The sequence below is a fragment of the Shewanella sp. ALD9 genome, assembly GCF_002836315.1.
GTDB lineage: Bacteria > Pseudomonadota > Gammaproteobacteria > Enterobacterales > Shewanellaceae > Shewanella.
Genome location: NZ_PJCD01000002.1, coordinates 461,371 through 576,713, shown reverse-complemented (window position 1 = coordinate 576,713; position 115,343 = coordinate 461,371). Strand labels below are relative to the sequence as shown.

The window sequence follows — 115,343 nt, the reverse complement described above, 5'->3', positions numbered from 1 at the left end:
CGATATCGAGTCGTTTAACTTCGGTATCACTAAACACTTCATCAAAGTTAGGGTCGACATTTTTACTGTGAGTTTCGTCAGTCCAATCGGTTGCTATAAAATCTGCGTCGGTGATCTCTGTTTCGGTATCAGTGCTTGTGTCAGTATCAGCGCTAATGACCGTTTCGGTTATTTCGCTGCTGCTATCACTGTCGCTACCACAACCTGTGAGTATGAAAGCACAACTGAGTGTCATGATAAGTAATAGTGTCATTGGCTGGTTAATTAACCGCTTTTTGAAGTGTAAGTTATTAAGGGAAAACATCGGGCTCTCCTAGTACTTGGGTAAGATTGTTAACATAAAGTCATTACCAGCATGTTAGAGAGTAAAAGTGCAGAAACTGCACAGTGAGTGTGGAACAAAATAGCAATTCGATAAAAGTGCGATCTTGTTCAAAGTGATATATTTGCGTGCTAATAGCCGTCGCCACCGGTATTCGATAAGATAAATGAGTTTACAGTGAAGAGGTTTCTCTTTAGGTTAGTGAACAATAATAATGTTAACGTCTTGTAAAAAAGCATATTCTTAATAATTAATATTCAAGGACGATAAATGAAATCTTCACTTTTTTTGATTGGTTGTGCAATGTTAAGCCCTGCTATAAACGCCAATGAATTACCGCCAATTTTAGATTTTTACCCACTTTGTAGTCCACACACTATCGATACAGCCAATGATAAAATCGTCTACGATATTGACTCAGACTTGCTGGAATCGTCTAGTGATGGCGTGTTGTCCCATCGTGATGCTTATATACAACAAGCCTTTGTGGAAATACAGCGCAAAGCTGCAGCAGCAGGAGCGGATGCGATTATTATTGATAGATTAAGTGTTGGCGGAATTGAGCGAAGTATTGACTTGCAAGATGACAGTAGCCGAGTTAAATCGAACACCAAGCAAATTCATGTGATTACCACTGCGCAATACGTTACCTTTTGTGACGATACACAACTGAGCAAAGATCCCACACCTTATAACAGTGAAGGTAAATCGGTTTCGTATACCCAAACCACAGTAAAGTTGACGATGCCAAACGAGGGGAATGTATTAAAGCAAGCGCAAAAACACCAAGCACCTGATGCGCTTATTACAACCGACAGCGCCTATGGCATACACATTGGTGACTCGGTTGATGTTTTACAACAAGCATTAGGTCCTCACAGTATTCAGTTGCAACTCGACAATGGTGCAACCGTTTATGGTTATGGGCGCAGTCTATGGTTTGTTGTTAAAGACAATCGTATCGAGATGATTACCCAGGATTTAGGATTGTTAAATGGCCATGGTCAAAACCAAATTGCCTTAAGTGAAAACTATGATGGCGATAATTGGGTGATTGCTAACCAAGTGCGTCAAGGTGATGGGCTTGCTAGCGTGAAAGCGCATTTAGCGCTTAAAAAGCAAGGTGATGTTTACAGTGTGGGAGGTAAAAATAGCCGATTGATATTAACCTTTGAAGACTATAATGAAAGTCTAGATAACGCTGCTGTTTCTCGACTTAACAGCTTTGCCATTATGCCATTAACAGTCACTGATGATCATCACGTTAAGTTCGGTAACTTTGATAATATCGACATCGCAACATTGTTGACATTAGCATTTAAGCAAGCTTATACCTTGCAACCACAACAGCTCATCAACCAAATCCAATTGACAGACAACGGTCCAAAAGTGCTGGTGAATAGCAATGTATTATTGGGTTTTGATCGCCAAGGAGTCGTTAATTCAATTAAAATTACCGAGTCGATGTTTGGCATGCAAACGATGAGTGAATTTAATGCTGTGCTTGCTAATTATCAGTTGCCTACTATCAAATCTCAATTGTTGGAGCGATACCCAAACGCAGAAGATAATTTTGATAACATTATGCTGACAAAAGGGACGGTGATGTTGTCGATTAATTTTGATTCATACGATGACGATGCGCAGCTGATTGATTTTACGTTACGTTTTTAATCATCTTAGCGACTAGACCTGAGTGAGTGGTACAGTTACCAGCGCTATAGGCACAGATGGCATACAATATACCTTATTGAGGTTCAATGGGGTAAAGTAGCACCCAAGTTTTGATCTAAATTTGTTGGGAATACAAATGAATATTGAAAATAATGTGATTGATAATTTAGCCGAATTAGAACGCTTTTTACTGTCGGTGGAAAAGGGCGGTTTAGGTTTGGAAGGTGTTGCTGGTGTGGGTATGGCAACTAGTCATGCTGACGGTCGTCATTTTGTTGCGGTATTTGGTGATAACCACAAGCTATTACTTGGCCGTTGGATTACCGCAGAAATCTTCGAAAGTGGTCAAGATATGGTTAAAAATGGGCTTAAATCTAAGCATTGATGAACTAAATGGCTTGGCCTCAAAAAAGGCAGAATGAATATTCTGCCTTTTTTATTACACATTAAATTATTTGTTAATTAATCATATACATAGCTTTTTGGGTCGACAGCATTAACTGGGTACCATTACTGCTAGAGTATCGCGCTTTAAGCCCTTGCTCTGATGGTTTTCCAATTAAGCCAGGGCTTCGCCAGACGACATTACTGTTAGCGTCATGTTTTTCAATGTGGTAACTGACATCAGACTCACCGGCATAACCTTGACCTTTTTGGACAGTGACAAAATACCCTTGGTTATTACGGGTAGATTCATCGATAGCAATGCCATAGATTGAACGATCGAATGCTTTTTTGCTTTTCTCAACAAGCACTAAGTTGTCTATTTCGTATGTATAGATATTACTGATGTTTTCATAATGATCACCTTCAATACAAATTAGTTCTTGTTGAAGGTCGGTGTCTTTGTTGAGTAACGTTAAATATTGGCAACGTTGATTGATAAAAGACTGCTCTGACAGAGAGTAAGTATTTAGCGTTAATACACTGACCGTATCTTTTCGGGCCACAATCACGGTGTTTTCATATATAACAAAGTCTGTGATATTGCTTTCAAAACTGTATTGCGCAATCAGACTTTGATCTTCAATATTGACGATTTTGAGTACTTTTTCATCGGCATAAATGGCATCTTCAAATCCATCTTGATTGATATCAAATGCCTTTATCACGCCAATATCAGATTGGCTGCTGATTGTAGATTGCCAATGGAAGCTATAATCAAATAATTGCATAACGCTCATGCGCCCATCGTAATATTCTGTTGTTGGCAGCAGTAAATCACCAAAACCGTCATGATTGTAATCAGTGGTGACGGCATGAAAGCTATTATCCCAATTTGACGATATTTGCTCACTCAATTGGTAAGAGCCATCTGCTGCCATTGTCAGGATTCGGCTTCCTTCATAACCGCTTGCTGTTTGCGGAACAAAGAATACGGCTTTTTCATCATTATCGGTAATAGTTGACCAACCAGCACTGCTAAAAGTATCTAATTGAATGGTGGGGGTTGATGGTTTGATGTTTATCGTATTAATGCCGAGATCTGCGACATGAAAACTGTCTGCCCCGGTGCTCATTGTGCCAGAGCCCCAATGAAGTTCGTCTTTGCCATCATTGTCTGAATCACCCACAGTTAACGAACTCACCCCAGTATATGGAATATATACAGACCATAACTCAGAGAGTGTATTAATATTTAAGTTATAAGCATGCAATTGTCCTGACTGACATTCACCAACCACTAACTCGTCGGCCTTATCATTATCCAAATTAATGGTACTGATGGAACAAGTATTAAAGACTTCTGTCGTCGCTAATTGCGATTTATTGACTGCAGAATAGACAGTGATAGCTCCCCAATTATTCGCGCCGGCAATTTCATTAACACCATCGTCGTTATAGTCACCGGCAGTTACGGCTCGGTCTCCAAATGGCGTGCTGTTAGCCCATTTATTTTGCCAACTCTGGGTATCGTAAACTAAGCCAGTATTTGTGATCAGTTCAAGGCCTGGTTGCAGATCCACATTGGAAAAGATGACTTGTTGAGCACTAATATTGGTTGTAAACAGCGTTTCTGAAGGTGCTGACATACTGATAACACTGAGCATGGGTTCTGCATCGTATGAAGTCAGCGCTCGAGAATGCAAATAAGCAATTTCTGGGACCCCGTCATTATCGATATCATCAATTGCAGCGCTGAAGATCGTATCATCTGTAGCTAATAATTCGTATGACAAGGCATTGAGATCGTTAATAACACTGATCCCGTGTGTTGTTATTACCACAATATCATCACGATTATCTTTGTTAGTATCAAAAACCAGAACTTGTTGAATTGTGCCTTGTGATGCCACTTTAAATGGATAAAGCCAGGTTTGCACATAACTACCATTTTGTTCGGTTAGAATGAACAGCCTGTTGTTATTATCTGTTGATATGACTTCATTAATACCATTGCCATCAAAATCACCCACCCACATAGATTTTTCGTAATAAGGAACCTCAATACCTGAACGAGCCAGTGGCATTGGCTTATCGGCATTCACATCAAGTGAAACCGTTGCTGATTCTAGAATGTTGCCATTTGAATCGGTCAGTGCAAAAACAAAATCGACACTTTGCTGTGGAAAAATATAGTCACTTCCTACATGCCACGTGACCAGACCTTGGCTGTCAATGGTTGCACCATTAGGGCCTGAAATTAAGGATCCAATTTTTGATGGATCAATATTGTCTGGGTCGGTGAGCAATGCGCTAAATTGCACGGTTTGTCCCGATTGAATGTTGCTTGGGAGATTAACCGCATTAAATTGTGACGGTGAGTCATTAATGGTAAAGAAAAAGTAATCACTTTCAACAGTGTTAATCCCATCGGAGACGACCATTACCACTTTTACTTCATCGCCGAAAACAGCAATATGAGCTGGTAGGATATTACTTGTTTGCCCTGTGACAGGTTGGCCATTAATGTACCAACGGTAACTGACAGTGAGTTGGTCATTGCTGTTATCTGGGTCGTAATAATACCCAGGCGACACAGTCAGTGGTGTGGTTGTATATAACTGATAATTATTTCCATAGGGCGCTGAAGCTTCTGGAGGTAATGACATCTTAGCCACATCAACAAGCTGTTTATTTGATAAATTACTGTCGATTAAGTCATAAATAGATGCAAAGTAAGTACCTACATCATCAATGCCATTGTTGTCTGTATCTTGAGTATATTTTACTGGACCATTCAAAAACTCCAGCGTAGACGAATTGGTGCCCTTAAATATGATCTTTCCTTGTTCTAAATTTCCATCTAAAGCATTGGTAGATATATTGAATTGACCAATCTTACTGTGAAAGTATGAACCTGAAATAACCCAACTAAACAGGTTATCCTTATACGATTGAGTTTGAGTTATCTGAACAAGTGCTTGAGTTTGGCCTGAGTAAGTATAAAGAAGATTGGTTTTGATACTATTGCTGTATTGGGAAGTATTAGGCGTTTCTTGGCTATTAATTCCATAGGTGCCAGTGAGTGATGTTGTGAGATTACCTTCTTTCCAAGATAAATTATCAAAGTTAAAGCTAAAATTGTATTGGCTTTCTGTGGCAGTTTTTATTGAAAAAGCCATATTGCCGGTTACATTATTGCTATAACCATCACTACAATTATTGTAACTAATGGCAAGGTTACCCGTAAATTGAGTACTTAACTGACCTTTAAATTTGACACTGCCGGAGGTAGAGCATTGAGCAGTAAAATCCACTTTACCAGATTCGTTAACATTATAATCAAGCTCTTCTAAATGTAAGTTGGGCAGTAATATACCTTCTCCATTTATGACTTGTTTAAAGGCATGTTGGGTATTTGATAGCGTCAATGTGGCCAATGATTTTGACCCCGTATAGCGTGCGATGATTAACTGCGCTGCAGCGTTTTCAAGTTCAATCGCATTATAATTATCGGCATTTTTAATGATATTAGATTGTGAGTTCGTGTTTGTTGAACCATCAGGTGTTTCTGAAGGAGAGTCTGATGAGTCTCCGCCACCGCCACAAGCAGAAAGGGAAAATAAAATCGCTAAGGCAAACGAAAGTTGGTTTTTGGTTAACATTTTTCATCCTTGTGACAATGCTATATAAGTGTGATTTTTATGTAAATTTATTGTTTATTTTTTGCGTATACTAGGATTTAGATATGATTTTTGCAATGTAAATTTATGCTTAAGTCAGTTATTTTATTAAGGCCAAAGACGCTGAATGATGGCCGCATACGTCTCCCTGATTAAGTGTTCATTTTGGGGTGTTTCGAATTGGCGATAAGGGTTTAATATTATTGATTTTAATGAATTTATTTATCTTTAATGAGCGAACATATTTCAGGACGGGACAAAGGAGACAAAAAAGGCAGAATGAAGATTCTGCCTTTTTTTAATGGTTATCTTTTTTAACTACTTATCTGAATTGGTTGAACCAATTTTATGAATCGCTAAATCCGCCCCAATAAATTCATCTTCTTGGCTTAAGCGTAAACTCGATAGCTTGTTAACCACGCCATACACAATCATACCGCCAACAATTGCCACCACAACGCCAGCAATACTACCGATAAGTTGTGACATAAAGCTGACTCCGCCAAGGCCTCCGAAAGCTTGCTGGCCAAAAATACCCGCTGCAATACCGCCCCACACACCGCATAAACCGTGTAGTGGCCATACACCTAGAACGTCGTCTATTCTGTTGCTGCGCTGTAATTTGGTGTATACGAAAACAAACAAACCTCCAGCGACACCGCCAACCACAAATGCGCCAACAGGATGCATTAAATCAGAACCGGCACACACAGCCACTAAGCCTGCTAGTGGTCCGTTATGAATAAAACCAGGGTCATTCTTACCCACCACAAGTGCCACAATCGTACCGCCAACCATAGCCATTAAACTGTTTACCGCCACTAAGCCACTAATTCCATCGAGGGTTTGCGCTGACATAACGTTAAAGCCAAACCAACCGACAATCAGCACCCAAGAGCCTAGCGCTAAGAACGGAATATTTGATGGTGCAAAAGCGATACCGGGTTTGCGGCCGCGTCGGGCACCTAATAAATAGATGGCGACTAAGGCTAACCAACCGCCCATGGCATGTACCACAACGGAACCTGCAAAGTCATGGAATTGGGCGCCGAATTGGCTTTCTAACCAAGCTTGGAAGCCATAATTACCGTTCCACATAATCCCTTCAAATAGCGGGTATACGAAGGCAACAATCAAAGCTGAAGCCAATAAAAAAGGCCTAAAACTGCCGCGTTCAGCAATACCGCCAGATACAATGGCTGGAATGGCTGCTGCAAATGTGAGTAAGAAGAAAAATTTAACCAGTTGGTAACCATTATCAGTGGTTAAGCTTTCTGCGCTGACAAAAAAGTGATTGCCGTAAGCAATTTGATAGCCAATGACAAAGTAGGCAATAGCGGAAAAAGCAAAGTCAGTTAGAATTTTCACCAAGGCATTGACTTGGTTTTTATGTCTCACTGTGCCCATTTCTAAAAATGCAAAGCCTGCGTGCATGGCTAACACCATAATTGCACCAAGTAAGATAAACAAGGTGTCTGCACTTTGTGCAATGACGCCAATAGCATCACTAATATTATTCATTTCAGTTCCCACAAAACGATTCTCTGTTGAAATTCATACTTTTATAAAGCAAAAGTCATTCCTAAACCGTTACTTGACTGGCATATTCATGAACCCATATGGTGCAAATAGCTGAAAATGTTGCTGAAATGATCCGTTAAATGTTCTACTTCGGTGCGTTTTTATGTCGGTTCAATGCTCAATAGTGTCAGTAATGATTGATGTTTGGACTGGTAATGTTTCATTTTGGTGCGCTATCGCTTTCATTTGGTGCGTTGTACTACAGGTAAATTAACTTTATGTTAACAGTTGTCATTAAGCTAATATTGTCCAATAACGAGGGCTTAAATACATCGGTTGTAAAGATCCCTATTCCAAATTATCAATAACTGATCCCCAATAACATCTCACTAGAAACAGCATTACGGGAGCAATATGACAGCAGTAAGAGTGGCTGGAGTGGGAATGATCCCATTTTGCAAACCAGGTAAGCATGAGCCCTATCGTGTCATGGCGGCTAAAGCGATAAAGCTGGCATTAGCTGATGCAGGGCTTGACGCCAAGTCAATTGGCCAAGCATATGGAGCCTATATTTATGGCGACAGCACCTGCGCTCAGCATGCATTCTACGATGTAATCCAAAGCGGCATTCCAATTATCAATGTTAATAATAATTGTTCTAGTGGCTCGACTGCGTTATTTCTAGCGCGTCAAGCGGTGTTATCTGGACAAGTAGATTGTGCGTTAGCGTTTGGGTTTGAAGAAATGCAACCAGGTGCATTGGGATCGCATTGGACCGACAGAGAAAGCCCTTTTGAGCGGGTTGAGCCAGTGTTAAAGCAGTTTAATGCCCCGCAAGGTCCAATTGCATTACGGGCTTTTGGTGCTGCGGGTCGTCATTATATGGATAAGTATCACGTCGGTGCCGATATTTTTGCCAAGGTGGCCGAAAAGTCACGTTGTCATGCGTTACAAAATCCATACTCGATGTTTTCAACGCCATTAACGTATCAGCAAGTGCTCGATGATAAGTTAATTTACGATAATTATTTAACTCGGCTTATGGCTTGTCCTCCTACTTGTGGTGCAGCAGCGACCATCGTTTGCAGCGAACAGTTTGCCCGTCAAAATGGCATTACATCCAAGGTAAAGATTATTGCGCAGGCAATGGCAACTGATACAGAGCAGTCGTGGCAAGACCCAATTTATGCCGTCGGTAAGGGAATGAGCCAACAAGCGGCGCTGCAGGTTTATGATGATGCTGGTATCGACCCCAACGATATCGATGTAATAGAACTGCATGATTGCTTTACCCCAAATGAGGTGATCACTTATGAAGCATTAGGCTTATGTCCTGAAGGCGGCGCAGCTGAATTGATTGCCAATGGTGACAACACTTATGGTGGCAAATTTGTTATTGGGCCATCGGGGGGATTAATGTCGAAAGGACATCCAATTGGTGCTACTGGGCTGGCACAATGTACCGAGCTGACATGGCATTTACGTGGTCAAGCTGGCAACCGGCAAGTCGACAATGCCAGGTTAGCGTTGCAGCACAATGTAGGTTTAGGTGGCGCGGTGGTGGTGACGTTATATGGCGTTTAGCTAACGGTTTTATTTCATGTTGCGCTTCAGTGTCGTCGATGTATGAAGGCAATGTAGCGCAACAAGGTGGGCTGTTATTTTATGGTGTGATTTGAATAACAATAAATTATTTGAACGATCACTCAAAATAAACTTGAGCGATTGTTCAAATTAGTTTATAGTGGACTCAATTCGAAACGAAACGCTCCTAAATTTATTTATCTAGAAGAGAGAATATTATGACTGCATTTACTATTCATACAGTAGACACCGCACCAGAAGGCAGCAAAGCTATGTTAGAGGGTGCTAAAAAACAAATGGGTATGGTTCCCAATTTATTTGGCGTTTTAGCAGAATCTCCAAGCACGTTGCAAGCTTACCAACAGTTACATCAGGCCTTTTTAGACACATCATTTAACCCTGAAGAGCTAACGGTTGTATGGCAAACCATTAACGTTGAACACGAATGTGGTTACTGCGTACCAGCCCATACAGGTATTGCACATTCAATGAAAGTAGACCCAGCGTTAACTGAAGCACTACGTAATAAAGAGGCGATGCCAAACGCTAAACTACAAGCGTTACAAGATGCGACATTAAGTATTGTACGTAACCGCGGCAATATTTCTGAAGTAGAACTAGCAGCATTCTATGCCGCAGGTTATGGCCAACAGCAGGTATTAGAAATCATTTTAGGCTTGTCACAAAAAGTGATCAGTAACTATACCAACCATGTGGCAAAAACACCGGTTGATGATGCATTCAAAAAGTTTACTTGGTAATTCTTTACTAACATTTTTACCGACATTTTTATCAAAGATTATCATTCACGATAAGTCGATTCATGTATGACTTCATAATACCAATGCCGCGTTATCGCAAATGGCATTGGTATTTTTTTATCACGTTACAGTGAAAAAGCGTACTTGAAGAGATGAGGACAGCCAAATGACAGCAAAGATTAAGCTCGATATTATTTCAGATGTAGTGTGCCCTTGGTGCATCGTCGGTTATAAACACTTAGAAGCAGCGATAAATGAACTTGGGCTGCAAGATCAAGTTGAGATTGAGTGGCAACCATTTGAACTTAACCCTAACATGCCTGCTGAAGGTGAAAATCTGCGTGAGCATTCAGCCAGAAAATACGGCACAACCCCAGAAGGTAGCGTTCGTGCACGGGCCAATATTGCTCAACAGGGGGCTGAACATGGCTTTATTTTTGACTATTTTGAACAGATGAAAATGGTTAACACTTTAGACGCTCATGTGTTGTTGGAATACGCGAAAGAGGTCGGTAAGCAAACGGAGCTTAAATTGCGTTTATTCAGCGCCTTTTTTACCGAACATAAAGATATTTCAAACCGTGAGGTGTTGACCGCTGAGCTCACCGCAGTGGGTATTAATGCCGCAGAAGCCATGAGTTTACTTGATAACGCTGCAGTGGCAGAACAGGTTCGCGCCAAAGAGGCTCATTGGCAGCAACTTGGTATTTCGGGTGTGCCCACGGTCATTTTTAACCAATCGAGTGCATTAACCGGCGCGCATCCAGTTGAAGCATATAAACAAGTTTTGGCCGATTTAGTTGCCCAGCGCTAATGCGCTAGGGCTACATTGTTTGAGTATTGTTATCCCGAGTTTAGGTTACTTACACCTGAGCCACGCTAATCACCTGTTTGGTTGATGGAGTAATAACCACCGGGATTGATTTTGAGGTTGGGGTGTAAGAGCCAATTCCGACGCTGTTGATTGACACCAGTGGATTCGTCTCAGGATAATAAGCCGCAATGTTACCGCGTGGAATGTCGTAATAAACCACGCTAAAGCCACAGACTTTGCGGACGATATTGTCGTTGGCAATAGACTGTATATCAATAAGTTGGTCTTCAAGCAGATTAAGCTGAACAGCATCTTGTTGGTTCATAAACAATACATTCCGCTTACCTTTAATACCGCGATATCGGTCGTCCATTCCATAAATAGTGGTGTTGTATTGGTCGTGAGATCGCAAACTTTGCAGTAAAAAAATAGGGTGTTGTTCGGCGGATGACGCAGTTGTTTGTGCGTTGCTTGAGCAATCTGCAATAACTGAATTTGGCAACTGACTAGGATTAAATTGAGCTAACTGGTTAGTGGTATTCCAAATAAGCTCAGCAGCGCTATTCCCCAGATAAAACCCGGCTGGTTGTTCGATACGTTGATTAAAGTCACTAAAGCCGTCGATGGTATTTTCGATAAGCTGACGGATTAGTGCGTAGTCATCACGTAATGCCAGCCAATCTAGTTTATTTGCGGCATGGTTTGTTGAGTTGAGCTGAGTCGAGCCGGAATGGTTAAATGTTGCATGAGCCATTTGAGCGACAATATCAATTTCAGATAAACATTGATCAGAGGCGGGTTCGGTCATGCCTGTTGAAGCATGAACCATGCTAAAGGTATCTTCAACGGTGATTTTTTGAATGCCGCTTTGCTGCTTGTCTAATTCAGTGCGGCCTAAACAAGGTAAAATTAAGGCGTCGTGTGTTACTTGTAAGTGGCTGCGATTAAGCTTAGTGCTGATTTGAACATTGAGTTCAGCATTGCGTATTGCTTGGTATGTAAAATCAGTATCGGGCGCCGCAGCCGCAAGGTTTCCACCTAAACAAATTAGCACCTTACTCTGTTTACTGTGCAGGGCTTTAAGGGCTTCGACCACATTGTGGCCCGCTTGCCGAGGTAAGCTGGTAGATAAATGCTGTTCTAAGCGGGTAATAAAAGCGGCAGACGGCTTTTCATTAATGCCCATAGTGCGGTTGCCTTGCACATTACTGTGGCCGCGAACAGGGCATAATCCGGCGCCTTTTTTACCTATTTGACCACATAGCAGATGCAGATTAACGACTTCACGAATAATGTCGACCGAATGCTTATGTTGAGTTAAGCCCATTGCCCAGCAACTGATCACGGTTTTGCTGTCACTGAACACGGTAGCGGCCTGAATAATCTCTGCTTTTGTCAGTCCAGATTGTTGTTGTATTTTATCCCAGCTAGTGTGTGTAACACTGTGTTGATAATCTTCAAAAAATGCACTGTGCTGCTGTATAAACTCATGGTCAATTTTATCTGGACGTTGTTCAATAATAAATTTAGCCATGCCTCGCGCAGCGGCCATATCGCCGCCTAATTTAGGGGTTAAATACAAATGGCTGATGGTAGTGGCTGCTGGAGTGAGCAATTCTATAGGGCTTTGTGGACTGGCGAACTTTTCTAAGGCAACTTCTTTAAGATTATTGAAAGTGACAATTTTACCCCCTTGTTTGGCGGCCTTGCGCAGAGTATTCATCATTCTTGGGTGGTTGGTGCCAGGGTTTTGGCCAAACACAAAAATGGCTTCGGCGGCATCAAAATCTTCTAATACTACCGTGCCTTTACCTATTCCAATGGCGTTAATTAATGCGACACCGCTAGCTTCGTGGCACATGTTAGAGCAATCGGGAAAGTTATTGGTGCCATAAAGCCGGCCAAAGAGCTGGTAGAGATAGGAGGCTTCGTTACTGGCGCGTCCAGAAGTGTAAAATTCAACTTGGTCAGGGCTACTTAAACTGTTGAGCTTGGTGGCGATAATCGAAAATGCCTCAGACCAGGTTACTGGTTCATAGTGATCGGTTATCGCATTAAAGCGCATTGGTTCGGTTAAACGCCCCTGATACTCTAACCAGTAGTCAGTCTGTTTTGTTAGTTGGCGTACCGAATGTTGAGCAAAAAAATCGCGGCCAACGCCTTTACCCGTTGATTCCCATGCCACAGCTTTGGCGCCATTTTCACAAAACTGAAATGCACCTTGCTTGTTATCACCCCATGCACAACCCGGGCAATCGAAGCCATCAGTTTGATTAACACGGAGTAAGTTTTTAAGGTTTTGCTTGGTGTGCTGGCTGCGAAGTACATGAGTAAATGTGGCTTGCAGTGAAGGAAATCCGCCGGCTTTAGTTGGTTTTTGGTGATGACTAGACATGAATTTCTCCGATAGGGCTCAGCGATAGACGGTTAACATTAAAATGACAATCGTAACTGGAATAATAAATAGGTGCTGAAAACTTGGGTATGTGAATAATATTGAGGTTGTATTTTAGTGCCAGCTTGACTGCCAGTTGGCTTGGCGAAGCTAGACTAATAAGATTGTTAGCGCCAAAAAGAACCGCTTTATGGATCAATTCACTGCTACAACGACTGGTGATTAATAAGGTTTTACATGATGTTTTTTGCGTCGCGGTTGTTTGCCTTATTAACATGCCGATAAGTTTATCGAGTGCATTATGACGGCCGATGTCTTCACGACAGGCGATAATGTCGCCTTGTGCTGTTAACGCTAAAGCCGCATGTATCGCACCACTTTGTTGAGCTTTTATTTGGCTGTCGGCAATACGTTGTTTTAAGGTTTCAAGGTTATTAATGTCAATGGGGCGTGTGACCGGAAGAATAGCTAATTGAGGCAGTGCATGTTCTATTGCTTCAACACCGCAGATACCGCAACCTGTTGCACCCACGAGCCGACGTTTTTTACTGTTTAAGGCCGACAGACAACGATTGGCGATAGTCACTTCAACCATAAAGCCGCTATCTGATGGCGTTATTTGAATGTCATGTATGTCATGATCGTTTTGGATAATGGCTTCGGCAAATAAAAAACCAATCGCAAAATCTTCAATATCATCAGGGGTGACCATCATCACAGCATAGTTAATCCCGTTAATATTAATGGCGGCAGCCGCTTCCTCTACCAGATGTTCAATGGGGGGCAACCATTTATATGAAGCATTCATGTGTACAGACTCAAAACCGGACGTGGATCACAGTTTAGGGGGCGCTAATACACAAAGCCAATCAAACAAATTTATGCGGTGATAGTTTTTATCTATTAATATAGTGAAATTGATAGGCAGACTTTGAAGGGCGTATGAACCTGAGACAGTTACATTATTTTTATGAATTAGCGCAGTTTAAGCATTTTGCTAAAGCAGCCAAAGCTTGCCATATTACCCAGCCGACTTTGTCAGCCAGTATTACTGCGTTGGAAAAAAGCTTTGGTACCGAGCTAGTGGTGCGCGGCAGTCAGTTTGTTGCGTTAACCGATGCTGGACAGATTGTATTGCGCTATGCAGAAAAAATGCTGTTAGATCAAGCGGCGCTAAAACAAGAATTGAGTGTGTTTAGTGGGCCATTAATCGGCTCTTTACGGATTGGCATTGTGCCGCAGTCGAGTGTCGATATTATGCCGATAATTAAAGCATTCAACGAGCTGCATTCTAATATTGCCGTAACGCTCTTGGTGACCACCAATGAAAAGCTGATTGAGCAACTGACTTTGCATCAAATTGATATCGGTTTAGGGTTTGATGAAAACCTTACTGAGGCGAATCGTCGCACGTTTCATTTTTATCCGCAGATTGATAATGATATGGCGGTATTATCAACCCAAGCACTTGTTAATCAACTCGACACTACTGCGCTAAGTGATAACCGATTAACCCTTAATAATTTGCAACGTTTACCATTGGTGTTGTTGAGCCAAAATATGCAGTTTAGGCAATACATTGATAATGCGATGGCAGAAACGGATTTACGCTTTAATGTGGTGTTAGAAACCGATTCGTTATTTCACCTAGTCAGCGCGGTAAAACACAATATTGGCTACGCGATTGTCAGCAGCGGTATTGCAAAATCAGCTCAGCAGTTATTCAATCTGCATTACCGACAACTGCAAGGTATTGAATCGGGTAATACGGTGTTTATTACCCGTAAATACAGTGTCTCACCAGCGATGCGCGAATTTGTGAGTCTGATTGAAATGGGGTAATTTTTGCAGGTGTTTTGCCGTTAAAGCATCATGCTAGCAAACTCAGATAGGCGTGGATATTGTTAATATCGCATCATTCAACTTGGCTGGTGGCATCTTAACGGCAGCAAAGATAACACCTGTTAATGACAACGCTGCTTTTTGGGTGTCATAGCTGTCCTAAAATAGCTGTCCTAAAAATAGCTGTCCTAAAAATAGCTGTCCTAAAAATAGCTGTCCTAAAATTGATGTCTTAAATGATTGCAACTTAACTTGGGTTTATGTTTGCTGCAAGCCTGTGATTGTTGATATAATAGCGGGCTAAAAAATTTATCTATTTACAGACTTTTTTATCTCGCAATCACTGCCACATCGCCTGCAGGAATAACTATGATTAACCACTTTAGCGTACTGGGCGTCAGAGCCAATGCCAAAGAAGATGACATAAAAAAAGCCTATAAACGTTTATCGAATAAGTACCATCCTGACAAATTACTTGGGGCGTCTGATGATGAAAAGCAACAAGCATCTGTCCAGCTCCAACGAGTCAAAAAAGCTTACGAAGTGTTGTCAGATAAAAAGCAGAGAAATGCTTTTATCAATGATTTTAACAACGTAATTGTTACCGATCCCACAGCCGCTATGCGCGAGTTGTGGGACGAATATTATTCCTGAGTATCCCATGGCTAAACATCTTAATATCTCACGCATTAATGAGCTAAAAAATAATGCCAATGACAATATAGAATCTTACAACGACCCTGATACGCCAAATGCACTGGCAAAGTTTACCAGCCAAATCAGAGAGATATTGTTGGCCGATCCTGGGATGCTAGATTCAGTCCCTGAATATTTACCTGTTGCACTTTATGAAAGAGTTAAGTTCTCGCCTGAGTCAAAGCGCCAATGGGCACATTGGATTAGCTTGAATATTCACCCAAGCTGGGATGAATTTAAAACGACGATTGCGTTTAACAACGCCGATCTACCTCTGGCGCTTGCGGTACGCAAATATAACGAAGATTTGCTCATTGAAAGTTGTGCCGTGGTGTATTTGTTAGAGACTCAGGGAGATACAGCGCCCAAGCCTGAGGAAGATGATTCAGATGGTCTTCACGAGCATGAACGTGATGAAAACGATGATGACGACACGGACTATGATAGCGATGAAGAAGGTTATTATGACCAATATGACGAGGATATCGAATGAACAGTCTCATTGAAATAACCGCAGCTGAAATACAAGAGCTGGCTAATGTTGAGCCTAAACAGGCCAGCAAGAGATTTGAATTGATTGCATCGTCGATGTCAGATGATCAGTTGGTTGAAGTTATCGAGAAAATGGATATCGTTACGTTGACACAAATTAACAGTCAGCATGATATTTCGTGTCCATCGATTATGTCTGAGTTAATGACCCCAGAACAGATCCGCGACATTGTCTGCCAGCAGCCACTTTATTGGGAAGAAAAAATCAAGAGTAATGCAGAAGAGTTAATGCAGCATACTTTTGATTTTATGACTTATCTGATTCGAATCCAAGACAATGAAGAGAAACAAACTGCTATTTTAGAGTGTTTGGCTGAAGATCCTGCTGCGCTGTTTTATCTATCGATTCCGTTTATCGAGCTTATTTTAGGCGGTACCAGCAGTGATGACGATGAGATCAACGACACTTTTGATGATGAAGCGGATGAAGAAACCGTGGGTTACTCAGATTGGCAAGCCGATGAAGAGGCACACAGTCTTAGCATCGATGACCCGCGCAGTTTATTAGCATTGATCCGCGATCGAGCGCCTAATGTTGAAAAGGCGATTAAGAACATGCTGCGTAACACCGGCTCTGATTGGCAGTTAATTATTAGCCAGTTTGCCAGTGAGTTAGTGATACAGGCGAAAGAAAAGAACCAAGTCACCGACGAGTATGCTGAAGTTGATGACATGTTTAGCTTTCTTGATTAAGGGTTCTGCAAATGCAATTGGTATTACGTGACGAAAATCAGGGTCCCTATCTGAGTCGGGTGTTGGCTTATGGCCGAACCGAAGAATTGCTCAGTAATGAGCAATTGGGACAGATCAAAGCGAAAGCCATTTTGATGAGCCTTAAGTTCGCTGATAAGTTTTATAACAAGTATAAAATGCATTTGCTTGAAGAAGCTGCGCAAGATGTTATCGGCATTGTTAGCATTGGCTTAATGGCATTATCGGACCAAAGTCAGGCTAATGCTATACGGTTGCTACTGACTGATGACGGCGTAGTTAAGTCGTTCCAGAAGGGCTGGGGAATGCTAACTAAAGTTAGCCAACACAGGCTTCATGGTAAATCTGTTTATGGTGACGTAGATAAAGTATTGCTTGATCAAGTGTCGAGTCCACCTGATTGTGACGAATGGCAAGGCTGGGCTTACTACCAAGAAGCATTAGCTGAGCATAATCGCCAGCAATCTATTAATGCCTTATTGGCTCAGTTCTACATTGTCGGCACTTTTGATCCAATGGATTATATCAATCTAGAAAGTACTCTGGCAGAAGCCGTGTTATATCGGATATTTTTTGACGGTAAAAAAGTCCGTCAAGATCTTAAACGCCGCATGGCTCGTATAGAAATTAAAGATGAATGGTTTAACCTCGAATTTATCGAGCTACAAACTAAGGTGGCTTTGGCCGAGTTACCTAACGAGCTTGCTGATGCAATTCGTTTAGATTTAGGTAAGCATTTTAACGCAGCATTGTTGCGGACCCTGCATTTCTCTCGAAGTTATCAAGAGTTGGCCATTCAAAATGCCTCTCCTGAACGATTGGAGCGCCTGGAATACAAAGAAGGCTTAATTGGTCTACTTGGTTGGCCAATCTATATCGACATGTAGTTTAGCTTTAGGAAGCTTGCGAGTGAGCAGGCTTCCTAAACTCGCGAGTTATTACTGCCATTATTTACTTCCCTATTGCGCAGCAGCATAAAATCTCTCGTTACCGTGATGTTGTACATTATATTTATACTCTGCTTTGAGTTAACAACGTTTTAATCCTATCTAATACCTATTTAAAATTACTTTTTTCAACTCAATCATTTCATATTGCACTTGTTACAAATACTGTTGCTTCCCTATTCAACACTGACTTAATGGTTAACTTATTCATATAGCACAACATATGTGAGTTGCATCTTCTGCTATCCGATCGATACAGAGGTGTGGATAGTGTGGAGCCAATGGTATTAACGTCCACTGATGAAACGACTCGGTTATGGATTATCAAATGATTTTTGATAATGTTTAGCTTTTGTGGTGGTTCATTGGTAGTCATAATCCCAGTAATATAAGGCTTTGCTGATAAAGATCGTTAAAGTCGGCTATATTCTAAAAGGGCGTGGTATGAATATTCGCTTTGATCATTTGTCACTAAGTGCTAGAAATCCGCAAAAAATGAGCGATTTTCTGGTGGCGTTATTAGATTTAACCGTTGGTACTCGACCTAATCTTGAGTTTTCTGGTTATTTTTTATTTGCCGGTGATAAAGATGTGATACATATTTTTGCTAACCAGCAGCCAGAGGTAAGCAATCAACTGTCGCAAAATGAGCAGCCGCAAAATATTGTTCATCATGTGAGTTTTTTCAGTGATAACTATCAAGATGTCATGGCAAGAATTGCCAAACTGGGCCTGCGCTATTCTATGAGTGAAGTGCCGGGAACGTCGGTTAAACAAATTTTTGTTCGCGGCCCTGAAGGGCTCATTATTGAAATCCAAGCCTTGCCGAACGGCGAGTGCGGTTTGTAGTTGTGTATAGTATTGGTTTTGTGTCATATTTATCATTAAGTTATGTTGTTAGTACGTCATTGTAGAGAGTGATGATCGACAGTGAAAATCGATAGCGGTTGTTGATAATCATTGTCGATAGTGATTGTCGATAGTGAAAATTGCTAGCATCTTGATAGGGTTAATTGTACATCTGCATTTTCTGTTAGTTGTTAACGCGTTAATCATTCTTTGGGCCGAGTCTGCTGCCTATTCCATCTTTGTTTAATTGTTCTTAGGATCCAATATGCTGAGTAGCTTACGTGCTTATCGTTCGTCCATTATTTTACTGAGTGCCTTACTGCTGGGCGGATTGTTTGGTGGGTTATTTCCTGAGTGGGCTATCAAGCTTAAACCTATTGGGCAAATTTTCCTCAATCTATTATTTATGATCATCGTGCCTTTGGTTGCTGTGAGTGTGATGTCATCTATTGCTCACATGACCGATTTAAAGAAATTAGGCGCAATACTGGTGTCTATTATGGCTGTGTCGATTGTCATGGCGATTATTCCGTCAGTGGGCGTGGTGTTGTTGGCGTTAGCATATGATCCCGCGCAAGGGGTGACATTAGACTTAGCCAATACCGTAGATGCAACCTCTGGCAGCATGGACTTTGTCAGCTTACTCACAACTAACGATTTTGTCGGACTACTCTCTAAATCAAACATATTAGCATTGATTATTATGTCGGTGATTGGCGGTGTGGCCATTGGTCAATCCGGTGAAGATGGCCAGAGAGTAGGGCGCATGCTCGACAGTTTAAATACTGTGATCATGAAAGTGATTTCGATATTAATGTATGTGGCTCCAATTGGGCTTGGTGCTTATTTTGCCGCGACTATGGCTAGTCAAGATACTGAATTAATGGGGACATTTGCTCGAGCGGTGGGGTTGTTTTTTGTGGCGATGGCTATTTACCTAACGTTAGGTTCGACCTTATATGCGTGGATTGGCGGTGGTGCACAAGGTGTGAAACGTTTTTGGCAACATATGCTTGAACCTGCTGTGACGGCATTAGGCACTAGCTCGTCGTTAGCAACGTTACCTGTGACTATTCGCAGTGCGGCTAAAATGGGCCTAAATGAGCAAATTGCCGAGATTAGCTTACCGTTACTAGTGAATCTCAATAAAGGTGGTGCAGCGGCTATTACCGCACTAAAAATCGTGTTTATTTATTCGTTATTAGGTCTCGATTTTACGACCGATGTATTTATGCTGACGATTTTGATTTCGGTATTATCGGCATTTATCATTGGCGGAGTACCGGGCGGGGCATTTTTAGGTGAAATCTTTATTGTGACCACCTTAGGTTTACCGATGGAAGTGATCCCTATTTTAGTGGTCATAGGGGCCATTACCGATGCGGCTTCAACGGTGGTTAATGTAGTACATGATTTAACCGCAACGCAAATTATTGAGCGCATTAATGGTAAGCATTATATTGTGGATGCGCCAGCGAGTCGCTTACAAGAGTAAGATTCAATATTCTGTTAATTGTTCTTTATCCTACTAAGCCGCTGCTACACAGTTTCGGCCGCCAGATTTTGCTGAATATAAGGCTTTGTCTGCGCGGTCAAGCAAGCTGTGAGCCGTGTCTTCTACTCTATACTGGGCGACACCTAAGCTAATTGTCAGTTCCATTGATTGAATATTTTGCATGGCAATATACAGCCTTAACCTTTCGGTTAACTCAACAGCATCTGCCAATGTCGTGTTGGGTAAAACTACCACAAATTCTTCGCCGCCCCAGCGTGCTAATAAATCGTCGCTACGCATTTGGTTTTGTAATAATTGCGCGAGTTGGCATAGCACTTTGTCTCCGAATAAATGGCCGTGATTATCATTAATTTGTTTAAAATGATCGATGTCGATAATTGCTACCGAAATAGGGTATTGAGTGGCAGCTTGTTTACTGAGTAAATCTTGAGTTGTTTGATGGTTTTTCAGCGGATGGTCATCCGCATAAGGTTGGTAAATAATCGGTGCTTCGTCTGTTCGTTTTGTCGCGTTAGCGCTTTCTGTTGCCATGGGCGCATTGGCTGCTGGTGTGGTCAGTAGAGTATCAAGCGCAAAATCGAGTTTTTCACGGTTATACAGTCCGGTGAGTTTATCTGTTTCAGCCATTTTTTGGATTTCTAAATTACGCAGTGCCAGTTTTTTATAAGCTGAAAAACGGGTTTTTTCGTAAAATCTAAACAGTAAAATTTGTGCAATACACACTTCAATAACGTTAAATAATGAGCCGGTGCTAAAGGCCACTGGCTGAGGGTCTTGCGTTTGCAGGTAAACAATAAAAGCACACACACTAAAGCAGATGCATGAAATAAATGTGCCCCATGTTCGACCGATAAGAAAAAATGAAAAAGGCGGAATAAGCGTCGCCCAAAACAGTGAATGAGAATACCCTTTGGCTGATATCACAAATAGCATAATTAAACTGGCTACCATGAGAGTGACAGCCCATGCGGTTATCTTTACATGACCCGTGCGACGAAAACGACAGTAAATACCCAATGAGATAACTAAGCCTGAACCGTCGAGCAAGGCATATTGATAACCTTCAAAATAGAATAGGTTGATCAGGGTAAGAATGAGAAAGTAACTCGTGGTAATGAGCAACGAATGTTCGATTAAGCGAATGCGCCAATAATCTGGGTGATCAGGCGGATACTGAGGGAATTGTTTGTACCAAAATTTAATCATAAGCAACTTCCGAGGTGACATTCAGTGAACGTTAATCTTTGTATCTTGATAACCGTATCATTCAATCCTTGATAAGTGATAACTAAGCATAGGTAAAATATTAACAAATAACCGTCTATTTAGGCGGTTATTTTAAGGTATAGGTATAGGTATAGGTATGACAGGACGATGATAATTTATGGTTTTGTTTCAATTAGCTTAAGAATGTCAAAACAGGCGCCCATAGTGTGGTAATCGGTTTTGCCGATAGGACTTTTTTGGTCATCTATCTTTTGGTTGTCTTGGGTTAATATTCTAAACCAAGCACCGTATTGATGGTCTATCATGTGCTGCCATGAGTACTGCCAAATTTTTTCGTACCATTGTTGGTATTTTTCATCGTGAGTGGCCTGGTATAAATACGCTGCGCAGCTCATAGTTTCAGCTTGTACCCAGAAATATTTTTCACCGTCACATACGCTCATGTCTGGGGCAAATCCGTAGCAAATTCCAGCGTGTTTTTCATCCCAAGCAGACTTAAGCGCTGTGTCAAACAACGCAGTTGCTCGCGCTACTAACCAACTGTCAGATCGATGCTTAGCTAAAAACATCAACAATTTAGCCCACTCAGTTTGGTGACCAGGTTGAAAACCCCAAGGGCGGAATAGGTTTTTTGGATCGTTTTTGTTGTATTCAAGATCGGGTTGCCATTGTAGATCGTAATGCTCCCAAATCAGCCCATCCATCAAACTAGCTTGTCGATTGACCATGTTGTCTGCTAACAACATGGCGCGTTCAAGATAACGTGCATCTTTAGTTGCTTCGTATGCCGCAATAAGTGCTTCACAGGTGTGCATGTTGGCATTTTGACCACGGTATGGATCACAGATGCTGAAGTCACCATTATATTGGTCTTTATACAAACCGGCTTGTGGGTCCCAGAAGTATTTTTCCATGGTGTTAAATGTGTCAGCTAAATAACCGCTGGCTTCTGATATACCCACTTGTACAGCCCAGCTGTAGGCCAGCATCACAAACGCAAAGCCATAACAATGATTAGTGTCATCGATCACTGTCACTTGACCTTCGTTGACATCAAGTAGCCAGTTATATCCCTTGGTTTGTGGGTTAAAATGGGCGTGACGAATAAATTCAATACCTGAGGTGACTCTGGCTAAGTATTTTTCATCATTGAATAATAAATATGCTCTGGCGTAATTAAACACAAAGCGGGTTGAGCTAACAAGGTGACGAGTTTGTTTATCGAATACTTCACCATTATCAGAAAAGTTTTGATAAAAGCCGCCATGTGGGTCATCTACATTGGGTTCATAAAACGCTAATGTGTCGGCAATATGTTGTTTAATGAATGCGGGGCTACTGAAGTTAGGTTGTGCTGTAGTCATAGTGTTTTCCTAAAGTCGTTGAGCGACTGCGTTGACGGTAATGAGGTAAATGCACCTTTGTACGACGCTGCGTGGGCACCGCATAAAGACGCGAATTCAATAATATGTCGCAATGTATCGGGCTGGGTACACAAAGCACTAAATGCTACTGGATCAAGATCGTGTAACCCTAGTTGATACAATAAACCTCCAACGAAAGCATCGCCCGCTGCGGTGGCATCAACCATAGTGATTTTTTTAGGCTTATAAGTTTGCGAACCATGGCGTGTATACCAATACACCGGGTTACTGCTGTCGGTAACAATAAACCATTGGCAACCATTTTCGAGAGTCTGTTGAATAAACTGTTCAGGAGTGTGTTCGTCAGCTAAATAAAGCAATTCTTCTTTTGAGGCTTTAATGATGTCGCACTGCTTGAGTAACGGTAAAATATGCTCGCGTGGGGTGGCGTTTTTATCCCAAAGATTTAAGCGTAAATTAATGTCGAAGCTAACAATGTTGTGATTAAGTTTGGCTTGCTTAACACCGTATGCAGTGGTTTGACGAATAGAGTGCTCTGTTAATGTGTTAGAACAAAAGTGAAAAATGGCGCTGTCTGCAAACCATGAGTCATCAAAATCGCTGGGTGAAAACTGTAGATCGGCTGAACCGTCGCGGTAAAACTCGAAACTACGGTCGCCGTCATTATCAAGCGACACAAATGCTAAGGCGGTTTTTGCGTTGGGAGTAAAACGCATATAGTCGGTTTTTACGCCTTCACTTTTGAGTGCTTGATAAAGAAACTCGCCAAACATGTCTTGACCGAGCATGCCTGAAAAGTAGGCTTGGCCGCCTAACTTTGCGATGGCCACACTTACATTGGCAGGTGCACCACCGGCAAACTTAGTGAAGGTTTCTTGCTGGTTTTGATCCCCACCTAATTTGTTTGACAGCATGTCGATGAGTACTTCACCAAAGCATATTGAATTTTTCATTTTCGGTTACCTGTGTAATATAACGGCCAATATTATTGGCCGTTTGTATACTAGATTGTATGCGTTTTTTGATATAATTTGACGAGTGTTAAACGTTAGTCAAGTAACCAGTGTAGTGCAATTGCGGCTGTCCAAGAAAAGTCTTTTCCACCACAACCTGTACCAGTTTCAGGGTTAAAGTATTCGTAATACCCTGATTTCAAGATTAATTCAGTTGTATCTTGTTGGATTTTATCCGCGGTATCGTTGTAGCCTGATTCTGCTAACCCTACTGCAATCATCCAATTGATGTGCAACCAAATTGGACCACGCCAATAACGCTGTGGTTCATAACAGCTTTCTGAGGGATGAGTCGATGCAATGCTAAATTGGCTGGCTTCAATCCATTCTTTGGTCGTGTTATTTAATGAGGCGGCTTGTTCTGTTGTGGTTAAACCAGCATAAATACTTAATAAACCCGCCGATGTTTTCACCATAGACAAGGTATTTGTTAACACATTACGACAATAGAAAAACTGGCTTGATTCGCACCACAAGGTAGAGATTGCTTTTTCAGTTAACTCGACACGTTGAGCAAGATAGTCACAGCGGTCATCACTCAATCCTAAGTTTTCACCCATAATGAGTAAATCTTTAGTGGCGCAATGAAGGATCGAAATGATGCCTATATCATTCATTTTATACGGGCAGTTGTCGAAAATATATTTGCTGTCAAAGTTGCTACGTTTAAAGAAGTCGACTAAGAATAAGAAACGGTCATATTCACTTTTATGTGGACGCTGTGATGAATCGACATGACTGGTGTCACGGCGGGTGTATTGCCAGTCGACACAAGGCACAACATTTAATGCTTCATCCCAGGCAGGGCTGTTATCCATGCCTGATTCCCACGGGTGGTAGGTTACAACAAGCCCTGTGTTTTCTGGGTCGCGGTCGTTGTACCACCACAAATGGTAATCGACTAATTTAGCGAATAAATGTTTAACTTTTTCTGTTGCTAACGCCTTATCTGTGGCGGTTTCAAGCATTTTTTTTATTGCTGTTGCAACGACAGGCGGCTGAGAAATCGAAGTGCTTTTTATGGTTCGATTAGATCCCCACACATCAGGACCTGGGAAATATGTCTCTGAATCTTTGTGGAATAAAATGTGTGGGACCATTCCATTATCCCATTGGCCAGAGAACAAAACGTCTATTTCTTGCCATGCACGTTGCTCATCAAATTTCATCCAACCCAGCGCAGTGATTGCAGAATCCCAGTTCCATTGAAATGGATATAGGCCATGAGTTGGCACAGTATAACCACCTAAATCATTGTTTTTTAGAGTCTGTTTTGCCAGTTCTTTTAGTGACAATACCGTTGTATCATCCATTTTTAACGTCGTTGAATTAACCATAGTGAGTGCTCTTTTTGGGATTTGTAGGCTAAACCATATATTAAAGCACTCATTTTGGGTTGTAAATGGTTTTTTTTTGTGCTTAAATCCAAATTGAAGTAACAAAAGAACAACATATAAATAAATTTATTTCGCTTCAACAAGACTGTTATAAGTTGATCAATAAAAGAATGGAGAATAACTGTGAAAAAAACAACGATCGCCTCTATTGTCTCTCTATGTCTTGCTCAAGGCGCTTTTGCAGCCGATGATGCAACTCAAAATGCTGCGGTAAAAGAAAAAAACATTGAACGCATCATTGTGTCTGGTACGAGTAAAGGTCGTATTATGTCTGATACACCACAATCTGTTTCGGCAATCAGTGAAGATGAGCTAAACAAGCTATCGTCAAGCAGCCAAGCAGATGTGTTGCGTAATATTCCTGGTATTAAAGTTGAAGGTGGGGGCGGTGAGGTTGCGACTAACTTACAAGTTCGGGGACTGCCTTCTTCTGGTCAATTCCAGTTCACACCATTGATGTATGATGGTTCGCCAACATTCAGTACTTTTGGACTTAACTCTTCTGCATTTGACGTGTACTACCGCAACGATTTGGGGATCGAGCGGGTTGAGTTTGTGCGTGGTGGGGTATCCAATCTATTTGGTCCTGGGTCGGTTGCTGGGGTAATCAACTACATTTCCAAAGTGGGGACTGATGATCCACGTAGTACTATTCAAGTTGAAGCGTCAGATCAAAACCGCACGCGATTAGATTTTGCAACAAGTGGTCCATTAAATGATGATGGCTTGTATTACGCGTTATCCGGTTTTTATCGTTATGATGAAGGCCCATTAGACACAGGATTACCGACAAAAGGAACTCAGCTTCGAGGTAACATCCATAAAGAATTTAAAGATGGTTCAGGTTCATTTACGGTTTATGGTCAGTATATAGATGACCAAGCACAGTTTTATTTACCCATTCCGCTTGATGGTAATAGCCGCGAAAGATTGATTGGTAATGATGGCGAAGAAGTTGAGTCTTTACAAACCGCCCATGCATCAAGTTTGTCATACCCGACTGCAAATGGCCGTTATGAGTCACCTATCAGCAATGGCGTAGTCACCAAAGGCAGTTCTATTTCAATGGAGTTCAATAAAGAACTAGCCAATGATTATGCGCTGTTACTTCGTGGAAAATATGCCAAATATGAACACGAATTTAACTTGTTTTTAGATGGTGATGGCATTGTCAATGTGCCTGAAAACCAAGCTGACTTTCTCGATGCCCGTGGTCTTGGTGATTTAGCGAATGCTAGCTTTACTTATGCAGACTCAGGCCAAGCGCTTCCTGATGATTATTTATTATTTGCTAACCGAGTCCTTGATCGTGATCGTCCAGCAGAAGACTTTTCAGCAGAAGCTAATATCATTAAAAGCATGGATATCGGTGATTTTAGCCATGATATTACCTTCGGGACATTTTTCTCTCATGCTGAAGCGGATGACAATAATGTGATCACCACTTATTTAGGTGAATTCAATAATGTACCGCGCTTGGTTGATTTACAGTTTACTGATGTTAATGGCAGCGTGAGTGGTACTCCGGGTACTGATGTTAGTTATACTCAAAACGGCATCAGTGGTCCTGGAATTTCGTATACAAACCAAACAATATCGGCCACACGTCGCGCGGTTTATATCGCAGACCAAATTGAAAATGAAGATTGGATTTTCGACTTTGGTATCCGTTGGGAAGAAATTAACGGCACGATTAATCGTGAAGGCAGCCAAGTCGTACAAATCAGTGACGACCCATCATTAGCACCTAATTTGCAAGTTAACACAACGGGTAATGGCAGCATTACCTATGGTGAAGTGTCTACTTCGGACTTTGCTATTTCAGGTGCGGCACTTTATCGCTTAACCGACAACCTCAATGTGTATGCTAACGCCTCGCGTGGCTTCTTTTTCCCTGAAATTCGTGGGGTTCAATTTAATTCATTGGGTCAACCGGCTAGCTATGAAGGTGAAATAATTGAACAAGGTGAAATTGGCATTAAGTTCTTTACCAATGATTTCAACGGTAGTGTCGCGTTGTTTAGAACGGATTTAAAAGATCGCCGTAGCGTCGATTTTGTTAACGATGGTAAAGGCGGTGTGATTGAATTGCCAGTATTGCAGTCCACGACAGCGACGGGCGTTGAAATGGCCGGTCAGTATGAGTTAAGTGACGATTGGAATATCAATGCCAACTTAACTTATACCGATCATGAGTTTACTAAGTTTGATTCTGATCCAAGTATTGTCGGTAATGAGTTACGCCGTAAACCTAATCTGATGGTCAATACATCGATTGCTTATACCACAGACACTTGGGATGCGGCGTTATACCACAGCTTTGTTGGCGACAACTACGCAAATGATGCGAACAGTGTGCAGCTTGATTCATTCAACTTGTTCAGATTGGACGCGGGTTATAGCTGGCATTTAGCTGATGATGAAAAACTTAGACTCAGCTTAGGCGTGTTTAACTTGTTTGATTCAGATGGTGTCACTGAGGGATCTCCGCGCTTAGGCAACAATCAAAGTGCGGATAACCCTTATTTTGTTGGCCGACCAATTCTTCCTCGACGTGTAACATTAAGACTCAAATATGACTTTTAATTAGTTCATAATCCTTAATGCATCCTGTGAGTTGACTATGTCGCACTCATCTTGATAAAAGGTGAGTGCAATATAGTCGACCTCTTCTTTTTAAGACGGCCTGGTATTTTCGTCTAGCCAAATTTGCGAATAATGTTATGAATATATTAGATTTTTCAATAGTAGCGATCTATCTGGCTGCCTTGTTGGTGATGGGTTTTATGTTTCGAACCCAAACCAGTAAAAGTGATTATTTTTTAGGTGGCAAGAGTTTAGGTTGGAAGCCGTTGGCATTGTCGGTCATGGCAACACAGTTATCAGCGATTAGTTTCGTGTCGGCCCCCGCTTTTGTGGGGCTGCGTGAAGGCGGTGGTATGCAATGGCTCTCATATGAACTGGGCGTTCCACTGGCGATGATTTTAATTTTATCTACCATTTTACCCAAGTTATATCGAGCTGGAGTGGTGAGTATTTATGATTACCTCGAAAACCGTTTTGGCCGCTCAACTCGTGTGCTCATTAGTATTGTGTTTCAGTTTAGCCGTGCATTTGCCACTGGAATTATGATTTACGCAGTATCGCTGATCTTGCAAGGTACCATGGGTATTGAGGCTTGGCAGGCGATAGTATTAACGGGTGTAATTACAGTTCTGTATTCGCTACAAGGTGGCATGAAAGCTGTTGTGTACGGTGATGCAGTTCAAATGATTATCATTGTCTTGGGCACCATTGCATGTATAGGTTTTGGTTTATACCATCTTGGTGGTGTAGATACGTTTGTGGCAAATGTGGACTCGACACGTTTACAGGCTATTAAGTTCGATTCTATTGGATTTAGCGGTGATGGTTTTGGTTTCTTACCGATGATTTTTGGCGGGGTTGTGTTGTATGCATCGTACTATGGTTGCGATCAAACTCAGGCTCAGCGAGCATTATCTGCCAAAGATCCACAAAATTTACGTTATATGATTTTAGCCAACGGTTTTATTCGATTTCCTATTACCTTGTTGTACTGTTTTTCTGGGCTGATTGTCGGCACGTTAGCGATGAGCGATGCCACATTTTTTGACAAAATCCCTAGTGATAATCCTGATTGGATGATGCCTATTTTCATCCTTAATTATTTACCTCATGGGCTGATAGGTTTATTAGTTGTGGCGATTCTAGCGGCAGCGATGTCGTCGTTAAGTTCGGCAATTAATTCGTTGGCCGCTGTGAGTATTGAAGACTATAGCCGGATAGTGAACAAAGATTTATCACAGGCTTCTTACCTTAAGCTGGCTAAATATATGGGCCTAGTGTGGGGCGTGGTGACTTTGGTATTGTCGTTATATGCTGGCAATATAGCGCCAACGATTATTGAAGCGATAAATAAAGTGGGTTCATTGTTTTATGGTCCCATTTTAGCGGTGTTTTTAATTGCGGTAATCAGTAAGCTATGCTGTGCCTTGCATGTCAATATCGGCTTAATTACTGGAGTGCTATTCAATTTGCTTATATCGGTTTTATTACCTGACATCTTCTGGTTTTGGTGGAACTTCATCGGTTTTGTGGTGACATCTGTAGTGGCTTTACTGGCCAGTGCTGCAATGCCACGAGAAGTGAATTCGATGACAAAAATACAAAATGTAGATGGCATTAATAACTCAATCTTAACCCGTATGGATTTGATGTTGCTAGTGGCAATGTTTGTATCGATGGTGCTTGTCTGCCTCGCAATACCGTTAATTTTCTCTTGAGTTAAGATCAATTAATTCAGATAAGATTTTTAATTGAGTTGTTTAACATTGCAGTTAATGCCATACAAACCTGAGGTTTGTATGGTTGTTTATTTGATCAATATTAAAGCTGTCAGGGTTTATGTGTCTGGGCACTGGCCCTGGTACTCAATGGCGAAGCGGGAATTAGCACTTTAGCTTGTGATACCGACGGGGGTTGATGGTAGTAAAGGTGTTGCCGGTGCATTTATTGATTAGGCTACTTTGAATAAGGCTGCAGTAGTTAATATTGATTTACAACAACAGCTTGAAAATAATAACAGTCATTTATTTTTTAGCGCTATTGACGACTTGATTATCACAGGCCCAACAAACACTAATGTGAACGATTTTAGAGTGATCATGATCCACTAGCTAAATGAGCCAATTCTTGTTCTTTAGCGGTTATTCAAGTAATCTGAATGCCCGTGTACAGTAGATTTATGACCCATGATTTCATTAAACAACAGTAAGTTATTACGTTCAGGCTTTAGCTTAGGAAAAGGCAATAAGCTTTTTCAAGATATTGAGCGCGATATTATTCGAGTTGTATTTTGGGATAAAATGGTCACTCAAAGCAGCATTGTCAGTGCAACTAAGATCCCGCAACAAACGGTTTCACGTTTACTTAAAACGTTGACCCAAAATGGGGTATTACTACAGACAGAAACCTTGTTACCTAACCCTAAAGGCAAACCAGGGTTCGGTATTACCCTTAATCCACATTATGCTTGTACATTTGGCCTATCAATCTTACTTGATGCCATTAGTATTGCTGTTATGGACTTTTCTGGAAACGTGCTTTACAGCTGTTTAGAAGAAATGTCCGATATGAGCATTGCTAACGTACTCAAAAGCGCGGACACGCTAGTGGAAAACGTTTTCAACGAATGCGACATTAAACCTGAAAAAGTATTGGGGATGGGAGTGGGGATCTCGGGATTTTTTAGTTCAATGGATGGCAAAATGAACACCCACCATATGTTGGAAGAATGGTCCCAAATCGATATTGTTGATATTATTTCAAGCCATTTTTCTTTACCGACATGGATATTGAATGATGGCACTAGTGCTGCCGCTGGGGAAGGTGTTACTGGGATTGGTCGAAAATATAAAAACTTTGTTTATTTGTTTGTGTCCTCTGCATTTGGCGGCGGTATTGTTAATAACGCCGAAGTATTGCTGGGGACTTATGGTAATGCTGGCGAACTCGGTGATATGTTACCACCTAAATTATATGCCCATCCCAACTTAGAATTACTGAAACGTATCCTAAAGAAAAATGGCCTCGACATTACTTCAATTTACGACATGAATGATGAGTTTGACGTGAATTGGCCAGGGGTAGAAGAGTGGATTTATAAGGTGCAAGATTCTTTTGATTTGGTTGCAACTTGTTGCTCTGCTTTGTTGGATGCTGAGGCGATTATTATCGGTGGTCACATTCCTAAAGCATTAGCACAAAAGGTCATTGCACGAACCGAAGTGTACGCCCAATTTCGACGCGGCGCTAAGCGACCATTACCTCAAATTGTAGTATCAGGCGTAGATAAATATCCTGTGTGCATTGGCGCTGCAACCATCCCACTTAGACAACTTTGTCTATAACTGTTAAATAGCCTGTTGCAAGTTAATTCATGACCATTAGCAATGTAAAAGGCTACTAAATAGTAGTTGGTTATCCCTCGTTAAGGTTATTTAGCTTATAGGCAAACTTGAAGCATATAGTTTGGCAACGTATCATGCGCTTTTTATTGCGATGAGCCCTTCTATAATGCGCCACTTAACCACTCGTTATCATTCCGACACTCCAGCAGATTTTATTGCTGCGAATCACCAAACAATGCTAACGCGGCTTGCTGCTCGCGCCATTGTCATGCGTAATAATCAAATATTAATGCTTTACACCCAACGTTATCATGACTATTCATTGCCTGGTGGTGGCGTTGATGCTGGCGAGGAGATAGAGCAAGGGCTTATCCGTGAGTTACAAGAAGAAACTGGCGCCCAACAAATTCGCAATATTAATCCATTTGGCTTATATGAAGAATATCGTCCTTGGCAACGAGATGGTTATACGTCGGTTAATATGCTGTCTTATTGTTTCACTTGTGATATTGACAGCCAGCTGGGGGAAACCCAATTTGAAGCTCACGAAATTAATAACGGCATGATACCAGTATGGATTGATATCGATGAGGCTATTAGGCATAACCTTGACACTATCGCCAACAGCAGCAAAAAAGGCTTATCGATTGAACGAGAAACCTTTCTACTGAAATTGATTAAACAAGAGTTACTGCGCTAAGCTTAAGCCATTGTGGCTTAGCAAAGCGCTATATGGCTATCACATAGCCAAGCGGATGGTATTAACCGTCAGCTCAGGTTCATAGCCCCGTTAGCCTATAGACAGTTCTTTTGCTCTTGTCGCTGCACACGCCATTGCGCTGGCAACTAGCTCGTCAAGATCACCATCCTGAAATGCCAATATTGCCTGTTCCGTTGTGCCTTTAGGTGAGGTCACCTGGTGACGTAGACTCGCCAAGTTATGCTGACTATTCATCGCCATTGATATTGCTCCCATAGCACTCTGCAACACAGCTTTAGTGGCTGTTTCTTGCGGCAGCCCTTGTTCAATGGCAGCTTTCTCCATGGCTTCTAAAAATAAGAATAAATACGCCGGCGAGCTGCCTGCTGCAGCCACGATGGTCGACATTTGGCTTTCTTCTTTTAGCCATACTGTTTCACCCACAGCACGCATGAGTCTTTCTGCTAGCGCAATGTCATTAGCGTGAGTGTCTGGTCCCGCATATAAACCCGTTAACCCTTCACCAATGGCGGTAGGCAAGTTTGGCATGGCGCAAATGACTTTGGGTGAGAAATGTAGTTTTTGGCGGAGTGTGGCATGTTTGACTCCCGCGGCAATCGAGATAACGAGTTTTCGGTTATCGTACTGCATAACTTCACTCAACTGCTCACACACTACAGGTACTACAAAAGGCTTAACGGCAACAATGATGACATCAGCAAACGCAACTGCGGCGGTATTGTCTTGATGTACTTTAACATTGAACTTATCGATTAAGTCGTGTCGAGTAGTTTGGCTGGGGGTGCACACTAGAATATTGGCACTGTTATGACCTTGTTTAAGTAGGCCGCTGATTATGGCTCTTGCCATGTTGCCACCACCAATAAAGGCGATACAGGTATTGGGGTCTAATGATTCATGTTGAGAGATGACAACCTCCGAAAATGTCGCTAAAAAGAAAAGGCCACGCTTTCGCTTGGCCTTTGAATTGTGGAGCCTATTTGATTATGCGCGAACTTGACCTACACCGCTGACTAAGTATTTCTCAGTGGTAAGTGACTCAAGGCCCATAGGTCCGTAGGCATGCAATTTACTGGTGGCAATACCAATTTCAGCACCTAGACCGAGCTCGCTACCATCAGAAAAACGTGACGATGCATTAACCATCACTACCGAGGCATCCACGGTGCGTTGAAAACGCGTAGCCGTTAATTCATTTTGGGTACAAATCACTTCAGTATGATGGCTACCAAAGCGGCGAATATGATTAATAGCATGATCAAAATCAGTGACTTGGCGAATGGCAATTTCTAAATCTAAATATTCTTGGCCGAAATCATCATCGCTAATAACGTTGGCATGCTCAAAGTATTGTTGGGCATTTTTGCTGACATTTATACGTACTTTATGTGCAGCAAGTTGGGCTGCCACTTTAGGTAAAAAGGCTGCCGCTACGTCTTGATGTACCAGTAATCCCTCTAGAGCATTACATACTCCAGTACGTTGGGTTTTACCATTGAGCAATAAAGACATCGCAATATCAAGATCGGCATCTTTATCAACATACAAATGACAAACACCTTTAAAGTGTTGAATAACAGGTATTTTACTGTTATCTGTAACAAAATTGATTAAGCCTTCGCCACCGCGTGGAATAATGACATCAATAAAGTCACGTTGCTGCATAAGCTCTAGTAATAAAGCGCGATCTGGATCGGGTATTACGGTGATCAGTGCTGGTGGTAATTGATATGCTTGCAATACATTTTGTAAAATAGAAGCAATGATTTTGCTTGAATGTATTGCTTCTTTACCGCCACGCAATATCACTGCATTACCTGATTTAAAGCACAATGCACCTGCATCAGCGGTAACATTAGGGCGTGCTTCATAAATCATACAAACAACGCCTAAAGGTACGCGCATTTTTTGAATGTTTAGACCATTTGGTCGCTCACATATTTCACGTACCATGCCGACAGGATCGGGTAATGATGCAACGGTTTCAATGCCCGCAGCCATAGATTCAATACGTTCAGGTGTCAGTGTCAATCGATCTATCATTGCCGCGCCTAAATCCGCTTTTTCGGCATGGTTAAGATCCAATAAATTCGCTTTAATAATATCGTCGCTGTGTGCTCTAAGTGCACGGGCCATATCAAGTAAAATAGTGTTTTTAACTTTTTCATCTAATAGGGCTAGAGTTTGTGCCGCTGTGGCTGCTGCTTGCGATAAATCTTTAATTAAACTCATAGTTGCTCCAAAATGGCGATGTTTTTGTCAGAGATCAGTGGGCCCGTTTTTTGCTGGGCATTGTTGGCAAATTCACGATCTTCTTGGTCTGCAATAAAATGTAATAAACAACTACTGTAGTTTGATTTGGCTTTTGCCAATTTAGTGCCATCGCCTTTGCGCACTAAAACAGTATCGCCGACGGAAAAGTTGCCTCTTACGGCCACTACATCGTCAGTGGTTAGTTGGGTATCATGCTCTTCAAGGTCAGCGCTAAAGTCATTTTCGACAATTAACTCACCCTGAACTTGTGAGGTATGCATCATCCAATGCAAGTGTTCTTGCATCGGTACATCATACGGGGTGAATAAAGTGCCTGGATTTTGGCCCTTTAAAAGTTGATTGAATGTGTCCGCGTCAAAACCATCGACAATCATGGTTTCAATTCCGTGTGAAATTGCTTTCTCAGCGGCTTCAATCTTGGTTAACATGCCGCCAGTACCTACGCTGCTCGTAGCACCGCCAGCCATAGCATAAATCTCAGCATTGATTTCACTGACTTGCTTAATTAGCGTGGCATCTTCATGTAAATTAGGGTTTTTAGTATAAAGCCCTTTTACGTCAGAGCAGATAATTAACGCATCTGCATCCGCTGCTGCGGCAACCATAGCTGATAAATTGTCATTATCCCCAACACGTAACTTGGCTGCGGTAACAGCATCGTTTTCGTTGATAATGGGAAGTAAGCCATTGTCTAACAGGGTAAAAATAGTATTTTTAATACTGATATAACGGTCACGGTCGCGTAAATCACCATGGGTAAGTAATAGCTGCGCCGATGGGAAATCGAACAATTTATCCCAGGTGGCCATCATATCGGCCTGGCCTGCAGCTGCCATGGCTTTTTTAAGCGAAATACTTGGCTCTGCCGTATCTGGGAATCTATGTTTACCCGCGGCGACTGACCCTGAAGATACCAATACAACTTGGCATCCTTGAGCGCGACAGGTAGCGATAAACTGTGCAATACCTAATAAATAATGGCTGCTACAACCTTGTTGATGAGGCGCAATTAATGCGCTTCCCACTTTAACGACAATCCGTTTCCAATGTGAAGTTGACATAGTTTTGTTCTCCATTACTGTTGCTCGGTTAAAACACGATTCGCTTCATGGAAGGTATCAACTGTTTTATTACAAGGATCCGAGTCAAGAGCGCTGGTAATCCAAATCACTACACTACTAACAATAAAGCCGGGGATCATTTCGTACATTACGGTGGTTAACGCTTTTCCATCTGCCAGAACTGGCGCGTAAATCCAAAATAATACGGTCACTGCACCCGAAATAATACCCGCAACAGCGGCTTTATGGGTCAGGTTCTTTTTATATAGGCAACACAGTACCAGTGGACCAAAGGCCGCACCAAATCCAGCCCATGCATTGCTGACTATCGATAAGATGCTATTTGAGCGATCGAGCGCCAGCAAGCTGGCGACAATACCGACACCGGCTACACCATAACGTCCCATTCTGACCATTTCTTTCTCAGTTGACTCTTTTTTCGAAATGACTCGATAAATGTCTTCGGTCAATGAACTTGACGACACTAATAACTGTGAAGAAATCGTGCTCATAATAGCGGCTAAAATGGCTGCTAATAGGAAACCACTGATCAGTGGATGGAACAACAATTCAGAAAATACAATAAAGATGGTTTCAGGATCGCTTATTGTCATATCGAATTTATTGGCGTAGGCAATACCCACTAGACCTGTTGCCAGCGCACCAGTAATGGTGACCGTCATCCAACTCATGCCAATTCTTCGTGCCGCTTTGATATCAGAAACCGAGCGAATAGCCATAAAGCGCACAATAATATGTGGCTGACCAAAATAACCTAATCCCCAAGAAAGACTGGAAATTAACCCGAGCATAGTGACATTTTGCATCGCATCAGAAAAATGTGGGATCGACTCATAAGCAAAGCCCATCATTTTATCAGCACTGCTAAACTCTTGATATGCCACAACGGGTACCAGAATCAAGGCAACAAACATGATACAGCCTTGTACAAAGTCAGTCATACTGACGGCTAAAAAGCCACCGAGTAGGGTATAAGACACTACTACACCTAGGGTGATCACGAGCCCGAGTTCATAATTTAAATCAAATGCAGAGACAAATAATTTCCCGCCAGCGACTAATCCTGCCGAAGTATATAAGGTAAAGAAGATCACAATGATCACTGCCGCGATAATCCGCACATTACTGTTAGGTGCGTGGAAGCGTTTAGCAAAAAACTCAGGGATCGTTAGGGAGTCACCCGCGACTTCAGTATAAACCCGTAATTTAGGTGCCACGATCAGATAATTAATCAATGCCCCAGCTAATAGGCCGATCGCAATGTAGATGGTTTCGAAGCCTACTAAGAACATGGCGCCAGGTAAGCCCATTAGCATCCAGCCACTCATATCGGAGGCTCCAGCTGACAGTGCGGTAACTTGCGGGCTGACTTTACGGCCACCCAAAATGTAACCAGATACATCGCTTGTTGATTGTTTATACGCGAACAATCCAATGCCTAGCATTACCAGGAAATATATTGCTAATGAGACATAGGTTAAGTAATGCATGAATTATTTTCCTCCTAACGCTTTGTGATTTTGAATCCCGCTAGGTTTCAACATAACAAAGAGATAGGTACTTAAAAGGGCACATAAACAAAATAATTGTGAAGCCTCTTTCAGCTTTAATTTAGCGGTGTTCAACATAGTGGTAGTGAGATTTTCTTCGTTTGACGTGTCCGTTGACATAATGTCCTCCTGGGTGCGGGCTAATCGGATTATTGTTAATTCATTTTTCATTCAACAATAAAAAACCACCAAACTAGTTAGTGGTCTAACTATATTAACATCATTTTAGGTAAAATTTCCAATCCAATCTCAGTTACGGCAGTAATAAATGTTTTTTAACAACTATTTAACTTTATATCGATACGCTGTCAGCGGCATGAAATATAACGATGTCACACTGGCTGATTAAGTTGTGAGTACTTTTTAGCTATATGCTGTTTATCTTTTTGATTTTCGACAGCGACTGGCTTAAGTTGCTGTATTTAAAGTTTTATATATTTCAAGTTGAGTGTGAACGTCATCGGTTTCACTGGATATTTGTTTAATGTTGATGCTATAGATTGTTTATTATGCAGTATAAACGTTACAGATATGATGCTATTCGCAAGTGGATTTGGTGCACTTTTTAGCTATTAATAAGGTGTTTTTAAATAAGTGGTTACAGATCGAATGATTTGAATTCAAATGGTTTTGGTTCGAGTCGCTATGTCAAAAGATTTGGTTTTATCGCGTGATATGTGTTGAATGGCCACTGCGTTTTCTGCCATTGCTAAGCTAACTATTTCAAATTACTTATACATAAATTCATAGATGTAGTGGGTTATCTATTGCCGGTTTCAGTAGTAGCAGTGGATTAAGTCGGCATGCTATTCGGTGGCAACATTGCTGTGAGATAGAGCTTTACTAGTTCATGTTAATGTTGTCGCGACCTTGATATTACTGGGTAACTGGGCTTCAAGTAGGATTTAATATAATGTTATTGCATTTAATTAGACGCTCGGTCTAATATAGGGGTATGAATAATTTAAGTGTAGATATAATGACAAGTCCGCATACTAACCCAAGCCCTAAACCTCGTAGAGGCAGACCTCCCAAAGTATCGCGAGATAATCCAGATACTCGGGCAGAGCTTATTCGTAGTGGTCTTGAGCAACTGACAGAGCAAGGTTTTGCCTCATCGGGTATTGAACCCATTTTGAAAAAGGTGGGCGTTCCGAAAGGCTCTTTTTATCATTATTTTGCGAGTAAAGAAGTCTTTGGCCAAGCGGTATTGCAGAACTATGCTGAATACTTCTTACATAAACTTGAAATTCATTTGCTTGATGAAGCTTATTTACCATTAACGCGGATTAGGCACTTCGTTGATGATGCTAAGGCCGGAATGATTCGATACCAATTTAAACGCGGTTGTTTAGTGGGTAATTTGGGTCAAGAAATTGGCGTTTTGCCAGACAGCTTTAGACCGCAAATTATTGCGATTTTTCTGAGTTGGCAAGCTTGTTTAGCCCGTTGCCTCAAAGCTGCACAATCACTCGGACAAATAGCTGCAACGGCAGATTGTGATGCCCTAGCTGAAAATTTTTGGGTTGGCTGGGAAGGAGCGGTAAGCCGTGCAAAGTTAGTTCAAGATGAAAGCCCACTTGATAACTACTATGATCATTTTATGGCAGCGTTAGCAAAATAAAATTTTTTAACCATTAATAGACGATCAGTCTAAATTAGGAGAGCAAAATGTTTAACGGCATGTTGATCGAAAAAGACGACCAAGGTTACCGCACCACAGTAAAAAGTATCGATGAAAGCGTGTTGCCTGAAGGTGATGTGACGGTAAAAGTGCTCTATAGCACCCTTAATTACAAAGATGCGCTAGCGATTACCGGTAAAGCACCTGTAGTGAGAACTTTCCCTATGGTGCCAGGCATTGATCTAGTAGGCATTGTCGAACATAGCGATAATGATAAATTTGCCACAGGTGATACAGTATTATTGAATGGTTTTGGCGTAGGTGAAACCCATTGTGGTGGCTTGGCTACAAAAGCGCGTTTAAAAAGTGAATGGCTTATTCCATTACCAAAGGCATTTTCACCACAACAAGCTATGGCGATTGGCACTGCAGGTTATACCGCAATGTTATGTGTGATGGCTCTTGAGAAAAATGGCGTAACGCCAGACAAAGGTGAGGTGCTAGTTACTGGTGCTAATGGCGGAGTCGGCAGTTTTGCTATCGCTATTTTAGCCAAGTTAGGCTATCACGTCGTCGCCTCGACTGGCCGAATGGATGAAAGTGACTACCTAAGAAAGTTAGGTGCCAAAGACATTATCGATCGCGCAACATTGTCAGAAGCTGGTCGTCCATTGGCTAAAGAGCGTTGGGCTGGTGCTGTTGATTCTGTCGGCAGCCATACCTTAGCCAATGTGTGTGCTAGTACCAAGTATGGCGGAACGGTTGCTGCTTGTGGTTTGGCACAGGGAATGGATTTTCCTGCCAGCGTAGCGCCATTTATTTTACGTTGCGTGACCCTAGCGGGCGTCGACAGTGTAATGCGACCTTTAGCTGACCGTATTGAGGCATGGCAACGTCTAGGCGAAATCTTGGATGTTGGTGTGTTCGATGACATTGTTCATGAAATCAGCTTGACTGAAGCGATTGATGTGGCAAGTGATTTGTTAGCTGGTAAGGTTCGTGGCCGTGTGGTTGTTGATGTAAATCGTTAATGAATTAATTTGGTTAGTTTTTAGTTGGATAATGTTGTCGGCCTGTGTAGCAGGTCGATGAATTTGTTAGCTGTTTTACCGCTCCCTCTTACTTTCATGACAGCAAACTGTTATGAAAATATTCTACCGCTACAAGTGTTTGTGAATGCCTTAATTGGAAGATTTAACGCCAATATCAAAGACTCAACATACTATTTTTACATGACGATGTATGAGTTTTTATTACTCTGCGGCAAGTGGGAACGGTAAGATATAACGGTCAATAAAATGTTGTGTTGGCATAGGTCTGGCAAATAAATAACCTTGTAAGTAATCGCATGACAGTTGTTGAAGTAACTGGTGTTGTCCCTCAGTTTCAACACCCTCGGCTACGACTTTAACTTTCAAATGATGTGCCATGGTGATAATAGCTCGTACCAACGCAATGCTACTTTCATTGGTTTCCATGTGCTGAATAAACGATCGGTCAATTTTTAGAATATCAATATCGAGTCGTTGCAAATAGGCTAATGATGAATACCCGACTCCAAAATCATCAATGGCGATATCAATACCATAATTATTGAGTCGTAGCATTTGCTGTTGAATGGGAGAGTCTGGGTCCATCAAGGTGTTTTCTGTCACTTCGATAATCATGGTATCGCGAGGTAAATTGAATTTATTACACGCTAATATCCATTCATCGACCCACAAACCCTCTTGATCAATTTGCAACGGTGAGGTGTTGACGCTCACTTGCATTTTATTGCCCGACAATTGATTAAAATGAGCAGCATCTTCAATCGCTTGGTCTCTTACCCAGTTACCAATTTCTTCTATTAAACCATTTTGTTCAGCCACCGGAATAAATTCATTTGGACCAATAAGGCCGCGCTGTGGATGATTCCAACGGATGAGTGCTTCTGCCTTGGTAGCATTAACGCCAGATTGGTCAAAAATGGGTTGGTAAAACAATACAAATTGACCGAGTTTAAGTGCTATGCGGATTTCTTCGATAAGACGACGTTTCTCAATTGCTTGTTCTTCGATAGCATGAGAGAAAAATTCATAACGATTACGCCCTTTGCTTTTAGACAAGTACATGGCTTGATCAGCATGTTTGACTAACGCTTCAACATTTTGACCATCGGCAGGGTAGAAAGTAAGCCCGATGCTACCTGTCACGTTCACTTGCACTTCTTTAATGCTAATACATTGCATCAGGCTATTTTTCACTTTTTCAGCAATGGTTGCAGCGTGTTCTAAGTCACTCACATCTTCAAGAATTAAGGTGAACTCGTCTCCGCCTAGACGCGCAACCGTATCATGATCTCGAACACATCCACGTAAACGTTTAGCCACTTGATGCAGTAACAGATCACCATATTCATGGCCTAAGGAATCGTTGATCTCTTTAAAGCCATCGAGATCGATAAAAATTAACGCAAAAAACATGTCATCTGTATCAATGAGCGACTGCAGTTTTTCATAGAAAAAACGTCGATTGGGTAGCAGGGTTAAGCCATCTTGATAAGCATATTCGTGCAATTGAATATTGGCATTCTCTAGTTCTCTAGTACGCAGTTGTACTTCACTTTCAAGCGAGCTTTCACGCTGTTCAATATTATCTAACATACTATTAAAACAAGTGGTTAACTGACCAATTTCATCTTCAGACTGTACTTGAGCACGCAAGCTGTAATCTTGTGACACGGTGATTTTTTGCGAAATTTTAGCGAGATATAACATTGGACTTAAAAATTTACGACGTAAGAATAATGAGAGAAAAAAACTGGCACAAAGAGATGATAATAGTAATAGCACAATAAATTGGCCGTAAAATGTAATTCTATCAGTGATAATGCTGTCATCTACTGATATGTGTAAATCACCATATTGTTGGTTGTCGAGTGTCAATGGTGTCATCACTTGAGTGATGTCATTAAGGTCGTCATCAATCTGGGTCATAGAAGGGCGCTTTGATAATGCCTGAGCTAAAACAACACCTTCAACATTAGTGACGCTGACAGATAATACATCTGATCTTAACAAGATAGGATTAATCAGCTCTTGAATGGCGTCTTGATCATCAAATAATAAGGCCGCAGTGATATTGGGCGACAACATTTGCGACAAGCTGTGTAGGCTTTCAACTTGTTCTCTTTTAGCGGAAGACAGCTCGAAGGCGCTGAATATTGATGTCACAGTGAGTGTCGAAATGAGGGCAACACTCATTAAAATGAATTGCAATTTTTTACTGATAGTATTTAGCACGAAAAATTGTTTCATAGCATTAATTATTCACTACTCGACCTAGGCGTAATACTTTTGAACTCATTGTTATTCCCGATAATTTTAATTTTTCGGGTGAGACTTCAAAACGAATTTTACCACCGGATAAAAAGAAACGAATATGCCCACCTTGCTCTATAAAGTTGTCTGTTTCACCAACGATCATGACATCAGCAAGATGTTTATTATCCAATTGTTGCCAAGATTCAAGGGTGTCGGTTGTGATAAACAAGATATTACATTGTTCTAAGTTTGTTTCTGTGAGACTCACTTCGACATTTTCTATTGGTAAATTATTGACTTTACGACCATTGAGGATTGAGCGCGAGACACTAATAAAGCTAGTATCAGGGCTGCACAGTGTAAAAGAGCTGGCTGTATTCGTGTGATGACTCCATTCGCCGTAACGGGCAAAGTTAAATAAAAAACCAGCTTTAAGTGCATATTCCTTTTCGTCAGCAATCGCGCCTTGGCTTATAGTAAGCAAAAGCGTTATAAATGATCCAAACAGAATACGTTTAATAGTTAACATTAAGTCAGTTAGAATTTCGCCGTAATTTTAAAAGTGACACTTTCGTCTATATAATTTGATCGTGTATACGTTTCACTATCATTGCCATACTCAAGATGTGAACCTGCAAACAGGTTTTTACCCATAATGGCGAATGCCCAGTTAGGGTGAAAAGCCCAATTCCAAGTTAAATCGAGTGCGGTATAATTTTCTGTTTGGTAGGCATCACTATTTTCAACTCTGAGTGAGGCAAAAATATTATGCTGTTCAAAAAAATGTATATCAGCTTTAGTAAACAGTTGACGACTCGTTGAGTCAAAGCCAATCGCTGGGAACGTGTTGTCTGCTAAGTCGTAATTAAAGGTGTTATAGCTGTAACCTACTTCGGCAGTAAAGTTGTCAGACGGTTGCCATGACAACACCACATCACCACCTTCAGTGGTCAGCCCTGCATTAGAGACTAAGTCAAAATTAATCGATGTTGTCGTCAATGCTTGTACTGCGGCATCAATCTGTCCAGCCTGTAACAATGCAAACACGGGGAGAAACTGATCGATATTCGGATCGATTTGGATCACAGCTACATCATCGGTATCAGTATGATAAACCGATAGGTCAAGTGCCCATGTGGTATCAGATAAACGATAGCCCATTTCATAAGATACAGATTTTTCTGACTTTACGTTGTCATTACCATTGAGGTAAGTGCGGATATAATAACGATCAATCTCGGGTATTCCGGTGGTGATAGGCGATACTTCTTCGACTCGTTGTCCATCGATAAGAAAGTTGTCGTTAAATTCAAGTAAAGAGGGAACCCGAACACTTTTTGATACAGAGGCCCACAAGACTTGATTATTTAGTGGTTTCCATACCAGCCTTGCTAGTGGTTGGTTTTCCCAACCAGTCAAATCGTTATGATCAACTTTGACACCCACAATTAAGTCTAATTTGTCCGCAATCACGTTATATTGAGCCTGCGCTAATCCACCATATTGATGTAGGCTTTCAAAACCTCCATCGCTTTGCACAAAGGTACTGTCTGCAAAAGAAATAGAATTGTAACGGTAGTTTAGCCCCCAATCGAACTGTAAGTCTTGGTGCAGGAAATTCATCTGATAATCAACATCAAAAGATTCAAAATTTTCTTGTAAATGGGTTTGGCTACCACTTTGTTTTAACCAAGATGTTTGCAGCATTTGGTTAGCTTTGGGTGAAATACGATTTTCCAACCTCGCCATGACTCGAACATCGGTACGATCTAAGCTGTCAGTAAATGAGATATTACGGTTGCTTTCATCCACGACGCCGCGAAAATTTTGGCCTAATGTAGATTGAGTCATATCACCTTGAATAAGTCCTGACCATTGATCGTTTGGGGTAAAGTCAAACCGGGTGCCTACAGATTGTTGCTCTGAAAAGTCAGCCGGCTCCATTTCAATCCCTTTGTCAGACTTCTGGCCATCTTTAACGTGGCCATATATTCTGAAACTGCCATTATTACCAATATCGCCACCATAACGAAGATTGGTATCGACATTAAGCTGGCTACCACTGCTGACATCAGCATATAGGCCCCGAGTATCAATGCTGTTTTTAGTAATGATATTAATGACGCCATTAGTGGCATTGCTGCCCCACAGTAACCCACCTTGACCGCGGATAATTTCGATGCGTTCTATATCGTATAACGGTACGTTTAGGGTTTCCCAATACACGGCGGCAAATTTAGGGGTATACAAACTTTGACCGTCTACCATAACGAGTAATTTGCTTGAAAATCGCGATGCAACACCACGAGAAGAAATTGCCCATTGATTATTATCAAGTTGTCTAACGGCTAATCCAGGTACCATTTTCAGGGCTTCTGGAACTGAAGTCACGCCTGAACGAGTGATTTGTTCTTTGGTTAATACGTATATAGATGAAGCGGTTTCAAAGGCTGATTGGGTTCTTTTCATCGCCGAAGTCACTTGTACATCCATCGCCATCAGCGAATCTAAATCTAAATCGAGATTGTTTAAGATTTCTTCTGCTATGACATGAGGCGAAATTAAAATAAATAAGTACAAGCATTTTGGTGATAACTTCAAACCAATGTCCTCGATAATCTTTGATGATGGTCAACTATAATGGAACTATTTTAACACACGCTATTAACTAAATATCAGTGCATCCCTTTCAATATACGGATTAATTTACCTTCTGTTAACGACTAAGTCGTTATTTTTTGGTTCACATCTGTGAGTATCGTCATAAATAAATCAGAAAACGATGTTAACCGCCACACTAGAGATAATGAGTTTTAGTTAACTCATTACCTCTAGTGTGAAATATGCATAAAGACGATGGGGCATTTTAACGGTAAACTATACACATTATAGAGACAGCTTTTTGAGGTCATGAGATAGCATGGTAGAACTGCAGCAAAATAATCCACTTCACGGTTTAAAATCAGAAACGATGATATCTGAGTTAGTGGCATTTTATGATTGGAAAATTCTCTACGCAGCTTTGCGTTTAGAGTGCTTCAATACCAACCCTAATATGGACGCTTGTGTTAAGTTCCTAAAAAAGACGGAATGGGCTAGAGAGCGTGTTGAAAATTTTTATTTGTACCGTTTCAAGCGTATGCCAAAAGGTAACTCTGCACAATTTGAATTAAAACCTCGTGAACGTGGTTTTGCTGACGGTATTTTACCGCGTAAGCCGCAGCCTTTAACGGTTGAGTTAGTTGCCGAAATGAAAGCCAAAGCAACGGCTGATTATGAACAAATGAAACATAATCAAAGTCGTTCATATGCTTCTTCGTCATCACCTTCATATTCCTCATCGAGTCGTTCAAATGACAGCGATGCAGCGACACAGCGTAGTAATCAAAATAAGCCGCAGCCTACATTTGATCCAAACAATCCGTGGAATAAATAACCACTAGACTGATCTCATGTCAAAGGACGCTATAAAAGGGAAAAGCCTAGATGCTATACAGGCGAAAAGCCTAGATGCTATACAGGCGAAAAGCCTAGATGCTAGGACGCTGCGCTGCTAGATGCTATACAGGCGAAAAGCCTAGATGCTATACAAGGGAAAAGCCTAGATGCTAGGACGCTACGCTGCTAGATGCTAGGACGCTACGCTGCTAGATGCTAGGACGCTACGCTGCTAGATGCTAGGACGCTACGCTGCTAGATGCTAGGACGCTACGCTGCTAGATGCTAGGACGCTACGCTGCTAGATGCTATACAAGCGAAAAGCCTAGATGCTATACAATCTTAGCAGCGAAGCGATATCGCAGGACGCAGTCCGCCCTAGCAGCGAAGCGATACTCGAAGGACGCAGTCCGCCCTAACAAATATCCAAAGACGTCGCTATTTTATAATCGTTTATTATCCAGGACTGAGGTTAGCTGAATAAGGTTAATTGTTTTTGTTAAGCACGTTTTGGCTATTTCTATCAAGATGTAGACACACGAGAGAATGATTGCTTAAATAGCAATGCATGTCTTTGTTGTATTTAACAACAGCGCATTCGTTTCAAGGTAACTGGGATTACTTTGGCGGTGCTGTTAGCTTAAATTGAGGCGTAAAGGATTAAGTACCTCATCCATTTTGCTGCTTAGCATTGGGATACAACAAGGATAATAATAATGAAACTGAATAAAATTTTGCTCGCTATCGGCATGGCTTCTAGCGTTGCGATAGTCGGTTGCGGTGATGACACCCAATACGGTAAAACCCCTCAACCAGATCCAGAACCCGAAGTCGTTACTCCTCTATTACAAGCCTTTGCCCCTAATGGCAGCTTAAAAGTCCAAATTCGCCGAACTCAATATGGTGTACCACACATTACCGCCGACAATTTAGAGAGTCTTGGTTTCGGTAATGGTTATGCCCAAGCACAAGATAATTTATGTGTAATTGCAGATGGCTTTATTAAAGCCAATTCTGAACGGTCGATGTACTTTGGCCCCCATGCATCGATTGACTTTACAACCGGACTTCCAACCAGTGAAGATAACGGTAACTTAATTTCTGACTTTGCCTACAAAGCATTGAAAATCAGGCAGCTTGCAGAAAACCAATATCCACAGTTTAGTTATAATTCGCGTGCATTAATGGAAGGTTTTAGTGCGGGTTATAATCAATATCTTGCCGATGTAGAAGCTGGAACTCAAACCGGTGAGCCATTTTGTGCTGGTCAACCGTGGGTTAAACCTATTAGCGGTGTCGATGTAGCAAGCTATCTATTTTCCATCGCGCTATTACCTGGTGCGGCAAACTTTTTAGATTTAATTTTTTACGCCAACCCTGGCGATGCTCAAGAGTATTTACCGCGAATTATTGGGCCTGCACCATCCACTGCACAAACCGCGTTTGTGCAGGATATGAACAACAAATTAATCGCACGGTCTGCAACCATTACCACACCGGAAACTAATCCGCGAAATTTGGGTTCTAATGGTTGGGGTTTAGGTAAGGATAAAACTGAAAATGGTAAAGGTATGGTATTGGGTAATCCACATTTTCCGCATACCGGTAATTTACGCTTTTGGCAGTCGCATTTGACCATACCAGGACAAATGGATGTGATGGGCGGCTCGTTGGTTGGTATGCCTGGATTGGTTAACATTGGTTTTAACAAAGATGTAGCCTGGACGCATACCTTTTCAACCGCAGAACATTTTGTAATGTATAACCTTGAGTTAGTTGCCGGTGATAGATTGCAATATATGTACGATAATTCGCCGATGCCAATCACCAAAGAAACGGTTTCGGTATTAGTTAATGCAGGCCCCGCTGGCATGTTGGTGGCGGAGAAGGATATTTACACCACAGCCAAAGGTCCGATGGTTGAAGCACCACCGGCATTAGCACCATTTGGATGGGACGATGGCCAGGCTTTCTTTATTCAAGATGCCAATATGGCCAATAAAGATCCGCTCGATCATTGGTTAGCCATGAATCTTGCATCCAATAAAGATGAGTTTCAACAAGCGTTTAAAAATTATGATGGGGTTATTTTTAATAACACCATGTATGCGGATAAAGAAGGTAATGCGTTTTATATTGACGACTCAACCGTACCGGGATTTTCTGACTTAGTGGTCGATATTATTAAGACGACCCCAGCGATACAAGCGGCGAGAGCTCAAGCTGGATTTACTATTTTACCCGGTAATACCTCGGTATTTAGTTATGACTCGCCAATGCCTTACGACCGTGCACCTAAGCTTGAACGTACTGACTTTGTGCAAAACTCAAACAACTCCTTTTGGTCAACTAACTTAGCGGCACCGCTCGAAAACTACTCTCCTTTATACGGTCCAGAGCGAGGCCAATTATCGTTACGTACTCGTATGGGCTTAACCTTAATGGATGACGCCGCCGGTGATGACGGTAAATTTACTATTGAGGAGCTAGAAGCGGCTTTATTATCCAATCGGGCTTATCTTGCTGAATTGGTGTTACCCGACTTAATCAGCCAGTGCGAGCAACAAGGGTCTACGCCGGTGATGGTTAGCGCAACATTGTCTAAAGATGTCTCGGCATCATGTGCCGCGCTAAAATCGTGGAACGGTAAACAAGATAACGACAGTAAAGGTGGGGCGTTACTTCGTGAGTTTGCCCATCAGTTCAATCAAAACACCATGCTAACCGAAGCATTTGATTATATGAGTGCAGCAACTACGCCCAATAAGCTCAATACTGACGGCAGTGCATTAGTGGCTTTAGCTCATGCAGCTTTGAATCTTGAAGCGGCAGGTTTTGCGGTTGATGTTGCGTTGGGGGATGTGCAGTTTGTTGAAAAGTCACTTGCTGATGGCTCTGCATCTGGGGTGAAGTTACCTTGGCCTGGTAGTCATAATGCGGAAGGTGGGTTCAACGTATTCTCGACCAGTTTATCGGGCGATGACACCTTAATACCTCAACATAAATATAGCCCTGTTATGGATGTTGTTTCTGGTAATGCTACAGCATCAGGATTAACTTCTGAAGGTTACCAAGTGCGTTATGGTTCAAGTTGGATGATGACCGTGAGCTTTACTGATGACGGTCCTAAGGCAAAGGGTATTTTGACTTATTCAGAATCTAGCAATGTGTTGAGTCCAAGTTTTTCCGATCAAAGTGAATTGTATTCCTCGGCAAAACAATTACGTCCATTGCTATTTACTGAGGCAGAAATCCAAGCATCAGTTGAATCTAGCATCGAGCTAACGCTGCAAAAATAGACTAACGGTTTATTCTGTTTGAGTGAATGAAACTAAAACCTCACTGATATTTATCGGTGAGGTTTTATCATTTTATAGACGAATAGACGAATAGACGAATAGACGAATAGACGAATAGACGAATAGACGAATAGACGAATAGACGAATAGACGAATAGACGAATAGACGAATAGACGAATAGACGAATAAACGAATAGACGGATAGACGAATAGACGAATAAACAGATGAACCAGTAAGCGGATGTTTGGGTTGTTCACATGGTGATTCAATCGTGTTTGTTACCTCAATTTCAGGCTACTTAACTTCCCACCTATAAAGATGTGTTTGAGGTGATATATTGGTGATGGTGTCATTATCTTAGGTGTTACAAAGGGTAATTAACCATTTTTAGTATATAGGGATGTGTAAGTTTACAAGCCACTGGTGAGTTAAAAGTGATTATGTTTGAATTTTTTTGATGTGTGGACATGGGTAATTAAATAGCTAATTATAGTTAAGTTGGGGTAAGCCATTAACAGGGTTATAGTTTATCGCTAAAGTGAGTATATATGCACGGAAAGTAACTGGTAGCAATCCCTACTTTGGTATAACACCCGGTTGCTTGACCTAGAAAGCTAACTGAAACAAACTCGACATTGAATATATTCCTATAAATAATTGGATGACAATAATATGCTGATTTTCCTCATTTGTATCGGGCTACTATTGCTCGGGTACAAGTTTTACAGCCCGTTCGTTGAGCGACAAGCAGGTATTGACCCTAAAGTTAAAACCCCTCAAGAACGATTTAATGATGGCGTTGACTATGTACCCGTTCATCCGGTTAAAGCGTTCTTAATTCAATTTCTTAATATCGCCGGTGTCGGACCGATATTTGGGCCAATTTTAGGTGCATTATATGGCCCGATAGCACTGGTTTGGATTGTGATTGGTAATGTACTCGGTGGCGCAGTTCACGATTACTTCTCTGGTGTAATGAGTATAAAAGAAGACGGTAAAAGTTTACCTGAAATTGCTGGCCATTATTTCAATGTGTACTTTAAAGGTGCCATGTTGATATTTACTGCCATGCTACTCTTCTTCGTTGGTGTAGTATTTATCATGAGCCCAGCAGGGCTGTTAAGTAACTTAGATTATTTTAAAGACACTTTTTTGAGTAATAATACCTTTTGGGTATTACTGATTTTGGGTTATTACTTTCTCGCGACGTTGTTACCAATCGATAAAATCATTACCAAACTGTATCCAGCATTTGGTTTATTAATGATTGTGATGACAACCTCTATTGCAGTTGCATTGCTAATCCATGCGCCGCAACTACCGACTATTGACAGTATCTTTGCTTATTTTGATCACAGCCATTATAACAATGACTTATTAGAGCCGAACCCAAGTGGGCTACCTGTATGGCCATTATTGTTTGTTACTATTACCTGTGGCGCAATCAGTGGATTCCATTCAACTCAAGCACCGATTATGGCGCGTTGTTTAACTAACGAAAAATACATTCGTCCAGTTTACTATGGTGCCATGGTAGCAGAAGGTGTCGTGGCATGTGTGTGGGCTACTGCAGGTATCGCAGCTTTCCCTGGTGGTTATATCGAACTTAAGAGTGTTCTCGATATAGGCGGTCCTGGTATGGTTGTTAACCAAGTGGCGACCACTTACCTAGGTGTAGCAGGTGGTGTTATGGCGATTATCGCGGTTGCGGTTTTCCCTATTACCTCTGGTGACACTGCGTTTAGAGCATTACGTTTAACTATTATCGATGCGTTTAAAATTCCGCAAAGTGTCAGAAACCGTTTACTGGTTGCCATTCCGATTCTGATTATTGCTTATTTTATGACTAAGATTGACTTCACCCTAATCTGGCGTTATTTCGCATTCTCAAATATGTTGCTGTCAACTAGCGTATTGTGGCTGGCGACTAAGTATTTGTTTGATCGTGGTACCTTCCATTGGATTGTCAGCATTCCAGCGATTATTGGTACTTGTGTGACTGTGTCGTACATCATGACCGCAGGTATTGGTTTTGGTTTGCCGCAACAGCTGAGCCAGCCAGTGGGTATTGTTGTAGGTGTAATATGTCTTATTTCGCTGATTATTGCGCACAATAAACGCAAAGTGATTACTACTCAGTAAGTTAATGATTGTGGTAATTGTTAGTTAATTAAAGGGCTGCATTGTGCAGCCCTTTTTGTTGCCTATTTGAAACCGTAAATTAATGGCCAATACGGTCCAGTTTCTGAATCAGTTCTATTTTTATATCGTTAGGTGTTTGACTGTGCCAGTAGCCACTTACGTAAGCAAACAGCGGTAACATAAACATAATAGTCAGTAACACAATGAGTAACCCTCTGGCAGAAAGCGGAATGCCATTACGAGTGCTAAATTGCAACGCCTGTTTTTTAGGGCAAGCAGACACACAACGCATGCAAGCTTGGCATTCGTCTGAGTGGATATTTTTTTGAGTATGCACCGATATATTGGCAGGACAAGCACGGGTGCACTTATCACAACTCATGCCTTTAGTTTCAATTAAACAATGCTGAGTATTACGGCGAATTTTAAACGGACTTAGAAAACTTACAATACCTAGCAATGCGCCATAAGGGCAAATGTAACGGCAAAAACCTTGGCGACGCCATGCTGCTAAGGCAAAGATCATTCCAAAACCGATTAAGGCAACCATTGACGGCATCATAAAAAATACTGCCATTTTTAAGTCAGCCACTTTGTGGTAATTACCTGATAGGTAGTGTGGAATGCTTGCAGATGGCATAGAAATAACCAAATAAAGCAGTGCCGCTAATAATAGGTATTTAACCATTCTGAGTGGCCAGTCTACCCACGCAGGCGGTAATAACTCTGCGTGAATAACACGTTTTCTCAGTTTATAAAGATACTCACCGGCTAATCCTAACGGACAAGCCCAACCACAAAATGCTCGTTTACACACTACACCAGTGATCAATACGACACATAACATCACTACCGCAGCAGGGTGGTTTTGATCCCACAGTCCGAGAGTTAAAATAGCTTTGAGCTCTATGCCGCCCGCAATAGGTAAAAATGCATCACCGACATCCGGTCTCATTAACCAGGGGGTTTCTCCGGCATACAATAATCCTGCATTGATGGCATATTGCACGCCAACCAATAACATCGAAAGGGCAAAGAAATGTTGGCAAATCTCACGTACAGCATTGGGTCTGCCTTCTGCATTGGCAAACGCAGGTTGATATTGCCCTATTGCGGTAACAACTAATACCGCGCCCAACAATATAAGTAAAAGTGGCCAGAAAAAGCTAGCAAGAGTCGCGCCGAGCAATAATGCCCCGCTGACCAATGCGCCCCATTTTTTGCCACCCCAATACAGTAAGCTGGTGCTATATACCAAGGCTAGCATTAAAGTGATTGATTCAATTGTACTCATAGAGGGTGCCTACAGTGTTTTATTTTCTATCAATAATGATAAAAGTTCTGCTTAAGGGCTAATGTGAGAGGAGTCACCAAAGCCAATAATTGATTTCTAAATATATGATCTACATTGATTTGTTTACTTTATGTAAACATTGTTAAGCAGTGTGTGAACTAAGTGTTTTCACTCTGTTGTCATGAACTTGTCTTAATTACTGGTTACCTTATTAAGATCATTTTTGTGACCGTAAAAAGTGGCTAATGGCTAAGTTTTCTTTTGAGCATTCTTTCGAGATCGACACCTTAAAGCGCTTAATTGCCCAGCATCAGCATCAATTTAGGCATAAGTCCCTGGCGAATTTATATTATCGTGGTGAAAAATTATCGGTAACCGCCATTGAGCTTGGGCAACAACAGCAACCTTGCCCTACGGTGTTATTTGTTGGTGGGGTGCATGGTGTGGAGCGTATTGGTGCACAAGTGGTGTTGGCCTTTTTAGACAGCTTACTCAATCGACTACCTTGGGATACTCATTTACAGCAATTACTCAAACACGTGCGTCTAGCTTTTGTACCTGTGGTGAATCCGGTAGGCTTTTTGCGTGGTAGCCGAGGCAATGGCAACAATGTTGATTTAATGCGTAATGCACCGATTGATTCAGACGAAGACGTGACCTTTCTTGTTGGTGGTCAGCGACTCTCGCCGCGCTTGCCTTGGTACCGTGGTCAAAATGGCATGGAGCTAGAAACCCAAGCATTAGTAAACTATGTGCAACAATTACAGCAACAAAGTAGCAGTGTTATTGCCTTAGATGCTCATTCTGGTTTTGGTTTGCTAGACCATCTTTGGTTTCCTCATGCGCATACTCGGCAACCGTTTTCCGGCATAGGTTATATTTATCATTTAATGCAATTATTCGAAAAGGGTTACCCTCACCACGGCCATTATCGGTTAGCGCCACAAAGTCATTTTTATCGGACTCATGGCGATATTTGGGATTACTTAGTGGCGAGTAATATCAGCGAAAAACCGTTTATTCCATTAACGTTAGAAATGGGCTCGTGGGCCTGGGTGCGTAAAAACCCACGTCAGCTATTTAATTTCCCCGGCTATTTTAATCCGCAGAAAACACATCGACATCAACGTATTTTAAGGCGTCACGTGGTATTAATGCAGTTCATTATCGATGCAGCTTATGCACAAATTATTGAACAAATAAAGCCTAAACAGCTGGCGCAGTTGACTCAACAAGCGAATCGCTTCTGGACTAAAAAAGGCTAAGTGAGGATAAATGAGGCTAAGTGAGGATAAACGATGACCACCTTGGTTTTGCTTAGAGGATTAATGCGCGATAGCCGCCATTGGTATGGTTTTGATCAGCGTTTAGCTCAACAAGCGGTGAATGTTATTAGCGTCGATTTACCGGGTAACGGCCTGTTAGTTAATCAGTTTAGCCCTGGTGAAATGCAGGATTATTGTGATGCGGTGTGGCAACAAATCGATGACGCCTTGCTAAAACAGGGCATGCTATCAAGCCAAGTTAAGTTAGTATTGGTTGGGTTGTCTATGGGAGGAATGTTGGCCTTAAAGATGGCGGCGCAGTGTCGCTCGCGAGTTGAGCATGTGGTGTTAATTAACAGCAGTGCGGCCAACTTGTCACCTTGGTATAAACGATTCCAATGCTTGGAGTTAATGAGGTCATTGGGGGCTGTGTTCACTCGGGCTTTACGCGCCAGCTTGTCGAACAGTATTGATACAGACAAAAGTCATTGGCTAGAGGCAACGGTATTAGATTTTACCAGCAGGCATTTTGGCCAGAGTATTGACGTGATTAATGCCTGGAGCATACTGAGATTGCAATGCCATACATCATTTATTAATGGGCTACGCCAATTGTACGCCTCAGCCCGTTTTCACTGTCCAGTATTGAATGACATACCGGTTAGCGTGATTGTCGCTAATCAAGACAAACTTGCCCATCCAAAATGCAGCGAACAGTTAGCGGTATTTTATCAAACACAATTACACAAAATAGACGACTGTGGTCACGATGCCAGCCTTGATCAACCGCAGCAGTTACAACAATTATTGCTGGATATTATTCGTTAGGGATTATTCGTTAGGGCCTATTCGTTAGAGCTTATTCAGTAGGACTTATCCATTAGGGCTTATCCATTAGGGCTTATAGAGTAGTGCTTCTTAAATAGAAAGTACTGAATCGAGAGTATTAAACAGAGAGTACTAAATTGAAAGTGCTAATTTGAAAGTATTAAATTGAAAGTGCTAAATAGAAACTAAATAGTGGCGATTAGTCATTCAATCACATAATCATTCACTTTAGCTTGCTTGCCATTTTTTAATGTCTTGCTGCCAAGCATTGGCGGTAAAGTCGATAAAGGCTCTGACGACGGTTTGCTGGTAACTGCGCGACAAATAAACCGCCCACAACGTCTTACCCGGCGCAGTGGTGTTGGGCAACACTTCAAGCAATTCACCTTGTTCAAGATAGTGATTAGCTAAATCGGTCGGCAAGCACACAATACCATTGCCGCGTAATGCCGCATTGATTAATACACCCATGTCATTGGCCTGTAAATTACCGCTCACATCAAGTAAACAGGTTCGGGTCTCATCGATTATCTCCCAACGTGGTTGGCTCGAGTGGCGTAAACAGTTGTGTTGTAATAAGTCATTAGCTGACAATATGGTCGAATGTTTGGCGAGATAGTCAGGGGATGCGCAAACCACATTGTCGATATGCATTAAGCGTCTGGCGATTAAGCTTTCATCGGGCTGGTGGGTATAGCGCAGCGCAATATCAACTCTGTCATTCACCAATTGCGAGACATTATCCGACAGTAACAGCTGAATATTAACTTGAGGATGTTGCTGGCAAAAAGCCTCAACTACGTCATACAGTTTGTGTTGCCCAAGGCCAATAGGCGAGGCGATACGGATACTGCCAACCAGTTCATTATTATGGCTGTTGGCGCGACTTTCCATCGCCGTCACTTCACTTAAAATCCGTTGGCAGTAATTAAGCGCTTCTTCGCCCTGTAGGGTGAGGCTAACTCGGCGAGTAGTGCGATGTAATAATCGCAACGCTAACCATTGTTCAACTTCTTTGATATGGCGCGACACTTGTAAACGGCTTAAGCCAAGTTGCTCGGCCGCTTGGGTAAAGCTGCCACAACTGGCCACTTCAACAAAGCTGCGTATAGCAGATATTTTGTCCATAAAATCATCCTGTCGCGACAGCTAAAGGTTATAAGTTTTCTATATTTTCCAATAGGCTATCGGCTTTGTTAATAATGGCCTGTTGCGTGTGCACATCCATTTTTTGCCAGTTTTTATATACCATTGCCATGCGAGGGTTACGTTTAAATTGGTCTTGATGCCGCTGAATAAAATGCCAATATAAACTGTTGAATGGGCAGGCGTTATGTTCTGTCTTGAGTTTGACATTGTAATGGCAGCTTTTGCAATAGTCGCTCATTTTGTTCAAATAGTTACCGCTGGCGGCATAAGGTTTTGTGGCCACAATTCCGCCGTCAGCAAATTGAGTCATCCCGCGCGTATTGGGCATTTCGACCCATTCGATGGCATCAATGTAAATGCCTAAATACCAGTGGTCGACTTCATCTGGATTGATACCCGCGAGTAAACTAAAGCAGCCAGTCACCATCAATCTTTGAATATGGTGGGCATAGGCATAATCGAGCGACTGTTTTATGGCGTGGTGCATGCAATTCATCTTGGTGTTGGCGGTCCAAAAATACCCTGGCAGCGGCCGCTGTGCTTGTAAGGCATTTTTAGTGGCGTAGTTGGGCATATTGCACCAATAAATACCGCGGACATATTCACGCCAGCCAAGTATTTGCCTAACAAAACCTTCAACTTGAGCCAGTGAAATATCATGTTGATGCGCTTGCCAATGCGCGATGACTTTATTAATCACTTCACTGGGGGAAATAATTTTAGCGTTAAGCGCAAACGATAGCCTTGAATGATATAAGCTCCAATCCGCACGGCTATTTTCGGTCATCGCATCTTGGAAATGACCAAAGCGGATCAATAAATGCTGGCAAAAAAAGTCGAGTAACTCACGCGATTGGCGTCGATTTACTGGCCATAATAATTGGCTTTCTGCCTTACCTATGGTGTTGATGTTATGGCGCTTAAGGCGGGCTAAAATATCACTGACATCGTTAGCAAATACCAAGGGCGCAGGAACATCAGCAAGGTCATTCTTTTTAAAGCTCGCACGGTTTTGCTGGTCAAAATTCCACTGGCCACCTAATGGTTCACCCTCTTGCATTAATACATTAAAGCGTTTGCGCATGCGTCGATAAAAAAACTCCATTTTCACATGTTTATTCGGTGTGAATTCGCGCTGAATATCGTCAAATGGCAGTAAGAAATGTTCTGTGTCATAGCTGTTTTTACTCACCTTTGGCAGTGCGAGTTCACTCAATTGTTGCGCTAAGCGATATTCATCAGGCTGTTGATATTCAAATATCGTCAGTTGCTGGATTGTGGTGATATTTTCAAGTAATGCAGGGAGATCTGCATAGTGCTGGGTGTCATCTAATGTTAGGTACATCACTTGATGACCACTCTTGGCTAAGGCCTGTGCAAATTGCGCCATAGAGGCAAAAAAGGCGCAGACCTTTTGCACATGATGAGTGACGTAGCTTGCTTCTTGTCCCAACTCGGCAATCAAATACACCACATTAGGATCGACTTGTTTAAACCAGGAGTGTGACGCATTAAGTTGATCGCCCAAAATGAGTCTCAATGTGCTGGTTTCCGGCAATAATGTTGGTGAAGCATGGGTGTAAAGCGTCGTCATGGTGATTACCTTTATTCAGATTTATGTCGGCGACAGCGTTCAGAACAATATTTAACGTTGTCCCAATCTTTGGCCCATTTTTTACGCCAGGCAAAAGGGCGTTGGCATACCAAACAGATTTTATGGGCTAAATGCGTTTTTTTATGAGTCATGGCGAGCCTTCTTCTGTTTGGGCTTTGGGCGTACATGACGGGTTAATACCGCAGAAATATGCTGTTTAACTTGAGGTTGTTCGCGATACGACCATAAACGATCGCGGGCAGTTTGTGATGCTTGAGTTAAATCAATCATTGGCTCTGGATAGTCACGACCTAAGATAATGTCGTTAAAAATCGCTTCCATAGGCGGTTGTTGCCAAGGTTGATGAATATACTCATTGGGTAAATTGGTGAGCTCTGGGCACCACAATCGAATAAACTCACCGCGTGGGTCTTGATCCTGTGACTGCTTTACGGGGTTATATAACCTTATGGTGTTAATACCTGTGACCGAGGCTTGCATTTGCAGTTGCGGATAATGTATCCCGGGTTCGAAATCGAGAAAATAATTGGCTAGCGGTAAGCTGGCATGCTGCCAGGCAATATTGAGATGGTGAGTGACAAAGCTGACTAGCATGGCGCGCATTCTAAAGTTGATATAGCCGGTTTCTTTTAAACAACGCATACAGGCATCGATAATAGGGATCCCCGTTTGGCCGTCAGCCCAGCGTTGAATATCTTGCTGCACTTTGTCGTCGGTACGGTAGGGATAATCAACATACCCAGGGTTAACCGGGGTAAATTCCATGCTACATTGGCTTTCAAATTTTTGCATAAAATGGCAGTGCCAATGTAAACGAGACATCATCGCCAATAACGGTTTTCTCCACGCTTTATTACTGGTTTGCACCTCGTTATAACGTGTCAATGTAGCCTGATAAACCTGTTTTAAACTGATGTTGCCCCATGCTAAATAAGGCGATAAGCGTGAGCAGTGGGTGCGGCTCAAACTGGGACTTGAAATACTGCGTTGATAGTCTTTACCCCGATGGGTTAAAAAACTGCTCAGTATTGATCTAGCTGCCTTTGGACCACCGGTTTGAAACTGGTCATGGTGTGCCATGATGTCATGATTAAGAGTCGGATTTTGATAGTTATCGAGTTTTTGTAACTGACATTGTTGCCAGTTGGGGATGGCAATAGGGCTGTTCATCACTTGTTGCCAGTGCTGATCCCATGCCTGACGATGTTTTCGACCACGAACCACTGCTCCAGTAGGCGACTGCTGCCAATTAACTTGCTGTTGGTTGCACCAGCGAGTAATCGCTTTATCGCGTTCAAAGCTGTTGTGTAAGCCTATTTCTTGATGACTATAAATATTTTTAATTTCGAATGTTTGGGATATCTCATCTAGTAAGTCAATCATCGGCATACTGAACATATACACCTGTCCGTTAAATCGGAGCAGTTGTTGATTCATATCTTGCAGCGACTGCCACACAAAGCGCCAATGGCGTTCATTATAATGCGAGTCAGCCAGCATAAATGGCTCAAAGGTGTAAATGAGCAAGCAGGGTAAATTGTGGTTAAACGCATCGACGAGCGGTTGATGATCAGACAAGCGCAAGTCGCGTTTAAACCAGACAATATTAATAGCTTGTTTGATTGTGTCGGGCATGGCGCCAAAATCTCATGATGAATGAGCCATTAGATACGCACTAGCCTGCGGTTTAGATTGCTTTTAAGGACACAATTACGTAATGATTTTACATCTTACTTTGTATCTTTAAATGAAACAATTAAGCGCAATTATCGATATTTATCTCTAAAATATTACCCACTAAACTAGCTCCATTGATAATTAATAGAGCGAGACACAAAATGAAATTAGCAGTATTAGGCGCAACAGGTTGGATTGGTGGCACTATCATGCAACAAGCGATAAGCCGAGGCCATGAAGTGATTGCCGTAGTGCGCGACGCCAGCAAAGTCACTCAAGATGTGGCCGTACGTACGCTTGATTTAACCACGATGACAAGCGATGCCATCGCTAGCGCATTTGCCGACGTTGATGTTGTTATAGCGTCAATCGGTGGCCGCGCCGCACAAAACCATCAAGTAGTAGCGCAAACCGCTAAGCAATTATTACAACACTTGCCTAAAGCGGGCACACCGCGTTTGTTATGGGTTGGCGGTGCAGGTAGCTTAGAAGTCGCACCAGGCGTGACGTTAGTGTCAACACCAGAGTTTCCTGAAGATTATAAAGCCGAAGCCATCGCCCAAGGTGAAGCACTAGCTGTGTTCCGTGATACAGATTCTGCTATCGAGTGGACTTACGTTAGCCCCGCAGCGATTATTTTCCCTGGTGAATCAGAAGGCCCATACCGTATAGGCGGCAACGAATTCTTTACCGATGCACTAGGCCAAAGCCGAGTATCAGTAGTGGATTATGCCAAAGCTATGCTCGATGAAGCCGAAAATGCTAAGCATATTAATCAACGTATTAGCGTTGCTTACTAAGTGATATTGGGTGGGTGATTAATCGAAACAGGCCAAAATGGCCTGTTTTTTTTATGCTTTATCCGGTGCATAGGTGGTTATATCGATTAGGCAAACAATGGTTGAATTTGTATTAGGCCATAGCCGTTACTCGGTAATATTTGAGCGCATTTTATTCAAAAATCATACTGGGTTATCAGTTACAGGTTATGTAATTTGAGTCTGTTTTAAAACGTTTTTGGATAAAAGTGTATTTAAGATATGGCCTGCGGCCACTAACGTCGTGGCGCTTCGCCCACACCAGACCAAATGGGTAAAGCGCTTGTACCCCTTTGCAAACCCTCAGCGTTCCGGCAACATGTTCTGAACAGCGAAAAGGTCGCGACGGAAATTAATCTAGCTTTTGGCCTCGTTTGAATCCTGCTTCGGTCCATCTTGTAATAAGGAGTGAAAATGCTAACGCTTCCGATGGTACATCCTGTACCGCGAAAGTTAAGCTCACATCTGATAGACAGGATGCCTGAATGCCTTGTAGCACATGGATGTGCGAGAAAGGTCATGTCAGGACTCACGCTATTTTCTTCAACGTCCTCAAGTTCTGAGTTGAATCACACCAATTGCGAGCAAGGTATGCAAATCATTTACGTCCCAATATGAGTTGGTGCTATTGCTTAATCGAAACATATACATTTCAGTTTGCCATGAATTTTCTAATGTCACATGATTTGCAATAATGAATCTAAAACGGTGACCAGTAACCACTACAACTAAAGTTAGCTAAGCTATTGAAGGCTGGATGCTGCTTATGTCAGGCATCGCTCCCAGCGACATTTACTGTTGCTGAAGATATACATTACTAAATTTATAGTGGTAAATTTTAGTAGCCAGTGGAGTTAGAAATATTGGGTTTATATTGTTTTAATATCCTAGTTCGTTAATGGATACTAGAGGGTGAAATTATTCCTCTTGAGGCATTTATCTATGATAGTATCTATGGTTAACTATCAGGTAAATATAGCAATAATAAGGCAATAGGATGGCCGGAAAATTTTTAATTTTGTTAAACGCATTAGCTTTAGTTTATTCGGCAAACGCTTTTTGCGTAGAACCAAACCAGAAACTAAACCTTAAACTTCTAAATACTGATTTCTCAGAACAATATAGTTCTAATGTGCCAGTGAGTGGTAGAGTCATCGCGGGATTGGCTATTATTGGAAATCACACTTCAGATTTATCTATTTATATACCAAATCAGAACATCGAAGAAACGATTTGCATGCGTGTAATGTCAAGAGATGGTACATACACATCTTTAAATCAATACCAACCACCAGGCAATGCTCGTTCGGGTTTTATTTCTGCTGAATATCCGACTGAATACGTTAAAATTTTATCTGAGTTAGATAAAGAAGATCTTGCCGTATTGTCCTACCCTGGGCAATGTGAAGGTAGTTTAGTCAATCAACTATATTTATCCGCCCGTGGAGAAACCACAGGTAAAGAAGAGGTTACGATATTTGTTAGCTCTGGACGAAGTGATGTATTTTTAAGGTTACCTAGTATAAATACTGAGACGGAGACAATACGCTGTCAACGTATTCAGGATGGAAAGCGAACGGGGTTTGACACTTTATGTTATGTCGGTTTGTCAAAGTTACTACAGGGAACGAATGAGCTTTCTTTAATGCGTCGTAAATCAGGAAGAATGTTGCCATCGGTTAAATTCAGCATCCTATTTTCTACCCAAACGCTTGAGGAAAGTCAGTGAGATTTAAACAACTCACTCAGGTGATAGGTATTGGCAGGTTAAATGGAACATATAGCCCTCGTCAGTTAAAAGTTCTCGTAATTATATCCATGATGCTAATCGTGTCAGTTCTCTTTTTTTCTGGTCGAGAGAATATATTCACTATTAGCGGCCAGACGGAATCCATATCATTAACGTTCACTTCAAATCAGCTCAATAAATGGGACATATCAGGAGCCAGTTTATTAAGTGATTTTAATGATTTTGAGCCAAAGCATCTAACTCAACAAGAAGTTTACTTCTCCCCAGCACAAGGTGCGTCAGCAATAGTCAGCCGAAAGTTAAACCGTTCAACAGAAGAGATTTTTATTGTTATCAGTAAGTATGAAGGGTCTGTTGGTGAAATAGAAACTGAAAACGGTATAGAGAAATTAGGTTCGTATATCGAAATTAGTATTCCTTTGGTTCAAGCAAGAATATTTCCTTTTGTTGGTGCGTTGAGCATAGGGGAAGATGTTGCTGTTGGTGTTGATAGTATTCTACTCAGTGGCACAGTAAAAATAATTGAACAAGAATTTTTAAGCAAAGGCCGTTATATAGCGGGTGAGTATAATTTAGATCGAGGTGACAGGGTTGAATTGTTTATGGATGATGAGCTACAGCAAGCCTCACAAGTAAAAGGTTTTATGCGCCTTACAAAAGACAATCCGATAGATATTACCTGTCATGGTGTTGGAGAAGTTGTAAAAGTTGAAAGACTAGGCAGTGCAGGTTATGCCATTAGTCCATCAGTTTGGGCTAGGTTAGCCAAAGACCCATTTATTACTGCCGTGACATCACTATTTGCAACTTTACTGTTATTAATGGAGTTCACTGAGCTCATTTTTAATATTTCCTCAAAAAAAGAAGAGTAACAAAAAAGTGAATCTATTAAATAGAGACTTAATTCGTCATTTTATAACAGGCATTATTATCTATAGCGCTAGCTTTATGAGTCACGCCGTCACTCAAGTCTATGTTACAGCAGGTGAAGTTGGACAAGGTTTTTTGCTTAACCGACTAGATCAATGTTATTTAGTGACTCCTGAACATGTAATTGGAGATGAGTTTTTTGCGACTTTGATAAGTGGAACACATTTACGATCTTTAGGCGAAGCTGAGCCAATTCAGACCTTTGGATATGATTTGTCAATTCTTTCTGTCATGGGTGCAGCTCAAAAAGAGTGCCAAACGAATATCAACCAATTTGGTGCTATAGAGGCATTACTACAAAATGCAACTCAGCTAACCATTTCATCTATTAATGCCGATGGCAGTAGATCATTGATACCTGTAACACTTACAGACAAAGGGTTAATACATCTTAGAGTTAAACCCGTTTCAAATGATGTACAGCTTTACAAAGGCCTAAGTGGTAGTTTGGCGTTTATCAATGAAACCCCCGTAGGAATGTTACAGTCAATCGATGCAGATACTAGTGAAGGTATTCTATTACGCCAAGACCGCATCATAGAAACCATCTTACCTTTTTTCCAGTCATCATCAGCTTCTTTCTCACCACAGCCTAAATTAAACAGCAAGATTGAGGTTACTGCTGAGTCAATTAATTTATCAGTAGAAAACTGGAATCAGCCAGCCATAAATAGCGACTCTCGAATTGCTAATCTAATTGACGGAAACTTGGAGTCTAGCTGGCGAGTTGCCCCAGCAGGCTTACCCTTGAGTGTGGAGTTCTCAACCGGCGGAGAAACAACATTAATCAAGAATTTAATTTTGAGTAATAACAGCGGTGATAAACTCACTTTTATTAAAGACTTTGAAATTCTAGCAAGCCGAAAAAGCACTGGTAAACGAGGTTGGACAAGTATCTATTCAGGCACTTGGCTTAATAATAGAAATTCGAAAATAGTCGAAATATCTCCTATTAAAGCCAAACGGTTAATGCTGGTTGTTCATACCCATTGGGGAAGTACGACTGAAATTAGTTTATCGGAATTCAAGGCAAATTAGAATAATGTAGCGTCAAGTGAGTTAAATTGCTGGGTGTAAAACCCAGCGATTTCATCAATTAGATTATATTTAACGTCGCAGGAAATGTAATTCCATTACAAGTGACATCGCCACTGTAAATCGATTCTTCATTGAACGTTAGATTACCGTTACAAGAGCCACCGTCAAATTGAAGCATCAATCCTGAAATATTACCATCATAATACACACCAATGTAATTCGGCTTAAATTCAAAACGACCATTTTTTTCGTCATACTTTCTAAGATTTAATACGATCCCACCACCATACTTAGCAAATGTAGATTTAATCTTTTCATCTGCGTCTTCAGGAAGCTTAAAATTTATACCGAGTACATTTAGGCTATTAAATTTATTACGTAAAGTAATAGCTCGTAAAGTGTCATCTGCACTATTAAGCCCCATTGAGTATGCCATCTCACGCATTGCTGTATCATCAGACTTTAACATTGAATCTAGTGCCGCTATGCGGATATTGGGATCACTGTCATTGAGGAATCCCTTTATTTCAGCAATAGCGCCAGCGCGTTTTTTGATTGTTTCAGCCATTGTTTCAGCCATTGCTTGAGTGACGGTGAGTGTCGTCATAGCAAGTAAAATAGAACCTACTAATAGAGTTATCTTATTGTTCATTAATTACGTCCTGTAAGGTAGATAAGAGTTTAAGCAATTGAATTTATGCTACAAAAGTATCACAAAGGGGATTGCGTTCAAACAATTTTTTAAAAGTGACATTAAATGAGAAAAAGTGAGATTTGAATCGCTAGACTATATTCGAAGAGGGTTATAGTGATCTGACCGTGTATTTCAGATTCCAATGAATCATTACGAGATATTTTAAACATTTTTGGCTCTCACCTCCCTTAACGTTGCAGTGCCTATAATTTTTCTAATACCTAGCCCCTTTATAGGTTAAACACTCTAAGTTATTTCTATCCAGGTACAGCTTAGGGTGATAGCTCTAAGCCGCTATTGTCCCAAAACGAGTTTCAGGCGATAGGTCGCATAGATAAGCAACAAGCTAATTGAGCTACTTTTAATAATCGATAGATGACAATTGTAGTGGTCAATATCAATGGTCTCTTTTCCCTTTTCGTGCTCGTTTATCCTACATCACTCTGGTAGAGTACTTATTTATAAGCTTTTTTGCTAAAGCACGGCTTAAATAATAGGTTTATTAAATGTGCATTCGAACTATACAAATATTAGGTGCTTTTAGGGAGAGTTAATATGAGTAATGGAAGTAGCTCACTTTCCAACAGAATCATCTATTCGGCATGGGATTTTCAACAAGCATTGTCGGCTTTGACTTTCCTGATGGAAGAGTGCGAGTATGATAAAAAATACAATGTGGTGGATCTTAGAAAATTTAGATGTTTTGAAACTACTTTAATCGTTTCATTTGCACGGCCTTTCAAAACGGGAAGAGGTCGGGAAAAATTAGATTTATCGTCAATTGGATATGAGTTAACCGCTGAAGAATCTGATTTAAAAGATAAGCTTATAAGATTAAGAGACAAAATAGTAAGTCATTCAGATGAGGAGGAAATGGAATATCGAACGTTCTCAATACAACCCTTTGATGACCATGACGTAAGACTACCTATCGCGCGTTTTCAGGAAGCTCTTTATCTCGAAGAAGCCGAGATATACAAAATACAGAATCTATTGAAAAGGATCAACCGTGCTTTAGCTGAATTTCAATTCAAAGAAGTTCAATTAACCCCTCGTGAATTCAACAGACATAAGAAGCCAACACCTAAAAAGTAAAGCAAAAAAGACATCACAAGCGGCCTCTTCTTTAGGAGTCACCACAAACCCGATTTCCCTATCTTTCCTAATAACATTTATTACTTCAAAAGATTTAACTCTAACCCACCCTTATCCATAAATGAGTCAGAAGTCATGATTGAAAATGTCTAAATTCAACTCTGAACTTGAGGCCGTTGAAGACTCTTTATAAAAGAATGCGTGAGCCTGACAGGACGTCAGGCTAGCTTTCGCGGTACAGGATGTACCATCGGAAGCGTTAGCATTTTCGAATAAGGCTGAAGAACACTAAGACGAAGTTAAAAGCTGGATCAATTTCCGTCGCAATTTTTTCGCTGCTGTTGTTTGGTTAAAAAGCGAAAATGTTGCCGGAACGGCAGGGGTGATCCAAGAGGGGATTGCTGTTGATCCCCTTTTGGCCCGTGCAGGGTGGAACCTTGCGATCTTAATTCAAACGAAGTTTGAAAAATAGGTATGGTGAAGCGCCACGACGTTAGTGGCCGCAAGCCATAAATAGCAGAACTAGAACCCATAAAAGCATCGCTTTATGAATTATCCCATTGATGACAAAACTCAATAAAGCTTTTCAACAGCGGGCTGTGATATTTATCTTTGTGAACCACCAACCAAAACGGTCGCTGCATATTAATATTATTCCCCTTAATTGGAGAATCAAGCTGAGCCACACGTCCATCGTTAATCGCATATTGTGCCGCCAAAGCAGATAAACACCCTAAGCCAAGTCCGGCGGCGACACTGTTAATTAATGCTTCAGTGGTATTCAGTTCAAACACTTCATGCCACGACTCTATTTGCGGCGCGATAGTGCGCAAAAAAAACTCTCTCGAGCCAGAACCTGCTTCACGTAATATCCACTCACTTTGCTCTAAATCGTTAAACGTCCATTGTGCCTGCAGACTTATGGGTAAATGAGGCGCAGCGATAATACACATTTCATCATGGCTAAACTGACTGGCGATGAGTTCTGGGTGATGACTTTTACCCTCAATCAAGCCAATGTCTAACTCGTAATCCAGTAGTTTTTGGCAGATTAGACGTGAATTGGAAATCACCACGCTTTGTGAAAAATGTTGATGTTGCTGCCGAAAATGACTCAATAACCCGGGTACAACGTGATTACCTAAGGTGTCACTGGCACCTATTTTCAATTGACCCGTAAAAGCGTGGTCTGCATCAAACAATTGACTGATATTATTTGCTCTACTAAGCAGCTCGTCGGCCAGTGGTAATAGCTTGTGTCCTTCTTGATTAAGCACCAAGCGATTATTGACCCGATCAAATAGCGGGTGACCCAGTTGTTTTTCGAGTTCAGCCAGTGCCATGCTCACCGCGGCTTTAGACAAATACAGCGCCTCGGCTGCAGCTGTTAAGGTTTTATGTTGGGTAACACTGGTAAACACGTTGAGCTGCTTTAATGAAATGTGCATAGCGCCGCTTAGTTTGATATAGAGTGAGTTTGAAATAGCATTAGTTTGATGGTTATAAAGTTAATGTGAACGGTTTTATCTTCATCGTTATTGTTATGATCGATATTTCGTTCAGATTTTCTGAACGTATGTTTCATATAATTGGATATATATAAACAAAGTGCAAGCGTAATATAATCTTATTCTCTGATGGGTTGTTTTGAGGTTGTAATGATTCGAGCAGTAAAACAAACACTAACGACTGTTCCAACCCCTATGGCTGGATTAGCGTTGGGTATTGCAAGTTTAGGTTGGAGTTGGGAACTCCTAGTTGATTTCCATCATTATAGTCAGTGGGCAGGGGCTGTAATCGCAAGTGTATTATTACTGATTTTAAGTGCTAAATTTTTATTACATTCAGATTTATTACGTCAAGATCTCGCTCATCCAGTAGTTGGTAGCGTGGTACCTACTTTTGCAATGGCGTTAATGGTGGTGTCGAATTCGCTGGGTTATGCCTCGGCACTCGCAGGTGATTTATTATGGTCATTTGCCGTTTTGCTACACATCGGTTTTTTGGTCGGGTTTATTTATCATCGCAGTAAGCAATTTTCTCTGCATCATATGGTGCCGAGTTGGTTTATTCCTCCTATTGGTATTGTGGTGGCAGATGTGTCGTTTTCAGGCAATATTCATCTCGCGTGGGTTGCTCATGCCGCGCTGATTTTTGGCATGTTAAGTTATGCCATAATGTTACCGATGATGATTTATCGTCTTATATTTACAGAACAAATCCCTGATGCAGCCAAACCAACCTTAGCGATTTTAGCGGCGCCAGCCAGTTTATCTTTGGCGGGTTATTTAACCGTAATTGAACAACCATCGCCGGTCATTGTTGGATTATTATTTGGTATTGGAGTGTTAATGACTGCAATTATCTATTTGTGTTTTTTCAAACTGATGCGTTTACCTTTTAGTCCTGGTTATGCCGCGTTTACGTTTCCGATGGTGATTGGGGCAACGGCATTATTTAAGATGTCTGTTTGGATGGAAAGTGTTGGCATGGCTGCGGAATATGTACAGCAAATTAATGCATTAGCTGAATTTGAATTGCTTGTCGCTACCGTGGTTGTCAGTTATGTTTGTCTGCGATATCTGCATTTTTATCAGCCAAGCAAAGTATTGGCGGTGAATCCATAAATGAGCGCATTATCATGACCCCAGCAATTGAGATAGCTAAAAAATTTAAAATAGATTTTGAAGTACATGAATACCATCATGATACTAATAGTGAATCTTATGGTTTAGAAGCAGCGCAAAAATTGGGTGTGCCAACGGAGCAAGTGTTTAAAACCTTGGTGGTGAGCTTAGATAACCAAGCGCTGGTGGTTGGGGTTGTACCAGTGTCGTCGATGTTGAGTATGAAGTTAATCGCCAAAGCCGCAAGTGCAAAAAAAGCCCACATGGCAGAGGCGTTAGTCGTTGAGCGTTCTAGTGGTTATGTACTAGGAGGTGTGAGTCCGTTAGGGCAAAAAAAACCTTTGCCGACGATTATCGATATTTCTGCACAGCAGCATCAACGTATCTACATTAGCGCTGGCAAAAGAGGCGTAGATATCTCGCTAAGTCCTGCTGATTTACAACGGTTATTGAAAGCTACGTTTGCTGATATTTGTGCCCAACGTTAACGTCTAGTTGCCGTAAAATGGCCGATGAGATTGTTAGTTTAATGACCATTGGCAGCAAGCCATACGCAGAAAGCATTTCGCAGCCAACATTTCAAAATAAGCATTTCACAGCCAATAATTTTCTACAAAGAGTTTGCTATAAAAGGTTAGCTATAAAGAGATCGCCGTATACATTTTGCCGCAAACAATTCATCTCAAATAATTCATCTCAAACAATTCATCTCAAACATTTTATCGTAAAATATCTGCTCTTAAACAAGTCAGTTTAAAAGAGTCAGTCTCAAATCATTAGTTTCAAAAGAATGAGTGTCGAACTATTCAAGTTCAAACTCTAGGTTTTACCTTCGTTCAATAACACCCTTCATTATCAATTTATTTTGGCTTTAAACTCTGCTTGGGTATTGGGATTAGCTTTTTGATACCAATAATCGAGCATTCTACTGATTTCTGCTTGGGTGATATTTTCAGTTTTATTAACCTGAGTGTCGGCGGTATTGTTACTTGCGGTAACCTCTGCCGTTTTTGCGACTGGTACTATGGCTACTGGCGCTACTGGTACTACTGGTACTATTGGTACTGCTGGTGCAATTGGCGCTGCAGTAGCTGTTTTTTTGTTGATAGGTTTAGCTGATGCAATTGCAGTTATGGCGCCAGATTCATTATATTGTGCGATCTCTTGAGCAAAATCACGGCCAATTTGTAAGCCTGATTTCATCAGTTTATCTTGAGTAAATACAATGCTTTTACCCGTATTGTCGGTTAACGTTATTGTAGGTTGATCATTAAATTGATTGGCGCGTGAGGCAGAGTTAATGGTCGGCAATGTGAGTTGGTAGTTTTGCTCGCTGGCCTGAAAACGCAAAATAACAACATCAGAAACAAAATTATTTTGGCTGCCATTATCGCGATAACGGGCTTGATAGCGAAAAGCGATTTGTTGCATGTTATCGGGCATGCTTAAGTCCAGTTTTACGCTAGATTGCTGTTGTGATGCTTTACCGTTAACTAATACCGTTTCGACTCTGTCTGGCAGTTGTAAACTGGCGCCGATGCCCATAGGGCTAAGAGTAAGACAAAGTAACGCGATGATATGACGCATAGTATGTTATTCCATTGATGTTGATGAACAATATTGTGTGTTATGTGTAAGCACAATAAGCACAATAATTGCTTGATTGCCTAATAGCTTAATTGTTGATAAATGCTGGTCGGTAATGCTCTGGCAGTTCAAAGGTTTTTAGCGTGTTGCTTATTGGGCAAACAAAACGGAAAAAACACGATGTTAGTGCAAGGTCGGGCGAGTGCTCGTCGCCATTGCCATGCAAACGGTCGCCTACAACCGGGTGGCCTAAGCTAGCCATATGAATCCTAATTTGATGTTTACGGCCGGTGTCTATTTTCACCTGTACTTTGGATTGATTCAGTTCTGAGTTGTAGGTCAGTAAGGTGGCGTGGGATAGTGCTGGCTTATTATCGACTGGAGTATTAATGGTAACGGGATTGCTCGGAAACTCACCTTCAACAATCACTTGATAGTACTTTTCTAATTCGCGAGTTTCAAACAGCTTAGCAATAGCGGCAGCGGCTTTTTTACTGTGTCCCAATACTAATAAACCGGTAGCAGCACGATCTAGACGATGAATAATAAAGGCATTGCGCTGCGGCTGCATATTTAATTCAGCGTAGCGATTAATGGTGGTGTGATCGCTCCACTTTGAGCCCTGGCAACGCATACCATAGGGCTTGTACCAAATGCTGTAGTCGCCTTCATCAAACAATAACTCTGCCGGTGTGACTTGTTCGTCTAAAATGTATTGATTGTAATAGAGATGCAGTTTGTCACCGGGTTGCAAAGGCTTTTTTGCGCGGCGAATACGATTAGTTTGCTTACCATGGCTGTGCCAGATAGCACCTTTTTGCATAGCATCTTTCAATACTTGCTTGCTCAGGCTACTGGCTTGCGCCAAAAGCTCAATAGCGTCAGTACTGTGCTCGGTAATATCAATATGGTATTCGGTTTTATCGGCCATCATTTGGTTAACTCTAACAATGCAGTTTATCAGCAGTAAATAACGCTAAATGTTACCTTATTTAGCGCTTCAATGTTGATTAGTTAATGAAACTTTCTCTTCGCTTAAGTATCTATGTATCATCTGTCGTAAAGTTGTTTTAGCATAACGCGACAAAACACCATATCAATCTGGAGTAGGTAACTTGGAACACATCGTTTGGGATTTTGATCCTATATTAGTCTCGTTTATGGGATTAACCGTACATTGGTACGGCGCGCTTTTTGCGTTGGCTATAGCCACTGGTTTTCAGGTGATGAAGCACTTTTACAAAAAAGAAGGCTTAGATGTTGAGTCTCTTGATAACCTATTAGTGTATTGCGTTATTGGCATTATTGTTGGGGCTCGTTTAGCTCATTGTATTTTTTATGACCCTGGGTATTACTTTGCTCATCCGCTGAAGATATTTGCGATTTGGGAAGGCGGCCTTGCTAGCCATGGCGGCGGGTTAGGAGCGATATTGGGTCTGTATTTTTACCAACGTAAAGTGAAGTTACCGTTTTTGTTTTTACTCGATCGTTTAGCTATTGCGACAGCCATATTTGGCTTTTTTGTGCGTATGGCGAACTTTGCTAATTCAGAAATTTTGGGCGAACCCACTAATCAGCCATGGGGCATTATTTTTAAACGTATTGATATGTTGCCGCGCCATCCTGCGCAGTTGTATGAATCGTTTGCCTATTTATTAATATTTATCGGCTTATTCGCCATTTATAAATACACCAATATGAAGCAAAAACACGGCGCTATCTTTGGTTTGTTTTTGGTATTGGTCTTTACTGCGCGTATCGCGATTGAAAGCGTGAAAGTCAGCCAAGCGGCATATCATGAGTCAATGCTCAGTGCCGGCCAGTGGTTAAGTTTACCGTTTCTATTCGCGGGTATTGTGTTGCTGGTTATGGCTTACCGTAAACGCAGCTAATATGCTTACAAACTGAAAGTGATATCCAATAAAAACGTCCTATGGCTAATGCGATAGGACGTTTTTTTATGAGTAATCTGAGTCAGGATTTAATGCCTTTTACTTGGCATTACATACCTGCTGGTAAATACTTAAATCGCTTCATTTGTTCGTAATGGGTATCAACAATTTTTTGTACTTGTTCTGGTGTCAGTTTGGTTTTCCACTGATGCTTGCCACCATTTCTAAAGAAGGCATTAGCATTTTCATGTTTTTCAACAAAGCCGAGTTTAGTTTCTTGGGCTTTTAGTTGAGCAAAAGAGGAGTGCTTAATGGCATTTTTCAGGCGGACAGGATCTTTTTTCAAACCTAAAAAGGATTCTACTTTACGGAAGACCTTTTTAGGATCATCTAGCATATCCTCATAGCGTAAAATCAGCTTTGAGGCATCATCGGCAGTCCAGCTAGACACATGCATAGACCAAGAGGTAATAATTTGTGGCACATGCGGTGCTTCATTTGGCGTGCCAGTCATTTCTTCTGCCATATAAGCTATGGCTTCATCGATGCTGTAACCAAAGTAATTGGCCATTGAGATTGCCACATCTAGCGGGTTACGAACCACATAAATTGCCCCAGATGTGACTGAGGAATTATGCAGTGGATGACCGTTGTATTCGCCTAGGTAGTTGTGGGTTTTTACAAATGTGGTGCCATTAGCTTGATGCGCAATATCTGCCTGAACCTGTGGCCGCAATACACTCACCTCTTCTAACGTCAGCTCGGTGGTGGCAGCTTTGTCTTTTGGTAAATAATGCTGGTAACGATGCGCGGCCGACTCTGCCGTCGAAATGGTGTGCATGGTATTAATATCAATCGGTTGATCTTGATTTTGAATATAGTTTTCTAAAAATGCGCGTACCCAAGTGTTACCCGATTTAGGGTAAGAGGCCACCCAAAGTATGTTTCCCATCCGTAATCCTTTGTTATTATTTTTACGTCGTTCAATGCAGTAAAACTACCGATAATTGTGCAAAATGGCAAGTTTACTGGGTTGTTTGTATAGGGATTAAACTGTGATTATAACGACGATAATGTCGCTAAATGTAAACGCTGTAATGAATTTCAAGCTTCATAGCGCATGGTTTATTGTTAAGCGCTGACATTAATTGCTTTGCATCAAATCGCTAGCAAATGTAGCATGCTTGTTAATAAATGCCTTGCGACCGTTTGGTAGAGGTATTTTAGGCTGTATTATGTATAAAACAACAAGGAGAGTTTTGATGAATATTAATGCAACGCTGGTTGGCCAGTTAATTGTTATTTTCGCATTGCTAGTGGGTGTTATCAGTTATTTTCTTGGTCGTCGTAAAACACAATCACCGATTATGGCGGGCGTGCTTGGCGCTGTATTATCAATTGTACCGCTATTTGGTTTGATCTATTTAGTGGTGTTGATACTCAAAAATGATGTTAATTTAGGCGCTGAAACCGCAAGCAATTAAAGGTTGTTCCTAGGTCTCCTTTTAATGTTAAGGCTGCTGTTTTGATGCAGTTACCATTTTTTCTGCTAGTGATAATAAGTTTCGGGTCAACTTATGCAACGTTAATTCCTCGCTCTGCTTATGAAGCATTCCGGCTATTGGGTTCTATTTCAGAGTGTGTTTCAGTATTAATGGCTTACGGCTTAATCGTTGCGTACAACAAATTTACCTCAGAAAAAATTGCGGTTATCTCTTCATCATAACGTTGGGCTTTGTTCAGTTGAGCATTAAAAGGGGATAGTTGAGTGTTGTATCCACTTTAACTGCTCTGACAAGGCTCTAAACCAGTAAACGTGTCCGCGGTGTTACTGTTTAAACGCTTTGATTTTACTTATGCAACCCTTTATACTTGCCGCTGCATTTTTATGCACTGCGCGTTTAATAAATTTTAAGCCTAATTTACACATATTGCCGAGGTCGTTTTTCCATAATGAATATTAAGCCGCATTAGTTTTCCCTCCCTATTTGGATCGTTAAGATCCGTCCGTAATTGCTGCCATGTTGGTAGTTTTTGTTGTATATCACTATCCAATATCATTTTGTCGCATTAATGAGTTAATTTCACCGCTGACGCACGCTGATATATCAGGCGTTAACATATGTTATTGGCATATTGGCTAACATTAAAACAGAGTAAAATACATGATACAAAACATGAAAAAAGAATGGTTTTCCAACATCCGTGGAGATCTGTTAGCAGGTATAGTCGTCGCGCTAGCGTTAATTCCTGAGGCGATTGCCTTTTCTATTATTGCTGGGGTTGATCCAAAAGTGGGTTTGTACGCTTCATTCTGTATCGCTGTGGTCATCGCGTTTACGGGTGGACGTCCTGGAATGATCTCTGCGGCCACGGGTGCTATGGCGCTATTGATGGTGACCTTAGTTAAAGAGCATGGTCTTGAGTATTTATTAGCAGCAACGTTATTGACCGGCATATTTCAAATTGCAGCAGGTTACTTAAAGCTTGGTAGTTTGATGCGTTTTGTCTCGCGTTCGGTGGTGACCGGCTTTGTGAACGCACTCGCCATTTTAATTTTTATGGCGCAGTTGCCAGAGCTCACAGATGTGACGTGGCATGTATACGCTATGACCGCCGCTGGACTGGGTATTATTTACTTATTCCCACTCATCCCAGTTATTGGTAAATCATTGCCGTCACCTTTGATCTGTATTGTCGGCTTAACCATTTTTGCGGTTTACATGGGATTAGATATCCGTACCGTAGGCGATATGGGACAACTTCCTGATACGTTACCAATCTTCCTTTGGCCAGAAGTGCCATTAACCCTTGAAACGTTAATGATTATCTTCCCTTACTCTGCTGGTCTTGCTGTTGTGGGTTTATTGGAATCGATGATGACAGCGACCATTGTTGATGATTTAACCGATACGCCAAGCGATAAAAACCGCGAATGCAAGGGCCAAGGTATTGCGAATATCGGTGCTGGTTTATTGGGCGGCATGGCAGGTTGTGCCATGATTGGTCAATCAATTATCAACGTTAAATCAGGCGGGCGTGGGCGTTTGTCGACATTCTCTGCCGGTTTGTTTTTGCTAATCTTGATCGTGTTTTTAGGTGATTGGTTAAAAATGATCCCTATGGCTGCACTCGTTGCCGTGATGATCATGGTGTCTATTGGAACCTTCTCTTGGGATTCTATTCGTAATCTTAAACATCATCCTTTATCGACCAATCTTGTGATGGTTGCCACAGTTGTTGTGGTTGTCGCTACCCATAATTTAGCGATTGGGGTATTTGTAGGTGTGTTACTTGCCTCGTTATTTTTTGCCAATAAAGTGGGCCGTTTTATGGTGGTTAAAAACACCGACACTTCAGCAGACACTGGCCGTCATTATCAAATTATTGGCCAAGTCTTTTTTGCCTCAGCAGATAAGTTCAGCAACTCATTTGATTTCAGAGAAGTGGTTGATAAGGTGACTATTGATTTATCTTTGGCACATTTTTGGGATATTACTGCGGTATCGGCGCTCGATAAAGTGGTGATTAAATTCCGCCGTGAGGGCACTGAAGTTGAGTTAATTGGTCTTAATGAAGCCAGCGCTACCATTGTGGATAAATTTGGTGTGCATGATAAACCCGAAGACGTTGAAAAAATGATGTCAGGTCACTAAGCCCATAGCAACACTATAAAAGGATAATAATGATGACAAATGTGATTGCCTGTATCGATGGTTCAAAAGCAACACGCGCGGTATCTGATGCTAGTGGCTGGGCGGCTATGCAGTTGAATGCCCCAGTGACTTTACTACATGTATTGGATAAGTCTGCCTATCCTACAGAGTTAAATCTGTCGGGAAATATTGGCCTTGGTAGCCGAGAGCATCTGCTTGCTGAAATGGTTGAACTTGAAGGGCGCATGAGCAAACTCGCGCTCGAACAAGGTAAATATATGCTACAAGATGCGCAAACGAGCATTGTGGCGGCGCAACCTTCTGTGACTGTGCAAACACTGCAGCGCCATGGCGATTTAGTGGAAACGCTACTTGAGCAGGAAGCTGATGCCAGACTGGTGGTTATTGGTCGTCAAGGTGAGCAACATCAAGATCAAGCGCAAGCGATTGGCAGTCATTTAGAAAGTGTTATACGCACGCTTAAACAGCCGATTTTAGTGGTGATGGCTGATTTTACAATGCCAAGCCGTTTTATGATTGCTTATGACGGCAGTGCTACTTCGAAAACCGTGCTTGAACGAGTGATAAGCAGCCCACTACTTAAAGGGCTCGCATGCCATTTAGTGATGGTGTCTGACAATCAGTCTCAAGCGCTGACCGAATTGACTTCAGTTGCAGACTCTCTTACCGAGGCTGGTTTTGAGGTAACAACTGCGGTTTGTCAGGGCGAGGTGCAAACGGCTCTAGAGGCTTACCAGCTAGCACACCAAATTGATTTAATGGTAATGGGTGCTTATGGTCATTCACGTATTCGTGAGTTTTTTGTTGGTAGTAACACGACACGGATGATCAGTAAAAGCCACATCCCATTGTTATTGTTGCGCTAAGCAAAAAAGACTAGCGTCGCTTCGCTGCTAGGGCGGACTACGTCCTGCTAGGATCGCTTCGCTGCTAGGGCGGACTATGTCCTGCTAGGATCGCTTTGCTGCTAGGGCGGACTTGCGTCCTGCTAGGATCGCTTCGCTGCTAGGGCGGACTTGCGTCCTGCTAGGGTCGCTTCGCAACTAGAGCGGACTATGTCCTGCTAGGGTCGCTTCGCAACTAGAGCGGACTACGTCCTGCTAGGGTCGCTTCGCTGCTAGGGCGGACTACGTCCTGCTAGGTTCTTGATTTTATAGGATCTAGCCGCGCAGCGACCTAGCAGCGTAGCGCTACTAGGCTACTAGGCTACTAGTATGATGTGAGCTAGGCTCTGCTTAAGCAACAACACTTGGCTGCAGTGACTTTTCTGCTTTAACGGCACACACCTTATATTCTGGAATTTTTGCAATGGGATCCAATGCATTAATGGTCAGTTTATTGGCTGCGGCTTCGGCAAAGTGGAATGGTAAAAATAATACTCCTACCTGAGCCCGCTTAGTCACAAAGGCGGCTATGTCTATTTCTCCGCGGCGAGTACTCAGTTTCAACATATCACCGTTATTGACTCCCAATTGCTCGGCATCAAAAACCGAAATCATTACTCTGGGCGCGCCTTTAATATCCAGTTCTGGGGTTTTGCGGGTCATAGTGCCAGTATGGAATTGTTCCAGTAAACGGCCTGTTGAAAGGGTTAATGGATATTCGCTATCGGGCATTTCGGCAGGTAGTCGATAACTCACTGGCATCATTCTGCCTTTACCGCGTAAAAATGTTTCGGTATGCAAAATCGGTGTGCCAGGATGGTTTTCATCAAAGCATGGCCACTGTAAACCATCTACCTTATGTTCAAGTCGTTGCCAGGTAAGGCCTTGATATTGCGGGGTGACGTGGTTAATTTCTTGCCAGATATCTTTGGTGCTGTGGTAATTCCAATTAGCATCAAGGCTGTTGGCAATCATTTGGATAATTTTCCAGTCTACAATCGCATCCCCTGGAGGGGTTAACGCGACACGTAATTGTTGTACCCGACGTTCTGTATTGGTGAAATGGCCATCTTTTTCAGCAAAGGCGGTCGCGGGGAGTACCACATGAGCCATCTGCGCGGTTTCGGTTAAAAAGATATCTTGCACCAGCATAAATTTAATTTTGGATAGTGCAGCGATTACGTGAGCTTGGTCCGGATCGCTTAGCACTGGGTTTTCTCCCAAAACATACAGAGCATCGAGTTTACCTTTCACAATCGCCTGCATGATTTCAGTTGCTGCTAATCCTATCTCTGAATTTAGCGATGTATTGCCCCAAGCTTTGGCAAATTTAGCGTTATTACTCGGATTGATTTTTTGGTAACCGGGATAATAATTGGGTAACGCGCCCATATCACAGGCACCTTGCACATTGCTTTGGCCACGTAGTGGGTTTAGTCCGCCGCCCGTTACGCCAATGTTGCCACACAGCAATTGCAAGTTGGAGGTGGACACAACGTTGTCATAACCCGAGGTATGTTGAGTAATTCCCATGGCATAATACAAGGCGGTTTTATCCGCGGTACCAATCATTTTTGCCATAGCAGCAATGTTTTCAGCGCTCACACCAGTAATTAACGCTGCATTGGCTAAGTTGTAATCTGGCTTCATCACTTCTTGCTTGAGCAATTCATAGTCTTCAATACGGCTATTGATGTAGTGCATGTCTTGCCAGTTATTGATGATAATTTGCTGCATGATGGCATTGAGTAACATCACATCTGTGCCCGGTTTATGTGACACATATAAATGGGCACTGTCTGCAATAGCCGTTCTCTTTGGGTCCGCCACAATTAAGCGCGCGCCGTGTTGGCTGACCGCTCTTTTAATGTGAGAGGCGATAATAGGATGGGCGCTGGTGGTATCGGAGCCAATGATAAAAATAACATCGGACTCTTTAATGCTGGGAATATCATTGGTCATGGCCCCGCCGCCAATGGTATCGGATAACCCTGCAACAGATGATGAATGACATAGTCGTGCGCAGTGATCGATGTTGTTGGTGCCCATAATGCTACGGGTGAATTTTTGCATTAAATAGTTTTCTTCATTGGTGCATTTAGCTGAAGACAATGCCGCAAACTTGCTTGGCCCAGCAGCATCTTTAATCGGTTGAAGTTGCTGTGCTATATAACTAATAGCCTCGCTCCAAGTGGCCGGTTGTAGCTGACCATTTTTGCGAATTAATGGTGTGGTAAGGCGTTTAGGGCTGTTTAAAAAGTCAAAACCAGAGCGCCCTTTAACACATAGCATGCCTTCATTGACCACTGATTGAATGTCACCAGATACTCGCATTACATGATTTTTGGTCTGGTCGACATGCAGTTCAACCCGGCAACCAACGCCACAATATGTGCACACGGTTGAGGTTTTGGTTAACGCTCTGTCGCTGCCTTGGGTTTTATCGCGGGCATCAACCAAAGCGCCAGTAGGGCAAACTTGAACACAGTTACCGCATTGCACACAATCGCTGTCATTCATCGACGCAGTAAAGCCAACACGAGGGGCATTGCGGCTAATGCCTGCTGTTGTAGCATCGGGTAGTGCTTGATAACTATTGGCTTCAAAGCTGATAACGTTATGACCACTTTGCTGATGGCAAGCGTCAATACAAGCGGCGCAACTGATGCAGCGATTAGCATCAAAAGTAATAAAAGGCGCACTGTTATCGACTTTAAATTTACGCGCCTGAGTTTGATCCAGTGTTTTTCCGTCGACTTTATATTCGGTGGCGTAATCGCGTAACTTACAATCGGTATTGGCTTGGCAAGCACACTCTAAACAACGCATAGCTTCTTGCATTGCTTCATCGGGAATGAATCCTAGCTCTACTTCGGCAAAGTTAAGCGCTCGATTGAGCTGGTTTAGCTCTGGCATTTTTAAGCGACGACGTTTGGCTGTCTCAGGGTATAAGTTAGGGTAAGCGTTGGGATGTAGCGCTGCAGATAACGAGGCTGTTTTGTTGGCTTTTCGTGAGTTAAATAGTCCAGGCTCTAAATGACATGTTAAGCCTTCAGTTAATAATCCTTCAATGGCTTCAGCGGCTTTGCGGCCATCTGCCACCGCACCAACTGCAGTACCTGGGCCGGTGCGGGAATCACCGATAACAAATAGCTTTTCCACTCCAGCAGACATGGTTTGCTCGCAGCCAAGGAAAGTATGCCAGCGGGTCAGGGCGATATGGCCAGTGTCTATTTGATTTTCTGGTTGGTCTAAAAAGGCTAAATCCACTTGTTGAGATACCGCAGGAATTACGGTGTCGAACGCTTCTTCAAAGGTTTCGCCGGTCGCTTTAGGGGAGCGGCGACCAGATTCATCGGGCTCACCGAGCGCCATTTTAGCAAAGGTGACGGATTTGACCCGGCCTTGGTTATCGCTGTGGTTTTCCAGAGGATTAGTGAGAAAATGAAACTTAACCCCTTCCTCTTCTGCTTCATGTATTTCATAGGGCTCAGCTGGCATTTCATCACGGCTACGACGATAGATTAAGGTCACATCTGCACCATCGCGCACAGCGGTACGGGCGCAATCAATGGCAGTATTACCGCCACCAATGACGGCCACTTTTTTGCCTGTAATCAATTTTTTGTCGGTGCAATAATCGCGTAAATAGTCCACACCTAAATAACAGCCGATTAAATCACTGCCAGGATAATTCATTGGCACGGCTTTTTGTGCCCCAATCGCAAGGCAAACCGCATCATAATTGGCCACTAACTCGGTTAAATTGGTATCACGACCCAGTGCACATCCGGTCTTGATCTTAAGTCCATTGCGGGTGAGCAGTTCAATCTCTTTATCCAGTATATCTTTAGGTAAGCGGTACTCTGGGATGCCGTAACGTAACCAGCCACCTGCTTTAGGGGCCGACTCCATAATGGTGACATCGTGGCCATTATTAGACAAATAATAGCCGGCGGTGAGTCCTGCTGGGCCACTGCCGATAATCGCAATGCGCTTGTTGGTAGCGGGTGCTTTTGGCGGGACATAAGACTCTGCATCTTGTAAATCTAAGTCTGCTGCATGACGTTTTAATTGGCGAATTGCCACAGGTTCATCTACCAGTCCGCGGCGACACTGGGCTTCACAAAAAGCCGGGCAAACACGGCCAATAGACAAGGGTAAAGGTAAGGTTTGCTTGATGACTTTGACGGCTTCTTTATGATCACCTCTGCCGATATGATACAGGTACGACTGCACGTCAACGCCGGCAGGACAGGCGGTTTGGCAGGGCGCTTCACAGTCAGCAAAGTGATCACTCAGAATATCTTTGAGTGCTTGTTGACGAAGGTGGCTTAAGTGGCTCGACTGAGTAATGACCTCTAAACCCGTTTCTAGCGGTGTTTCACAGGCGCGAACACATCGTAAACTGCCATCTTGGTTTTTGATTTGTACTTGGCACAAATTGCAGTGTTGTCTCTCTTGGCGATGAGAATAATCACATAAGCTAGGGATGTTAATACCGGCGTTTTTTGCTGCCTTTAACAAGCTGTCAGCTTTAGGAAGCGAAAGTGTTGTTCCGTCGATAATGATATCAATCATTGCAAAGCCTTTTCATTTTTTGAGTCACGGGCAAAGTCTAATGCCTTTGAGGATGGGACGAGTAGGGCGTCAATAGGCATAAAAAACTAAACCTAAAATGGGATTAATGTCAGCAATGGCAGATTAAGCTGATAACCTTGCGCTCGCATCTACAGTCTATGTATCAAGTTTAATTTGAGGAGTGATTTTCAGATGTGACTTAGATCATTTTTATTGCGATTAAATATGTATTTTATATTAATGTTATAATAAACAATTAACTACTTGTGGTTTTATGTCGTAATTATTGCTAGGAGAGTGATGATTTGTTGTCATTGTTCACAATTGTGGACAGTTGGTTGTGATGAGAGGATTCATCGCTGTTGCAACCATTTCTGTTATAGCCATTGCTGTTACAACAATGGCTGTTACAACAAAGCAGGCTGAATAAATGATATTCAACCTGCTTGTTTATTGCTACTTCAATCTAAAAACCACTTCAACTCTGTCGCTAATGTTAACTTGGCCTTGTTGATAGGTTTGCGCTACATCGGCATTCATTTTCATGCTGGCGCGGTACATTTCTGGCTGATTGGCTTGTTGCGGAAAGTATCTTATTTGCCATACCCCAGCAATTTGTTCACCAAAGCCTTTGGCTAAAGATTGAGCTTTTTGCTTGGCGTCATCAATCGCGGCTTGGCGAGCCTGGGCAATAATTTTGGCTTCTTGGCTCGACTTTAGCTCGATATTATTAACGTTATTAATCCCTTCAACCAAAGCGCTGTCGAGTAATTCATTTAAGTTGTTAAGGTCAATTACGGTAATGGTCATTTGACGACTAGCGTTATAACCCGTGAGTTTACGCGGTTCATTTTGCACATACATATATTGCGGATTAAGTTGTAAGTTAGCACTTTGGATGTGTTTTTTGTCGACTCCAGCTTTGAGTAATCGTTGCATAAATTGGCTAACGGCTTCGTCGGCTTTGTCTTTAGCCGCTTTAGCGCTATCGGCTTCTATAGATACTTGAACATTAATAATAGCCATGTCTGCTGCAGCTTCAATGGTGCTTGTTCCCACTGTTTCAATATGAGCAAAACTGAGCTCAGCTGCTTGTACTGGCGATAAACTGCTGGTGGCGGTTAAGGTAAATAATGAGGCAGAAATGATGCTTGTGAGTAATATTTTGTTCATTGATAACTCCGCTAGTGGTTAGCTAAATACTGTTTACACTCAGGTAAAGTGGGTCTGTTATGAGTGTAAACGGTGCAAATATAAAAAAGGGTTTTTATTTTTTGACTATTTTCTGCGATTTATTTCTTACGGTTTATTTATGACTTACTAACTACTTAACAGAAACTAAAACAACTGGGCCGAGATATTAAGCAATTTATTTCTGATCCATTGATTTACCGGATCGTCTTGGGCTTGTTGATGCCAATACATGTGTACCGCCAGTTCTGGTACTTCAAAGGGCAATGGCGACACTACAATTGGCATGGTTTGTTGTAACAACATGGCGTAGGTGTTTGGCATGGTCATGATCAAATCTGATTGGCAGATCACGCTGATGGCGGCAAAGTAATGCTCGCAACGTAATGCAATATTGCGGCTAACGCCTTGATGGGCGAGCGCCATGTCGACGGTGTCGATGCTGAAGTCTTTTAAGCTCACTAATGCATGAGATGCGGCGGCATAATTGGCGAGGTTGAGCTGCTGTAATATCGGATGGTTTTGGCGGCACACTAGTGAAAATCGTTCGCTGCATATTAGAGTGTTGCAAATATCTTTATGGGTTGGCATCAGTACATCGATAACAATATCTAAACTTTGCTGCGCCAGTGACGGCTCAAGTTCAGTGCGTTTAATTTGACGACTGTTTAGGGTGATATTGGGGGTGTTATTGAGTAAATCGGGCATGAGAATAGGAAAGAACATTGACTCTAATATGTCTCTTAAGCCTAGTTTTATCTCGCGTTTGTGCTGTTGTATGTCAAATGTCGCGGGTTGGCTAACGGTATTATTGAGTAACAGCAGCGCTTGTTGCACGTCGGGAATGATTTTTTGGCATAAGGCAGTTGGCACCATTTTACGGCCATGGCGGACAAATAATGGGTCGTTAAATTTGTCGCGTAGCCGAGCAATAGCATGGCTTACAGCGGGTTGTGTTAGGTGCAGTTTACTGGCCGCAGCAGTAATGCTGCCGTGCTGATATACCGTGCTCATAATGAGGAATAAGTTTAAATCAATCTTACTATGCAGCATATTAATAGTTATCTATGATTTAGTATCATTTGAATTTATTTTAGGCTTGGTTAAATTAAAGTCAAACTAAACTAATAAAAGTAGACTCAACATGACCGCAATAAATGACACTCAAGCACAGCAAATTCAAAAAATGACTATTGGTACTGATATGTATCCAATGCCGCTACCGCCAAAATTTGATAACAAACAACAGCAACAACAATATGAAAAACAGCGCTTAGCCGCGGCATTTAGGGTATTTGCCCATTACCGATTTGATGAAGGGTTAGCGGGGCACATTACCTTGCGTGATTGTATTGATCCTGAGTCATTTTGGGTTAATCCATTAGCGGTGCATTTTTCTAAAATTAAAGCATCAGATTTAGTGCGAGTTGATCATAAAGGCAATATTTTGGAGGGCAAGCACCCAATCAATAATGCCGCATTTGCTATCCATTCGCGTATTCACCATGCGCGCCCAGATGTCAACGCAGTGGCCCATGCCCATACTACTTATGGGCGTGCATTTTCATCACTAGGTGAGTTACTTAAACCTATCTCTCAAGATGCCTGTATGTTTTATGAAAACCACAGCGTGTTTGACACCTTTACCGGCGTGGTCGCCGATTTATCTGAAGGCGACATGATCGCAGAAGCGCTACAAGGTCATGCTGCGGTGATATTGCAAAATCATGGTTTGCTTACCGTAGGCAAGTCTGTTGATGCGGCAACGGCTAATTTTGTCATGTTAGACAGTTGCTGCCATAGCCAGTTATTGGCACAGGCAGCGGGTGAACTTAAATTGATTGGCCATGATATTGCGACTAAAACTCGTCAAATTAATGGCTCAGATTTAGTGACTTGGGGTAATTTTCAGCCTTTGTATCAGGTCATGTTGGCGCAAGATAACAGCTTTTTAGATTAAGCCAGTTAACGACGCCAAAGGACGGTTTGATTTTGATAAAACCGTATTCATGCAGTTATATTTCGCAAGAACGTATTCTGTACTGAAGCTTATGATACTCGCTAAGTCTGCTTAGCGGGCAAGGATGTTACTCCCAATGACAGGTTCGATTATTACCGAAATACTGCTGCCACTTGCGCTGGCGTTTATTATGTTTGGCATGGGCTTAAGTTTAACTCAATTTGATTTTTTACGTTTATGGCAAACTCCCATGCCGATTATTGGCGGCTTTATTGGCCAAATTATCGTGTTGCCTTTGTTGGCTTTTACGCTTTGTTTGTTGATGGACTTATCGCCAGCGATGTCGATAGGGTTAATGATTTTGGCTGCCTGCCCCGGTGGGACTACCTCAAATGTAATTAGCCACTTAGCCAAAGCGAATTTGGCATTGTCAGTGAGTTTGACTGCACTGAGTAGCATTGTGTGTGTTTTTACCGCGCCGTTTATCATCCAATTTGCGGTTAGCTATTTTAGTGAAACCCATGATATTGAGGTGTCGTTAAGCAGCATTTCATTAGGGTTATTGGTGATTACCTTACTACCGATTATGTTTGGCATGATTGTGCGACGTTATTATCGCGATTGGGCTGTGAAGGTTGAGGTGTATTTTAGGCGCTTTGCATTAGTGTTTTTATTGTTGATGATTACTGGGGTGGTGATTCAAGAACGTGACATTATCAGCGACGCTTTTAACGAGGTGTTTATTGCATGCATGTTGTTAAATTTTCTTGCCATGATGGTGGGCGTAATTACTGCCAAACTATTCAAATTAAGCCACAAAGATAGCCTAACGTTGGCCATTGAAATTGGTTTACAAAACTCCACTATGGCAATGCTTATTTGCATTAGTTTACTGCAAGCCCCGAGTTATGCTGTGGTGGCTGGAGTGTATAGTTTAACGATGTATTTAGGTGCTGGCTTGTTAATCGCCTATGCCCGTTATGCTAGAAACCAAAAACATACAGTTCAATCTAGCTAATTACATTAGTGCTATTGATTAACGGATTTTGTCGGTTAGTTAATAGCTTAGTTACTTACTTAGGGCTTAGTTAATCACTTAGTGTTTAGTTACATAGTGTTTAGTTAGTTACTTCGTTAGTTAGTGCTTAGTCACTTATGTTCCTAAATCGAATTTTATTTTACTCTTTTTTGCTGGCGGTATTCACTGGGTGTGGTGCCTTGCCAGCGTTTAAATGCCCGTCGAAAGTTAGCCACATCAACATAACCTAATTGATATGCCAATTGCTTAATACTGCCAGTAGATTGCGATAAGTATTGCTTCGCAATATGGTGATTCACCGACGCGACAATGTTTTTATAGCTTGTTTGTTGTTGGGTTAAATGGCGATGAAGAGTCCGTGGGGTCATATTAAAATGCGTGGCTGTATCGCTTAAGCTTGGTAGTGGCATCGGACTTTGTAGTAAATACTGATACAACTTATCGCTAAGGCTTTGCTGTAAATCAAGTTTTTTAAGTTCGTTAATACACCATTGTTTGGCTTGAATAAACGAGCTGGGATCGGCCATATCCAAGCGTTGATTTAATGATGCTTGAGTTAATATTAGCTGGGTACTGGCTTGGTTAAAATGCACTGGTACTTTGAGTAATGCGGAGTATTGCTGCCAATAGGCTGGTGCAGCGAACCCCAAATTAACCTGGCTTATTGCAGGTGACAACGGGGTGGTTTGTTGTAACAAGTTGGCAATGGTGACGAGCAAAGCATCCATAAACGGTTGTTGAATCACGCCCAATGGTTGTATCGCTTGCAGTGTGATAACCATACTGCTGGCGGTTTCATGGGTATTAACATTAACCAATGGTGTGCGTGTATTGATAAATTGCTTCAATGTATCAACAGCTTGTTTAAGGGTACTGCTATTAAGGATGGCAAATCCCATCATGCCATGGGTGTTAATGCCTATTCGGCTGCCGACATGTAAGCCCAAGTCTGGCCGTGCCGATAGATGAATTGCAGACGTTATCAGTCGTTGATAATCATCAAAAGTCACTTGAAAGTTAGGGTCTTGTAGTTGTTCAAGCATAAGGCCGTTATGGGCTAGCCATATATCGACATTGCATTCCCACAGGCGCAGCTGTTGATACACTTGGTTTAAGTAAAATACAGGAAGCAGCTGCATAGCAATCTTATTAATGGCTTTGAGTTAGTTGTAACGGATTTTGCTGTGCTTGTCTATTAATGACCCCTTAATGTCCATTCTTCCCTCTTTGTTATATTTCTGGTTGGCGTACAGTAAACCTTTAATCACCAAGGAATGTGTATGTTGTCTATGTTTACTGCCAAACCGGTTAGCCTAACCATTAATGATGAAATAGTGATAGCGCAAACTAGCGTTAAACACTCTATTTTAACCGCCGCGTTGGCCGCCAACATTGCCTTTCCGCATCATTGCCGAGTAGGCAGTTGCGGTGCTTGTCGATGCAAGTTGGTTGCGGGCGAAGTGAAACAATTAACCGACAGCGCATATGTTTTATCAGCTGAAGCCATCGCTCAAGGAATGATTTTGGCCTGTCAGAGTCTGCCTAAAACTGATGTGAACATTCACGTTAATTTACGCCAGCGTCCTTTAGCTGACGAACCGCAAGCATAAGGACGTGGCCATGTTTAAATACCTTAAATTTATGTCGTTTCATCTTATGGCGGTGATCGCTATTATCAGCATCACTTTGGGTGGAACCTATATCAGCATTGGCTTTGCTATTTGGGTTGCGGTGTATTTGGGTGGTGACATCGTGTTTGGTGATGATACCGCGACGCCACAATATCGCTATCCGGCTTTGCTTACGTGGCAATTGTGGTTGGCACTGCCATTGACTGTGATATTAGTGTTTGTGTGTTGCTGGCAATTTGCCAGCCAAGATATTGGCCAATATGGCGCATGGGTCAATAGTTTTACGGGGTATGACGCCCTGTTAGCGAGGCAAAACACTAGCGTTATTCAATATGGGGTGATGGTGATTTATTTGGGCTTAGTGGTTGGCGTAATGGCGACGATTACAGGCCATGAGCTAACCCATCGTACTTGGCAGCCGGTGTCATTATTGATTGGACGCTGGTTATTGGCATTTAGCTTTGATGCTAACTTTGCCATTGAACATGTATATGGCCACCATAAATACGTTAGTACCTTGAACGATCCTGCTACCGCTCCGCGTGGTCGTGGTGTTTATGCACATATTATTATTTCGACCATTAAGGGCAATATTAGTGCGTGGCATATTGAGCAACAAAGGCTGGTGCGTAAACAGTTAGCTGTGTGGAGTTGGCACAATAAAGCGTTACGAGGTTACGCTATGAGTGTCGCTATTATGGTGTGGGTATTTTGGCTTGCTGGTTGGCAGGGGGTAAGCTTTTTTGTATTAATGGCGTTATGGGCTAAAGCGACTTTAGAGATAGTCAATTACATGGAGCATTATGGTTTGGTTCGCGAACTTAACTCGCCAGTAAAACCTCATCATTCTTGGAATACCAATAAGCGGGTAAGCTCGTGGGCAATGTTTAACTTAACCCGACATTCACATCATCACGCTCAAGGGCAGTTACCTTACCATCAGTTATCGCCTTATCCCGATGCACCGCAAATGATTGGCGGTTACCTTAGTACCTTTGTATTGACCCTCATTCCGCCTTTATGGCATCGACTTATGCTGCCCAAATTACAACATTGGGATGCACATTTTGCCACGCCAGCTGAATATAATATGGCCCAGCAGGCAAATCAACAAAGTGGCATTGCAACTTATCAAGCGTGTTGTTAACCCTTTGATTGTTAGATTGTTTAGACGCTAATAGATATTAGCTACTCATATTAATGCGGTTACGGCCTGTTGATTTGGCGCGGTAAAGTGCTGTGTCTGCGGCGCAAACCAGTGCGGTTGGCGTGCGGTATTGACCACTGCGTTCACAGGCAATGCCCTGGCTGACACTGATTTTGGTTTGTGCAGGTAACCCTATATCGGTAAAGCTTAACTGGTTAATACGACGTTGAATATTTTTGGCAATGTATTCTGCAGTTAACGGATTACTGTTGGGCAAAATGACCACAAACTCTTCACCACCATAACGGGCAGCCATCGCATTGTTAGACGGGAGCACCTCTGCCAGTACTTGGGCAATTTTTTGCAAACATTTATCACCGTTAACATGACCATACTGGTCATTAAACATTTTAAAATAATCGACATCGATGATGATTAAACACAGCGGTTGGTCGTGATTAATGCTGTCGTTCCAGTTGGTTTGCAGGGCATCATCAAAAGCATGTCGATTGGCAAGACCGGTTAATTTGTCAGTATGCGCTAAGTGGCGCAGTTTATTGTATTCGGCTTTATGCGAAGTCAGGTTATGCATAATGCCAATAAATAATGGCTCCGACCCTATCTGTATTGACGGTAAACATGACAATGATAAATCGGCTTCGAGCAACGTGCTGTCGGCGCGGTTAATGATAATTTCTTTAGGCCCATGATTAAACTGAGTTACTTTGTTGCTTTGATCGCTGGCGTTGTTCCACAGGTCAAATAAAGATTGATACTCATCTTTAAAAGGACTTTGTAGATAATCGGTCCAGGTTTGACCAATTAACATTTCGGCTGGGGCACCGAATAATTTAGCGCCTAACGGATTAATCATCTCAATAACGCCAGCGGAGTTAATCACAAATATCGCTTCTGAAATCGCGTTAATCACATTGAGTAAGGTGCGAATTTGTAAGTTATCTACTACAGCCATTTTGCCATTCTGGTTTGCTGAAGTGGCATCAAAAGTGGCATCAAACATCACCGCTGTCGATGACGAGTCGGCTAGGGTTTCAGCTTCAACACGCAGTGGTATTTTTACCGCGTTAGGATATTTAGACAATGAGTCTGTTAATTTAGTCACACGAGAAATCGTGTCATTGAGTTCAGTTAATTTATCATTGGTAAACATGGTGCATTTCCTCAAGCGTTTGGTGTTGGTAACCCCTTGTTGATGACAAACACTCTATTAGGAATGGGAGTTTTTAACCTTTCGGTAATCTTCTGATTTTAACTTATTGATTTTTATTTAATTAAATTATGATTTTTGGTATAAAAAAGATTGATTTTAGTTGCAGCTTAAAATGTCTGCATCAATCTGGCTGCGACTTATAGGGTAAGTCATGGCAATTGTCATAGCCATTCATCGGCAAGTTTTAGAGTTTTTCGCGAATTGGTTAGCGAATGTTTTAGTGAAAATATTAGTAAACAACACAGTGTTATTGGCGATGATTAACAGAGGTTTTTGTCTGGATTTTAGCAGAGGATTGAGGACTAAAAATCTAACCTTGCAATGGGTTAGTGGGTAACACAAGTTGTTTTAGTCTTGGTTAAGCGATTAACTGCTTTGTAGTGTGGTTATCTTGTTCAAGATAAAAAGCTCAGGGTAGCCCTGAGCTTTTTATCTATTTTTTATTTATTATCGCGATTAATAACTTGAGGATCTGGGCTAAGTACTAGCAGGGTATTGGCACTGTTTGACAGCACAAATTGAAAGCTGGTGCTGCCTGGCACTTCATTTAAATCGGTTAATTGTATCAAGTTGCCATCGCTGCTGATGGTGGTGGCATCGATAATACCGTCAAACGTGGTAGTGAAAGCTGCGCCAACAAATTTAAGGCCCTTACCAGTCTTGTCAATCAACTGGTAAGAAATGACTCCGTATTGAGTTACGACCATATTGCCGGATACTGCAGAACCATCAATATTAGTATAGCTAAAGACGGGTTCATTGTTCGCGTTTAGGATTACTGTGACGTTAAACATGGTTGCTTGGCCTTGGACATTAGGCATTTTATTCTCCATACTTTCTTTTTGTTTAGGGTTTAGGGTTTAGGGTTAAACTTATAATCTGTGATGGCCGATTGTTGTAGCTGTTGCACTAAGTCATCGTGTTGATCTAGCTCTCCTAGACAATCGAGGGCCTTCGCGTAGGGCATAGTAAATCTCGGTTCTTTATTTTTATCAATAATATCGGCCAATTGATTTTTAGTTTGCTGACATAGGGAGTTAACTTGCTTAGGTTGACCTAGGGATGTCAATAATGAAGCCGTTAACATATTGCTTTGGGCTAAACTCGCGACATAAAGTGAACTTTGGTTAAATTCAGTGATTAATTGCTTAAATGAGGTAATGGCTCGCTGTGCATATACTAAGCTTTCTGACAATAGTCCCTTAGAGGCCAAATAGTTGGCGGCAGCCAATTGATATGTTGCCCAAACCTCTATTTTTTGGGCTGATTTGTTTAAGGTAATATCTTTCTCGAGCATGGTTGCTAATGAGTCAAGACTCTGCCCCATAGTCTGTTCAATCGGCTCAGTACTATAAGCCAACATCTTTAGGTAGGCGTAATATTGCTGGATTTTCCAAACATCATTTTCAGGGTCTTGTTTAAGGGCATTGGTGATGGTCACTAAACTGAGTTGTGCTTTCTCAAAAGCTTGTTGCTGATGGTTTTGGTAGCTTAATAATCTAGCCAGTAACGCATAACTGCTTGATAATCGTTCCAGTAAGTAGGGCTGCTTTTCTAAGGAGTTATTGTTAAATTGTTGCTGAATTTGCTGATGGATTTTAATTGCCGTGCTGATATCACCTTGGTCACTGGCGGCACTGGCAAGCCATGAGCGAGTGTCTGCAATATCGGCTATTAGCTGGTTGTTGGTTTGGTCTTTATCCCACAGTTGTAGTTTAAGTTGTAATGATTGCTCAAATGCCTCACGGGCATCGGTAAAGTTTTGCTGCTTCATGTATATGGAGCCAAGAGAATTTTGCGCATAGGACAACTCCATTAGCGCATCGTTATCGTCTGGCGCGTATTGATACATGGTTTGGCTGTATGTTAAATACTGTTCGAACCAAGGCTGTGCCGCTGTCCAATCATTTTGATCGTATTCAAGCTGGCCGAGCCAAAAAGCATTGGCACCTAAGGTTTTGAGTAAACTGAGGTGTTGAGGTTGCATTTCGAGTAACGGCAGCATGCGCTCACGGGCGGCGATTAAGGCGCTGTGGGCCTCGTCGTTATTGCCGCGAGAATAGGCCACTTCGCCCATGGCCTCTAAGGTTTGGCTGTGTTGAAAGCGCGCTTCAAAGCTTAAATAGCTGGCATCGTCGGCAGAAAAGTCGCTGAAATATTCCAATGCCTTGTTACTGATCCCATCGAGCAAGTCCATGCGGCCAATGCCGCGCATTTTGTCGGCGAACTCACCGACCATAAAACCAAGTAAGTTTTCTGCCGCTAGGCGTTTTTGTTGTGCCTGGGTTTCGGCCTCAATGCTGCGAACACTCATGGCGACAGAAATCAATGTCAGTGCCACAAGGGCTAGCATGACTGCACGGCGGCGCCAGCGGCCGATGTTGGCTTGTTTGGTTGAGGCTTGAATGAGTGCCAGTTCTTGAGGCTCTAAACTAAACAATTGGTTATCGAGCAATGTGCTTGCTTCTACTAATGGTTTGCCTTCTGCCAGTAAATAAGCATTACTCTTTGACTCGGCCAGCCAGCGGTTAGATTGATGCTGTAAACGGCTTTTAATGGCTAAACTGTCCTTGTGCTCGGTTATCCATTGGGTGGCGCGGGGCCAGCGCCTTAATAGCGCTTCGTGAGCAATACTAAAGCAGGGTTGATCTTGTTGCAGATGCGAAACAAACAAACGGTTATCAACCATGGCTTTGACGAGGTTTATTTCGGCATCACTACTGAGATCGCTCCAGCGGGCGGTGCTGCTGGTGATTGATTTTTCATCTTCGGTTAGGGTGACTAACATCGACAGTATTTTAGGCAGTGCGGCGCGTTCGCTGTTGTTTAATTGGTTGAGCACTTCTTCGGCATTTTTACCGATGGCGCCTTCAATCCCCCCAAGCGAATGGTATACCGACACCAATAATTGGTTGTTGTCATCTTTGTGCAAATACAGTGATTGCAAGGTGTATTGCAACATGGGCAGAGCATCGGGGTTTGAGGCGGCTTCACTGCAAAGTATTTCGTCCAACGGCATTGCCGTATCGGGATCGAGTGTCCATGTGAGGTTAGCTGCATTGGCCGGCAAGCGGATCATTTGCATCAGCTCTGATCGGGTTGGCGCCGATAAATCGAAATGTGAGCCATTAGCTTTGCCTGCCATTAGGCTTGGGTGGCTAACAACCTGAGGGTAAAAGTCATTGCGGCAAGCACTAATTATTAATACTGCCCCTGAAACCGCAAGGGTTTCGAGGATATCTAATACATTGTTGCGTTCGGATTCGGTAAATAATGGCGACGCTAATAAGATTTCTAAACGGTCGATAAACAATGAAAAATGGGGCCGACTGTATTTTGGGGCATTGTCATCATTGATTGATGAGTATTTGGCTAAAGCTAGCTGACAATATTCAATAACGGCGTTGATGTCGTTTTGCAGTTTGTTTGCCAGCATATCGGCACTACAGTCGGTAAACACCGCTTGGTCTTTGATTTCCCAGTCGAGCATCGCACTGGCGATATCGATAATTAAGCGTCCTTTAGTGACATCGGCTAAATCTAGGTTAGCATTATCGATTACGCCAACCCCGTTAAAGCCATTTTTGGACATTAAATTAGGCATGATGCCGGCATTAATTAACGATGATTTACCTGTACCGCTGGGGCCGAGGATTAAGCAAAAGGCACGGCCAAATTCAACTTGTTTTGTGATGCGATTTAATAAAGTGTCAACTTGCTCACTTCGGCCAAAAAATACATTGGAGTCGTTGGTGTCAAATGCGCGTAAACCTGGAAACGGCGAGGCGCCTTGCCATTGTTGGGTAGTGACTTTGGCATGATGACCAATAGGGAATTCAACACTGGCGATGGTGCGATAACCGCGTTTGCGGATGGTTTCTATGTACTGCGGATTAGATGCTTGATCGCCTAATGCTTTACGCAGCTGGGTAATGACTTTATGCAGCGGATTATCGCCAATGGCGATGCTGTTCCAGCAGTGGTTAATAATATCGTCTGCTGCTAGCACTTCCCCTTGGTGTTGGCACAGTAAACGCAACACATCCATGGCTTTGGGTTCAAGACTGCGAATAACATCGCCAGACTGAATGCTATTGCTGTGTGGATTAATTTGCCAATCGCCAAAAAAGAAAGTGCTGTCGTTCATCTGTAATTAATTTCCGATTGGTTAATCGCGTTAAGTTATAAGCAATAAAGATTACGTCACGATGACTCTTATTGAGAGTCATCTTTAGGCGTACTACTTCTGCTTGTTTGATTGTATCGTGCGACTACGTCAATTGTATTTTTTTGCAATATTTTACAATAGATTTACTTTTTTCTCGACAACGATATCGCGTACGGCATTTGGTTAATGTCGTTGTTCTAGCTGCTTTATTTGTTCTACTATCGCTTGATTCTCCGGTGTTTTTATACCGTGTTTTTTCCCAATGCTGACCACCGCGCCATTGATGTAATCGACTTCTGTTTTTCGTTTCGCTTGAATGTCTTCCCACATTGATGATCGTGCTTTGGGATCGATGTCGAGCATCTGTTTAGCGACCAGATTAAACAACCCATTTGGCAACGATAAAATGGTGGGTAACCAGGAGGGTTTAACCTTGGTGTATTGATGCAATGTAATGTTTGCCGCTTCGCATACTGCTAGCCATTCTTTCATTGCTTTGGCTAAAACTCGGCGATTTTTGTAGTCACTTAATTGCTGTTTAATCGGTAAATCGGTGACCGCATTTAATGCATTATTGAGATTTAATAATAATTTACCGTAAATCATTGGGGTAAAGTCTGCTTCAATGTCGCAACCAAATCCGTGGTTAACCAGTGCGGATTGAATTGCGATGGTATGAGGGTTTTCTTGTAAGGTAAACACACCCTCTGTGCCTTTATGAAATACGCCATTGGGCAGTTGCAGCACATTAAATGGCGTGATCCCTTGGAGTAAGCGGTAATGATCGAGCGAGTCTTTAATGCTGTCAAAACTGCCTAAGCCATTTTGCATAAATATAATGCTGCTGTTGTCGTGAGTAATCGCCATTAATTGATTGGCAATACTGCTAACTTGATGACATTTTAAGGTGACAAATACTACATCAAATTTGCCATTGATTGATGATTCTTGGTCGATATCGGTGATCAACGCTTGCGGCATAATCGTTTGTTTTAAGCCGTTATAATCGGTCAAGGTAATGCCGTTATTGGCAATGATTTTTTGCTTAATTGCTGGGCGACAAATTAAGCTGACTTGTAACCCCGAAATACATAACTGACCCGCTAAATAACAGCCTGTTGAACCCGCGCCAAAAATTGCAATATTCATTTTTTATTCATTCACTGTTTGTTAATGACGAAACGATTTTTCTAATACAATATTTTACTCTCTTGTAACATAACAGCATTTTTGGCAGTGTAGAAACTTAACCTCTTTCTCGTTATCAACAGTGAGCGTCTATGAATAATAATACTATTACCACCATCGCCTTAGCGGTGTTCGGATTAACGATGGCATCGACGGTGGTTGAGGCTGCCGATATTAACGTTATTTATGCTGGCACATTATTAACTACGCCAGGCGAGTCACCTTTAACTCAGCAAACTGTGGTGATAAAAGATGGGGTAATCACTTCTATCACTTCAGGTTATCAGTCTGCACCGGTGGTGGACGAGCATGACAATGTTGAGATGATTGATTTAAAAAATAGCTTTGTTATGCCTGGCATGATGGATATGCATGTTCATTTACAAGGCGAGTTAGGGCCGAATAATGATAGCGAAGCTTTGCGAATGTCGGATGCTGACGTGGCAATGCGCAGTGCTTATTTTGCTAAAAAGACCTTATTAGCAGGCTTTACTACGGTGCGAGACTTAGGCGCGAAACCGGAACAGATTTATGCCTTACGCGACGGCATTAATAAAGGCTGGATTGATGGCCCGAGAATTATTGCATCTGGTGGCGTGTCGGTTACCGGAGGCCATGGTGATGTTGACGGTATGAGTCCTGATTTACTTGATAAGTTTACCTCTAAAACCATTTGTGACGGACCTTATGATTGCCGCCGCGCGACTCGTCGGGCGATAAAGTTTGGCGCTGATGTGATTAAAATCACCTCTACCGGAGGAGTGTTATCGGACACTAATACGGGTACTGGCCAGCAAATGGATGATGATGAGCTTAAAGAGGTGATTGATACTGCGCATGCCTTAGGTCGTAAAGTGGCCAGCCATGCCCATGCTGCTCAAGGTATTAATGCAGCGTTGCGCGCCGGTGTCGACAGTATTGAACATGGCAGTTACGCCGATAAAGAAAGTATTAAATTAATGAAAAAAAGTGGCGCGTTTTTAGTGCCAACATTGTTGGCGGGCGACACGGTAGTGAAAATGGCCAATACCGCAGGGGCTGACTTTATGTCTCCTGCCATAAAAGCCAAGGCAATACGTGTTGGTGGCGACATGATGCAAAACTTTAGTGCGGCTTATAAAGCTGGGGTTAATATTGCTTATGGCACCGACAGTGGGGTGTCACATCATGGTGATAATGCTAAAGAAGCTGTATTGATGAGCAAAGCGGGTATGAGTAATGAGGATATTATAATCAGTGCGACGATTAATTCGGCAAAACTGATTGATATGTCAGATAAACTTGGCACTTTGGAGGTTGGCAAATATGCCGACATCATCGCAACGCATAAAAGTCCTCTTGAGCAAATTGAAGCGTTATTAGATGTGTCATTTGTGATGAAGAGCGGAGTTATTTATAAGCGTTAATGTTATTTATTATTGTAGGTCAATAGTATCGACAATAACTAACCTTAACGCTTGTTTTGTTTTGAGTTGAGGTTAGTTAGCAAAACAGTAGACAGTTTAATCACCGTTTATTAGCGGAAGCTAAGGTTAACTTGACTTGAGCCCCAATATTGTCGATTTCAACACGATAATCAGAATCTATATTGCGATATTTCAATAATATGCAACGCATTTCGGCGTTGAATCCAGGCATTCATTATTTGATTGTCACAATAGATCTTTTTATACTTGACCCTGTTTACTATACGGTATGGTTAACCGTAAGTAATAAGAGTATATTGTTGGATCTGCGTCATTAACATCATCAATGACGTATATGGATATAGATGGTAGCTAAGGAATGCTCATGTCGCTTGAAATCGTTGGATTATTGATTTTCATCTTATTGTTAATCATTGCTTTTTTGCTGTTTTTTAACCTAAACCGATACCGTCAGCAGCAAGCAAAAAAGATGATATTAGATACCTATGAGCTTATCCTTGATCAAGTTGATGCTTATATTTATTTAAAAGACACTCAATGCAAATATGTTTATGCGAATCAACTAACGCTTGACTACTTTGGTGTGACGCTTGAAAAGCTAAAGGGCACTTCCGATAGCGATTACTTTCCCGCGAATGTTGTAGATATTTTGCACGTGAATGACACTAAAGTGCTTAACTCGCAAAGTAAACTCTCTGACGATATTATTGTTGATACCCCAGCCTCGCTCATTGTATATCACGAAGTTAAACAACCCTTATATAACCATAAAGGCACATTAATTGGCCTCATCGGTATTTCTACCGATATTACCGCTGCTTATCATTTACGTTCAAAACTAGAGCGACTTGCTAATACCGATCCGTTAACGGGTTTGTTTAATCGTCGTTCATTTACGTCTTTTTGCGAACATGAGTTTTTTCGTGCTACTCGCTATTTTCAACCATTCTCGTTAATGATCATTGATATTGATTTATTCAAAAATGTGAATGATACCTATGGCCATTTAGTGGGTGATGAAGTGATTAAGCGCGTTGCCAATATATGCAATGAACATATTAGGGAGGCCGATGTATTGGCTCGAATTGGCGGTGAAGAGTTTGCTATTTTATTACCCGATACTGATATTGACTCTGCTTATATCTTGGCTGAACGGTTAAGAGAAGCTCAACAACAGTACGACGAACAAAAAGCTCCTTCGATAACCATTAGTATTGGCGTTGCAACCTTACGTTCTCAGGATAAAGCATTTTTAGAGATATTTAAGCGGGCAGATAAAGCGTTGTACTCATCAAAAAATATCGGTCGCAATAGTGTCAATGTCGCGTAATGGCAAGTGCTTGATAACCATTTCAGTCAGATGGCAAAGTGGGATTTCATCGCGTTTTATTCTCTTCAAACAATGCGGCGGCATCACGTAATCGTTTATAGACCTTAAAAATTGTTAATTTAAGTTGCGCGCAATTAGTTATCGTGATTATCATATAGCTAAGCAAAACAAATTAAACTCAAAATTTTGAGTCATTTTGTGCGTTAGAACTCAATATGACTAGGCAGTTTTAGCCTAAATTGATCCAGCTGTCGTTTTAGATCGGTGATTTCAGACATTTCGATACCGCATTGTTCAAGAATACATAGGTGGATTTGTTCTGCTTGGGGCTGCAGTTGATGACCTTTTTCAGTTAATTGCATGCACAAGGTCCGTTCATCTAAGGGCTCGCGAATGCGCTTTAGCAGGCCATCAGTTTCGAGACGTTTTATGACCGGTGTTAATGCACCCGATTGCTGCCCGAGTTTGCTGGCCAAGGTTTTTAAACTTAGACCATCTTGCTCCCAGAGGACTAACATCGCCAAATATTGAGTGTAAGTTAGCCCAATAGAGTCTAGTAACGGTTTGTACAGTTGGGTAATAGCCAATGACGTTGAATAAACAGCAAAACACAACTGATTTTCGAGTAATAGATGTTTGTTTTTATTCATATCAATCGCTTAGCTCGCAAAGTTGTTGATCATATTTGAATTGATCAACTTAAGTAAAAAGATCGTATTATTTGGCCTCGGTTGTTTATTGTACCAGTGTTTGGTTGATATCAGTATTACAGCGGTATTCAACTTTTAACAACCGAGGTCATATTGTCTTCTCAAGTACCACTTTATGGTGCTTATGTTATTTAAAGGACACAAGATGAACACTCAAAATCGTCGTATAGTACTTGCCAGCCGTCCACAAGGTGAGCCAGTGGCTAATAATTTCCGTTTAGAAACCGTCAACAAACCTGTACCAGCAGAAGGTGAGGTGTTATTGCGCGCGGTGTATTTATCGCTTGATCCTTACATGCGTGGCCGTATGAATGACGCCAAATCATATGCAGATCCAGTAGCAATTGACGATGTGATGGTGGGCGCGGCGGTATCACAAGTGGAAGAGTCTAATCATCCTGATTATAAAGTGGGTGAGTGGGTGTTAGCGTTTGGTGGTTGGCAAGATTATTTGGTCTCTAATGGTGAAGGACTGATGAAATTGGGCGATAACCCAAGCCATCCTTCTTATGCGTTGGGTATTATGGGCATGCCAGGCTTTACTGCGTATATGGGGCTATTAGACATTGGCGCGCCTAAAGCGGGCGAAACCGTTGTGGTTGCTGCAGCTACTGGGCCTGTTGGCGCAACGGTTGGCCAAATTGCTAAGTTGAAAGGCTGTCGAGTTGTTGGTATCGCCGGTGGCGCAGAAAAATGTCGCTACGCAAAAGAAGTATTAGGCTTTGATGAATGTATTGACCATAAAGCGGCTGATTTTGCGCAGCAACTGGCAACGCATTGTGATAACGGCATTGATGTGTATTTTGAAAACGTTGGCGGCAAGGTGTTTGATGCGGTAATGCCATTACTCAACACTGGTGCTCGAGTGCCAGTGTGTGGCTTAATTTCTCAGTACAACGCGACCTCGTTACCGGATGGTCCTGATCGTTTGTCATTACTGATGGGCACTTTGCTGGTTAAGCGCATTAAGATGCAAGGCTTTATTATTTTTGACGATTATGGCGACCGCTATCCAGAGTTTGCCAAAGATATGGGCCAATGGCTTGGTGAAGGTAAGATTCAATATCGTGAACAAATTGTCGATGGTCTTGAAAATATGACTACAGCCTTTATCGGGCTATTAAAAGGCGAAAACTTCGGCAAGGTTGTCATTAAAGTAAACAATCCTCTGTAATCTAAGTGATTACAACTAAACATACAGTATTTAAGGAATCACTATGAAAGTATTAATGGTATTAACTTCGCACGATAAATTAGGCGATACTGGCGAGAAAACCGGTTTTTGGTTAGAAGAATTAGCGGCTCCATACTACGCATTTACCGATAAAGGTGTTGAGGTAGTGCTAACATCTCCTAAAGGTGGTTTACCGCCATTGGATCCTACAAGTGATAAAGTTGATTTTCAAACTGACTCTACGCGTCGTTTTACAGCCGATACTAAAGCGCAAGCATTACTAGCCAATACACTCACATTGGCATCAATTGACGTAGCAGATTATGACGCGGTATTTTATCCAGGCGGTCATGGTCCATTATGGGATTTAACCAATGACAAAGACTCTATTGCATTAATTGAACAGTGCTACAAAACAGATAAACTTTTAGGTTTAGTATGTCACGCACCGGCTGCACTTAAGTACCCTAAAAAGCCAGACGGAACGCCACTCGTTGCCGGTAAAAATGTCACTGGTTTTACTAATGGTGAAGAAGAAGCTGTACAGTTAACTAACGTTGTACCGTTTTTAGTTGAAGATATGCTGCAGCAAAATGGCGCGACTTATTCTAAGGGTGACGACTGGCATCCATATGCAGTAGTTGACGGTAAACTCGTTACCGGTCAGAACCCTGCATCGTCTGAATTAGTGGCAGAGAAAATGTTAGCTTTACTAAGCTAATCTGCTGTTTAGTTTAGTGGTTACAGTTAACTGTAACTCGAAATAACAGAATACGTAGATTGATAGAAGCAAACCCAGTGAGTTGTTCATTGGGTTTATTTTTTATCACTAACAATACAAGGATGGCTTAATGATTAAACTACATCATTTAAATAAATCACGTTCAAAACGCATTATTTGGTTATTAGAAGAATTGGGAGTGGACTATGAGCTGGTTGCTTATCAGCGTGATACAACCACATTTTTAGCGCCAGAGTCGTTAAAAGCGGTTCATCCATTAGGTAAATCACCAGTATTAGAAGCGAGCGGTTATACCATTGCTGAGTCGGGCGCGATTACCGAGTATTTAATTCATACCTATGGCGCTGATAAACTGATGCCAGCACTCGGCACAGCAGATTATATCGATTACTTACAATGGATGCATTTTGCTGAAAGCTCAGCTGCTTTGCCACTATTGCTGAAAATTTTTGTTAAAATGGATGGCGCAGAAACCCGTTTTATCGGTGGATATGCCGATGCAGAAACGGCAAAAGTCATCAGCTATGTTAACGACCGCTTAGATGGTAAGTCATACCTAGTTGGTAACCGTCTTAGCGGTGCAGATATTATGATGTCGTTTATTGCAGAGCTTGTTGGCCAAAACGGTGAGTTTGACAAGTATCCTAATATTGCTAAGTACTATCAACAACTAATGAGCCATGCATCGTTTAAAAAAGCGATGCAAATAGAAGCTGAACACGATCGTTAATGATTTAATTGTATCGGCACTAAAAAGACGAACTGAGTTCGTCTTTTTTCATTTAGGTGTGAGTGCTGTTAATTCACATCGACTTATCTTTTATGATGTTTTTTACGTTGTTCGGTAAGCCTGATACATTATAAGTAGTGGTATCTTTTGGTTAAAGTTTGTTCGTTATCATACTAAGGTGTTAGTATGGTGATCGTGTTTTTGTGTAAAAAAAAGGCTAGATTATGTCGACTTTATCTGATGAAGAGCTCGCTTATTTTAGCGGTGTATTTTCGCCAGAAGATGACAGTACCGATAATGCTTTATCGAGACATTCATTAAGTGTTGCGACTGAAATACCGCAAGTGCTTGCTCATATTTTGGGGAATGCCAAATTAACCTTATTGGCAGAAATTAGTTATTACCGTTTATGGTTTCCGTTAACCTTAAAGCAAGATGAGCTTGGGCAATTTTTGCCGGAGTTGGGTATTCCTGAAGTGATTGATATGCGCGGCGGTGAACGTAGCTGGCGGCTCAATAATGTCAAAAATATAAAAGTCATTGATAACGATACGGCTAAATTTGTTGAGGTACTCTCTTTATCGAGTTCAGGCATGACCATTAAAGTGCCGCAAGAGCTTAACGATAAAGTGCCACGCTTAACACAGCTAATTTTACCTAATGGTGTGCACCTCGATATGGTGTTTGAACCGGTACGAACTGAAAATGGGGTAATGGCAGCAAAAATTAGTGCTGAAGGCGAATCCCGTGAAATATTGCGTCAATTTTTGTTTAGCGAACATAAGGCTAAGTATTCGCACCTTTACAAAAATATTAACCGCTAACCATAAAATCTTTGGCTAACATGGTTTTAACGGCATTGATAAATTCATCATCACTTTTTGCCTGAATTAATTGGCACAACTCATCACCTACAGTGGTAAATCGATAATACGTAAATAATAAGTGCTGATGCTTAGGTTTGAGCGACAAAGTGGCATTACACATAGTTAACTGAATATGTTCACTACTGCTTAATAGTCCGGTTTCAAACTCGCTTTTATGTAAAATTCCCGCATCGACTAAGGTAAGAATACTCGAATAAGGTAAGCCGAATTGGGACAGGCCGAAGTTAGTGTGAGTATGCTTACGAAAATATTGTTTCATCCCACCATTAATACGGTAACTACTGAGTAATTTAAATCTGGGCTCGGTATTAATTTTAACTGACATGCCTAAGGCTTTTTCAAATATCAGTGCTTCTCGAAACGTCAGTTGCAGTAATACCGCTAAAGTTCTAAGGCTAAAGTTACCTGGATTAACGACTTCACTGGCTAAAATTCTGGCCCACAAATCCTGCATTTTACGGTTATGAATTTGTTCAGCCATTTGAAAAAATTGATAGCGCCAATCTGGATCTAATTCGACTCCTGTTACATCGGATGGGGTGTAATTGAGTGCTAAGGCAAAAATGCTTTCAAGGTTGGTCTGATGCTGGCTGAGTTGCTTGCGTTGACGGTGCTCAGCACGCTCGGCAACGGAGGCTGTTGAAGGGCGATAATCTTCCTCGCTGGCTAAGCCGATAATGCGCCCGAGTAATAAGGTTTTTTTGCGTGCGGACACTTGAGTATTGTCATCTTGTGTTGCCGTCACATCAATATCAGTCATCATTAACTCCCTTTATGCATTACACTTTCGCCATGTTTGTATGGTATGACATCTGTGCTAAATCTTTTAGTGTTTTGTCATTAACGGTGACCATAAGGCTTCTTTACCAGGCTCCGGATGACGCGGCACATTGAATGCTAGTGCGAGTGAGCATACGGCAAACCCAGTGCCTATGAAGAATACTGCTTTAGGCGAACTGAGCCATAAAATGCCTAATAAAACAGGGATAATTACCGCGGCAATATGGTTAATGGTAAAGCTGACCGACATGGTTGAAGCAATATCTTGTTTATCGGAAATTTTTTGAAAATAGGTTTTCATCGCAATCGCCATAGCAAAAAGCAGGTGATCAATCACATACAATCCAGCCGCAATATTAGCGTCGCTGACATAAGCGTAACTACTGAAAATAATCACTAAGCCAACGTATTCGATAATTAACGCGTTACGTTCCCCCATTTGGCCAATAAAGCGACCAATGGTAGGGGCAAAGAGTAAGTTAACGACATAGTTAATTAAGAATAAAGCGGTGATTTCAGACACCGAATAGCCAAATTTTTCAACCATCATGAAGCCAGCAAACACCATAAAAATTTGCCTGCGCGCTCCAGAGAAAAAGGTTAGTAAATAATAAAGCCAGTAGCGTTTTCTCAGTATTAAGTGTTTGTGTTGAATGGAGCCTATGGCAAAACGAGGAAAATACACTGCCATAATGAACACCATAACTAATCCACATCCGCCAATAATGCTATACATCCAGATGTAATCTAGACTCAGCCAGTTCATTATTAACCAAATTGACCCATAGCCGACAAGTGCTGCAGCGGAGCGCCACGCTAACGCTTTGCCCATAAAGCCAGGTGCATCGGCTTTATCTACCCACTGTAACGTAAGCGATTGATTTATTGTCTCAAAATAATGAAATCCAATCGACATGAGTATCGTTGTTAAATACAACCCTATGACATCAGGAAACCAGCCGGTAATTCCCACTCCAACGCACAATAGTGCCAAGGATGATAAGGCAAAAGTTTGCTCTTTGATCAGCAGCAATACAAACACCGCGGTAAAAGCTAAAAATCCAGGTACCTCTCTTAAACTCTGCAGTAATCCAATCTCAGCGCCAGTGAATGCGGCGCGTTCAATAACAAAGTTATTTAACAAAGCCTGCCAAACTGCAAACACCATGGACATTACAAAGGTCATCCATAGCAGCAAATGTTGTGGATTAGTGTGCTCAATACGGGCCGATTTACCACTAAAGAGGGCAGTATTACTGATGTTTGACATTGAAAGTACTCGGTTTATAGGAGGTTTTTTTGATTGTTGTTTTCCATAGTGACATAAAACGGTTTGTTAAGTGAAATGTAATTTAGTGTAAATAAAATTGCTAATCTTAATGTAAATTATAATGCGAATGGTTATCGTTTGATGTATGGTTGTTGCGTTTTTTGAGGGAGTATTAACGTGACGTGTCGGAGAAACAGATGAATAGAAAGTTAACCTTGTTGGCAGTATCTGTGGCAAGTGTATTGGGTTTGAGTGGGATGCCTAATGCTCAAGCTGCAACGAATACCGAAACATTAGCCAAAGCCATTGCCAAGCAAGAAGCTGAAATTACGATATTGAAACAGCAGCTTGCTACATTAGCAGCCGAACAAAAACAACAACAGCAGCAAAACAAACAAGTGGCGACTCAAGTTGACACTGTGGTGCAACAGGCCACTAAAGCGCAAGACCGATTGAGCCGTTTTAGCTTTAACTCATATGGCAGCGCTGTTTACACCAGTGATGAATATTTCGATAACGTACAAGATACATCCGCAGAGCGACGTAGTCGTACTGATTTAGAGCGGATTGTGACCGAGTTTGGTTATCAGTTCACTGATGATTGGAGTATGGAAGTTGAAATTGAATATGAGCATGGTGGCACTGGCACCTCACTAGAATATGACGGCTTTGATGAATTTGGTGAGTTTGAATCCGAAGTTGAAGCGGGTGGCGAAGTGGTGGTTGAAAAAGCGGAAATTCGTTACCGTCCATCAAAAGCCTTTGGGGTGAAATTCGGTAACATTCACTTGCCTATTGGCTTATCGAGCATGTTACACAAACCTAATCAATATCTTACAGTGCAACGTCACAAGAGTGAAGCTGCGATGATGCCAACCGTTTGGAACGAAAATGGTATTGGTGTTTACGGAGAGGTTGCCGATTTTCATTATCAGGCACAAGTTGTCAGTGGGTTAAACTCTGAGTATTTTCGCACTTATGATTGGGTGGCATCAGGCCATCAAAAACGCTTTGAAGAGGTGAATGCTGACGACTTGGCATTTGCTGGCCGTATTGATTATGGCAATTTCAAAACCGGCAGTGCAGTCGGCGTGGCTTATTACTACGGTAATACCAGTGGTAATCGCCATAAGAGTAACAAACTCGATGTTGATGGTGCTCTTAGCATTGTGTCTGTTGCCGGAGCCTTTGTTGAAGGTCCATGGATCCTCCGCGGTCAATATTTATATGGCTCGTTAGACAATGCTGACGCTATTACCCAAGCTAATAAAACCACCCCAGGTTTACGTCCAGGTAATTTTGCCCAACTGGGTTCAGAGTCGCAGTCGTTCTTTGTTGAGGCGGGCGTCAAACTTGATGAATGGTTTGATATTCCGATGACCGTGTTTGCCAATATCGATTATTCCAATCCACTTATGGCCGTTGAAACGGGCACCGCAACCAAGCGTTATGAAAATACTTGGAGCAGTGTGGGTATTAACTATTTCCCGATACCTGAAATTGTGATTAAAGCCGAAGGTGGTCTTCATCAAGTGGCTGTTGCCAGTATTCCTGACACCAATTTCTTTGCTTTAGGTGTGGGATATCAGTTCTCGCTATAAGCAAATTTAATTTTTCGACCTATTTTTTGATCTGTTTTTTTACATGGAGTTTTATTATGCGTTTTAACTACACTGCAATCTCACTAGCACTAGTGGCAACATTATCCGCGTGTGGCGGTTCAGGCTCGGATGACACTAGCACCCCGACAACCCCAACTACACCACCAACCGGTTTTAGTTTTGTCGCGACAGAAATGATCACTAACTTAACCGATGATGTGATTGTGGCTGGTTATGCTGATTTAGCGGCAAAAGGGGATGCCTTATTATTGGCAACCCAAACCTTACTTACCTCAACGGTACAAGCCGATTTAGTGGCTGCACAAAATGCGTGGAAGTCGGCTCGTCAACCTTGGGAGCAAGGGGAGTCGCATATCTTTGGCCCAGTCGACTCATTGAGTATCGACCCGCATTTAGACAGCTGGCCGTTAAACACCACTGACTTACAAACCCAGTTAGCCAACAGCAATGGTTTTGATGCCGACACCATTAAAGGTTGGAATGATGATGTTCAAGGTTTTCATACCATGGAATATCTGTTGTTTGGCGATGGTGTTAACAGCAACACAAAGTTGATTGCAGATCTTAGCACCAAAGAGCGTGAGTATTTAATCGCCTTAGCGGAAGTGTTCCGCGATTACACCGCGCAATTAGACGATGCTTGGCAAGTGAGCCATAACCCACAAGATGCTAACGCCAAACCTTATGCCGAGTTGCTTAAAACTCCTGGCGATGCCACTAACACTATTTACTCTTCTCAGTTGGCGGTTATTGAAGAATTGATCAACGGCATGATTGGTATTGTCGATGAAGTGGGTAACGGTAAAATTGCCGATCCATTCGGAGAGTCATTAACCACGGCAGACACCTCTAAGGTGGAGTCGCAGTATTCGTGGAACTCACTAACCGACTTTTCAAATAACATCATTGGTGTACGTAACGTTTATCAAGGTGAGTTTACGGGTGGTGCTGATAAGCAAGGTTTAATTGATTTTGTAACAGCAGCTGATGCGACTTTAGCTACGCGTGTCGCCAGCGAAATTGATGATGCCATTTTAAAAATTCAAGCCATTTCGGGTAGCACTAGCATGCCGTTCCGCCAAGCGATTCTCGATGCTGATGGCCGAGCTAGAACCCAAGTCGCCGTGGATGCATTAACAAAGTTACAAACGACGCTGCAGTCAGATGTGCTGCCTTTATTATCTGATTGGAACTCATAATTTAACTGTTACCGTCTCAATAAGGCCATGGAACGACCTTATTGAGAGGGTAAGTGTGACCCAAAAAATAGAGACTCAACTCATAACAAGGTCGCATTACTGCTACATAAACTCAATTTTAGTGTGAATGTGTGAGACAAAGATGAACAAATTATTACGACAACCTTATTGGTTTGTAGCATTACTGGGGCTTAGCCTAAGTGCTTGCGGTGGCAGCGGCGATGATGAAACCTCGCCAGACCCCATTGATCCGGTAGTGACTTATCCTAGCTATACCTTAATTGTTGCTTTAGGCGGTGACACCACAACATTCGATGCCAGTAACTCTGGCCATGGCTTTTCAACGCCATCGTTAAATTTAACGGCAGATGAACTCGCGTTACATTTACGAGGTGATACCAACTTTGAAGTTTCGTTTACTACAGCGCCGAATGATCAACACCCTGAGCTTGATGGTTTAGGCCCTGTATTTAATAATGCTGACTGTAATTCTTGCCATCAACGCGATGGTCGAAATTCCACTCCCTTTTTGGCCGCAGATGAAACTCGGGTAAAACTGGGTTCGGCAGCGGGTATTTTCTTACGTATCAGCAAAGCTCCCGCTGAGCCTTGTAGTGTAGGAACTGCAGATAATAATTACTGTGCGCCGATTAAAGTGCCAGATTTTGGTGACCAGCTATTTCATCGCGGAGTATTAAAAGCGCGCCCTGATTGGCAAGACAATGCATTTGTTGGTCAAGCAGATGTGTATTTGTCTTATGAGCGACATGATGAAGTGTATGCCGATGGACGCACCATTAGTTTGAAGAAGCCTATTTTCGCGGTCGAAAATCCATATGATGCACCAGGCGAAACCAAACAAAGTGCCAATGTAACTTCAAATCTATTACAAGATGATGTGTTAATGGGTTGGCGTAACGGCATGCCTGTGTTTGGTTTAGGGTTGCTAGAAGCAATACCTGAGGCAAGCATTCTCGCCAATGTTGATGCTGATGACAGTAACAAAGATGATATTTCTGGACGGGCTAATTGGGTATTTGATGCCATAAAAGCACAAAATGGTGACAGTACACCCGTGTCTTTAGGTCGCTTTGGTTGGAAAGCGAATACTCCAAGTGTGCGAGTACAATCATTAGGTGCATTACGTGGCGACATTGGTATTACTAACCCGTTATTTCCTGATGAAAGTATTGTTGGCACCAGCTTACATGATTCATATTTAACACGAACTGGGTTTGTTGATACTGGTGAAGATGTTAATGGTGCGCCTGAGGCCAGTGCAGAGTTCAGTGATTCTGTGGTATTTTATGCCGAAACATTAGCGGTGCCAGCCAGACGTAACGTTGATAAAACGGCAGTGCGCGAAGGCGCTCGGTTATTTGAACAACTCAATTGCAGCAGTTGTCATACGCCGTCGTTTGTGACCAAAACTTCAGGTGATATTGGCGGATTACCGATGAGCGAAAGCTTAAAAGGCCAAACTATTTATCCCTTTAGTGACCTGTTGTTGCACGATATGGGTGAAGGACTGGCAGATGGTCGTCCAGACTTTTTAGCCGACGGTAACGAATGGCGTACTCGACCATTGTGGGGCATAGGCTTAACCCAAACGGTTAATCCACAAGCCGGATTTTTGCATGACGGCCGCGCAGCAACCTTGGAAGAAGCCATTTTGTGGCATGACGGAGAATCTAAAACGTCTAAGCAAGACTTTATGGCATTAACTCAAACAGAGCGTGATCAGGTAATCGCCTTTTTACAGTCGTTATAAATTGCTGTAGAGCTCAAATACCTTAGGGTCTGTAGATCTTTCAAGGTTTTTTTGCAGCGAATTGTTGGTCATTACTTACACATGAGCTACAAGGCAGAGGCTTTGTAGTGTAGTTATTCTACATTAAGAGCTGATAACGCAGTAGAAATGACCAACAAACGCTGCCCGAAGGGTTCGGCTAAAAACGTTTTACTCTTTGTTGAGCGAATTTTGCTTAGATTGCTAGGCAGCAATCCACTCGCCTCGATTAAAATATTTTTATCTCGAACGAAATTTAACCAGCAAAGTTCAGCAGACCCTAGACATTTATGCCTAGGGTATTTTTTTGCGCGGCTGTTCACATTGCATTACGGTAGTTCATATTGAAGTAATTGTGGATGATGATGACGTGATCTGTTTCATGTAAATTTTCGCGCCAGTGGTCTAAGATACTGTATTACTTTTAAATGATTTCATTCGAGGTCAGCATGAGCCAAATTTTACTGATCCATTCAAGTGTCCATGGTTACACTCAAAAAATATGTGAATATTTACAGCGTCAACTGGTTGAGCAAGGCGAGCTGGTCACGGTCGTATCCTTAGCGGAAGCTCCCGATTTAGCCCTATTTGATAAAGTGTACATTGGCGCCAGTATTCGTCATGGCAAACATCGCCCAGCCCTGTATCAATTTATTGAAGATCATCGAGCGGAATTGGACGGCAAACCCAGTGGTTTTTTCTCGGTGAGTTTAGTGGCGCGCAAACCCAATAAAAACACGCCGCAAACTAACAGCTATATGCAACAGTTTTTAAGTCAAAGCCCTTGGCAGCCAAGGTTATTACAGGTGTTTGGCGGTAATTTAGATTACCAAGGTTATGGTGCCATGGACCGGAATATTATTCGGTTTATTATGTGGCTAACCAAAGGGCCGACAGACCCTAATACCAAAGTTGAGTTTACCGATTGGCAAAAAGTTGATGAGTTTGCTCAGCAAATAATAGAGGCATAATTAATGGTACTAAAGCCGTTATGGCAGCGTATTGAAGCAGTATTGCATCCATTGATGATATTGATGTCGTTGTTATTAATTTGCACCAGCCCATGGATATTAATTGGACGTCAATTAAGTCCTCGCGCCAGTGTTTGGGATGTATTTCATGTTTATGGTGGCTTGTTTACCACATTGTTAGCATTGATGTTTACTTATAAAGTGTGTGCGGCCGGGCAGTGGCGGCAGTTTTTTCCTTGGCTTACCTTTGAGTTAACGCCATTGCTTGCAGATGTGCGAGGGTTAGTGCACGGTCAATTGCCACATTCTGGTGGTAAAGGTTTAATCAGTGTCATTGAAGGCATTGGGGTTATTTTGTTACTGCTGGTGGTGTGTAGCGGAGCCGGTTGGTACATAGCAGATCCTAGTAATGCTTTAGCATGGCGCGGTTATCATATTGTGTTTGCTCAGGGGTTTATTGGCTTTATTGTGCTTCATTGTTTATTGGCTCTTTTACATCTTCGCGATTTTTTTAATTAACTGTGCCTGAGTCGCTGGCAAACCGGCATTGTCATCAGCATTGTCATTAGCATTGTCATTAGCATTGTCACCAGAAGAATGGCTTAGTTCAAATCGACTCATTATTGGGTATTCAATTGCTGAAACCAATTTAACGTAAACTGAATAAAACTGCTTAGCCTTGCGGATTGTTGTACCAACTGTGGGTGAATTAAATAAGTGGTCGATGCGTTCATGGTTTCTGTGGTTAAGATTGCCTGTAATGTGCCTGCTTGTATTTCTTTATCGACTAAATACTCTGGTCCGACAATAATTCCTCGACCCAATAATGCCAGCTGTTTAAGCATATGATTATCGTTAACACTCAAGTAGCTATTGATTAATATCGGCTGAGCATTGAAGGTCCAGTGAGTTTGTTCTGTTGCCGTTAGGCATTGGTGATGTTGCAAATCCTCAATCGAATTGGGCGTGCCGTGTTGTTGAAGATATGCAGGGGCCGCACAACAGATTTGCTGATAATCAAATAATTTTTTAGCGACCATGTTTTGCGGTGGTGTTGCGGTAGCCCTAAATGCGAGATCAAAATCGTTACGGGTTAAGTCGTGCAGGGTATAGCTGCAATCAATACTAAAATGTACCTGCGGATGCAATTGCGTAAACTCATGGCAAATATTAAGCAAATGCCGTTGAGTGAGTTGGCTGGGCGCTGTAATGCGGATCCGCCCTGAGATATCGTCGTTGTCGTGACGAATTCTTTTGTCTAGCATGAGTAAGTCGGCTTTCACTTGTCCCATGCTCGATAAAATCATCTCACCTTGTGGCGTTAGCCTTACACTGCGTGTTGTGCGTATGAGTAATGGTCGGCCTACTTCTTTTTCGAGTTGCCTAATCTGCTCAGATAAATATCCTCTCGATATCCCTAATGAGGCAGCCGCTTCGGTAAAGCTAAGTTGTTTGGCGACTTCGCTGAATAAGAATAATCGCTCAAATTTTTTGTGTTCACGGCTCATGATTATAACCATCAATAATATTTTATAGAGAACTGTAATCTGTTATTGGTAGATATACCAAATAATGATTTTGCTTTTTACGGTTCATTTTTATGCAGGATCCAATACACTCATATTCATTACCATTATAAAAAGAGCATCAATATGACGGGTTTACCCTTAACTGAATTTTTACCAAACGTTAGCCCTATTGTTTATGGCTGTATGGGACTGGGTGGCGGTTGGAATAATAATGCGATTACTCAAGCGGATATTCAGCAAGCCCATAAGGTCATTGATACTGCGCTGGATAACCAAATAAACTATTTTGATCACGCAGACATTTATACTTTTGGCAAAGCAGAGTCCGTTTTTGGCAAGATATTAGCTCAGCGCCCTGAGTTGCGTGAAAAAATATACCTGCAAACCAAGTGCGGTATTCGATTTGAAGACAGCAAGGGCCCTAAGCGTTACGACTTATCAGCAGAGTGGATTAAGTATTCTGTTGATAACAGCCTCAAGCAACTCAATGCCGAATACCTTGATGTATTAGTGCTTCATCGCCCAGACCCGTTAATGCGACCAGCAGAAATTGCCGAAACATTTCAACAGCTAAAGTCTGCTGGTAAGGTACGCTTTCTGGGTGTTTCGAATATGCAGCAACATCAAATTAGCGCGCTGCAGCGTATGCTTGGTGAGCCATTAGTGGTAAACCAAATTGAAATGAGTTTGCAAAAACACGCATGGGTAGACGAAACCATTTATGCGGGTAATCAAGACGGCAAAGACATCAACTTTACCCCTGGTACGTTAGAGTACTGCAATCAACATAATATACAAATTCAGGCGTGGGGCAGCTTATGTCAAGGGATTTACAGTGGCATAGCAACAGCGGAGCAGTCGACAGCCGTGCAGCAAACCAGCCAGCTTGTTGCTACGTTAGCCGCTGAATATCACACTAGCCCAGAAGCCGTGTTATTAAGTTGGTTAATGCAGCATCCTAGCCAAATTCAACCTGTTATTGGCACCACCAACCTTGAGCGTATTAAGGCTTGTGCAAAAGCCACTAACGTCTCGTTAAGTCGCGAGCACTGGTATGCATTGTATGTAAGCGCTAAAGGACATGAGTTACCTTAATCATCACTACAGCATGTTTGAGCAATACCCGAGCATTTCTCGATGCCATTCAATTAAAGGATTCTAAGACAATATGAACAAGACAACATGGGCACTATTGAGTGCAGCATTGGTGTTGGTATGCATTGTATGTCAGCGATAAAGGACATGAGTTACCTTAATCATCACTACAGCATGTTTGAGCAATACCCGAGCATTTCTCGATGCCATTCAATTAAAGGATTCTAAGACAATATGAACAAGACAACATGGGCACTATTGAGTGCAGCATTGGTGTTAAGTGGATGTCAGCAGGCAGAAACAGAAGTGGTAGCGTCGGCCGTTCAGCCTTTGCCACAACCAAGCGTACAAGCTGATATATACCAAGATTACTTACATCGTGATGTTCGGGACGATATTTTCTATTTTGTATTGCCAGACCGTTTTTATAACGGCGATAGCAGTAATGACAACGGCTCTACCTCTAAACCAATTTCAGCGGGTGGTTTTGATACTAGCAGCAGTCGCGGTTTTCATGGCGGTGATATTTTAGGCATTGAACAAAAGTTAGATTATCTCCAAAACCTTGGTATTACCGCGATTTGGATGACGCCATTATTGCGAAATAAGGCCATTCAATCAGATGGCATTGCGCATCATGGTTATTGGATTGTCGACTTTACCGAAATAGACCCGCATTTTGGATCTAACGCAGACTTAAAACAGCTAATAGACTCGGCACATCAACGCGGTATAAAAGTCTTTTTTGATATTATTACTAACCACACGGCCGATGTCATCAAGTACCAAGAGTGTCATCAAGCGTCGGGAGAGTTTATTGCGCCGCAAACCCATTGCGAATACAAGTCGTTAGCTCAAGTTGAAAAGGGCGACAGTTACACGCCGTTTGTGCCGCAAGATCAAGCGAGTGTAAAAGTGCCTGATTGGTTAAATGACCCGCGTTTTTATCACAACCAAGGTGATAGCACATTCAAAGGTGAGAGCTCATTAAATGGCGACTTTAGTGGCTTAGATGATCTTAATACCGCAGATCCTCAAGTGGTATCTGGCATGGTTGATATTTACCAAAATCTGATTAAAGAATTTAAGCCAGATGGATTTAGGATCGACACGGTTAAACATGTGGACTTGTCATTTTGGCAAACGTTTAGCCCTGAAATCGTTAACTTTGCCAAGGCGCAAGGCATTCCTCAGTTTCATGTGTTTGGTGAAGTGTACGATACCAACCCTAACAACCTCAGCGTTTTTACTACCCAAGGCAAGTTACCTTCGGTATTGGACTTTGCGTTTCAACAAACTGCGGCAGATATTTTTTATCGCGGCAAGAGTCCTGTATTAGCCCAGCAATTATTTGCCCAAGATTCGTTATATCAAGATGACGACAGCCAGGCTGATTTATTGATGACTTTTTTAGGTAATCATGACATGGGCCGCACTGGCTATTTCGTCAATCAAGCCAATCCTGATGTAAGCTCAGCCGATAAACTGCAACGCAGTATTTTGTCGCATGCGTTTATGTTTTTATCTCGCGGTATTCCAGTGATTTATTATGGTGATGAGCAAGGATTTACGGGCGATGGCAATGACATTGACGCACGAGAAGATATGTTTGCATCTCACGTTGCTAGCTACAATGACAATATTTTACTGGGCACGAACGCGACGACCGCAGATGATAACTTTGACCCTAAACACCCTTTGTATCAAGCAATAGCAAAACTGAGTGAACTGCGTAAGCAATATCCTATTTTGCGTCGTGGTCAATATCAAGACCGCTTTTATCAAGCAGACAAAGACATGTTTGCATTTGCTCGGGTAGACCCTGAAACAGGGGCAGAGTTTTTGATGGTGTTTAATAGCGGTGAGCAAGCGCAGACGATTAATGTCACCCAAGAGGGCAAGCGTTATCGCTTAATGACCACATGGCCAGATGTTGTAGTGCCACCAATTGAAGATGCCGCACAGGCCGTATCAGCAGAGTTAACGGTGACCTTACCGCGATTAAGTTATGCAATTTATACCACAGCGAGTTAAGCAATAGAGATAAAAAATGGCTATCCATTGGATAGCCATTTTTGTATTGGTTAGCACTACTGCTTTAATGCTAAGTAGTTAATGACCCCAATGATATCGTCCAAGCTACGCATTTCATTTAAATTGATAGCGTATTTATCGTTAACAATAAATGCCGGTACACTTTGTACTGCATACGACACTTGCTGTTGACGCCACATGGTTAACTTTTTATTGGTGTCTGCACTGTCTGCTACCGTGTCATATTGCTCTGCATCGACACCAAACTCAGCAAAAACATTTTTAATATCATCACGGTTATTAATTTGTGATTGGTGTTCATGTCCAGCTGCAGCGTGGTCGTGACCGCCGGTATTATCTTTGCCTTGGATCGCGCCAAACATGGCTATTTTTAACGCTTCTTTATTATCTAGTTCATGAATAACCGCTAATGCGCGCATGACTTCAGTGCCCAAGTCGCTATTCATAAAGTCGACATGTTTGCTGTCGAAAGCGATTTTTTTGTCTAAACCCGCCTTGATTTCAGGTAGATACTGGCTTTCCATATTGAAACAGTTATGGCAATAGAACGAGAAGAATTCAGTGACTTTAGGTTCACTTGGAACCATGTTGTTAGAAATCTGGGTATAGTGCTTACCCTCAACAAATGGTGTAGCAAATGTGCTAAACGAGGCGGTGATGAGCGTTAGTACTATGGCAAAATATTTAATCATGTAAACCTCAAATCTATGTTAATAGCTAATCTATGTTAATAGCGAATCAATGTAAGTAGTAAATCGATGTTAGTAGTAAATAGTCACTAGGATTCGATTAATCTGCTTGAGCTAATTAGGGTAAGTTTGTTAGCTGAATTATGGCTTAAATCATCAATCAAAAAGACGCTAATTTCGTGATCGATGCGTGCTTTATGAGGATAATCCTTTAATAAAGTTCAGATATTGCTGTGAGGTTAATGATCTGTGCCAATGTCACTATTGCGTGGTCATGAGCGGTTCATTGTTGATGGGTTATGTGGCAAGGCCGATATGGCATGCTGAATTAGCAGGGATAATATAGAAGGATGAATGTAGAACAGTAATCTAAATGCTGACAACGATAATGGCTGTGGATGAAGAGTGGTCATAAGCGGTTCATTGTTGTTGGGTTATGTGGCAAGGCCGATATGGCATGTTGAATTAGCAGGGCTGATGTGGAAGGATGAATGTAGAACAGTCACCCTGAACATTTTAGTGCTGACAACGATAACGGCTGTGGATGAAGAGTGTTCAACCACGGTAGTTTACCGATCAACGCTAATCTCTGAGTGTTTGCCATGCTTCGCACACTTCTCGAAAGCGTTCAGCATTACCTTGTTCACGATCGGGATGCCATTTTAATGCTAACTTACGCCATTGCTTGCGAATGTCTTTATTGGTTGCGGTTTCATCAAGTTCAAACACTTTTAACGCATGACCTTTGTGCATCAACTGTGTGTTAACGCCAATATACTCTTGAAAGCTAGACCAGAATGACTCAAGCATTTCCCGTACAACGTTTACGCTGGAATCATAATTGTTCCAATCGAGATAATAGTCACGTAATGCACCATCGCGAATATGTTGTATATCAGCACTGGCTGGAATGATCCGAAATATTTGGATTTCCATCGCCTTCACTTGCAACCACTGCTTGGGCATCAGTATGTCTTGTAATTCATACAAGGCGTTCATCAGGAGAAAATTGCGTTTGAATAGGTCTTTTTCGGGTAATGGGTCAAGGTTATGCATTAAACCTTTAGTTTGTAATTCACTGGCTAAATGATGCACTTTCCAACTTTGATTTGATGATTGCAATAAACTCAGCACAGGCCATATGAGCGGGTTGTCACCTTTGGGCACATTGAGTTCGTTGCTGTCCGTGGTGTTTGCCAGTCCAGTACCGTAAGTATTGTGTAAGGTTTTATTGAGCAGCATAGTGGCGTATTCATCCTGAATTGGCGATTAATCTACTTGTCATTAAAACCCACTATGCCATAGTCGTTTTCAATGACAAGTAGATTTATCTCCACCAATAAGCCTATTTGGCCACTCAGCGAATACGTTAACTTGATAGTATGCTTACTGATGACAGATTGGTTCCGCGTGACATGATAGCCGATACGAGCATGCTTCAAATAGGTAACAATCAATATTGAGTCATATTATGATTTGATCAACATTTTTATTTTTATGGGTTTGATCAATTAATTCCTATTCTTACAGGCAAGAAAGCTTTATTTGGTATAAAATTCTCCGCAATAAAATAATCGGGGGCTTAACCAATGACAGATAAACACTTTATTAGTGCGCAACAACTACTGGAAGATTCATTTAGACTCGCTGCACAAGTATATGATAGTGGCTTTCGACCTCAGTTTATCGTGGGTATTTGGCGCGGTGGCGCTCCAATTGGTATTGCAGTCCAAGAGTATTTTGATTTC

94 protein-coding genes (2 of these 94 only partly in view) are annotated in these 115,343 nt (G+C 41.9%); 53 read left to right on the top strand and 41 right to left on the bottom strand.

Annotation, left to right across the window (positions count from 1 at the left end):
* On the bottom strand, positions 1-304 hold the 5' portion of the coding sequence (locus tag CXF88_RS05985; protein ID WP_101086005.1) for a CotH kinase family protein. The gene continues 1,184 nt to the left of window position 1, outside the view; only the first 304 of its 1,488 coding nucleotides appear in the window; it begins with the start codon at positions 302-304; its stop codon lies beyond the left edge, outside the window.
* A gap of 288 nt (positions 305-592) precedes the next feature.
* Between CXF88_RS05985 and CXF88_RS05980 the strand changes: the two genes are divergently transcribed.
* Entirely contained in the window at positions 593-1,996 is a 1,404-nt protein-coding gene (locus CXF88_RS05980; protein WP_101086004.1) for a hypothetical protein, read from the top strand.
* A gap of 136 nt (positions 1,997-2,132) precedes the next feature.
* Positions 2,133-2,381: a hypothetical protein gene (locus tag CXF88_RS05975; RefSeq protein ID WP_101086003.1), complete on the top strand. Its 249-nt coding sequence runs from the start codon at positions 2,133-2,135 to the stop codon at positions 2,379-2,381.
* A 73-nt stretch (positions 2,382-2,454) separates the two neighbouring features.
* On the opposite strand, the gene CXF88_RS05970 is transcribed toward CXF88_RS05975, so the two are convergent.
* The gene (locus CXF88_RS05970; protein WP_101086002.1) at positions 2,455-6,045 is read right to left on the bottom strand and encodes a VCBS repeat-containing protein; all 3,591 of its coding nucleotides are present in this window, start codon (positions 6,043-6,045) and stop codon (positions 2,455-2,457) included.
* A 336-nt stretch (positions 6,046-6,381) separates the two neighbouring features.
* Positions 6,382-7,584: an ammonium transporter gene (locus tag CXF88_RS05965; RefSeq protein WP_101086001.1), complete on the bottom strand. Its 1,203-nt coding sequence runs from the start codon at positions 7,582-7,584 to the stop codon at positions 6,382-6,384.
* A gap of 414 nt (positions 7,585-7,998) precedes the next feature.
* On the opposite strand from CXF88_RS05965, the gene CXF88_RS05960 reads away from it, so the two are divergent.
* The 3 genes from CXF88_RS05960 (at position 7,999) to CXF88_RS05950 (ending at position 10,743) form a co-directional block, all read left to right on the top strand.
* Positions 7,999-9,168, top strand: a complete 1,170-nt coding sequence (locus CXF88_RS05960) for a lipid-transfer protein (protein WP_101086000.1) — start codon at positions 7,999-8,001, stop codon at positions 9,166-9,168.
* A gap of 218 nt (positions 9,169-9,386) precedes the next feature.
* Positions 9,387-9,929, top strand: coding sequence for a carboxymuconolactone decarboxylase family protein (locus tag CXF88_RS05955; RefSeq protein WP_101085999.1), 543 nt, complete (start codon positions 9,387-9,389; stop codon positions 9,927-9,929).
* Positions 9,930-10,095: 166 nt separating this feature from the next.
* Positions 10,096-10,743 (top strand): DsbA family oxidoreductase, encoded by a 648-nt coding sequence (locus CXF88_RS05950; protein ID WP_101085998.1) that lies wholly within the window; start codon positions 10,096-10,098, stop codon positions 10,741-10,743.
* 49 nt (positions 10,744-10,792) lie between these two features.
* On the opposite strand, the gene CXF88_RS05945 is transcribed toward CXF88_RS05950, so the two are convergent.
* Both CXF88_RS05945 and fdhD read right to left on the bottom strand, forming a co-directional pair.
* Complete coding sequence (locus CXF88_RS05945; protein ID WP_101085997.1) at positions 10,793-13,138, bottom strand: FdhF/YdeP family oxidoreductase; 2,346 nt, start codon at positions 13,136-13,138, stop codon at positions 10,793-10,795.
* Complete coding sequence (gene fdhD / locus CXF88_RS05940) at positions 13,131-13,946, bottom strand: formate dehydrogenase accessory sulfurtransferase FdhD (protein WP_101085996.1); 816 nt, start codon at positions 13,944-13,946, stop codon at positions 13,131-13,133. Before fdhD ends, CXF88_RS05945 begins: the two co-directional genes overlap by 8 nt.
* A 134-nt stretch (positions 13,947-14,080) precedes the next feature.
* Between fdhD and CXF88_RS05935 the strand changes: the two genes are divergently transcribed.
* From CXF88_RS05935 to CXF88_RS05905, 7 genes are all read left to right on the top strand, one after another.
* Positions 14,081-14,980, top strand: a complete 900-nt coding sequence (locus CXF88_RS05935; protein ID WP_101085995.1) for a LysR family transcriptional regulator — start codon at positions 14,081-14,083, stop codon at positions 14,978-14,980.
* Positions 14,981-15,349: 369 nt separating this feature from the next.
* Positions 15,350-15,634 carry a J domain-containing protein gene (locus CXF88_RS05930; RefSeq protein WP_059745623.1) on the top strand — a complete coding sequence of 95 codons (285 nt, stop codon included), beginning with the start codon at positions 15,350-15,352 and terminating at the stop codon, positions 15,632-15,634.
* Positions 15,635-15,641: 7 nt separating this feature from the next.
* The gene (locus CXF88_RS05925; RefSeq protein ID WP_011636233.1) at positions 15,642-16,169 is read left to right on the top strand and encodes a hypothetical protein; all 528 of its coding nucleotides are present in this window, start codon (positions 15,642-15,644) and stop codon (positions 16,167-16,169) included.
* Entirely contained in the window at positions 16,166-16,921 is a 756-nt protein-coding gene (locus tag CXF88_RS05920) for a hypothetical protein (RefSeq protein WP_101085994.1), read from the top strand. Before CXF88_RS05925 ends, CXF88_RS05920 begins: the two co-directional genes overlap by 4 nt.
* Positions 16,922-16,932: 11 nt before the next feature.
* On the top strand, positions 16,933-17,826 hold the full coding sequence (locus CXF88_RS05915) for a hypothetical protein (RefSeq protein ID WP_101085993.1): 894 nt from the start codon (positions 16,933-16,935) through the stop codon (positions 17,824-17,826).
* A 504-nt stretch (positions 17,827-18,330) separates the two neighbouring features.
* Complete coding sequence (locus CXF88_RS05910; RefSeq protein ID WP_101085992.1) at positions 18,331-18,735, top strand: VOC family protein; 405 nt, start codon at positions 18,331-18,333, stop codon at positions 18,733-18,735.
* 265 nt (positions 18,736-19,000) lie between these two features.
* Positions 19,001-20,230 carry a dicarboxylate/amino acid:cation symporter gene (locus tag CXF88_RS05905; RefSeq protein WP_101085991.1) on the top strand — a complete coding sequence of 410 codons (1,230 nt, stop codon included), beginning with the start codon at positions 19,001-19,003 and terminating at the stop codon, positions 20,228-20,230.
* Positions 20,231-20,263: 33 nt separating this feature from the next.
* Here the strand turns inward: CXF88_RS05905 and CXF88_RS05900 are convergent, their stop codons facing one another.
* The 4 genes from CXF88_RS05900 to CXF88_RS05885 all read right to left on the bottom strand — a co-directional run bounded on the left by CXF88_RS05900 (position 20,264) and on the right by CXF88_RS05885 (position 25,213).
* The gene (locus CXF88_RS05900) at positions 20,264-21,457 is read right to left on the bottom strand and encodes a GGDEF domain-containing protein (RefSeq protein WP_242445102.1); all 1,194 of its coding nucleotides are present in this window, start codon (positions 21,455-21,457) and stop codon (positions 20,264-20,266) included.
* A gap of 176 nt (positions 21,458-21,633) precedes the next feature.
* A complete protein-coding gene (locus tag CXF88_RS05895) occupies positions 21,634-22,842 on the bottom strand; it encodes an AGE family epimerase/isomerase (protein WP_101085989.1) in 1,209 nt (402 codons plus the stop codon).
* The gene (locus tag CXF88_RS05890) at positions 22,839-23,816 is read right to left on the bottom strand and encodes a carbohydrate kinase (RefSeq protein WP_101085988.1); all 978 of its coding nucleotides are present in this window, start codon (positions 23,814-23,816) and stop codon (positions 22,839-22,841) included. The genes CXF88_RS05895 and CXF88_RS05890 overlap by 4 nt, the downstream gene beginning before the upstream one ends.
* Before the next feature lie 95 nt (positions 23,817-23,911).
* On the bottom strand, positions 23,912-25,213 hold the full coding sequence (locus tag CXF88_RS05885) for a trehalase family glycosidase (protein ID WP_197708413.1): 1,302 nt from the start codon (positions 25,211-25,213) through the stop codon (positions 23,912-23,914).
* A 183-nt stretch (positions 25,214-25,396) separates the two neighbouring features.
* Between CXF88_RS05885 and CXF88_RS05880 the strand changes: the two genes are divergently transcribed.
* The 5 genes from CXF88_RS05880 to CXF88_RS05860 all read left to right on the top strand — a co-directional run bounded on the left by CXF88_RS05880 (position 25,397) and on the right by CXF88_RS05860 (position 31,903).
* Positions 25,397-27,859, top strand: coding sequence for a TonB-dependent receptor (locus tag CXF88_RS05880; protein ID WP_101085986.1), 2,463 nt, complete (start codon positions 25,397-25,399; stop codon positions 27,857-27,859).
* Positions 27,860-27,996: 137 nt separating this feature from the next.
* Entirely contained in the window at positions 27,997-29,577 is a 1,581-nt protein-coding gene (locus tag CXF88_RS05875) for a sodium:solute symporter (RefSeq protein ID WP_101085985.1), read from the top strand.
* A gap of 243 nt (positions 29,578-29,820) precedes the next feature.
* Positions 29,821-29,970, top strand: a complete 150-nt coding sequence (locus CXF88_RS22045; RefSeq protein WP_242445101.1) for an MOFRL family protein — start codon at positions 29,821-29,823, stop codon at positions 29,968-29,970.
* Between the two features lie 75 nt (positions 29,971-30,045).
* Positions 30,046-31,203 (top strand): ROK family protein, encoded by a 1,158-nt coding sequence (locus CXF88_RS05865; RefSeq protein WP_101085984.1) that lies wholly within the window; start codon positions 30,046-30,048, stop codon positions 31,201-31,203.
* 166 nt (positions 31,204-31,369) lie between these two features.
* Positions 31,370-31,903, top strand: a complete 534-nt coding sequence (locus CXF88_RS05860; protein WP_101085983.1) for an NUDIX hydrolase — start codon at positions 31,370-31,372, stop codon at positions 31,901-31,903.
* 90 nt (positions 31,904-31,993) lie between these two features.
* Here CXF88_RS05860 and proC read toward each other — a convergent pair whose 3' ends face one another.
* From proC to putP, 4 genes are all read right to left on the bottom strand, one after another.
* Complete coding sequence (gene proC / locus CXF88_RS05855; RefSeq protein WP_101085982.1) at positions 31,994-32,833, bottom strand: pyrroline-5-carboxylate reductase; 840 nt, start codon at positions 32,831-32,833, stop codon at positions 31,994-31,996.
* Positions 32,834-32,908: 75 nt separating this feature from the next.
* Complete coding sequence (locus CXF88_RS05850) at positions 32,909-34,156, bottom strand: glutamate-5-semialdehyde dehydrogenase (RefSeq protein ID WP_101085981.1); 1,248 nt, start codon at positions 34,154-34,156, stop codon at positions 32,909-32,911.
* On the bottom strand, positions 34,153-35,259 hold the full coding sequence (gene proB / locus CXF88_RS05845) for a glutamate 5-kinase (protein ID WP_101085980.1): 1,107 nt from the start codon (positions 35,257-35,259) through the stop codon (positions 34,153-34,155). Before proB ends, CXF88_RS05850 begins: the two co-directional genes overlap by 4 nt.
* A gap of 14 nt (positions 35,260-35,273) precedes the next feature.
* Entirely contained in the window at positions 35,274-36,770 is a 1,497-nt protein-coding gene (gene putP / locus CXF88_RS05840) for a sodium/proline symporter PutP (RefSeq protein ID WP_101085979.1), read from the bottom strand.
* 1,039 nt (positions 36,771-37,809) lie between these two features.
* On the opposite strand from putP, the gene CXF88_RS05835 reads away from it, so the two are divergent.
* Positions 37,810-38,454: a TetR/AcrR family transcriptional regulator gene (locus CXF88_RS05835; RefSeq protein ID WP_242445100.1), complete on the top strand. Its 645-nt coding sequence runs from the start codon at positions 37,810-37,812 to the stop codon at positions 38,452-38,454.
* A 47-nt stretch (positions 38,455-38,501) separates the two neighbouring features.
* Positions 38,502-39,485, top strand: a complete 984-nt coding sequence (locus CXF88_RS05830; RefSeq protein WP_101085977.1) for an MDR family oxidoreductase — start codon at positions 38,502-38,504, stop codon at positions 39,483-39,485.
* 222 nt (positions 39,486-39,707) lie between these two features.
* Here CXF88_RS05830 and CXF88_RS05825 read toward each other — a convergent pair whose 3' ends face one another.
* Genes CXF88_RS05825 through CXF88_RS05815 form a run of 3 tightly spaced genes read right to left on the bottom strand, consistent with a single transcriptional unit; the run spans position 39,708 to position 44,360 of the window.
* On the bottom strand, positions 39,708-41,753 hold the full coding sequence (locus tag CXF88_RS05825; RefSeq protein WP_101085976.1) for an EAL domain-containing protein: 2,046 nt from the start codon (positions 41,751-41,753) through the stop codon (positions 39,708-39,710).
* A 4-nt stretch (positions 41,754-41,757) separates the two neighbouring features.
* A complete protein-coding gene (locus CXF88_RS05820; RefSeq protein ID WP_242445099.1) occupies positions 41,758-42,243 on the bottom strand; it encodes a YfiR family protein in 486 nt (161 codons plus the stop codon).
* A gap of 53 nt (positions 42,244-42,296) precedes the next feature.
* Positions 42,297-44,360 (bottom strand): TonB-dependent receptor, encoded by a 2,064-nt coding sequence (locus CXF88_RS05815; protein WP_101085974.1) that lies wholly within the window; start codon positions 44,358-44,360, stop codon positions 42,297-42,299.
* A gap of 319 nt (positions 44,361-44,679) precedes the next feature.
* On the opposite strand from CXF88_RS05815, the gene CXF88_RS05810 reads away from it, so the two are divergent.
* The 3 genes from CXF88_RS05810 (at position 44,680) to CXF88_RS05800 (ending at position 50,640) form a co-directional block, all read left to right on the top strand.
* Positions 44,680-45,195, top strand: a complete 516-nt coding sequence (locus tag CXF88_RS05810) for a VF530 family DNA-binding protein (protein WP_011636249.1) — start codon at positions 44,680-44,682, stop codon at positions 45,193-45,195.
* A gap of 718 nt (positions 45,196-45,913) precedes the next feature.
* Complete coding sequence (locus CXF88_RS05805) at positions 45,914-48,496, top strand: acylase (protein ID WP_101085973.1); 2,583 nt, start codon at positions 45,914-45,916, stop codon at positions 48,494-48,496.
* A 674-nt stretch (positions 48,497-49,170) separates the two neighbouring features.
* Positions 49,171-50,640 (top strand): carbon starvation CstA family protein, encoded by a 1,470-nt coding sequence (locus tag CXF88_RS05800; protein WP_101085972.1) that lies wholly within the window; start codon positions 49,171-49,173, stop codon positions 50,638-50,640.
* A 79-nt stretch (positions 50,641-50,719) separates the two neighbouring features.
* Here CXF88_RS05800 and CXF88_RS05795 read toward each other — a convergent pair whose 3' ends face one another.
* Positions 50,720-51,934 (bottom strand): 4Fe-4S binding protein, encoded by a 1,215-nt coding sequence (locus CXF88_RS05795; protein ID WP_101085971.1) that lies wholly within the window; start codon positions 51,932-51,934, stop codon positions 50,720-50,722.
* A gap of 245 nt (positions 51,935-52,179) precedes the next feature.
* On the opposite strand from CXF88_RS05795, the gene CXF88_RS05790 reads away from it, so the two are divergent.
* Positions 52,180-53,199 carry a DUF2817 domain-containing protein gene (locus CXF88_RS05790; protein ID WP_101085970.1) on the top strand — a complete coding sequence of 340 codons (1,020 nt, stop codon included), beginning with the start codon at positions 52,180-52,182 and terminating at the stop codon, positions 53,197-53,199.
* Between the two features lie 33 nt (positions 53,200-53,232).
* Positions 53,233-54,027: an alpha/beta hydrolase gene (locus CXF88_RS05785; RefSeq protein WP_101085969.1), complete on the top strand. Its 795-nt coding sequence runs from the start codon at positions 53,233-53,235 to the stop codon at positions 54,025-54,027.
* 228 nt (positions 54,028-54,255) lie between these two features.
* Here CXF88_RS05785 and CXF88_RS05780 read toward each other — a convergent pair whose 3' ends face one another.
* Genes CXF88_RS05780 through CXF88_RS05765 form a run of 4 tightly spaced genes read right to left on the bottom strand, consistent with a single transcriptional unit; the run spans position 54,256 to position 58,426 of the window.
* On the bottom strand, positions 54,256-55,155 hold the full coding sequence (locus CXF88_RS05780; RefSeq protein WP_101085968.1) for a LysR family transcriptional regulator: 900 nt from the start codon (positions 55,153-55,155) through the stop codon (positions 54,256-54,258).
* Between the two features lie 28 nt (positions 55,156-55,183).
* Positions 55,184-56,770 carry a cryptochrome/photolyase family protein gene (locus tag CXF88_RS05775; protein ID WP_101085967.1) on the bottom strand — a complete coding sequence of 529 codons (1,587 nt, stop codon included), beginning with the start codon at positions 56,768-56,770 and terminating at the stop codon, positions 55,184-55,186.
* A gap of 11 nt (positions 56,771-56,781) precedes the next feature.
* Positions 56,782-56,922 carry a DUF2256 domain-containing protein gene (locus tag CXF88_RS05770; protein ID WP_101085966.1) on the bottom strand — a complete coding sequence of 47 codons (141 nt, stop codon included), beginning with the start codon at positions 56,920-56,922 and terminating at the stop codon, positions 56,782-56,784.
* Positions 56,912-58,426 carry a deoxyribodipyrimidine photo-lyase gene (locus tag CXF88_RS05765; RefSeq protein WP_197708412.1) on the bottom strand — a complete coding sequence of 505 codons (1,515 nt, stop codon included), beginning with the start codon at positions 58,424-58,426 and terminating at the stop codon, positions 56,912-56,914. The genes CXF88_RS05770 and CXF88_RS05765 overlap by 11 nt, the downstream gene beginning before the upstream one ends.
* 203 nt (positions 58,427-58,629) lie before the next feature.
* Here CXF88_RS05765 and CXF88_RS05760 point away from each other — a divergent pair, with 203 nt between their 5' ends.
* From CXF88_RS05760 to CXF88_RS05745, 4 genes are all read left to right on the top strand, one after another.
* Positions 58,630-59,268 carry an NAD(P)-dependent oxidoreductase gene (locus CXF88_RS05760; protein WP_101085965.1) on the top strand — a complete coding sequence of 213 codons (639 nt, stop codon included), beginning with the start codon at positions 58,630-58,632 and terminating at the stop codon, positions 59,266-59,268.
* A 1,015-nt stretch (positions 59,269-60,283) separates the two neighbouring features.
* Positions 60,284-61,015: a hypothetical protein gene (locus tag CXF88_RS05755; RefSeq protein WP_101085964.1), complete on the top strand. Its 732-nt coding sequence runs from the start codon at positions 60,284-60,286 to the stop codon at positions 61,013-61,015.
* Positions 61,012-61,908: a hypothetical protein gene (locus CXF88_RS05750; protein ID WP_101085963.1), complete on the top strand. Its 897-nt coding sequence runs from the start codon at positions 61,012-61,014 to the stop codon at positions 61,906-61,908. Before CXF88_RS05755 ends, CXF88_RS05750 begins: the two co-directional genes overlap by 4 nt.
* Before the next feature lie 7 nt (positions 61,909-61,915).
* Complete coding sequence (locus tag CXF88_RS05745) at positions 61,916-63,004, top strand: discoidin domain-containing protein (RefSeq protein WP_157822776.1); 1,089 nt, start codon at positions 61,916-61,918, stop codon at positions 63,002-63,004.
* A gap of 58 nt (positions 63,005-63,062) precedes the next feature.
* Here the strand turns inward: CXF88_RS05745 and CXF88_RS05740 are convergent, their stop codons facing one another.
* A complete protein-coding gene (locus CXF88_RS05740; RefSeq protein WP_101085961.1) occupies positions 63,063-63,656 on the bottom strand; it encodes a HEAT repeat domain-containing protein in 594 nt (197 codons plus the stop codon).
* 597 nt (positions 63,657-64,253) lie between these two features.
* Here CXF88_RS05740 and CXF88_RS05735 point away from each other — a divergent pair.
* Positions 64,254-64,793, top strand: coding sequence for a hypothetical protein (locus CXF88_RS05735; RefSeq protein ID WP_101085960.1), 540 nt, complete (start codon positions 64,254-64,256; stop codon positions 64,791-64,793).
* 545 nt (positions 64,794-65,338) lie between these two features.
* Here CXF88_RS05735 and CXF88_RS05730 read toward each other — a convergent pair.
* Complete coding sequence (locus tag CXF88_RS05730; protein WP_101085959.1) at positions 65,339-66,241, bottom strand: LysR substrate-binding domain-containing protein; 903 nt, start codon at positions 66,239-66,241, stop codon at positions 65,339-65,341.
* Between the two features lie 210 nt (positions 66,242-66,451).
* Here CXF88_RS05730 and CXF88_RS05725 point away from each other — a divergent pair, with 210 nt between their 5' ends.
* Together CXF88_RS05725 and ybaK are read left to right on the top strand one after the other, a co-directional pair.
* Positions 66,452-67,420 (top strand): TDT family transporter, encoded by a 969-nt coding sequence (locus tag CXF88_RS05725; protein WP_101085958.1) that lies wholly within the window; start codon positions 66,452-66,454, stop codon positions 67,418-67,420.
* A 14-nt stretch (positions 67,421-67,434) separates the two neighbouring features.
* A complete protein-coding gene (ybaK, locus tag CXF88_RS05720; protein WP_101085957.1) occupies positions 67,435-67,908 on the top strand; it encodes a Cys-tRNA(Pro) deacylase in 474 nt (157 codons plus the stop codon).
* 367 nt (positions 67,909-68,275) lie between these two features.
* Here the strand turns inward: ybaK and CXF88_RS05715 are convergent, their stop codons facing one another.
* Both CXF88_RS05715 and CXF88_RS05710 read right to left on the bottom strand, forming a co-directional pair.
* A complete protein-coding gene (locus CXF88_RS05715) occupies positions 68,276-69,007 on the bottom strand; it encodes a DUF2057 domain-containing protein (RefSeq protein ID WP_101085956.1) in 732 nt (243 codons plus the stop codon).
* Between the two features lie 88 nt (positions 69,008-69,095).
* Positions 69,096-69,941, bottom strand: coding sequence for an RluA family pseudouridine synthase (locus CXF88_RS05710; protein ID WP_101085955.1), 846 nt, complete (start codon positions 69,939-69,941; stop codon positions 69,096-69,098).
* 181 nt (positions 69,942-70,122) lie between these two features.
* On the opposite strand from CXF88_RS05710, the gene lgt reads away from it, so the two are divergent.
* Entirely contained in the window at positions 70,123-70,899 is a 777-nt protein-coding gene (lgt, locus tag CXF88_RS05705) for a prolipoprotein diacylglyceryl transferase (RefSeq protein ID WP_101085954.1), read from the top strand.
* 109 nt (positions 70,900-71,008) lie between these two features.
* On the opposite strand, the gene CXF88_RS05700 is transcribed toward lgt, so the two are convergent.
* Entirely contained in the window at positions 71,009-71,851 is an 843-nt protein-coding gene (locus CXF88_RS05700) for a sulfotransferase domain-containing protein (RefSeq protein WP_101085953.1), read from the bottom strand.
* Between the two features lie 310 nt (positions 71,852-72,161).
* Here CXF88_RS05700 and CXF88_RS05695 point away from each other — a divergent pair, with 310 nt between their 5' ends.
* The 3 genes from CXF88_RS05695 (at position 72,162) to CXF88_RS05680 (ending at position 75,442) form a co-directional block, all read left to right on the top strand.
* Positions 72,162-72,383: a hypothetical protein gene (locus CXF88_RS05695; protein ID WP_101085952.1), complete on the top strand. Its 222-nt coding sequence runs from the start codon at positions 72,162-72,164 to the stop codon at positions 72,381-72,383.
* A 681-nt stretch (positions 72,384-73,064) separates the two neighbouring features.
* Complete coding sequence (locus CXF88_RS05685) at positions 73,065-74,555, top strand: SulP family inorganic anion transporter (RefSeq protein ID WP_101085950.1); 1,491 nt, start codon at positions 73,065-73,067, stop codon at positions 74,553-74,555.
* A gap of 32 nt (positions 74,556-74,587) precedes the next feature.
* Positions 74,588-75,442, top strand: a complete 855-nt coding sequence (locus tag CXF88_RS05680; protein WP_101085949.1) for a universal stress protein — start codon at positions 74,588-74,590, stop codon at positions 75,440-75,442.
* A gap of 369 nt (positions 75,443-75,811) precedes the next feature.
* On the opposite strand, the gene fdhF is transcribed toward CXF88_RS05680, so the two are convergent.
* The 3 genes from fdhF to CXF88_RS05665 form a co-directional block, all read right to left on the bottom strand.
* On the bottom strand, positions 75,812-80,041 hold the full coding sequence (gene fdhF / locus CXF88_RS05675; RefSeq protein ID WP_101085948.1) for a formate dehydrogenase subunit alpha: 4,230 nt from the start codon (positions 80,039-80,041) through the stop codon (positions 75,812-75,814).
* A gap of 456 nt (positions 80,042-80,497) precedes the next feature.
* On the bottom strand, positions 80,498-81,214 hold the full coding sequence (locus CXF88_RS05670; RefSeq protein WP_101085947.1) for an oxidative stress defense protein: 717 nt from the start codon (positions 81,212-81,214) through the stop codon (positions 80,498-80,500).
* 165 nt (positions 81,215-81,379) lie between these two features.
* Positions 81,380-82,285, bottom strand: a complete 906-nt coding sequence (locus CXF88_RS05665; RefSeq protein WP_101085946.1) for a LysR family transcriptional regulator — start codon at positions 82,283-82,285, stop codon at positions 81,380-81,382.
* 100 nt (positions 82,286-82,385) lie between these two features.
* On the opposite strand from CXF88_RS05665, the gene CXF88_RS05660 reads away from it, so the two are divergent.
* Positions 82,386-83,192 (top strand): class II aldolase/adducin family protein, encoded by an 807-nt coding sequence (locus tag CXF88_RS05660; RefSeq protein ID WP_101086308.1) that lies wholly within the window; start codon positions 82,386-82,388, stop codon positions 83,190-83,192.
* A 136-nt stretch (positions 83,193-83,328) separates the two neighbouring features.
* Positions 83,329-84,210, top strand: coding sequence for a bile acid:sodium symporter family protein (locus CXF88_RS05655; protein WP_101085945.1), 882 nt, complete (start codon positions 83,329-83,331; stop codon positions 84,208-84,210).
* Positions 84,211-84,365: 155 nt separating this feature from the next.
* On the opposite strand, the gene CXF88_RS05650 is transcribed toward CXF88_RS05655, so the two are convergent.
* The gene (locus CXF88_RS05650; RefSeq protein ID WP_101085944.1) at positions 84,366-85,370 is read right to left on the bottom strand and encodes an AraC family transcriptional regulator; all 1,005 of its coding nucleotides are present in this window, start codon (positions 85,368-85,370) and stop codon (positions 84,366-84,368) included.
* A 141-nt stretch (positions 85,371-85,511) separates the two neighbouring features.
* Here CXF88_RS05650 and CXF88_RS05645 point away from each other — a divergent pair, with 141 nt between their 5' ends.
* Both CXF88_RS05645 and CXF88_RS05640 read left to right on the top strand, forming a co-directional pair.
* Positions 85,512-85,841 (top strand): 2Fe-2S iron-sulfur cluster-binding protein, encoded by a 330-nt coding sequence (locus tag CXF88_RS05645; protein ID WP_157822775.1) that lies wholly within the window; start codon positions 85,512-85,514, stop codon positions 85,839-85,841.
* A 10-nt stretch (positions 85,842-85,851) separates the two neighbouring features.
* The gene (locus tag CXF88_RS05640) at positions 85,852-87,009 is read left to right on the top strand and encodes an alkane 1-monooxygenase (protein WP_197708411.1); all 1,158 of its coding nucleotides are present in this window, start codon (positions 85,852-85,854) and stop codon (positions 87,007-87,009) included.
* 37 nt (positions 87,010-87,046) lie between these two features.
* Here CXF88_RS05640 and CXF88_RS05635 read toward each other — a convergent pair whose 3' ends face one another.
* The 4 genes from CXF88_RS05635 to CXF88_RS05615 all read right to left on the bottom strand — a co-directional run bounded on the left by CXF88_RS05635 (position 87,047) and on the right by CXF88_RS05615 (position 93,557).
* Positions 87,047-88,180, bottom strand: a complete 1,134-nt coding sequence (locus CXF88_RS05635; RefSeq protein WP_192115657.1) for a sensor domain-containing diguanylate cyclase — start codon at positions 88,178-88,180, stop codon at positions 87,047-87,049.
* A gap of 500 nt (positions 88,181-88,680) precedes the next feature.
* A complete protein-coding gene (locus CXF88_RS05625; RefSeq protein ID WP_182741341.1) occupies positions 88,681-89,061 on the bottom strand; it encodes a DP-EP family protein in 381 nt (126 codons plus the stop codon).
* A 32-nt stretch (positions 89,062-89,093) separates the two neighbouring features.
* Positions 89,094-92,387, bottom strand: a complete 3,294-nt coding sequence (locus CXF88_RS05620; RefSeq protein ID WP_101085939.1) for a winged helix-turn-helix domain-containing protein — start codon at positions 92,385-92,387, stop codon at positions 89,094-89,096.
* 204 nt (positions 92,388-92,591) lie between these two features.
* A complete protein-coding gene (locus tag CXF88_RS05615; protein ID WP_101085938.1) occupies positions 92,592-93,557 on the bottom strand; it encodes a 2-dehydropantoate 2-reductase in 966 nt (321 codons plus the stop codon).
* A 131-nt stretch (positions 93,558-93,688) separates the two neighbouring features.
* Between CXF88_RS05615 and CXF88_RS05610 the strand changes: the two genes are divergently transcribed.
* Positions 93,689-95,002 (top strand): amidohydrolase family protein, encoded by a 1,314-nt coding sequence (locus CXF88_RS05610; RefSeq protein WP_101085937.1) that lies wholly within the window; start codon positions 93,689-93,691, stop codon positions 95,000-95,002.
* A gap of 385 nt (positions 95,003-95,387) precedes the next feature.
* Complete coding sequence (locus CXF88_RS05605) at positions 95,388-96,353, top strand: GGDEF domain-containing protein (RefSeq protein ID WP_182744683.1); 966 nt, start codon at positions 95,388-95,390, stop codon at positions 96,351-96,353.
* Positions 96,354-96,556: 203 nt separating this feature from the next.
* Here the strand turns inward: CXF88_RS05605 and CXF88_RS05600 are convergent, their stop codons facing one another.
* Positions 96,557-97,003 carry a MarR family transcriptional regulator gene (locus CXF88_RS05600; RefSeq protein ID WP_101085935.1) on the bottom strand — a complete coding sequence of 149 codons (447 nt, stop codon included), beginning with the start codon at positions 97,001-97,003 and terminating at the stop codon, positions 96,557-96,559.
* A gap of 205 nt (positions 97,004-97,208) precedes the next feature.
* Here CXF88_RS05600 and CXF88_RS05595 point away from each other — a divergent pair, with 205 nt between their 5' ends.
* The 4 genes from CXF88_RS05595 to CXF88_RS05580 all read left to right on the top strand — a co-directional run bounded on the left by CXF88_RS05595 (position 97,209) and on the right by CXF88_RS05580 (position 100,533).
* The gene (locus CXF88_RS05595; protein WP_101085934.1) at positions 97,209-98,237 is read left to right on the top strand and encodes an NADP-dependent oxidoreductase; all 1,029 of its coding nucleotides are present in this window, start codon (positions 97,209-97,211) and stop codon (positions 98,235-98,237) included.
* Between the two features lie 43 nt (positions 98,238-98,280).
* The gene (locus CXF88_RS05590; protein ID WP_194956143.1) at positions 98,281-98,958 is read left to right on the top strand and encodes a type 1 glutamine amidotransferase domain-containing protein; all 678 of its coding nucleotides are present in this window, start codon (positions 98,281-98,283) and stop codon (positions 98,956-98,958) included.
* Positions 98,959-99,088: 130 nt separating this feature from the next.
* The gene (locus CXF88_RS05585; protein WP_101085932.1) at positions 99,089-99,709 is read left to right on the top strand and encodes a glutathione S-transferase family protein; all 621 of its coding nucleotides are present in this window, start codon (positions 99,089-99,091) and stop codon (positions 99,707-99,709) included.
* A gap of 224 nt (positions 99,710-99,933) precedes the next feature.
* The gene (locus tag CXF88_RS05580) at positions 99,934-100,533 is read left to right on the top strand and encodes a hypothetical protein (protein WP_101085931.1); all 600 of its coding nucleotides are present in this window, start codon (positions 99,934-99,936) and stop codon (positions 100,531-100,533) included.
* Here CXF88_RS05580 and CXF88_RS05575 read toward each other — a convergent pair.
* Both CXF88_RS05575 and CXF88_RS05570 read right to left on the bottom strand, forming a co-directional pair.
* Entirely contained in the window at positions 100,523-101,356 is an 834-nt protein-coding gene (locus CXF88_RS05575; protein ID WP_101085930.1) for a TIGR03899 family protein, read from the bottom strand. The genes CXF88_RS05580 and CXF88_RS05575 overlap by 11 nt on opposite strands.
* Positions 101,357-101,422: 66 nt before the next feature.
* Positions 101,423-102,646 (bottom strand): MFS transporter, encoded by a 1,224-nt coding sequence (locus tag CXF88_RS05570; RefSeq protein WP_101085929.1) that lies wholly within the window; start codon positions 102,644-102,646, stop codon positions 101,423-101,425.
* Between the two features lie 197 nt (positions 102,647-102,843).
* On the opposite strand from CXF88_RS05570, the gene CXF88_RS05565 reads away from it, so the two are divergent.
* From CXF88_RS05565 to CXF88_RS05540, 5 genes are all read left to right on the top strand, one after another.
* Positions 102,844-104,247: a hypothetical protein gene (locus CXF88_RS05565; RefSeq protein WP_101085928.1), complete on the top strand. Its 1,404-nt coding sequence runs from the start codon at positions 102,844-102,846 to the stop codon at positions 104,245-104,247.
* Between the two features lie 56 nt (positions 104,248-104,303).
* Positions 104,304-105,467, top strand: a complete 1,164-nt coding sequence (locus tag CXF88_RS05560; protein ID WP_101085927.1) for an imelysin family protein — start codon at positions 104,304-104,306, stop codon at positions 105,465-105,467.
* 142 nt (positions 105,468-105,609) lie between these two features.
* Positions 105,610-107,238, top strand: coding sequence for a di-heme oxidoredictase family protein (locus tag CXF88_RS05555; RefSeq protein WP_101085926.1), 1,629 nt, complete (start codon positions 105,610-105,612; stop codon positions 107,236-107,238).
* A gap of 467 nt (positions 107,239-107,705) precedes the next feature.
* Positions 107,706-108,227 carry a menaquinone-dependent protoporphyrinogen IX dehydrogenase gene (hemG, locus tag CXF88_RS05545; RefSeq protein WP_101085925.1) on the top strand — a complete coding sequence of 174 codons (522 nt, stop codon included), beginning with the start codon at positions 107,706-107,708 and terminating at the stop codon, positions 108,225-108,227.
* 3 nt (positions 108,228-108,230) lie between these two features.
* Positions 108,231-108,746: a cytochrome b/b6 domain-containing protein gene (locus CXF88_RS05540; protein ID WP_101085924.1), complete on the top strand. Its 516-nt coding sequence runs from the start codon at positions 108,231-108,233 to the stop codon at positions 108,744-108,746.
* Here CXF88_RS05540 and CXF88_RS22170 read toward each other — a convergent pair.
* Positions 108,720-108,848 (bottom strand): hypothetical protein, encoded by a 129-nt coding sequence (locus tag CXF88_RS22170; RefSeq protein WP_277949079.1) that lies wholly within the window; start codon positions 108,846-108,848, stop codon positions 108,720-108,722. The two genes, CXF88_RS05540 and CXF88_RS22170, sit on opposite strands and share 27 nt — an antisense overlap.
* Positions 108,848-109,735 carry a LysR family transcriptional regulator gene (locus CXF88_RS05535; protein WP_101085923.1) on the bottom strand — a complete coding sequence of 296 codons (888 nt, stop codon included), beginning with the start codon at positions 109,733-109,735 and terminating at the stop codon, positions 108,848-108,850. Before CXF88_RS05535 ends, CXF88_RS22170 begins: the two co-directional genes overlap by 1 nt.
* Positions 109,736-109,879: 144 nt before the next feature.
* On the opposite strand from CXF88_RS05535, the gene CXF88_RS05530 reads away from it, so the two are divergent.
* Entirely contained in the window at positions 109,880-110,851 is a 972-nt protein-coding gene (locus CXF88_RS05530; RefSeq protein ID WP_101085922.1) for an aldo/keto reductase, read from the top strand.
* Positions 110,852-111,085: 234 nt separating this feature from the next.
* The gene (locus CXF88_RS05525; RefSeq protein ID WP_101085921.1) at positions 111,086-112,885 is read left to right on the top strand and encodes an alpha-amylase family glycosyl hydrolase; all 1,800 of its coding nucleotides are present in this window, start codon (positions 111,086-111,088) and stop codon (positions 112,883-112,885) included.
* Between the two features lie 56 nt (positions 112,886-112,941).
* Here the strand turns inward: CXF88_RS05525 and CXF88_RS05520 are convergent, their stop codons facing one another.
* Positions 112,942-113,598: a thiol:disulfide interchange protein DsbA/DsbL gene (locus tag CXF88_RS05520; RefSeq protein ID WP_101085920.1), complete on the bottom strand. Its 657-nt coding sequence runs from the start codon at positions 113,596-113,598 to the stop codon at positions 112,942-112,944.
* A gap of 579 nt (positions 113,599-114,177) precedes the next feature.
* Complete coding sequence (locus CXF88_RS05515) at positions 114,178-114,837, bottom strand: DNA-J related domain-containing protein (protein WP_101085919.1); 660 nt, start codon at positions 114,835-114,837, stop codon at positions 114,178-114,180.
* A gap of 347 nt (positions 114,838-115,184) precedes the next feature.
* Here CXF88_RS05515 and CXF88_RS05510 point away from each other — a divergent pair, with 347 nt between their 5' ends.
* Positions 115,185-115,343 carry the 5' end (the start) of a phosphoribosyltransferase family protein gene (locus CXF88_RS05510; RefSeq protein ID WP_101085918.1) on the top strand. The gene runs 408 nt beyond the window's last position, so 159 of the gene's 567 nt are visible here — the first part of the coding sequence; the start codon lies at positions 115,185-115,187; its stop codon lies off the right edge, out of view.

What these genes read in the sequence shown, in the direction of transcription:
- CXF88_RS05560 (WP_101085927.1), top strand. Translation starts at nt 104,304, where the DNA reads ATGCGTTTTAACTACACTGCAATCTCACTAGCACTAGTGGCAACATTA.
- CXF88_RS05910 (WP_101085992.1), top strand. Translation starts at nt 18,331, where the DNA reads ATGAATATTCGCTTTGATCATTTGTCACTAAGTGCTAGAAATCCGCAA.
- CXF88_RS05825 (WP_101085976.1), bottom strand. Translation starts at nt 41,753, where the DNA reads ATGAAACAATTTTTCGTGCTAAATACTATCAGTAAAAAATTGCAATTC.
- CXF88_RS05635 (WP_192115657.1), bottom strand. Translation starts at nt 88,180, where the DNA reads ATGTTTACCAATGATAAATTAACTGAACTCAATGACACGATTTCTCGT.
- CXF88_RS05975 (WP_101086003.1), top strand. Translation starts at nt 2,133, where the DNA reads ATGAATATTGAAAATAATGTGATTGATAATTTAGCCGAATTAGAACGC.
- ybaK (WP_101085957.1), top strand. Translation starts at nt 67,435, where the DNA reads ATGACCCCAGCAATTGAGATAGCTAAAAAATTTAAAATAGATTTTGAA.
- CXF88_RS05900 (WP_242445102.1), bottom strand. Translation starts at nt 21,457, where the DNA reads ATGATTAAATTTTGGTACAAACAATTCCCTCAGTATCCGCCTGATCAC.
- CXF88_RS05730 (WP_101085959.1), bottom strand. Translation starts at nt 66,241, where the DNA reads ATGCACATTTCATTAAAGCAGCTCAACGTGTTTACCAGTGTTACCCAA.
- CXF88_RS05800 (WP_101085972.1), top strand. Translation starts at nt 49,171, where the DNA reads ATGCTGATTTTCCTCATTTGTATCGGGCTACTATTGCTCGGGTACAAG.
- CXF88_RS05885 (WP_197708413.1), bottom strand. Translation starts at nt 25,213, where the DNA reads ATGGTTAATTCAACGACGTTAAAAATGGATGATACAACGGTATTGTCA.
- CXF88_RS05740 (WP_101085961.1), bottom strand. Translation starts at nt 63,656, where the DNA reads ATGAACAATAAGATAACTCTATTAGTAGGTTCTATTTTACTTGCTATG.
- CXF88_RS05915 (WP_101085993.1), top strand. Translation starts at nt 16,933, where the DNA reads ATGCAATTGGTATTACGTGACGAAAATCAGGGTCCCTATCTGAGTCGG.
- CXF88_RS05670 (WP_101085947.1), bottom strand. Translation starts at nt 81,214, where the DNA reads ATGAACAAAATATTACTCACAAGCATCATTTCTGCCTCATTATTTACC.
- fdhF (WP_101085948.1), bottom strand. Translation starts at nt 80,041, where the DNA reads ATGATTGATATCATTATCGACGGAACAACACTTTCGCTTCCTAAAGCT.
- proB (WP_101085980.1), bottom strand. Translation starts at nt 35,259, where the DNA reads ATGTCAACTTCACATTGGAAACGGATTGTCGTTAAAGTGGGAAGCGCA.
- CXF88_RS05735 (WP_101085960.1), top strand. Translation starts at nt 64,254, where the DNA reads ATGAGTAATGGAAGTAGCTCACTTTCCAACAGAATCATCTATTCGGCA.
- CXF88_RS05905 (WP_101085991.1), top strand. Translation starts at nt 19,001, where the DNA reads ATGCTGAGTAGCTTACGTGCTTATCGTTCGTCCATTATTTTACTGAGT.
- CXF88_RS05950 (WP_101085998.1), top strand. Translation starts at nt 10,096, where the DNA reads ATGACAGCAAAGATTAAGCTCGATATTATTTCAGATGTAGTGTGCCCT.
- CXF88_RS05610 (WP_101085937.1), top strand. Translation starts at nt 93,689, where the DNA reads ATGAATAATAATACTATTACCACCATCGCCTTAGCGGTGTTCGGATTA.
- CXF88_RS05600 (WP_101085935.1), bottom strand. Translation starts at nt 97,003, where the DNA reads ATGAATAAAAACAAACATCTATTACTCGAAAATCAGTTGTGTTTTGCT.
- CXF88_RS05595 (WP_101085934.1), top strand. Translation starts at nt 97,209, where the DNA reads ATGAACACTCAAAATCGTCGTATAGTACTTGCCAGCCGTCCACAAGGT.
- CXF88_RS05715 (WP_101085956.1), bottom strand. Translation starts at nt 69,007, where the DNA reads ATGCGTCATATCATCGCGTTACTTTGTCTTACTCTTAGCCCTATGGGC.
- CXF88_RS05980 (WP_101086004.1), top strand. Translation starts at nt 593, where the DNA reads ATGAAATCTTCACTTTTTTTGATTGGTTGTGCAATGTTAAGCCCTGCT.
- CXF88_RS05615 (WP_101085938.1), bottom strand. Translation starts at nt 93,557, where the DNA reads ATGAATATTGCAATTTTTGGCGCGGGTTCAACAGGCTGTTATTTAGCG.
- CXF88_RS05770 (WP_101085966.1), bottom strand. Translation starts at nt 56,922, where the DNA reads ATGACTCATAAAAAAACGCATTTAGCCCATAAAATCTGTTTGGTATGC.
- CXF88_RS05755 (WP_101085964.1), top strand. Translation starts at nt 60,284, where the DNA reads ATGGCCGGAAAATTTTTAATTTTGTTAAACGCATTAGCTTTAGTTTAT.
- CXF88_RS05965 (WP_101086001.1), bottom strand. Translation starts at nt 7,584, where the DNA reads ATGAATAATATTAGTGATGCTATTGGCGTCATTGCACAAAGTGCAGAC.
- CXF88_RS05620 (WP_101085939.1), bottom strand. Translation starts at nt 92,387, where the DNA reads ATGAACGACAGCACTTTCTTTTTTGGCGATTGGCAAATTAATCCACAC.
- CXF88_RS05725 (WP_101085958.1), top strand. Translation starts at nt 66,452, where the DNA reads ATGATTCGAGCAGTAAAACAAACACTAACGACTGTTCCAACCCCTATG.
- CXF88_RS05945 (WP_101085997.1), bottom strand. Translation starts at nt 13,138, where the DNA reads ATGTCTAGTCATCACCAAAAACCAACTAAAGCCGGCGGATTTCCTTCA.
- CXF88_RS05895 (WP_101085989.1), bottom strand. Translation starts at nt 22,842, where the DNA reads ATGACTACAGCACAACCTAACTTCAGTAGCCCCGCATTCATTAAACAA.
- CXF88_RS05535 (WP_101085923.1), bottom strand. Translation starts at nt 109,735, where the DNA reads ATGAGCCGTGAACACAAAAAATTTGAGCGATTATTCTTATTCAGCGAA.
- CXF88_RS05955 (WP_101085999.1), top strand. Translation starts at nt 9,387, where the DNA reads ATGACTGCATTTACTATTCATACAGTAGACACCGCACCAGAAGGCAGC.
- CXF88_RS05875 (WP_101085985.1), top strand. Translation starts at nt 27,997, where the DNA reads ATGAATATATTAGATTTTTCAATAGTAGCGATCTATCTGGCTGCCTTG.
- CXF88_RS05925 (WP_011636233.1), top strand. Translation starts at nt 15,642, where the DNA reads ATGGCTAAACATCTTAATATCTCACGCATTAATGAGCTAAAAAATAAT.
- CXF88_RS05890 (WP_101085988.1), bottom strand. Translation starts at nt 23,816, where the DNA reads ATGAAAAATTCAATATGCTTTGGTGAAGTACTCATCGACATGCTGTCA.
- CXF88_RS05680 (WP_101085949.1), top strand. Translation starts at nt 74,588, where the DNA reads ATGACAAATGTGATTGCCTGTATCGATGGTTCAAAAGCAACACGCGCG.
- CXF88_RS05605 (WP_182744683.1), top strand. Translation starts at nt 95,388, where the DNA reads ATGTCGCTTGAAATCGTTGGATTATTGATTTTCATCTTATTGTTAATC.
- CXF88_RS05850 (WP_101085981.1), bottom strand. Translation starts at nt 34,156, where the DNA reads ATGAGTTTAATTAAAGATTTATCGCAAGCAGCAGCCACAGCGGCACAA.
- CXF88_RS05780 (WP_101085968.1), bottom strand. Translation starts at nt 55,155, where the DNA reads ATGGACAAAATATCTGCTATACGCAGCTTTGTTGAAGTGGCCAGTTGT.
- CXF88_RS05565 (WP_101085928.1), top strand. Translation starts at nt 102,844, where the DNA reads ATGAATAGAAAGTTAACCTTGTTGGCAGTATCTGTGGCAAGTGTATTG.
- fdhD (WP_101085996.1), bottom strand. Translation starts at nt 13,946, where the DNA reads ATGAATGCTTCATATAAATGGTTGCCCCCCATTGAACATCTGGTAGAG.
- CXF88_RS05640 (WP_197708411.1), top strand. Translation starts at nt 85,852, where the DNA reads ATGTTTAAATACCTTAAATTTATGTCGTTTCATCTTATGGCGGTGATC.
- CXF88_RS05665 (WP_101085946.1), bottom strand. Translation starts at nt 82,285, where the DNA reads ATGCTGCATAGTAAGATTGATTTAAACTTATTCCTCATTATGAGCACG.
- CXF88_RS05685 (WP_101085950.1), top strand. Translation starts at nt 73,065, where the DNA reads ATGATACAAAACATGAAAAAAGAATGGTTTTCCAACATCCGTGGAGAT.
- CXF88_RS05575 (WP_101085930.1), bottom strand. Translation starts at nt 101,356, where the DNA reads ATGACTGATATTGATGTGACGGCAACACAAGATGACAATACTCAAGTG.
- CXF88_RS05580 (WP_101085931.1), top strand. Translation starts at nt 99,934, where the DNA reads ATGTCGACTTTATCTGATGAAGAGCTCGCTTATTTTAGCGGTGTATTT.
- CXF88_RS05515 (WP_101085919.1), bottom strand. Translation starts at nt 114,837, where the DNA reads ATGCTGCTCAATAAAACCTTACACAATACTTACGGTACTGGACTGGCA.
- CXF88_RS05590 (WP_194956143.1), top strand. Translation starts at nt 98,281, where the DNA reads ATGAAAGTATTAATGGTATTAACTTCGCACGATAAATTAGGCGATACT.
- CXF88_RS05805 (WP_101085973.1), top strand. Translation starts at nt 45,914, where the DNA reads ATGAAACTGAATAAAATTTTGCTCGCTATCGGCATGGCTTCTAGCGTT.
- CXF88_RS05970 (WP_101086002.1), bottom strand. Translation starts at nt 6,045, where the DNA reads ATGTTAACCAAAAACCAACTTTCGTTTGCCTTAGCGATTTTATTTTCC.
- CXF88_RS05570 (WP_101085929.1), bottom strand. Translation starts at nt 102,646, where the DNA reads ATGTCAAACATCAGTAATACTGCCCTCTTTAGTGGTAAATCGGCCCGT.
- CXF88_RS05525 (WP_101085921.1), top strand. Translation starts at nt 111,086, where the DNA reads ATGAACAAGACAACATGGGCACTATTGAGTGCAGCATTGGTGTTAAGT.
- CXF88_RS05920 (WP_101085994.1), top strand. Translation starts at nt 16,166, where the DNA reads ATGAACAGTCTCATTGAAATAACCGCAGCTGAAATACAAGAGCTGGCT.
- CXF88_RS05540 (WP_101085924.1), top strand. Translation starts at nt 108,231, where the DNA reads ATGGTACTAAAGCCGTTATGGCAGCGTATTGAAGCAGTATTGCATCCA.
- CXF88_RS05695 (WP_101085952.1), top strand. Translation starts at nt 72,162, where the DNA reads ATGAATATTAATGCAACGCTGGTTGGCCAGTTAATTGTTATTTTCGCA.
- CXF88_RS05530 (WP_101085922.1), top strand. Translation starts at nt 109,880, where the DNA reads ATGACGGGTTTACCCTTAACTGAATTTTTACCAAACGTTAGCCCTATT.
- CXF88_RS05960 (WP_101086000.1), top strand. Translation starts at nt 7,999, where the DNA reads ATGACAGCAGTAAGAGTGGCTGGAGTGGGAATGATCCCATTTTGCAAA.
- CXF88_RS05655 (WP_101085945.1), top strand. Translation starts at nt 83,329, where the DNA reads ATGACAGGTTCGATTATTACCGAAATACTGCTGCCACTTGCGCTGGCG.
- CXF88_RS05765 (WP_197708412.1), bottom strand. Translation starts at nt 58,426, where the DNA reads ATGCCCGACACAATCAAACAAGCTATTAATATTGTCTGGTTTAAACGC.
- CXF88_RS05830 (WP_101085977.1), top strand. Translation starts at nt 38,502, where the DNA reads ATGTTTAACGGCATGTTGATCGAAAAAGACGACCAAGGTTACCGCACC.
- CXF88_RS05650 (WP_101085944.1), bottom strand. Translation starts at nt 85,370, where the DNA reads ATGCAGCTGCTTCCTGTATTTTACTTAAACCAAGTGTATCAACAGCTG.
- CXF88_RS05930 (WP_059745623.1), top strand. Translation starts at nt 15,350, where the DNA reads ATGATTAACCACTTTAGCGTACTGGGCGTCAGAGCCAATGCCAAAGAA.
- CXF88_RS05775 (WP_101085967.1), bottom strand. Translation starts at nt 56,770, where the DNA reads ATGACGACGCTTTACACCCATGCTTCACCAACATTATTGCCGGAAACC.
- CXF88_RS05700 (WP_101085953.1), bottom strand. Translation starts at nt 71,851, where the DNA reads ATGGGAAACATACTTTGGGTGGCCTCTTACCCTAAATCGGGTAACACT.
- CXF88_RS05810 (WP_011636249.1), top strand. Translation starts at nt 44,680, where the DNA reads ATGGTAGAACTGCAGCAAAATAATCCACTTCACGGTTTAAAATCAGAA.
- CXF88_RS05645 (WP_157822775.1), top strand. Translation starts at nt 85,512, where the DNA reads ATGTTGTCTATGTTTACTGCCAAACCGGTTAGCCTAACCATTAATGAT.
- CXF88_RS05785 (WP_101085969.1), top strand. Translation starts at nt 53,233, where the DNA reads ATGACCACCTTGGTTTTGCTTAGAGGATTAATGCGCGATAGCCGCCAT.
- CXF88_RS05760 (WP_101085965.1), top strand. Translation starts at nt 58,630, where the DNA reads ATGAAATTAGCAGTATTAGGCGCAACAGGTTGGATTGGTGGCACTATC.
- CXF88_RS05520 (WP_101085920.1), bottom strand. Translation starts at nt 113,598, where the DNA reads ATGATTAAATATTTTGCCATAGTACTAACGCTCATCACCGCCTCGTTT.
- CXF88_RS05585 (WP_101085932.1), top strand. Translation starts at nt 99,089, where the DNA reads ATGATTAAACTACATCATTTAAATAAATCACGTTCAAAACGCATTATT.
- CXF88_RS05935 (WP_101085995.1), top strand. Translation starts at nt 14,081, where the DNA reads ATGAACCTGAGACAGTTACATTATTTTTATGAATTAGCGCAGTTTAAG.
- CXF88_RS05625 (WP_182741341.1), bottom strand. Translation starts at nt 89,061, where the DNA reads ATGCCTAATGTCCAAGGCCAAGCAACCATGTTTAACGTCACAGTAATC.
- CXF88_RS05795 (WP_101085971.1), bottom strand. Translation starts at nt 51,934, where the DNA reads ATGAGTACAATTGAATCAATCACTTTAATGCTAGCCTTGGTATATAGC.
- CXF88_RS05835 (WP_242445100.1), top strand. Translation starts at nt 37,810, where the DNA reads ATGACAAGTCCGCATACTAACCCAAGCCCTAAACCTCGTAGAGGCAGA.
- CXF88_RS05865 (WP_101085984.1), top strand. Translation starts at nt 30,046, where the DNA reads ATGATTTCATTAAACAACAGTAAGTTATTACGTTCAGGCTTTAGCTTA.
- CXF88_RS22170 (WP_277949079.1), bottom strand. Translation starts at nt 108,848, where the DNA reads ATGAGTCGATTTGAACTAAGCCATTCTTCTGGTGACAATGCTAATGAC.
- CXF88_RS05710 (WP_101085955.1), bottom strand. Translation starts at nt 69,941, where the DNA reads ATGATGGCCGATAAAACCGAATACCATATTGATATTACCGAGCACAGT.
- CXF88_RS05555 (WP_101085926.1), top strand. Translation starts at nt 105,610, where the DNA reads ATGAACAAATTATTACGACAACCTTATTGGTTTGTAGCATTACTGGGG.
- putP (WP_101085979.1), bottom strand. Translation starts at nt 36,770, where the DNA reads ATGCATTACTTAACCTATGTCTCATTAGCAATATATTTCCTGGTAATG.
- hemG (WP_101085925.1), top strand. Translation starts at nt 107,706, where the DNA reads ATGAGCCAAATTTTACTGATCCATTCAAGTGTCCATGGTTACACTCAA.
- CXF88_RS05790 (WP_101085970.1), top strand. Translation starts at nt 52,180, where the DNA reads ATGGCTAAGTTTTCTTTTGAGCATTCTTTCGAGATCGACACCTTAAAG.
- CXF88_RS05860 (WP_101085983.1), top strand. Translation starts at nt 31,370, where the DNA reads ATGCGCCACTTAACCACTCGTTATCATTCCGACACTCCAGCAGATTTT.